The organism is Macrococcus armenti (assembly GCF_020097135.1).
In the GTDB taxonomy this organism is placed as follows: Bacteria; Bacillota; Bacilli; order Staphylococcales; family Staphylococcaceae; genus Macrococcoides; species Macrococcoides armenti.
In genome coordinates, this window is record NZ_CP083608.1 from 459,926 (window position 1) to 575,268 (window position 115,343).

Sequence of the window (115,343 nt, forward strand, 5' to 3'; positions counted from 1 at the left end):
TTATGGGGCCGATATCAGGACGATTACTTGACAAGTACGGTATTAAACCGATTGCAATCTTTGGGTTACTCATTATGACATATGCGACATGGGAATTAACGAAACTGAGCATGGATACGTCTTATAAGACAATTCTCGGCATTTATGTTTTACGTTCATTCGGAATGAGTTTTATTATGATGCCGATTATGACTGCAGGTATGAATGCATTACCACAGACGATGATTCCTCATGGAAATGCAATTAGTAATACAATCAGACAACTCGCTGGTTCTATTGGAACTGCGATATTAGTTACAGTAATGACACAACAAACAACAGCACATATTGGAGACATTGCAAATTCACTGGATAAAACACATCCTGAAATCTCAGGACAATTTGTTGAAATTGGACGTAGTGTCGGTTCACAAGAAGCAGGTAGTCAGTATGTGATGGGTTATCTGCAAAAATTCGCAACGATTAATGGAATAAACGATGCATTCTGGGTTGCGACTGTATTAAGTGCACTTGCATTAATATTATCGTTCTTCTTAAAAGGAAAAACACATTACAGTCCGAATAAACTTTAATTAAAAATAAACAAGTAAGGCAAAATGATTTGTCATACTTGTTTATTTTTATATAATAAACAATAAGGAGTGAGACGATATGAAGACGAAATATATTGATAAAAGAAGCTGGCGTCGTCTCTTAAAGCAACGTTATAAAGAAATTCGTATTAGAGATGATTGGTTTGATGGGATTGTAGGAGAAATTCAGATGATAAAGGTAAAATCTCCGCTTGAAATTAAAATCATTGATCAAGATATTATTGTTGCCGATAATGGTTACAAATGGCTGCAAATATTACCGAAAGATAAACATTATAGTTTAACAGTAATGTATGATGCGACTGATGCGCCGTTACAATATTATTTTGATATTAACGAGGAGAATATACTGGAGCTTGGTCAGGCAAGAACGCATGATTTATATTTAGATGTTCTCGTATTACCTGATGGTCGTTATGAACTCGTTGACGAAGAGGATGCGAAACGTGCCCTGAACAAAAAGGTTATTACCCAGGCACAATATGACTTTGCATATAAGACGGCATATGAAGTGATGGATGAAGTGCGTGCAAACTTTACATACTTTGTACAACTTGCAAACCAGTGCAAGACAGCGATTGAAAAATAGAGAAATAATTATGAAAGCGTACTCGGACATTTATTGTTCGAGTCTTATTTTTAATAGTTAGAAATTGGAGGAATGTATATGATTGACGCACATATTCATATCGATCAGTATTCAGACGAAGCAATTCAGAATATGTTGCAGCAAGATATTATTTTTATCGGAGTAGCGATGGACTATAAAAGTTGTATGCGGCTGTTAGATTTGCAGTCAGAACGCATTCATATCGCATTTGGTTACCATCCGGAGCAGATAATACATATGGATGAAGTGTATCGTATACTTGAACTCATTGATGTACATCACGATAAGCTCACTGCGATTGGTGAAATTGGACTTCCTCAATATTTAAGACGGGAAAAACCTTCAATTGATATGGAACAATATATACACGTGCTTGAACTGTTCATTGAAAAAGCAGCGCAATATCAACTGCCTGTTGTATTACATGCTGTTTATGATGATGCATTAATTGCATTACAACTTCTGAAAAAACATCATATTAAGCGTGCGCACTTTCATTGGTTTAAAGCAAGTGATGACGTGATGGCACAAGTTCTTGAAAGTAGGTATATGGTAAGTGTGACACCAGATATATTATGGAACGAGAAGACGAGAAAAGTGGTTGAAATGTTTCCGTTAACGCGTATTATGGTAGAAACGGATGGGCCATGGCAGCACGAAGGGTTTGAGGTAACAGAGATTAAAGCGCAAATTTCTGCTATAATGGTGGAGTTACAGAAGATACATCAAAATTGTGATGTAAAGTCAATTATAAACCGTAATACGAAAGCATTTTATCATATTGAAGATTGAGGATTACCGATGAAAATTGATGATTACAGATTACTAGTTGCACTTGATGAAGCAGAAACTTTACGTAAAGCAGCAGAAATGTTATATATTTCTCAGCCTGCTGTCAGTCAGAGACTTAAAACGATTGAAAACGACTGGGGTACAGAAATTTTTATAAGAACGAAGAAGAAACTTATCGTCACAACACATGGTGAAGTGATTATTAACCACGCCCGTAAGATGCTGAAAGAAGAAACAAACTTAAAAGAAATGATTCATTCATCTGAAGGCATCATAAATGGTAACTTATCAATCGGGGTATCTTCTCTGATTGGTCAGACTGTCTTACCGAAAGTACTGGAACGTTTCGTACAGGACTATCCGAACGTTAAAATTCAGCTGCAAGTAGGTTCCAGTACGCGCATTATGAATAACAAGCATGATTTTCATGTGTCTGTTATTCGTGGAACGAAAATAATGAACTTGACGAATGAACGTTTAATGCGTGAAAAACATTATTTTATATATCCGAAACATAAGTTAGATCTGCTTGATACGTTACCGATGATTGAGTTTCAGGCCGATCCTGTATATTTAAAGGAAATTGAAATGTGGTATACAGAACTATTCAATAAAGAGTATGCACCGCAAATAAAAACAGATCAAATTGCAACGTGTAAAGCACTTCTCTTAAGTGGTGTAGGGATGACAGTATTGCCTGAGATTGTTGCAGAAGATATTAATCGGGAAGAATTTGAAGTACAGCTTGTTCAAGTTAATGAACAGGAGTTACTAAGGGATACATATATTAGTTTCGAAAACGATATACTGAGCTTACCGCAAGTGAGCGCGTTTATTACGATGTTAAAAGAAGTTGTGAGTGAATTAAAGATTGGAAGCGATGAATAATGGAAATAGATAAAGTAATGGAACGTATTGAAGATCAGTCAGAACTCATAAAACTTGTTGAAGATTTTTCATATTTATTCAAAGAGTATGAGATGGGGTTACTGGAATTAAAAAGTGATATAGAGATTATTGATCTGGAGTGGCAGGCAAAATACGGATATTCGCCATTTGAACATGTGAAGACGCGTATAAAATCTCCGTTATCATTAAAGGATAAGTTAAAGCGTAAAGGTATCGATTATAGTTTAGAAAGTATTCAGCAAAATATATTCGACATTATCGGTGTAAGAATAGTAACGACGTTTGAAGATGACGTGTATAAAATATACGATATATTAAATGGGCGTAATGATCTGCGTATAAAACGCGTCAAAGATTATATTAAAAATCCGAAACAAAGCGGCTATAAGAGCCTGCACTTAATTGTTGAGACAGAGCTTGTATTATCAGAAGGCGTGAAATGGGTACCCGCCGAAATACAGATTAGAACGCTTGCGATGGACTTCTTTGCATCTACTGAACATAAACTGCAGTATAAATACAATACGAAGAAACTGAGTGACAGTATACGTCAGGAATTACGTGAAGTTGCTGATGTATCAAGTGTATTAGACCGCAAGATGACGGAAGTACGCAATACAATTATGATGGATTAAAGTGTTCCGAACATGAACAGCAAATCGTTTGTGTTCGGATTTTTATTTCCACAAAAATGATAAATTTCATATATAATAAATAATACGAAGTAAAAAGAAAAGAGTGTATATTATGTTTCGTGATTTACTCACAATAAAAAACTATAAATTATTCTTGATCAATATGGTTATACTTGGTATGGCACTTGCGATTACAGTTCCATTCTTTGTGCTGTATGCGACGCAGGAACTCGGTATGACAAGAGGAATGTATGGTGTGATGATGGCATTATTTGCACTTGCCGGATTCACGGTGAATACGATTGTCGCCAGATTTTCTGATAGACCAAATTTTAACCGAAAACGCATGATTATATTTGCAGTGCTGATGGCATCTATCGCATTCAGTACATACTTCTATATTGATAATCCGATTCTATTTATAATGATCTATGTTTTCTTCGGGGGAATGGCAGCACCAGCTATGCCTCAACTATATGCATCCGCACGAGAAAGCATCAATGTATCGGCATCTAGTAAAAATGCAGTATTCGCAAATACATTGCTACGTTCAATGTTTAGTTTCGGATTTCTTTTCGGACCACTTGTCGGAACGATATTACTTAAAAAGTTTGGGTTTGCAGGGATATTTGGTGGGACAATTGCTTTATATGTTGTAGTATTATTATCATTTTTATTCTTTTATGAAGATATTAAAGTAGAAAAGCCAGCATATAATAAAGGACGCATTGAACCTGTTGCGCCAAACTTGTTGAAAGATATGTACTTGCTTATTCCATTTTTAGCATTTGTATTCCTGCATATCGGACAATGGATGTATACGCTGAATATGCCACTCTTTGTAACTGAGTATTTAAAAGATGACGAAGCGAATGTTGGGTATTTAGCGAGTTTGTGTGCCGGACTTGAAGTACCGTTTATGATTATACTCGGAATGCTTGCAAGCAGATTTCAGACACGTACATTACTGATGATCGGTGCAGTGTTTGGCGGAGGATATTATTTCTCAATCGGCGTGTTTGACGATGTTACTGCGATGCTCCTCGGACAAATTTGTTTGGCATTCTTTTTAGCGATACTGCTAGGATTAGGTATCAGCTATTTTCAGGATATACTACCGGACTTTCCGGGATATGCATCGACGCTGTTTTCTAACGCTATGATTGCCGGTCAATTACTCGGTAATTTACTCGGTGGTGTTATGAGTGATATTGTCGGACTCGGTAATGTATTTTTCGTATCATCAGCGTTTGTACTCATTGCATTTGTATTATTAATATTCACGAAACCCGTGAAGATGGAGGATATAGTATGACGATTCTTTTATGGACTATCGTTATTTTAAGTTTTATTGCAGCATTCGTTGGACTTGTAGTTCCGATATTACCAGGCGTACTGTTAATGTGGATTGGATTTTTCATGTATCACTTTGGTATTAACGCTAGTGAACTCTCATGGTTTTTCTGGATAGCAATGATTACGTTAACTGCAGTAACACTCGTTAGTGATTATGTAGCAGGCAGTTACTTTGTTAAGAAATTTGGTGGCAGTAAGGCAGGAGAGTTTGCAGCAGCAGTCGGAATGCTGATTGGAAGCTTCTTATTCCCACCGCTTGGTATTATTGCAGTACCATTTATAGTAGTACTATTTGTAGAGCTCTATTTACAAAGGGATGTCGCAAAAGCATTTAATGCAAGTGTTGGATCTCTATTAGGATTTTTAACGAGTACTGTCGCGAAGTTTTTAATATTGATTATCATGATCATCTGGTTCGTGCTAGATGTGGTGATATAGGAAGATTGTAGTTTATACTACAGTCTTTTTTATGAATCAAGTAGGCTCATAAAAAATAAACATGATCCAAGATGAGAAAACAGTGAGGTGGCACGTAAATGAAAAACACGTGCCACTTTGAAGTTCAACCAGGTAGAAATAAGAGTGAAGTGGCACGTAAATGAAAAACACGTGCCACTTTGAGGTTCAACTAGGTAGAAATAACAGTGAGGTGGCACGTAAATGAAAAACACGTGCCACCTTGAGGTTCAACCAGGTAGAAATAACAGTGAGGTGGCACGTAAATGAAAAACACGTGCCACTTTGAAGTTCAACTAGGTAGAAATAACAGTGAGGTGGTACGTAAAATAAAAAACACGTGCCACCTTATCAAACCCAACACCACAAGTCAAAATGTTTCATTATCATCATTTCGTGGGATATAATAATTAAATCAAATTGATATAGGAGGAACTTCAATGTTTCGTACAAAAAATGACTTTTTAACTCAGTATCGCCAGGAAGGTGAAACTACTTTAGCTTGTATTCGTGAATTAACGGATGAATCTTTATCTCAGGCGGTGTCAGAACTTGATAGAACGTTAGGGGAAATCGCATGGCATGTTGTTCAGAGTATGATCGTTTTTGGAGAGCGTGCAAACCTGAAATTAGATGGTTTATCACTTGAAAAACCGATGCCTGAAACACAAGATGAATTATTAAGCGAAGCAGACAAAATCTTCAATCAGACTTTATCTGAGTATGAAGCGGATGTAACAGATGAGAACTTAAATGACGATGTGGACTTCTTCGGTCACAATATGGCGAAGGGTGCTTTACTTTACGCATTCATAACACACCAAACACATCACCGTGGGCAGATGTCAGTGCTTATGCGTCAAGCCGACGTAAAAGTACCTGGTATTTATGGTCCATCAAGAGACAGCGAGTAATTAACATAATGTGAACTGTATGATATGTACAGTTCACATATTTTTTATATAGAAGTGTGAGGTGATGAGCTCTTGGAGAGTTTTATTATTATTTTAAGTTTAGTTTTTGCGGTTATTATTTCGACGGTTGTGCATTTTTACTTTCCTAAAGTGCCGCTCGCATTTATTCAGATTGGTGTCGGCTTATTAATTTTTTTAACGCCGATTCCATTAGATGTAGAGTTTGAACCTGAGTTGTTTTTAATTGGTATCATTGCGCCGTTATTATTTCTGGAAGGATATCATGTTTCCAGACTTTACATGATTAAATATTTAAAGCCGATTATTCTAATGGCGCTTGGTTTAGTTTTTACGACTGTTATCGGCTTAGGTTATATTACACACAGTATGATGCCTTTCTTGCCGATTGCGGCATGTTTTGCAATCGCAGCGATTATTTGTCCGACAGATGCAGTCGCTGTTCAGGCGATTGCTAAAAACAAGAAACTGCCGAGAGGGTTAATGACGATTTTAGAAGGGGAGTCTCTGTTAAATGATGCGGCTGGTATCCTGAGTTTTAATATTGCGCTTGTAGCACTTACAACAGGCCAGTTTTCAGTTTCAGATTCAATTAGCAAGTTCTTTATTTCGTCTATCGGTGGTTTAATTATCGGTCTTGTTATCGGTTTAATCTTCGTTCAGATTAGAGTTCAATTAGTACGAAAAGGTTTTGAGAATGAATATGTATTTATTCTAATACAGTTACTCACACCGTTTGTTATTTATATGGCTGCTGAAAGTATTCATGTATCTGGTGTAATTGCATCTGTTATTGGTGGGATTGTTCATGGTATAGAGCGAGATCGTCTGTCACAAGCAACGACAAGATTACAGCTCGGCTACAATAACACGTGGGGATTGCTTTCAACCGTGCTGAATGGTTTCGTGTTTACGTTATTAGGATATTTAATTCCACAAGTAACACTTGCGCTAATTGAACACGAGCAAACCGGGATATTATCAACGATGAAGTATATGTTTATTATCGCGATACTCGTTTATGTATTTCGTTTTATATGGGTGTTTGCATTATATAATATGTTCTATATTCCGGAAAGTCGCTTTGAACGTGTTTTAAAGCATGAAGATGTCAACACTTATGAAGTCCGCCCGAATCGCTTTAAATATGCACTCATCGCTACCGTTTGTGGTGTGCATGGAACAATCTCTATGGCAATCGCCCTTACAATCCCACTTGAAATTATGAATGGGGAAGTTTTTAATTACAGAGATAATTTACTGTTTATTACTGCAGGTGTTGTCGTAATTAGTCTTATCGTTGCGCAAGTATGTTTGCCGTTACTTACAAAAACAGATGATAGTGAAAGTGAACAGTCACACTTAAACTTTAGAGAAGCATATATATTAATAAAAGAATTTGGAATGAAACATATTCATAAGCAAACAACGCCTGAAAACAGTATGATTGCCGGAAACTTAATACGTCAGTATACGATGCAGGTTGGCTTCTATAGTGAGGTGAATGACCGTGATTATAATCCGAAAGAATTCGAGCAGCTGCATTCAATTGCACTTGAAACAGAAATGAAAACACTTGATGAACTCGTCGAACAGGGAGAAATCTCTCAAAGTGCATTTAATAACTATGTTCAGTATATTGAGCGTACGAAAATATTTGCATCTACTAGTTTCTTCAAAAGGTTATTCTTCTTAATTCGTATGCATAAACGTCGTAAATCATTTGTTAATCGTATGAATCAGGCAAGTTCATTATCGCTTAAAAACAGTTTAATTGAAATACAGAAGATTGCATCTCGCGTACATTATAATGTCGTACAGCGATTATCGGAAGAAGTGACGAGAGAAAATCGTATTGAAGTCGCACTTGTTTCAGATAATTATTTAAACCGTGTGAATCAAATTAAACGAAATGCTACTAACGAAAAGATTGACGATGATGAAACGCTGTTCGCACTTGATGTTTTAGCAGCAGAAAAAGACATGATCGTTAAACTCGTAAATAAAGGAAAAGTCAGTCGGGAAGTAGCAGTTGAACTGAGACAGGCACTAAATTATGACGAGATGATGTTACTGGATATGAATGAATAATAAAAAGAGGCAGACCGTTATCGGTCTGCCTCTTTAGGCATTCAGGGGAGTTCTGCCTTTAAAGTCTACGTATTCATATGCTTGTTTCACTGCTTCATCTGACGGTGCTTCCACTCCTTCTAACGGATACTTAATGCCGAGTGCTTCCCACTTATGCACACCAAGTTGGTGATAAGGGAGGATTTCAAACTTTTCTACGTTTTCTAAACTATTGATGAACTGACCGAGCTTGATGAGGTCTTCTTTATCATCGGTAACACCAGGCACTAACACATGTCTTATCCATACGGGTTGTTTTCTGTCAGATAACATACGGGCGAATTTTAATATATGGGTATTGGGTTTTCCGGTTAAACTTAAATGTTTTTCGTTATCAATGTGTTTAATATCGAGCAGAAATAAATCAGTATGTTCCTGTACGGGATTAAAGTGATTCATAAATGCGGGCGTTTCATTGAAACATCCTGCTGATGTATCAATACAAGTATGAATGCCTTCTTCCTTTAATCTTTTGAACAGTTGTTCTATAAACGGTAACTGGAGCAGTGGCTCTCCGCCACTGATCGTTACGCCACCGCCTGAAGCATTGAAGTAGGGGATGTAAGGCACAATTTCTTCAACCATTTCTTCAGCTGTCATTTCGCGTGAAGGTGTTCCAATTTCCCAAGTATCAGGATTATGGCAGAACTGGCAGCGAAGCAGACATCCTTGTGTAAATAAGATGTAGCGTAAACCAGGTCCGTCAACCGTCCCTAAACTCTCGATTGAATGTATATGTCCTTTAATCATTTAAATCCCCATCCTTCTTGTTAATACTTATATCATTACATTTTTTCGTGGAATGTTCTAGAAATAACATCCAGTTGTTGTTCACGAGTTAATTTAATAAAGTTTACAGCATATCCTGATACACGGATTGTAAGTTGTGGATATTCTTCTGGGTGTTCCATTGCATCAAGTAAAGTTTCTCTGTTAAATACGTTAATGTTTAAGTGGTGACCGTGCTGCATTGCGTAACCATCTAATACTGCAACTAAGTTAGATTGCTGTGCTTCGTCTTCTTTACCTAAAGATTTCGGTACGATTGAGAATGTATTAGAGATACCATCTTTACAGCAGTCGTATGGTAATTTTGCAACTGATGATAATGAAGCAAGCGCACCTTTAGTATCGCGTCCATGCATTGGGTTAGCACCTGGTGCAAATGGTTCACCAGCTTTACGTCCATCAGGTGTGTTACCAGTTTTCTTACCATATACAACGTTTGATGTAATTGTTAATACACTCATTGTATGTTCAGAATCACGGTAAGTTTTATGTTTACGTAATTTCGCCATAAATGATTCAACAAGTTCAACTGCGATATCATCTACACGTGGATCGTTGTTTCCGTATTGAGGGAATTCACCTTCAGTTTCAAAATCAACGACAAGTCCATTTTCATCACGAATTGTTTTTACTTTTGCGTATTTAATTGCTGATAAAGAGTCAGCAGCAACTGAAAGGCCGGCAATACCTGTAGCCATCGTACGGATGATTTCAGTATCGTGTAATGCCATTTCAATTCTTTCGTAGCTGTATTTATCGTGCATGTAGTGAATAACGTTTAATGAGTTAATATATACGCCAGCTAACCATTCCATCATTTGATCGAATTGTTTATATACAGTGTCATAATCTAAAATTTCATCAGTAATCGGAGCGAAGTTTGGACCAACTTGTGCGCCAGACTTTTCATCTACACCACCGTTAATCGCATATAATAAAGTTTTCGCTAAGTTTGCACGTGCGCCGAAGAACTGCATTTGTTTACCGATCTTCATTGCAGATACACAACATGCGATACCGTAATCATCGCCGTAGCTTTCACGCATTAAATCATCGTTTTCGTATTGAATTGAGCTTGTTTTAATACTCATTTTTGCACAGTATTTCTTGAAGTTCTCAGGTAAGCGTGTAGACCATAATACAGTTAAGTTTGGTTCTGGTGCCGGACCTAAGTTATCTAATGAATGTAAGAAACGGAATGAGTTCTTTGTAACAAGTGGGCGACCGTCAATACCAACACCACCGATAGATTCAGTTACCCAAGTTGGGTCTCCAGAGAATAATTCATTATAGTCTGGTGTACGTGCAAATTTTACTAAACGTAATTTCATAATGAAGTGGTCAATAATTTCCTGTACTTCCATTTCTGTAATTGTACCTGCTTTAAGGTCACGTTCAGCATAAATATCTAAGAATGTAGATACACGACCTAAACTCATTGCAGCACCGTTTTGTTCTTTGATTGCTGCAAGGTATGCAAGATAAGTCCATTGAACTGCTTCTTTAAAGTTTTCAGCCGGACGACTTAAATCGAATCCATAAATTTCACCTAACTGTTTCAATTCGTTTAATGCACGGTATTGCTCAGAAACTTCTTCGCGTAAACGGATGATATCTTCACTCATTACACTAGATAAGTTGTGGAAATCTTTTTGTTTTTCTTTCATTAAGAAATCTACACCATATAATGCTACACGACGATAGTCACCGATAATACGTCCACGTCCATAAGCATCAGGAAGACCTGTAATAACACCAGCTTTACGACAAGCTAACATTTCTTTAGAGTAAGCGTCGAATACACCTTGGTTATGTGTTTTACGGTAATCCGTGAAGATGCGTTCTGTTTCAGCATCTAATTCATAACCATATGCTTCACACGCAGCTTTCGCCATACGAATACCACCGAACGGTTGCATAGAACGTTTGAATGGTTTTTCAGTTTGAACACCTACAATTGTTTCTAAATCTTTGTTTAAATATCCTGCATCGTGAGAAGTAATTGTAGATACTACTTTCGTATCCATATCCCACATGCCACCGCGTTCACGTTCTTCTTTAGAGAGCTGCATTACTTGATCCCAAAGTTTTTTCGTAGCTTCAGTTGGACCAGCTAAGAATTCATCTTTACCATCATATAAAGTGTAGTTCAGTTGGATGAATTCACGTACGTCGACACGTTTGTTCCATTTTCCTGATTTAAACCCTTCCCAAGCATTTGTTCTTTTTGTCTCTTCTTTAAACATATAAATCCCTCCAGATTTTATTGTTCATCAATTCACAATTTAATTATAACAGAAATCTGTGAAATGCATCACAAAAAAATGAAAACGTTTAAAAAAATTCAAAATCCCTTAATTACAGTATTTTAACTGTGATGATACAGTGAAAAAATATTAAAAAAGATATATAACAGATGTAAAAAGTGTTAAGAATAAAGATAAATTGTAGTGCATATAGTTGATTAATTGTACAATAGTGAAGGTGATAAAAATGCATGAAATTTTTTACGATGACCCTTATATAGAAACGATTGCACGTATACATGAACATATTCAAAAAGACTTTGACAGCAGTTATAATACATCTCAACTGGACATTGCACTCCGTACGGAATCGATTCGCTTATTAATGCAGCATAACAAAGACCGAATCTTTATTATGGAAGAAGACGAACTCATTGCATTTATATGGTTTAACATGTCAGATAAAACACATATAAAGTCTCTCTACGTATCTCAGCGATACCGTAAAAGAGGAATTGCAATACATCTCAAACAATTTGTAGAACAACTTTCCTTACAGAACGGTATTCATTATATATATGGAGATGTACACGAAAAGAATAAAAGTATGCGCTACATTAACGGAAAATTAGGGTATAAAAGTAACAATAACAGAATGTATAAAATATTAGAGGTGCCAAATGATTAGAACACTTTACGTGGATGAAGCAAACGTTGTACATACGTGTGATCATCCAATCGATATTGATATTAACGCGAAATTTATGTGGGTCGATATGAGCATTCCGACAGTTGAAGAAAATCTACTGCTCAGCCAATACTTTCACTTTCATCCGTTATCTATTGAAGATGCGATTTCTGTAAAACAAAGACCGAAATATAAAGAGTATGAAGATTATTTATTTTTTGTATTTCATGCGATTGATTTAAAAACGATGAAACCAGAAGAAATAGATATATTTATAAATGACCGTATGATGGTGACTTATCATAAAGAAAGCTCGGAAGAAGTAGATAAAGTATGGAATTTTATGCTGAACAAGAAAGTTAGTGAGAAAATTACGACACGAGAAATTATGTACAGAATATTAGATGCAATCGTCGATAATTATTTCCCGTTCGTATATGACCTGGAAGAGAAAGTATTCTCTTTTGAGGATAGACATTCCGTAAATATATCAACAGAAGAGTTAATAGATGAGACATTTGAATTGAGAGAAGACCTTTTGCTTATTAGAAGAACTGTATTACCGATGAAAGATTTAGTTTATCGATTGCTGGAAGGGCGTATATTACTACTCAGTAAAAAACAGAAGATCTTTCTGCACCATATTAACGACCATCTGATCAGGCAAGTGGAGATGATTGAATCTTCCCGTGAGATGACCGCAGATATCAGGGATAACTATATATCACTGAACTCATTTAAAATGAACAATATCATGAAGATTTTAACCATTTATTCCGTGATTTTTATGCCATTAACTTTAATTGCAGGAATTTATGGAATGAACTTTGACGTTATGCCAGAATTGCATTACAAATATGGTTATTTAATCGTCTGGATTGTAATGATTGCAATCACACTCGGTATGATCGGATATTTCAGAAAAAACATTGGTTTTAATATACTTAAATAAGTGATAGCACATGCAAAAACCGAACAAATACGATAAATCAAAGTGTGATTTATTAGTTTTGCTCGGTTTTTGTTTGTAGCAGTCAGAGCTTCTAACGTTTAACCCCCTCGAACTGTACTGCACTGGTAAATATTATGCCATTCTTTAAACATCGGTCCTGTATCTCCGTAAACAGGGTCTGTTGCTGGCAATGCTACAGCGTTTATAACGCTATTCATTTTATTGATATCCTCATATGCTGTTAAAGTGTCTACATTACGGTCGTCAGGATATGCACCGACTACTTTAAAATCATCGCTTTGTTCTAATCGTTTATGACCATATCCAGCTGGCAGCAGTAATACGTCACCGCGTTTTACTTCGATTCGCTGACCATGCTCTCCACCAATCATCAATAGTGCATCGCCTTGCTTAACACCAAGCACTTCATGCTGATTCGGGTGAAAATGATGGTAGTCAAATACGCCGTTTGTCCATATATTTTTCCAGTCATTTTCTTTAAATATACTTACAAAATCCGTCTCCTCAGTCTGATATACAATTACAGGTAATATCATATGATTCGGAGTGGATGGTGATGTAGGTGCATGAATAATTTTATACTTCATCATATAACCTCCTTTTTTTAGTATACCCATCTGTAAGTAGGTTAATACAATATCTTTTTCGTTAATTATGTTAAAATATTTGTATATAGCGAAGGTGGGATTGTATTGAAGTATGTAACAACTGCGGCACTTGCTGGCACACTACTGCTCAGTGCTTGCGGGAATAAAGATTCTGATTTAAAACAGTCAGTTGAGAAGTTGAATTCAGAGAAAGAAAAGCTTTCAAGTGAATATAAATCTTTGAAGGAAGAAAATGATAAACTCGATGAAAAAATAAAAGAAAACGAAGATAAATTAAAGGAAATAGAAGAAAAGCGTGAAAAGGAAATTAAAGAACAAATCGAAAAAGAAGAGGCTGCAAGAAAGTTAGAACAGGAAAAAAAGGCTACGCTAGAAAAAGAGAAAAAAGCTGAAGCACAACAAAAGCAAAAGAAAGCACAAAAACTCCTCAAACAAAAAACGATGCCGAATATGATTGAAGCGTCTACGAACGGCAAACCGTCAGTTGTAAAATCTATTGATAACGTAAATTTAAAACTTATCGATAATGGTATAGAGAGTAAAGTGAACCGTATACAAATTTTTAAAATATCAAATATGCCTAAAAAGCAAGTACTTGTATTTAATGGTGCAACGACTGGTTATGCATTACTATACGAAGTACAGACGAAGAATACGAATAAATCGAAAGTCACGTATAACAATAATGGGAAACTTGTCATCGGTGAGAAAGAAATTTACTCTGATGCAAATGCATTTATTCCTCAGGAACTACAGGAAACTACGATGAAAAGTAGCAATGCGTATAATGAATACGCACCTGGTGAAGAAACTACAAGTTATAAATCTATTGCGATTGACGAAGCAACTTACAATACATTATTAAAGAACGGTGCGAAACTATACTTAATCGGTGGTTCGTCCGCTCAAAATGGAAACGAACTATTATCGCAGCCGTTCAGCATTTCATAATGTTTTTATAAGCGTATTTTAGGGAATAGTACTTTAAATATAATTGAGGTGATAATATGCATGAAGAGAAGTTTGTATTAATAGAAGGAACAATGATGACGCTTGTTGACATTGCAAGAGAGCTCGAACATATTACAAATTATACAGTTAAGGACACATTTGGAGATGTAGACCGTGTTGTTGCACAGAAACCGAACTTTGATCAGGATTATGACACTTATATTGTGAACTATCAGTTTAATGAAAGTACAGATGAAACGGATGTAACAGTTACGGTACCTAAAGGTGATAAATCACAATTAAAAACGGATAAAGTTAAAATCCGACTTATATCTTATAAAACGAAAAGTTAAGCCTTAGCCAAGTTGTTAAGGCTTTTTTTAAGGAGATTAATATGAAAAAATGGATAATATTGTCGGCGTTACTGCTTGCAGGATGCTCGGATAAACCGTCAACTTTATATGATAATAAAGACGCAGATATTTTATTCGATGCCTCACATGGACAGACAGCAGGAGAAGCAGACTGGGTGATTGATGGTGGTTTTTCCAGCTTTAATGATGCGCTTTTAAAGAAGCAGTATAAGACGACAAGTACGAATTATAACGATGAATTTACATATGAAAAACTAAAGCATTATAAAGTTGTGATTATACCTGAACCGAATATCCCTTTTAAAGTAGAGGAGCAGGATGCGCTTAAGCGTTATGTCAAAGAAGGTGGCAGCGTCATGTTTATTGCGGACCATTACAATGCTGACCGAAATTTAAACCGCTTTGATTCATCGGAAATATTCAATGGATATCGACGAGGTGCTTTTAATGACATTACAAAAGGGATGTTTGATGGAGAAAAGCAATCTGAGCGTATGAAAAATGTTAAAAGTTCAGACTTTCTGGCTGAAACATTCGGTGTAAGATTTAGATATAATGCACTAAATAACGTAGTGATTAAAACAGATAGTACACATGATGCGTTTAATTTATTAAAAGGGGTAAAACGTGTCAATATGCATGCTGGCAGTACGATTGCTATCACTAATCCAGATATCGCAAAAGGCATAATATATCCGGGGAAACTTACAAGTAGAGATAAATGGCCGCATGCAGTAGATGATGGTGTGTACTCGAACGGTGGAACGGATGAAGGAGCGTTTGTTGCGATAAGTAAATATAATAAAGGAAAAGCAGTGTTTATAGGAGACTCTTCCATTATTGAAGATGATACACCAAAATATGTGAGAGAAGATAATGGGAATGGTAAAAACACATATGATGGATTTAATGAAGCTGATCATAAAACGTTGCTGAACAATCTCGTTGACTGGCTGGCAAAACAGGAAGACTATACTTCATTACGAGAGAAAACAGTACTTGATCAAAAGACACCGCTATTAAAGATGGAAATTCCTGAACAATCAAAAGAACTTACGAAAGAACCTTGGGGAACACCATCATATGGTTACTTATGGTATGATCCGTCAACATTTAAGGAAGGAAGCTTTGGTGCATCGTCAACGTCTAATAAAGAAGCGGATTCAAAAACCGACAAACTACGCGTTGAGGCACCGTCTTCTGTGCGACCACGTGATTATATTAAGATTGATGTATATCATAATGAAGCGCTGCAGGACGTTTCAGTTGAATTAATTGATGCGAATGGTGCACAAGTTGGCTTGTTTAATGGTAGACCACCTGGAAAATCTGATGCATTTGATATGAAACGTGAAAGTAATCGCTATCATTGTTACTTTAATGGTAAAATTGCAAGGGAAGCGTCTCAATCAATTCAGTTGAATATATATCGTGGAGGTCAGTTGATAGAGACAAAGAATATAAAAGTAAAGGGCTGAAATGAGGTAATACTATGAAGTTATTTAAATTTTTAGCAACTGTTTGCTTATTGTCATCTGTAACAACAAGTGAAATATACGCTGCTGAAAGTCAACCGAATAATAATATTCAATTACAGAATAAAGAAAAACTTAAAACGAAATCAATCGTTTCAAAAAAAAGTACTGCTAAAACATCGGCGATTCCTTACTTTAAAAATGTTCCATATAAAGGTCCGGTCATTCATGAAAATGTGCTTGTCGTGTTAATGGACTTCAAAAATGCACCACATGGTAAGTTGACGCAAAAAGATACTGAAAACTTCCAGAAAAAATATGATAGAAATTATTATAATCAATTATTTTTTGGTGATTATGTTAAGAGTAATAAAGGTGAGAAATTCCATTCATTAAAATCATATTATAAAAATGCATCGAGTGGCAGTCTTCAATTAACGGGACAAGTCGCGGGCTGGTATCGTGCGAAGTATCCAATCGAGTATTATGGACGTAACAATGATGCCAAAGCTTCAGAACTTATTATGGAAGCTGCCCGTAAAGTTGCGAAAGATAAAAAAATAGACATGAAACGATTTGATCGCTTTGATTATTACGATTTAGATAAAGATGGAAAAGTAAATGAACCTGATGGTATTATCGATAAATTTGTCGTTGTATATAGTGGTAAAGGTGAAAGTGAAGGTGGCGGAAAGTTTGGTCAGAATACAATTTGGGAACATGTATCAGAAGTACCTTTCACAAAAGACGCTAAGCCGCAAACAATTGCTGGTACATATAGCAAGCAATCAAAGTTCCTGAAAAAGCGATTAGCAGTGGCAGAATATGGAATGGTCGCAGAGGATAGTACAATCGGAACTGTGGCACATGAATTTGGTCATATGCTGGGGTTACAGGATGAATACGATACTTCTGAAAGTGCGCTACGTCATTCAGGAGAGCCAGTGAGGTATTGGTCATTGATGAGCTATGGAAAAGATGGAGGCATTATACCTGGAATGAATCCTGTCAATTTAAGTCCATATGCTAAAATGCAGATACAGCGTATATATGGTGGCAATTGGATTCATATAAATGAAGTCGATTATAAGAACATTTTAAAGAAGAAAAAATATTATTTACTTGATCAATCATCATATAAAGGTAAAAACAATAATGTAATAAAAGTGAATTTACCTCCATTACAGAAGAAAGTCAAAGGTAAAATTAGAAAGTATAAACGCTATTACTTAATTGAATGGAGAAATCATACAGGACTAGATGTAGGATTATCGAGAATAAAAGATGTATTCGGTACGAATAAGTACGGTAAAGGCATGCTCATTTGGTACGTAAATGAATATTATAAAGATAACAACAATTTAGCAAACCATTTCGGTGAAAGTTTAGTCGGAGTCGTTGATGCTAATCCGAAAAATATTCGTACATCTGGTGGTTACATTCCAATGGCAGATATACAACTTTATGATGCACCATTTAATAATAAATCTTATGGTCAATATAATAACGCACCTAACTATTTCTTTAGAAAAAAATCTACTGCACCTGTCTCAACGTTTTTTGATCGAAACTATTCAAAAAAATCGATGCAGTCAATGGATTTGCCAGATACGAGTAGAGTACTTCCACAACTAGGATTAAAGATTAAAGTTGAGGGACAGAATAAAACAGGTACAGTCGGTAAAATAAGTATTTATAAATAAAGGAGTACCGCATGTCATTTTTTGAAACAGAACGTTTAATTTTTAGAAGTTGGTGTCAATCAGATCTCCCTTATTATATTGAATTGAATCGTAATGAAGAAGTTCGAAAGTATTTTCCGGATGTATTAAGTAAAGAAAGGAGCGAACTTATATTTGATATGATGCAAAATGAAATTGAAACGACGAAGCTTGGTTTATTTGCAGTAACATTAAAAGACGGATCTTTTATCGGTTTTATCGGTTCACTATTTATGCAGGAAGATACTTTTATACCATATAGCCCATTTTATGAAATTGGATGGAGGCTGTTACCGGAGTATTGGGGAAAAGGATACGCGACTGAAGGAGCGCAAGGCTTGCTAAAGTATATGCAGAAACTTAACATTTCTTATGCGTATGCTTATACATCCATTCATAATCATGGGAGTTTAAATGTGATTAAGAAATTGAACATGGAAAAACTGACGACGTTTCATCATCCTGCATATCGTTATGGAGAACAAGTACTGTTCAGGAGGGCGTTATATGATACTTATTAGTAGCTGTCTTGCAGGACATCCTGTACGCTATGATGGTAAAGGTAAAGGCCATGAAGTTTTTACGAGACTTGTTGATGATAAGAAAGCATTGTACGCCTGTCCAGAATTGCTCGGTGGTTTATCAGTACCTCGAGCACCTGCTGAAATTATCGGTGGGGATGGCGAGGATTGTTTAGAAGGTCGTGCGCGTGTTGTAACAATTAATGGTAAGGATGTTACAGAGGCATTTATTGAAGGTGCAAAGCGCACACTGGACTTCTGTTTAAAGTATAGAATAAAGACTGTCGTATTAAAGTCCGGCAGTCCGAGTTGCGGAAGTGGTGAAATTTATGACGGGACTTTCACAAGCACGAGTACAAATGGTGATGGTGTAACAACAGCATTATTAAAGCAGCATCATATTACTGTAATGGATGAATTTACTTTTATTGAACGAATTAATGACACATCAATGAAACGTAATATGTTATGATATGTATTATTGAATGGAGTTGAGAACAATGATTACTATAGAACGTGTTGAAGATGGTAATTCAATTTCGCTTGAACATTATGAACTACCTATTAAACAAATGATATTCTCTGGACATCCAAGACATATATTAACAGCAAATAGAGCAGGATATGATGCGTTTGTAATAAAAGAAGAGGGGATCGTTATCGGTATATTTGCGCTTGATAGCGGCATAATACTTCAAAAAATAGGAGCTACCATTAATGATGTGTACTTAAGAGGATTATCCATTAACCATGCACATCAAGGTCAAGGCAAACTGACTGCTGTAATTCCATTGATTGAAGATTATATAAAAACGCATATGCCTTTAGCTGAACATTTATATTTAATGGTTAACGTCAAGAATGAAGCATACTATGCATTCATTAAGTTAGGTTTTATCGATCAGAAAAAGTCGGTTCGTCAAAATTTCCAGCAACTAAAAGTATTACGAAAAGAAATTAAATAAATAAAACCTCTATCTGAAATTGTCACATAGAGGTTTTATGCTTTAATTAATTGTTCTAAGCATTTAATGAACTGTTTACGGTCCATCTCAGTATACTTAGAAGGTCCTTTAACACGTTTGTTGCGTTTACGTGATTCATGATGAATGTGTCGGGTTAATAATAACGTATCAATGTTTTGAGCACTATACAAAAATCCTGTATGATGAATCGCGCGTGCTTTATGAAGTACGATACTTGCAAGCCCATAATCACCTGTCACTACAATATCATTTTCCTGGATAAGTGCTGCGATCTTATAGTCTGCACTATCACTAGCAGTATCTACATACAATGTCGTCACATGCTCTCCATAATCCGATGTAGTATAGTGTGCATAGTCCTTTACTAAATAAACAGGTATTTTATAAAGTGATGCAACTTTTATCGTTTCATGAACGACAGGCGAACTATCTGCATCAATAATGATTTTGAAATTATCGCTTTGCAATTTTTTCGGCCATTTGTTTTCTATGCTGTTCAAATAACTGTGCATTACTGAAATCTTCATCGTTGTGTATTTGTGCATTATGATAAATAATATCCGCGTTAATTGTAGTTTGTGGTTTCATAAAGCTGAAGACCGATTTTTTTTGTTTCGGAGATTTAACTTTGTAGTTTTTATACTGTTTCATCTCTTTAATACGTTTCTTTTCATTTTCGTTACGTAATTTTTGTTCGCTTTCTGCACGCTCTTCAATGGACTTGTTTAATGCGTCCTGCATTTTTTTAATGTCTTTTTGTTCCTGTTTCTTTAATTTCTTTTCTGATTTTGCTTCTTTTATGAATGGTTGCATCTGTTTTTTGTAATTTCTATTCTTTTTCTCTTCTTTATACTTACCTGCAATGAATGATGAAGTCGTAACAACTCCACTTTTAACTGTAGTAGATGCATCCTTTGCTTTTTTAGCGGCAACGATAGATTTATCTTTTGTAACGTCATATGCTTTCACGGTTAAGTTTGTAAGTTGCTGAACTTCTTTTTGGTTTTTCAGTTTATGACGTTCATTTATAAGTGGTACAAGTATTACTGCAGCGACATTAATTGTCGATTTAATTTTATTTTTATCCATAATACGATCTCCTTTGCATTATTAATTTCATTATAATATACATACCCTAAAATTTATAAGATTAACAAAGTGATAATTATTTAATCTTAACAAAAAAACACTGCAGATATTTCTTTCTGCAGCGTTCTTATATTGCATAGTTCAAGCGAGGTATCGAATTAGATATTAGTAAGTCATGTTTTCTGTTAACCTTTTGGAAAGATGCATCAATTGATGATATTCTTCCATTGTCAACTTACTACTTGAAAGCATATCTAAAGGGATTTCTGAGATTGATTTGATTAATTCGGTCCCTTTATTTGTTAAAATCACTTCAACTACACGTTCATCCGAGGACATTCTTCTTCTTTCTACAAGACCATTAGCTTCCATCTTCTTAACAATAGGTGTAATTGTGCCTGATTGAAATGAAAGTTTTTCACCTAGTTGTAATACGGGAAGTGCCTGAAATTCACTTAACACCATTAGTACAAGATAATGTTGGTAGCTCAAAGAATATTTTTTGAGAAAATCTCGGTTGTATTTCTTGATGATTTCTCTCTGGACAAGATATAGTTGATAGTCAAGAGCATTTTTGTTCATTAATATATAACTCCTTCTATTCAACTTCTTTTCTAAACTATAACATCAAAATTGTGATTATGATAGCAAATTTCAAAAAATATACATATAATATCTTTGAATTGTTATATACCTTTGCCGATACCAAAACCAAAATATAATACCGCGATAACTGCAACAAGGATTAATCGGTAAATAGCAAATGGGATTAATTTAACGCGATTGATTAAATTCAGGAATAATCTGATCGATAATACTCCGAATATAAATGCTGCAATAAATCCTACGATATAAAATAAAATTTGGTCGCTATGAATATATTGCATATTGCTTATTAAACTTTTAGCACTTGCAGCAAACATGATTGGTACTGCCATAATAAATGTAAAGTCACTCGCTGCTTTATGGTCCATCTTAAGAAGTACACCAGTTGAAATCGTAGAACCTGAGCGCGAGAAGCCAGGCCATAGTGCTAAACATTGTGCTATACCGATTATAAGCGCATTCTTATATGTGATTTGATCCACTGTTGTTGTATGTGTTACACGTTTATTATATAAGTCTGCAACAATCATTAATACTGCACCTAATGCAAGACCAATGAGTACAGTCGGCACACTGAATAAATGTTCGTCAATAAAATCATCAAATAATAATCCCATAATTCCTGCAGGTAATAGTCCGATAAAGATATGTAATAGGTTAAGTCTCGGTCCTTCTGTTTTTTTCTTTTCTAAGTGCAGTAATTCGAAGAAACGATGTCTGAATATCCATGCAGCAGCAAATATTGAACCGAGCTGAATTACGATTTTGAATGTGTTTGCCGATTCCTGACTATCGAGAACATTTTTAGTCTGTAACCACATATCGTCTACTAAAATTTGATGACCTGTAGATGATACAGGTGCGAATTCAGTAAGACCTTCCACAATTCCTAATATTAATGCTTTAATAAGCTCAAAAAAAGCCATGAGTTAACCACCTTTAAATTAAAAAATTAAATACTTTTAAGATTATAGCATATACATCTCTATTCTACATATTGTAAAGGGAATGATGAATGCGAATAGTTTTGATAAAGTGATATTTGTCGCTATAATGCTATATAGGAGTGATAATGTGAAATTTTTAACAAAATTATCTTTTAACTATAGATGGTCGCATACATTATTTTTTGTATTGAGTATGACTTTAAGCATTATTATCGTATTACAAAGTGTTCAGATTGGAAAAGTAATCGATGCAATACTGTACAAACATACAATTGATTATCCGTTCGTCCTCGGTTCAATTATAATTATATTATTTGGTAGAAGTGTGTCTCAGACTATGCTGAAGCTTACTGGGAACAAGCTTAGTTATAACGTCAAGCACGACTTAAGAGCACGGATCAGTAAAGAGAGTAATGAAGTAGGTTCGGTTATGAATCTCGTGCAGCAAGGAATTGAAGGTGTACACGGCTTTTATAGTGATTATTTACCACAAGCCTATCGCTCGATATTCATACCGCTCTCTATACTTATATTTTTAGCGTTCTTTCATTATAAAACAGCACTCATTATGCTGATTACAGCGCCTTTTATTCCAATTTTTTATATCATCATCGGTATTAACACAGAAAAACAGGCATTGAAGCAAATGTTAAGTTTGAATCAATTTTCAAATTATTTTTTAAATGTGATGAAAGGCATTATGACCATTAAAGCATTTAATTATGAAAACGAAGCATTGTCTAAAGTTGCATCGTATTCGGAGCAGTTTAAAAATCATACGATGAAAATATTGAAAACAGCATTTCTATCAACGCTTATGCTTGAATTTATATCGATGTTATCAATCGGTATTATTGCACTTGAAATTGGATTGTCTCTTATTGTCTTTAAATCTGTATCGTTTTATACAGCGGTTGTTGTGTTAATGCTCGCACCAGAATTCTATAATGCGCTGAAAGATTTAGGGCTCGCGTTTCATACTGGAAAGACAGCAGCAGGCTATGGAGATATGCTGAGTGAGGCGTTAACTAGACAAGAGCACAATATAATATACGATAATCAGTCAGAAATTTCGTTTCATAATGTAAAAGTAACATATGAAACAGGAGATTTCATGATGAATATACATGAAATGACGATTCCGCTGGATCATTATACGATTACTGGACATAGTGGGGCAGGGAAATCTACTTTCGCTAAAGTTTTATGTGGTTTGACACATTTTGATGGGCAAATTCATATGCACAGTCATTTAAAAGATAACATTGTATATTTATCTCAATTTGATGCAATATTATCAGATAGTGTAATCAATAATATTACGATGTTTAATGCATATAATTTTGATGAAGTCGTAGCGCTTGCGAAACAATTTAAGATGCATGACAGAATCATGGCAATGTCGAATGGTTATGATACGATACTTGGTCCTGAAGGTGAACAGCTTTCTGGCGGTGAGATGAGAAGGATATCTTTAATGCGTGTGTTCTTATTTCCGAAGCATCTCGTAATATTAGATGAGCCTACGACGATGCTGGATCATGAAAGTAGAATGATTATCATGGATGCAGTAGAAACATTAAAGCAAAATTGTTACGTTATGATAATCGCGCACAACAAAGAGACGATAGAAAGCAGTAAAAATCTCATCACAGTAAATGACGGAAATATCAACGTAAAACGTCATAGTGAACTGGGGGTGAAGTAAGTGCAAGGAATGAATTATCAAGTAAAAAAAGCGATAACAATATCAATTTTGATCGGATTGATTGGGGCTTTAACTTCAATCGGAATGTTTAGTCTAAGTGGGTTTATGCTTTCAAAAAGCGTTTTGAATGTACCGCTGTACACATTAATGACACTAGTCGCAACGATAAAGCTGTTTGGAGTATTACGTGCAGTTTGCAAATATTTCGAACGTCTAATTTCACACGAAGCCACATTTGAAATGCTAAAAGACATTAGAGTAAATGCAGTCAAGGATTTACTGCAGAATTTCGAACAAATTCAGGCGAATCATAAACTTTCAAACGTATTAAATATGACGGTGAACAATATTGAAAAGCTGCAGAATAAATTGTTACGTGTTATATATCCACCAGTTATTGCGCTCTTAACGACTATAACAGTTATTTTCATTTATATTCAGTATAGTTTGTACGCTGTAATCGTTATTGGTATCGCTATGATACTTATGATTATCATACTTCCTCGCGTGTGCACTACAATTCTGAAAAACGCTGTTATAGAAAAATATAAAGCCATTGACCATTATGAAAGCAAACTTGTAGACTATCATTTGCATAAAGAAACAATCCGCTTGTTTGATAATAATCGTGTTTTTGAAATGGACCTGGATAAATTACAGCATGAGATGGAAAATCGCGTCGCCACAGAACATTTAGTGATTACGCTTTATGACTTTATGCTCAATTTAATTGCGATGACTGCAATATTTTTAACGATTGCGCTCATGATAATTGATCCATCATTACAGGTGATGATGTATTTAAGTATTGTTATGGTAACAATTACAATATTTGAAATGGCAATTCCGATGGTGCATTATCCATATCATAAAGTTGAAACGAAATTAGCTGAAGAAAGTATACAGTCATTAACTAAATCTTCTGTTGAAAAATTAAATGTACAGATGGAAAGTATCGAATTAGAAAATGTTAATGTCATAAAAACAAGAAAAATTTTAAATGATATTAATATAAAAATAAAAAAAGGTGATTGGATAGGAATATCAGGGCAAAGTGGAGCGGGAAAAACGACGCTTATACAGACAATAATAGGTCTTAATAATATTACAGGACGTTATATTATTAATGGCAAACCGATTGATTGTCCGGTAAATATGTTTGATATGTGGAATATTTCTTCACAGCAAAATCACTTTATTGAAGGTACTGTAATGGAGAATATGTTTACGCAAGTATCAAATCAACGTCTTGAAAGCCTCTTAAAACAATTCAATCTACCGTTTAATGCGGATTCTAATGTTGATGCATTCGGCTCTAATTTATCAGGAGGTGAGCGACAACGTCTTCATTTTATAAGAATGATTTTAAGGAACAAGTCGCTCTGGATACTGGATGAACCATTTAATGGTTTGGATGAATCAAACATTCAGATTATGATGGATTATTTAAAGGAGCAGAGCATTACTTTAATTTTAATTAGTCATGACACACGATATTTCCAGTATGTGGATGAAGTGTATGTGTTGTCATCGGGTAATATAATTGAACGAGGTCGTTTTGAGCAATTGTACAAAAATAAAACTTCTTTGTTCCATGCACTTTCTAAAAAATAAAGTTATATTTTAATAATAAAAAAAGATTTATTTTAACTTTAATCATTTATAATTACTATTAGTATCAAGTAATATGTTAAAATATAATTAAAAGTATTGAGGAGGCGTCATTTTTGAAAGTAGCATGGTTAACAGATACGGCATCAGGATGCATTATTGATGCTCATGAAGATATATTCGTAGTACCGATGGGTGTTATATTAAATGATCAACACTATCAGGATCAGGCAGAATTATCGATAGAAGATTTTTATAAATTATTACAGCAGTATGGTGATGGGGCGAAAACAACACAACCTAATTTCCAGGCGCTACATGATATGTATGATCATATTGAAAGCTTAGGATATACACATGTCATTGCAATCCATCCTTCAAGTGAACTTACGGGTTCGTTCCAGAATTCAGTAAAAGCGAGTCAGGAGTCTTCATTAACGTGTGCGGTGATTGATTCAAGAATCGGAAGTTATCCGATGAAGGCGATGATTAATAAAGGTATGGCGCTTTTTGAAGAGGGATTATCATTTGATGCAGTCGTTGAGCAGTTAAAGGTGTATACGGAAGATGCGATGTTATTTGTTCAACCGAAAAACCTAAATCAGATGAAAAAAAGTGGTCGTGTTTCTAAAACGCAAAGTATTATGGCTGGACTATTAAACATTCAATTGATTCTTAAGTTTGAAGATGGTAAAGTTTATCCTATTGAGAAGGTTCGTACGAAAAAGAAAGTAATCGAAGCGATGAAAACATGTGTGGCACAAGCTTTAGAAAACTCAAGTCCTGAAGAAATCTGTGTTGTATATGCTGGAGATCGTAGTGAAGCTGATTTATATATTGATTGGCTGAAGTCCACGTATCCACAAAGTAAAATTGTAGATGAAATATTAGTCCCTGTCGCAGGCGTACATTTAGGTTACGGCACTGTTGGTATTAGCTGGATTAATGCATAAAAACAACCCATCAAGCATGCTAGATGTATGCTTGATGGGTTGTTTACGTTAATTATTAATTTGTTTTAATGTTCTCTATTAATTTATTAAGTAAACGACTAAAAGTTTCACTCTCTTCTTCGGTAAATAAAGAAACGTCGTTAATAATATCCGTCACCTGATATAATTCGTCTTTCATAGCAACACTCTTATCGGTTAATGAAATGAATACTTCTCTCTGATCAAGTTCTGAACGCGTACGTTTAATTAAATCATTTGTTTCCATACGTTTTAATAGTGGTGAAATTGTACCAGTGTCTAATGATAACTCAGTCACCAATTTCTTAACATTTACAGGAGACTCATCCCATAATATTGAAAGCACGAGATATTGAGGATATGTAATATTATGTTTCTTAAAAATTTTATTAGAGTAGTATCGATTGACTTGGCGCTGTGCATTATATAGATTAAAACATAATTGTTCATCTAATTTAAAATGGTTTGACATACGGTTCCTCCTAAGCAGTATGTATAATTCGAAGTTAATCGGTTTCTACATACATCTTTATTTAGTATACTCTATTATATGTAATTAACCTAATGCATTCTTTTATAATTTATTACAATTAAGTACAATTTTCAATGCTAATTACAATCTTTTTGAATGTTTAGTGTAATGTTATATCAAAGGTGTATAAGATATAATGAAACTGTGATAAGGTGGTCATCTAATGAACAAAAAAATGAAAGTCATCATTGTAAGTGGATTTCTTGGTAGTGGTAAAACGAGTTTACTATTGCAAATGATAAAAAACAATCAATATGAACATAAACCGAAAATTGCTATTCTTATGAATGAACTCGGCGGCTTTAATGTTGATTCAAAAATATTAGGGGAAGACACACCGTACAATGAACTATTGAATGGGTGTATTTGCTGTGATTTAAAAAGTGACGTAGCTGTTCAACTGAGCGACTTATACTATAGACATGCACCTGATTTCTGTATTATTGAAGCTACAGGTGTTGCACATCCTGTTGAAATATACGATGCATGTACAGATCCGGTACTGACGAAGTTCTCAGAAATTCAAAACATTACGACGATCGTTGATGCAAAGCGTTATCTGGAACGTACAAAATATACAGAGACGACACGCAAACTTATGGAAGAACAAGTGAAGTATGCGGACATCGTCGTTGTGAATAAAATGGATTTAATCGATGAGGCAGAACGCATTGATTTGCAGCATCAATTATATAGCATTAATCAGCGCGCAGAAATGATTGAAACAGAATACAGTAAAACGAATATTGATATATTATCAATAAAAGGACATGAAGTGAACGCACATATACATATGCATCATGGGATTACATCAATGGTGTATACATTTAATGGTGCAATAGACTCAAGAGCGTTCGTGACGTGGCTATCACAACTGCCGGACAGTGTACTTCGTGTAAAAGGTTTTATTAAATTTCGTGAGAATAAAGATCAAACAGTATTATTTCAATATGCTTATGGAATTCCTCAATATGAAGCAGAGGTAATGAATATGCCGCTAAAGCTTGTTATTATCGGTGAAGGTTTAGAAAAACAAAAGTTAATGGATCAGCTTGATCAACTCCAATTCAGTTAAGAAATGTGAACGTTTTCTCACATTTCTTCTTTTTTTGGTTTTATTTGAATGATTGTGATTGAATTTGATTGACAATGAACGAAAATAATCATATTATGAAAGTGTTCATAAAGGAGGTCTTTTATGCTGACGATTGAAAGACATAACACGATATTAAGACTTTTAGAAATCCATGAAATCATTACGCTTCAAATGTTAGTTGAAGAAACGGATTGTAGTGAATCAACGATAAGACGTGATTTGTCTACTTTAGAAGCTGAAGGTAAGCTGATTCGAATTCACGGAGGCGCTAAGAAAGTAACGGAAAAGCATAAAGATATCGCGCTTTCTGTAAAGTCAACGAGGAAAACGAAAGAAAAAGAAGAAATCGCTAAAATAGCAGCAGCACAAGTCAGACATCATGATTGTATATATTTAGATGCGGGTAGTAGTACATTAATGATGATTCCATATTTGAATCAGCAAGGGATTACAATTGTAACGAATGGTTTAACGCATGTACCACCACTCGTAGAAAAAGGGTATGAAGTATATATGATAGGTGGATATATTAAACATGATACGCATGCCAGTATCGGTGTTCAAGCAATTGAAAGCTTAAAACAATTTCGTTTTGATAAAGCATTTATGGGTGCGAATGGTGTTCATATGGTACATGGCATTACGACACCAGATATTGAAGAAGCATACATTAAACGTAAAGCATTTGAGAAAGCAGAGCAAATTTATTTTTTAGTAGATGATAGTAAGTTTGACGAAGTTACATTTGCAAAAGTAGCAGATTTACAAGAAGAAAGAACGATACTTATTACGAATCGTGATAACGCACTGCAGGAAGTGTATCACAAATATTTAATATAGGAGGACGCACATGATTTATACAATTACTTTAAACCCATCCATCGATTATGTTATGTTTACCGATGGATTTGAACAAGGTGCACTGAACCGTGCGCATACGACGTATAAGTTCGCCGGGGGGAAAGGCATTAACGTATCAAGAGTTTTAAAAGCATTGGATAACGATACGACTGTTCACGGATTTTTAGGTGGATTTCCCGGGCAATTTATAAAGGAAACATTACAGGCCAGTAACATTCTCGTAGATTGTGTTGAAGTAAATAGCGACACTCGAATTAACGTGAAACTTAAAGGCGCAAGTGAAACAGAAATAAACGCACCTGGTCCAAACATTAATGAACAGCATATTGAACAATTGACGAATAAAATTGAAGCATTAACAACTGATGATACTGTGATTATTGCCGGCAGTATTCCTAAGTCAATGCCGGATGATATTTATGCTCAGATTGCAAAACGATGTTATACAAAAAACATTCCATTCGTTGTAGATGCAGAGAAGGACTTATTAAATTCAGTACTACAATACAAGCCACTATTTGTGAAACCTAATATTGTTGAACTGGAGGAGATGTTCGATACACAATTACAGTCAGATGAAGCAATTATAAGTGCAGCAAAACAGTTAATGCATAAAGGTGCGCAAATGGTCTTTGTTTCAATGGGCGGAGACGGTGCAATGCTTGTAACACATGATAAATGCTTTAAAGCAATTGTTCCAAAAGGACAAGTCGTGAATACAGTAGGATCAGGCGACTCAACTGTAGCAGGTATGATTTCAGGATTAACAGACGCATTATCAATGGAAGAAGCATTTAAGCAGGCAGTTGCGTGTGGTACTGCGACAGCATTTACTGAAGACTTAGCAAGTGCAACAGAAATAAACGAAGTTTTACAGCATATACAAATAAAACAGATTTACTAACCAGGAGGGAATAAAATGAGAATTACAGATTTGCTTACATTTGATACGATGGCAATGGATTTACAGGCAACGACGAAAGACGGCGTTATCGATGAATTAGTAGAAACATTATCAACAGCAGGCATATTATCAGATAAAACATCATTCAAAGAAGCAATACATGCACGTGAAGCACAGAGTACGACAGGTGTCGGTGAAGGAATTGCAATACCTCATGCGAAGAGTGATGCGGTAAAGAAACCGGCGATTGCATTTGGTAAAGCAATTGATGGTATTGAGTATGAGTCGCTAGACGGACAACCTGCAAGATTATTCTTTATGATTGCAGCACCAGCTGGTGGGGCACAAACGCATCTTGAAGCACTTGCGAAATTATCAGGTATATTAATGAATGAAGAAGTATGTACAGAGTTATTGCATGCGACGACGAAAGAAGAAGTTATCGAAACAATTAACTTACACGATGAAATCGAGAAAGATGAAGAAGTGATTCTCGCACCGACAGGAGATGCTAAAGATGAGCAACTAGTACTTGCAGTTACAGCATGTCCGACAGGGATTGCGCATACTTATATGGCAGCAGACGCGCTGAAAAATCAGGCAGTGAAAATGGGCGTGCCAATTAAAGTTGAAACGAACGGATCCGGTGGCGTTAAAAATAAATTAACGGATGAAGAAATTAAAAATGCAACAGGTATTATCGTTGCAGCTGATGTGAATGTTGAAACAAGCAGATTCCATGGTAAAAATGTTGTAACAGTTCCAGTAGCAGACGGTATTAAGCGACCAGAAGAACTGATCAACATGGCGTTAGATACTTCAAGGCCTGCATATGTTGCGAAAAATGAGAAAGCAGCGAGTGGTGCTACAGCAGAGAAAAAAGGAGTATATAAACATTTAATGAGTGGTGTATCTAATATGCTGCCATTCGTTATTGCAGGAGGGATATTAATTGCATTAAGTTTCTTCTGGGGGATTCATTCAGCGGATCCAAAGTCTGAAGAATATAATGCCTTTGCAGCAATGCTAATGTTTATCGGTGGAGATAACGCTTTTAAATTAATGGTTCCTGTACTTGCTGGATTTATTGCGATGAGTATTGCAGATAGACCAGGATTCGCACCAGGTATGGTCGGTGGTATGATGGCAGTTGCAGGTGGATCAGGATTTTTAGGTGGTTTAATTGCCGGATTTTTAGCCGGATATTTAATGATAGGAATTAAACGTGCATTCAATTGGTTACCACAAGCATTAGATGGTATAAAGCCGACATTAATATATCCGGTGTTTGGTGTATTAATAACAGGACTTGCAATGGCGTACGTTATAAATCCACCTGCGAAGTTCCTAAATGAAGCAATGACAAATGGATTAAATGGTTTAAGTGGAACTAACGCTATCTTACTTGGACTAGTATTAGGTGGTATGATGGCAATTGATATGGGTGGTCCATTCAACAAAGCAGCATATACTTTTGGATTAGCAGCATTTGAATCAGGACATTATGCACCAATAACTGCAGCTATGATTGGTGGAATGGTGCCTCCATTAGCTTTAGCATTATCAATGATTTTATTTAAGAAAAAATATACGAAAACACAACGCGGTTCAATTGTATCAAACGCTGTAATGGGTGCATCATTTATTACAGAAGGTGCAATACCATTTGCTGCAGCAGATCCACTACGTGTTATCCCATCAATGATCGCAGGAAGTGCGACGGCTGGAGCGCTTGCTATGGCATTTGGATGTAGTATTTCAGCGCCACATGGTGGAATCTTTGTTGTAGGATTAGATAAAGCACACTGGCCAATGTTCTTACTTGCATTAATAATTGGTGTTGTTGTTTCAGCAGTAATTTATGGCGTCATTAAAAAACGTCCTGAAGAAGTATAGAAGATTTAGTTATACATTATAATCTGTCGAACTATAGTACAAGTTCGGCAGAAACGAGCACAAAACAGTTAAAATTGAGATGAAACTGCCGAACTATAGTATAAGTTCGACAGAAACGAGTACAAAACAGTTAAAATTAAGGTGAAACTGCCGAACTATAGTATAAGTTCGGCAGAAACGAGCATAAAACAGTTAAAATTGAGATGAAACTGCCGAACTATAGTATAAGTTCGACAGAAACGAGTACAAAACAGTTAAAATTAAGGTGAAACTGCCGAACTATAGTATAAGTTCGGCAGAAACGAGCATAAAACAGTTAAAATTGAGATGAAACTGCCGAACTATAGTACAAGTTCGACAGAAACGAACACAAAACAGTTAAAATTAAGGTGAAACTGCCGAACTTAATCATTAGTTCGGCAGTTTTATTTTTATCATAAAAAACATTATATGCAAAATATTAATCTTTTATCATATAATACTGCGTAATATATAAAAAATGGGGTATAATAACATTACTTATTAATTGCAAGATGAAAGAACGGATGATGTGAATGTTATATTTTAAAACATATATAAAAGATAAAGATGCACCTTGGATCACATTTATTCATGGTGCCGGAGGTAGTTCAACGATTTGGTTTAAACAAATACGTTACTTCCGTAAAGATTTTAATATTTTACTTGTAGACTTACGTGGGCATGGGCGTTCAACAGAAGTAATCTGGAAAAAGGATGACTCATTTAAAACGCTTGCTGTCGAAGTCATAGAAGTACTTGACGAACTAAACATTGAACAAACACATATTATCGGAATGAGTTTAGGTACGATTGTATCGCAGACAATCGCAAATCGATATCCTGAACGCGTATCATCTCTTGTGCTAGGGGGAGCGATTATATCACTTGATATTCGTACGAAGTTTTTACTGATGGTAGGGAGATTAACTAAGAACTTTATTCCATTCATGCTGCTCTATAAACTATTTGCCTGGATTATAATGCCGAAGAAAGCACATGAGGAATCGCGTCTTGCCTTTATAAATGAAGCTAAAAAGATGAGTCAGAAACAGTTTGTAAAATGGTTTAGTTTAACAAAGTTGATCAATCCATATTTAAGTCACCTTCAAGTTGCTACAAAGACGATACCTACATTGTTCATTATGGGAGAAGAGGATTATTTATTTATTCCGCCTGTAGAGAAAGTTGTGAAAGAGAATGGTAACTTCAACCTCGAGATAATTAAAGATTCTGGACATGTATGTAACATTGATCAGCCTGAACGATTTAATGATTTAAGCAAGGCATTTATTAGCATACATTCTGTATAAATTATACCTTTAAAAATATTTGTTTAGCTTATAACAATTGTTTTTAAAGGTTTTTTATACTGTTTATTATAATTTTAAATACACTGTAATATAAATACGTATAAATTTGTGATAAAATATTGAGTAATCTACCGAGGAGGTGACTACTGTTGGGAAGGTCATAAATTGTACAAAGATAAGATTTAATAACGAAATAACTGTAACAAAAATCAAATGTGACTTACGTAGTCACCAAACATATTCCGGAGGTGAATCCCTAGTATTAGGGAATTAATTGGACATACAGACCATATCAAATTTATTATTATTTGCATTATTAATCGCATTAACTGCATTATTCGTAGGATCAGAGTTTAGTTTAGTAAAGGTAAGAACTTCAAGAATTGATCAACTCGTGTCAGAAGGTAACGCTGCTGCAAAGATTGTTCAGCACATGGTGCATCATCTAGATTATTATTTATCAGCGTGTCAGCTTGGTATTACGGTAACAGCTTTAGGGCTTGGTTGGATTGGTGAATCAACTTTTGAATCTTTAATTCATCCTGTCTTACATTTATTCCATATTCCAACTGAGATGAGTAAACCTATCACGATATTTTTAAGTTTCTTTATCGTTACGTTTATCCATGTTGTTATCGGGGAACTTGCGCCGAAATCTTTAGCGATTCAGTACGCTGAGAAAATGACATTAGCATTTGCGAGACCGCTTTACTTCTTCGGTATTATTATGAAACCATTAATTTTTACAATGAACGGTACAGCGCGTTTAATTTTACGTATTTTTGGTGTTCAACCAGCAGATCATGAACAGGCGATGAGTGAAGAAGAACTGAAGATTATTATGACACAAAGTTATCAAAGTGGAGAAATCAACCATACAGAGCTAGCGTATATGCAGAACATTTTTAGTTTTGATGAGCGATTAGCAAAAGATATTATGGTTCCGAGAACTCAGATGATTTCATTAACGCAACCGTTTAATATTGAGGAACTGTTAGAAGTGATTAATGAACATCAGTTTACGCGTTATCCAATTACAGAAGATGGAGATAAAGACCACATTATTGGATTTATTAACGTTAAGGAATTTTTAACGAAATATGCTTCAGGTGACCCTGTACGTATTACAGATCATATTCATGACTTACCGTTAATTCACGAAGTAACACGTATTAGTGATGCATTAATAAAAATGCAGCGTGAACGTGTACATATCGCGCTCGTTATTGATGAGTACGGTGGTACAGCAGGTATCATTACGATGGAAGATATATTAGAGGAAATCGTCGGTGAAATTCGTGACGAATTCGATGAAGATGAAGTTAACGATATTATTAAAACAGGTGAAGATACATACCAGATTAATAGTCGTGTATTATTAGATGAACTTACAGAGAAATTTGGAATTGAGTTTGAAGATTCTGATGATATTGATACAATCGGTGGTTGGATTCAGGCACAAAATCCTGATATTGAAAAGGATGATTATATTGATACGAAATATGACAAATGGGTCGTATTAGAGTCGGAAAACCATCAGATTATTACTGTTGCATTGCATAAAGACTTCAATGCTTCAAGAAATAATCCGGATGAGGAAGAGGAAGCATAATATGGATAATAGTACGTTAAAGAGCGTGTTTAGATTCTTTGGATTTTTAGAAGGTGGTTCATTGCTTTTACTTTTGTTTATCGCAATGCCATTGAAGTACTTTGCAGGTAAGCCTGAAGTTGTAACTGTTGTAGGGGCAATACATGGCTTCTTATTCACTGTATATATTATTACATTAATATTATTAACGATTAAAACAAAGTGGCCAGTGAAATGGCCAGCAATTGGTTTTCTCGTTGCATTCATACCATTTGGTACGTTTGTGTATGATCATTATTATATTCGTTCAAAGTATTATTAAAGCGTGTGAGGCAGTGCCTCAGACGCTTTTACTATGAAAGGTTGTGATTCTATGAGAATTAATAAGTTTTTATCTGAAGCTGGTATTTGTTCCAGACGTGGTGCAGATAAGTGGATTGAAGCAGGTCGTATAAAGATTAATGGTGTTAAAGCAGAGCTTGGCAGTAAAGTAACAGACGATGACGTTGTTGAAGTTGATAATAAAGTTGTAAAACTGAACACGGATAAAGGCTACGTATATATTAAACTGAATAAACCACGTGGGATTACGTCAACGACTGAACGTCATATTAAAGGAAATATCGTTGACTTTGTAGGACATCATGAGCGCATCTTCCACATCGGAAGACTGGATAAAGATTCTGAAGGACTTATATTGATCACGAATGATGGAGATATCGTTAATGAAATATTACGTAAAGAAGGTCGTCATGAGAAAGAGTATATCGTAACGGTTGATAAACCGATAACGGATGATTTTGTTAAGCAGATGTCTGAAGGTGTTGCAATATTGGACACGGTCACATTACCGGCAAAAGTAGAAAAGCTAAGTGCAAAGACATTCAAAATTATATTAACACAAGGGCTTAATCGACAAATTCGTCGTATGACAGAAGCTTTAGGATATGAAGTTAAACAGCTACGTCGTATACGAGTTATGAATATACTTGTTGATGATTTAAAGTTAGGACAATGGAAAGACTTAACAGATAGCGAGAAAGATGAACTCTTTACAATGCTGAAGTACACACCGAAACGTTAACCATACAATCGAATAAATTAAATAAAGCGTCAAAAACGATTTCGTTTTTGACGCTTTTATAATTAATCGCTGAACATATCAAACAGTCCGCCGATACCACTTTCGCCTGTTTGTTTCCCCGTTACCGGTGCTGCTGCAAATATACGGCTTGCAAATCTTGAGAATGGTAATGACTGAACATAAACTGTTCCTGGACCACGTAAACGCGCAAGGAATAACCCTTCACCACCAAATAGTTTTGTTTTTAAACCCGGTACAGTCTCAATGTCGTAATCGACATCTTTCGTCATACCGACTAAGCAACCTGTATCAACAAGTAACGTCTCTCCAGGTTGTAAATCACGTTTCATTATCGCTCCACCCGCATGGATAAATGCCATACCATCACCTGATAAACGCTGCATAATAAATCCTTCTCCACCGAAGAATCCGACACCTAAGCGTTTCTGCAGTGCAATACCGATTTGTACCCCTTTAGCAGCTGCTAAAAATGCATCTTTCTGACAAATAAATTCACCGCCAAATTGAGATAAATCTATCGGAATGATTTTACCTGGATATGGGGATGCGAAGTAAACATGTTCTTTGCCCATTCCTCGGTTTGTAAATGTTGTCATAAACAAACTTTCACCTGTTAATGTACGACGGCCTGCAGCGAATAGTTTATCCATAAAGCCGTTGCCGCCACTTGTAGAACCATCACCAAAGATTGTTTCCATCTGTATATTCGGATTGATCATCATCATGCTACCAGCTTCAGATATTACTGTTTCATTTGGATCAAGTTCAATTTCAACGTATTGCATGTCATCGCCATAAATTTTGTAATCTATTTCGTGGTTGTTCATTATGTTCCTCCATTTAGTAAGATTATCATTATTATACTAAATAAATGAGAAGACTAAAAATATAATGATATTCATTTTGTGTGAATGTCTGTTTAGTGTATGATTTAAGTAAAGGAGATGATAAATGATGAATCATATTCAGTTAAACAATGGCGTTTCAATGCCGCAACTTGGACTTGGTGTGTATAAAATTACGGATGAAGCGATGCCCGATGTCGTTAAAACTGCACTGGATGCTGGATATCGTGCATTCGATACGGCACATTTCTACTTTAATGAGGCTTCGCTCGGTAAAGCATTAAATGAAACTAATATTCCACGTGAAGAACTATTTATTACGACGAAACTGTGGAATGACCATCAAGGTTATGAACAGACGAAACAGGCATTTAATGCATCGCTTCAGAAGTTAAATATGGATTATATCGATTTATATTTGATTCACTGGCCATGCCCGGAAGACGATTTATTCATTGAAAGTTATAAAGCGATGGAAGAACTGTATCATGAAGGTAAGATTAAAGCATTAGGTGTCGCTAATTTTAAAGAGCACCATCTGGATAAGCTATTACAGGAAACAACTGTAATTCCGACGGTAAATCAAATCGAGTACCACCCAATTTTTAATCAGGATAAATTACAGCAATACTGTAAAGATAAAGGCATTGCAGTTACTGCATGGAGTCCGTTAATGCGTGGTGGAGAACTATTTGAAAATGAAACATTAAAACGCATCGCTGAAAAATATAACAAAACAGTAGCACAAGTCATTATTAGATGGCATATCGATAGTGGACGAATTGTTATTCCTAAATCATCAAACGTAGAACGTATTAAAGAAAATATTGATGTATGTCATTTTGAGTTAATGGAACAAGATATAGAAACGATTAATCACTTAAATAGAAACGAACGTCAATTTAAAGATCCGGATAAGATTAAAATTGGAGATATGAAGTAATAATGAATAATCGATGAGATGGTGGATGCACCATCTTTTTTCATGAGTTCGTCACAATTAACGCATTTAAACATATATATTAAATGTATGTTTATTGTACAATAAGTTTGAGGTGAGTGTATGAAATTTAAAAAACCAAATCAGCATGGCGCATGGGCAATGATTATTATGCCTGTATTGTTCGGAATGTTTGCAACAAAGTTTAATATATTTCAGCTGCTCTTTTTTGCAGGATGGTTCATGACATTTTTCTTTGCAGATCACTTTCTGTTTTATGCGAAGCAGAGAAAGAAGCAAATAGGGTATTTAAAGTGTGCATTATTGTTTTTATTTATCGCTGTAATTTGTTATATACCGATAATCATTTATGAATATAAAGTTATGATGTTTTTCTTAGCGATGGTCCCGTTTGGTATTATTAATTATTTCTTTGCAAAAGCACGTAACGAACGCCATATCGTAAATGATTTTTCTGCTGTCATCATCTTCTCAATTGCAGGAGTACTCACATATTACATTCAATCTCATCAATTTGAATGGACGATGACATATGTATTCGGGCTGAGCGTTGCGTACTTTATTGGAACGGTGTTCTATGTAAAGACGATGATTCGCGAGAAAAGAAATATCCATTATCGTAATATATCATGGGTATACCATGCATTACTTGTTATCGTAGGCTACTTTATTCATCCGTTAGTATTTATCGCATTTTTACCGAGTTTAATACGTTCAGTTATATTATACGGAAAACAGCTTAAACCGATTAAAATAGGGGTGCTGGAAATTGCGAATGCGGTTTTTATTACAGTATTTATCGGATTATTTTTTAATATCATCACATAAAAATAAGAGCAGCGAATTCGCTGCTCTTATTGATTGCCGTATATTAACGACGTTTATGCAATAATTGTAAAACGATAGATACGATTGCGATTAAAAGGATTGTACCTACTAATGCAGGGATAATACTTACACCCCACACAACAGGGTCCATTTCTCCTAATAAGTGTCCACCGATAGATGCACCGATAAGACCGGCAATGACATTACCGATTTTTCCGCCTGGAATATCAGTACCCATAATCATACCTGCGATCCAACCAATCAGACCACCCATAACAATTGTTAAAATAATTCCTAACATAATAAATTCCTCCTATATTAAACGATTTAAACGAATATTATAAAAACGTTTATAAGCATTTTGCTTATGATTCATAAATACCACGTAAAAAAGGATATAAACATTTTATTAAAAATAATGAAAAATAATTACAAAATAATAATAAAAAGCTTACTGATTGTTAAACAGTAAGCTTTGTTTAATATATATAATGTAGAGTATGCCTAATATGAAATACATATAATTATAAGGAATAAACATGACGAGTAACATAAAACTAATTGCAAATAAATACTCACCGATACGTTTCGGATGATTAATATATTTATATATATTTAAATATTCAAATTGAAACCACTTTACTGTTCCATTAACTTCTGATAGTTGATACATGATGAGACCAATTATAAAAAATGAAACGCTCAAATATGCACTTGATAAATAAATCGATTCGTCACTATGAATAATAATGAACGGTATTGATACATTAAAGAGTAATGCTAATAATAAATGCAGCCATCTATTATGAATATAAATATTATAATTATCGGAATGATAATAGCGTAAGTATAAATGCATGACACTTATCGAACCGATAAATAGTACGAATGTTTTAGAAATAAAGTTTGCATGCCCAAGTAAAGGATAGTTTGTTAGTACTGTGATCATCGTAGATATATTCAAGTGGATATATGTTAATTTCTTTTCTTTAAAATTAAAAAATAGAAATATAAACAACGTCATTAATATATTTCCTATCAGCAAGTAACTCATAAAGTGTCTCCTTAATATTCAATCGTGCTTCAATTATAACGTTTACATAAATTTAAACACAATGTTTATTATACACCTTTTTTGTTACTCCATAGTAATGTATGCAGTTGAGGTGTAACATACACATCGTTCATTTCACTGTCCGGCATTACTTTATCGATTAACGATTCATAATGTGACAGTAATCTTGAAGTATGGTCTTCTACAGTATCTTCAAGATACGGATTACCTACTTGTAAATACATTTTAATATGTGGATAGCGTTTATGAATCGTTTTGCTGAAATGATAATCTTCATCATTAAAGATGACCACTTTTAATGTTACTTTATCTGGATTCAGCTCACGAATCACAGCGTCGAGCTGGTCTAAATCGTGTGTCATCGTTGAACTTGGTGGTTTCGGACTAATCGTCAACTGATCGATTTCAGTCATCCAGCTCTGAAATTTCGTACCTTGTGTTTCAAGCGCCACTTCAATACCTTTACCGTGTAATAACGATACAAATCCAGCTATGTTTTTTATTAATGCAGGATTACCACCTGATATTGTGACATGGTTAAACTGATTAGGTGCAATAGACTGAAGACGTTCATAAATTGTTTCTGGTAATAACATTTCAATCTCACCTTTCATCGTACCATCCCATGTAAACTTCGAATCACACCATACGCAGCTGAAATCACAACCTGCTGTTCTGACAAACATCGTTTTACGACCGATAACCGCACCTTCACCTTGAATGGTAGGACCGAATATTTCCAGTACAGGTATCTTCATTATCGTTTACCTCTATATAATACGTAGCTTGTCGGTGTTTCTCGTAAATAAATTTGCAGTACTTTCGGTCCATGTGGAAGAGTATTTAAATGTGCTTCAATTTTTTCGAAAATAAGTTTTGCGACGTTTTCTGTTGATGGCGGTGTGTTTTGAAATACTTCTAAATCATTCATTAAACGATGGTCAAACGTATTATTGATGATAGACTTTATATCTCTGAAATTAACGAGAAAACCCATTTCATCAAGTTCATTACCACCGATTGTTATATTCGCAAAGTATGTGTGTCCGTGAACGCGGCTACATACACCAGCTTTCTCATTCGGAATAAAGTGTGCGGCAGAGAAGTTAATATCTTTGTTCAGTTCAAATGCATAGTTATGATTCACTTGAGGGTATAGTTGCTGCATCATTATAAATCACCGCTTTCTTTTTCTTGTAAGTATTGATTAAGACCGTTATTTCTCAGTTTACAGCTTGGACATTCTCCACATCCGTCTGCAGGTACACCGTTATAACATGTTAATGTTTTGTTACGCACATAGTCCAGTTGTCCTAACGTATCTGCAAGTGCCCATGTTTCTTTCTTATCCAGCCACATTAAAGGTGTATGAATTTCAAAGTTTAAATCCATTGATAAGTTAATTGTGACATTGAGCGACTTAATAAAATTATCACGGCAGTCCGGGTATCCTGAAAAGTCAGTTTCACATACACCTGTAATGATATGCTTTGCATTAATCTGATAAGCAAGTGCAGCTGCAAAGCTCATAAATAGCAAGTTACGCGCAGGAACGAAAGTATTTGGAATATCATCACCTTCGATTTGTAAGTCGTGGTGTGTTAATGCGTTTGGTGATAATTGTGAGAGTAATGACATATCAAGTACATGATGCTTTAAACCTTGTTCTACTGCAATTTGTTTTGCGATATCGATTTCAAGTGCATGACGTTGTCCATAGTTAAATGTTACAAGTTCTACTTCATCATAATGATGCATCGCATAGAACATACACGTTGTGCTATCCTGACCGCCACTAAAGACGACAAGTGCTTTGTTAGAATTCAGTTGTTTCATTATATTCACTCCATTAAAAAAGACACCAATCCTAGCGGTGTCGTTCTAGTTTTTTATAGAGGGTGTGCGCTAGGAACCTCTTATATTGAATTCGCTACTCATTATAACAGAAAAGCGTGTATAATAATATCTGTTACTTCAAGAAAACGTTTTTAGAAATGAGTGAAGTTTATGATTTTAATGATAGACCATGATGATTCGTTTACATATAATATCGTTCATTACTTAGAAGCAATGGATGAAACGGTTCGCGTCGTACGTTCTGAAGTAGTGACGATTGAATATATAGAGCGTTTATCTCCGGAATTTATTATATTATCACCTGGACCAGGACATCCTACAGAAGCAATTATGGCACATAAAGTTATCGATACATTCGGAGACCGTATTCCGATTCTTGGCATATGTCTTGGTTTTCAAGTAATCGTACAGCATTTTAATCACGAAGTTAAGAAGCTGTCACCAGTACATGGGCATATCGGCTATGTAGAACATAACGGTACCGGCATTTATCAAGGTGTAGAAGCACCAGCACAAGTTGCAAGGTATCACTCTTTAGGAACGATGGATAATATTCAAATGCCGTTAATTGTTACCGGTATGACGGATAATATTGTGATGAGTGTTTCACATGAATCATGGCCATTGTACGGTATTCAGTTTCATCCAGAATCTGTACTTACAACTTCCGGCTATACGATGCTCAATAATTTCTTAACGTTAGGACGTGAATTTTATGCGCGCAGTCATTAACTTTCAACTTCATCGTGATGGTAAGACGATACCTGTTCGGTATACGTTTACGAATCCTGTAAAAGTAGACAGAGTATATACAGAGGACGGTATGCTAAAAGCTCTAACTGAAGCTGAAGAAAGTGGATTATATGTTGTCACTGCGATTAAGTATGAAGCCGCAAAACTGTTCAATCCACTTATGAAAGTCCATCATATTGATGGGCCACTTGCATTGTTTTATTACTTTGAAGATTATGATGCATTTGAATATGTAAATGCAGAACCATTAAAAACACAGTTTACTTTTGAACAATCTGCTGAAGAAATTATGAAAGCAGTAGAAACCATTCAGGAGTACATTAAACAAGGTGTTACGTATCAAGTCAATTATACGACGCGACTTAAAGCAACGTTAATAGAAAATCCATACGCACTCTATCAATACTTAAGTGCACAAAACGGAAACTATACGGCATATATAGAAAATGGGGACGATTATATCATCAGTATTTCACCGGAACTCTTCTTCCAGTATGATGTACATAATAAACAACTGTTAACAAAACCGATGAAAGGGACGCTTGAGCGCGGTAGTAACGAAGTAGAAGATGCTAAAAACTACGAACAGCTCAAAAACTCAAAAAAAGATAAAGCTGAGAATGTGATGATTGTCGATTTATTGCGTAATGATTTAAGCCGTATCGCAAAAAAAGGCAGTGTGAAAGTCGATAAATTGTTTGAAGTGGAGAGATATAAAACAGTATTTCAAATGACTTCAACAATTACAGCAATGAATAATAAACAATCATTATATGAAATTATGCGTGCGCTTTTTCCATGTGGTTCTATTACAGGTGCACCTAAAATTTCTACGATGAAAATTATTAACGAACTGGAGTCGCCAAGAGGGATATATTGTGGGACGATTGGTTTTATTAAGCCTTATGATTATATGATTTTTAATATTCCGATCCGTACAATAGAAATGCATAAGCAAGATGCTGTTTATAGTGCAGGTGGCGGTATTACGATAGATTCTGATGCGCGACTGGAGTACGAAGAAATTGTTGCGAAAACACGTGTCGTACAACCGGAATTTGAACTGATAGAAACGATGCGTGTTGAAGATGGAGAGATACAAAGAGTAAATTATCATATTAACCGGATGCATGACGGTGCGCGTGCTTTCCATATTCCTGTATCAAAAGAAGACATTAAAACGTATGTTGAAAATAATAATGTAGATAATTCAATGTGCCGCGTAACCGTTAACCGAAACGGAGAACTAAGACATACAGTAATGCCGCTGCCGGAGCGAAAAACTTTTACTGCAGCTTTAAAACCGTCCATCAAAGTAGCAACCAAGTACCATCAGTATAAAACATCAGTAAGAGATCACTATACGAATAGTGCAGCGGATCTGTCACTCTATTACGATACACATATACTCGAATTTAATATCGGAAACATAGTATATGAAATGGATGGAAAGTATTATACGCCTAAAAAAAATGACTATATTCTTGAAGGGTGTATGAAACAATCACTCGTATGTAACGGATCAATTATCGAACAGGATATTGCAACTGATAAATTTGTAGAGTACTATCGAAATGGCACATTGAAAGTATATATGATCAATAGCTTAAGAACATGGTCTGAAGTAAAAATAATATTGTAATGGATGCGTAAAAATCAATTTTAAGTTACAATATAATAAATTATTGAGAGATTAGGTGACGTAATGTTCTTATTCATATTAATTATGACGATGCTAATTTTAGGATTAGTACTTGGTGTATATACGATGAATGAAATCGTACTAAGTGAGTTTAAAAAGAATCGTACGCAGCAGGCATATATATATTTATACGCAACCATGTTCGGTGCAGTTATCATTGTGACAGCAATCGCATACTGTTTTCAAAATATAATGATAGAATTTTCGAATCTATTCTACCGATCGTAGTTATCGGTAGATTTTTTTAGGTCCTGAGTCCGATGCCAAATATATGTGTCCATATTAAAATAACGATAAAGGGGTACAACTATGTCAATCATATTTGAAACTACAGGTGTATTTACAAGTTTACAACATATTGAAAATATTGAAACGGCAGCAACATCTCTTTCTGGTCCATGCGATAGCCTTGCTCATATATTAGGAAATGCACTTCTCGGTAATGATATTCATGCTGAAACAATCGAAATGACATTTACAGCGCCAGTTATTCGTTTTAGAGAACGTGCACTTATTGCACTGACAGGTGCGGAGTTTTATGCATATACTGATGAACGTGAAATTGCACCTTTTAAAGTGCATTTAATGGAAAAAGGTGACGTTTTAAGATTTCGTCAGCCAAAAAAAGGTACACGTGTTTATTTAGCTGTCGCAGGTGGTATGCAGTTTATAAATAATGAAAGTGGCAATATCGTCTTAAAACAAGGTACGCGTATCGAATTTAAGCGTAATTATAATGAATTACACAAAAAGCTATTCGATAATTTATCTGTTAGAAGACAGGCTTCATGGGGATTGGATGCATACTCTCTCGCACGTTTGTATTACTCAGATGTATTTCATATTATTCATGAAAGTGAAGCGGTATTATCATTTGATTCAAAGATTGCGATTACGAAAGACATATACACTGTAACGCAGCGCTTTGATCGCACGGGCTTTATACTTGAAGGGCTTCCGTTACAATTACGCCATAAAAGTTCGAAGCAACCCGATAGGTGTGGTGCCTTGCTACTCAATAAAAATCAAGAACTCGCTGTTTCACTGAAACATAAAACGCATGACAGTAATTTTGAACATTTTGCAATTATTGCAGATTACCATTTAGCTAAATTATCACAAAAGAAGCCAGGTTCGAAATTATTATTCAAATGGGTCGATACTGAAGAATTTATACGTCAGAAAGAGAGCTATGACAACTGGATTAAAACGATTATGCACCAAATTCAGTTCCAGCATAACATTGAATTGAGTAAATAAAATTATCAAGAAACAATTTACACATTTATTTGCATTTTTCGGCTTAAATACTTGAATTATTACTGAAAAAAGTATAAATTAATATATTGTACGATAAATTTTTGTTACAACTACATTACAAATAAAAATTACATGTAAATAATATAAAAATTCCGGTAAATTTGTATATTTGCTATTAGGAAGTCTGAATGATGGAGGTATATTGATGAAAGATAAAAAAATAACAGTTTTTATGTTTTTTCTGTTAACTGTTCTTGCAGTTTCAATAAAAACATATTTTGCATATTATGTTGACTTATCGCTAGGTGTTAAAGGACTTACACAAAATTTAATATTATTAATGAACCCTTATAGTTTAGTTGCATTAATATTAAGCGTATTTTTGCTTTTTAAGGGGAAGAAAGCATTCTGGTTTATATTTACAGGTGGTTTTTTACTGACGTTCTTACTTTATGCAAACGTTGTATACTTCAGATTCTTCTCAGACTTCATAACATTCAGTACATTGAACCAAGTTAGTAATGTAGAGTCAATGTCAGGTGCACTTTGGAGCTCGTTTAAATGGTATGACTTTGTATACTTTATTGATACATTTGTTGTATTGTTTATGCTTATAATGAGAAAACAGAAGTTCTCTACACATTCTTTCAAAAAGAAATATGTACCAGTAGTTATGGGTGTTTCAATTTCTTTATTTTTCTTAAACCTTGCATTTGCAGAAACGGATCGTCCGGAACTATTAACGCGAACATTTGACCATAAGTATTTAGTTAAGTATCTCGGACCATATAACTTTACAGTATATGACGGTGTACAAACGATTCAGAACAATCAGCAAAAAGCACTTGCAAATTCAGATGATTTAGCAGAAGTGCAATCATATACGAAAACGAAATATGCTGCGCCAAACGGTGCGACATTTGGAATCGCAAAAGAAAAAAATGTTATTAAAATTCATTTAGAAAGTTTCCAGACATTTTTAATTAACTATAAAGTAAATGGCCAGGAAGTAACACCATATTTGAACTCACTTGCTAAAGGTGATAAAGACTTTATTTATTACGATAATTTCTTCCACCAGACAGGACAAGGAAAAACGAGTGACTCTGAGTTAACGATGGATAACTCAATTTACGGTTTACAGCAAGGTTCAGCGTATTCTCTAAAAGGAGATAATACGTATCAATCACTTCCTGCAATTATGCATCAGAAGCAGAACTATTCAACTTCAGTAATGCATGGTGACTATAAAACTTTCTGGAACAGGGATCAAGTTTATAAACACTTCGGTGTCGATAAGTTTTATGATGCGACTTATTACGATATGAGCGAGAAAAACTTAGAGAACTTAGGACTTAAAGATAAAGAATTCTTTAAGGAATCTATTCCGTATTTAAAACAGGAAACGCAACCATTTTATTCGCATTTAATTACATTAACAAATCATTATCCATTTACGATTGATAAAGAAGAAGCAACAATCGATTCGCCAAATACGGGGAATCCGACGGTTGATGGATATGTTCAGACGGCGCGTTACTTAGATGAAGCAGTACATCAGTTTGTACAGGATTTGAAAAAAGAAGGACTGTATGATGACTCAGTAATCCTAATTTATGGTGACCATTATGGAATTTCTGAAAACCATAATAAAGCGATGGAAAAATTATTAGGTGAAGAAATTACTCCATCTAAATTTATGGATTTACAGCGTACAGGATTATTCTTAAAAGTGCCGGGCGTTCAAGGTAAAGTTGACCACACTTATGCGAGTCAGGTTGACGTTGCACCGACGTTATTACACTTATTAGGAATTGATGCAAAACCGTATGTTATGTTCGGAACAGATTTATTCTCTAAAGCGCATAATGATACTGTAGCATTTAGAAACGGTGACTTTATTACACCGGATTATAAATCAATTAACGGTGTGCTCTATAGTAATAAGACAAATGAACAATTAACAGACGATAAAGAAAAAGCGAAAGCTGAAGAAATTAAACGTCACGTTGAAAAAGAACTTGAAATGTCAGATAAATTGCTGAATGGTGATTTATTACGTTTCTATGAAAATCCAGAATTTAAAAAGATAGACCCATCTAAGTATCAGTATACAAATGGTGGCGTGAATAAATAAAACCGATCGGAACTATAAATCTATTTAGATTTATAGTTTCAATCGGTTTTTTATTCATTAAACTTGTATTAGCCTAGTGAAACATCCAGAATCATCATAATCGTAAACCCTGCCATTAAACCAAGTGTCGCGAGATCAGTGTTGTCTCCTGACTGAGACTCAGGAATAAGCTCTTCAACGACGACGAATATCATCGCACCTGCTGCAAAGGCTAATGCATACGGCAATATAGGTGTGACAAGTAACACTGCACCTGCACCGACTATAGCAAATATCGGTTCTACAATAGCAGAGCCGTGTCCTAAATTAAATGCCTTTAGCTTTGATTTACCATCACCATGAATTGGAAGTGAAAGTGCAGAACCTTCGGGAATATTTTGTATACCGATACCAATTGCAAGTCCGATTGCACCCATTAATGCAGCAGTATTCCCTGTTGCAACACCACCGAAAGCGACACCTAGTGCTAGCCCTTCCGGGATATTATGCATCGTAATTGCTAAAAAAAGTAAAGTAGATTTTTTTAAGTTCGTATCAGGACCTTCATTAATGTGATTTGGATTCGAAGCATTCGGATGAATATGTGGAATAACAACATCTAGTAATCGGATAAATAAACCACCCGATAAAAATCCGATTGCTGCTGGAATCCATGGTGTGACACCATTCTCTTCGCTAAAGCTGATTGCAGGTGCAAGTAATGACCAGAAAGATGCAGCAATCATTACACCAGCGGCAAATCCCTGCATCGTATTTAAAACTTTTTTGTTAACAGTTTTAAAGATGAAAACAATCGATGCACCGAGTGCTGTCATTAGCCATGTGAACAAACCGGCAATCCCTGCCTGAATCATCGGCGATAATTCGCTAAACCATTCGAACATGTGTACCTCCTTATAAAAAAACTGTATAATATTATATTGATATTTATTATACATAACTATATCATAAACACATTTAATGAGATATTGTTTATTTGAAAAAGATGTAGTGATTAGGAGTTTGATGATGGAAGCTTATAAAATAGAACATTTAACGAAACAATATGGTATTAAGACGGTGTTTGAAGACATTAGTTTAAGCATATCAAACGGTGATAAAATTGCGCTTGTTGGTATTAATGGAACAGGTAAGAGCGCACTGCTGAAATGCATCGCTGAAATAGAGGACCATACTGGTGTTGTTACGCATCCGAATGGTTTTACAATTGAGTATGCAGCACAATCACCAGTACTTGATGAAACGAAGTCAATAACGGATAATGTACTGGATATCAATCATCCTGTTATGAAATTATTCGCCAAATATAACAATATATTAAAATCGATGGAAACGGATTATAATGAACAGCTGGCGAATGATTTAAGTAATGTCCAGTCTCAGATAGAACAATTGGATGGCTTTACATATCGTGCATCAGCTGAGGCAATTTTAACGAAACTCGGCATAAAAGATTTGAATGTACCAGTCAGTACGTTAAGTGGAGGTCAGAAAAAACGTGTAGCGCTTGCAAAGTCACTGCTGAAATCACCCGACTTATTATTACTCGATGAGCCTACGAACCATCTGGATTTTGAGTCTATTTACTGGTTGATACAGTTTATTAAAAACTATAACAAAGCGGTACTTGTTGTGACCCATGACCGCTATTTCCTGAACGAAATTACAAATAGAATCGTTGAATTACGTAACGGAAAGCTTTATCAGTACCGTGGAAATTATGAAGATTACATTGTACAAAAAGTAGAAGATGAAGTGATTCAGGCGAATCAGGAACAAAAGGAAAAGCAGCTGTATAAGCAGGAGTTAGCATGGATGCGTAAAGGCGCGAAAGCCCGTACGACGAAGCAGCAGGCAAGAATTGATCGTTTCAGTGATATTGAGGATAAAGTAAAGTCACATACAAAATCAGAAGCGATGGAAATAGATCTAGCACATAAACGACTCGGTAAACAAGTATTTGAAATTAAAGATTTAAGTATGACGTTTAGTAATAAAAAGCTCTTTTCAAACTTTAGTGACATCGTACAGACGACAGATCGTATCGGAATTGTCGGCCAGAATGGTACAGGGAAATCTACATTGTTAAACTTACTATCAGGAGAACTTTCGGCAAGTGAAGGTTTTATTAAAGTTGGTCAGACAGTAAGAATCGGATATTATCGACAGGAAGATATTGCGCTTGATAAAGATATGCGTATGATCGATTATTTACGTGAAAAAGCAGAAATCGGAATGACGTCAACTGGTGAGAAAGTCTCAGTAACACAATTATTAGAACGATTTTTATTTCCTTCTGCGGTACATGGTACATATATTAGTAAATTAAGTGGTGGAGAACGTAAGCGACTGTATTTGCTCAGCATATTAATTCAAGGACCAAACGTATTACTGCTTGATGAACCGACAAATGACCTGGATACTGAGACATTAACGATATTAGAACAATATTTAGAATCATTTAATGGAGCTGTTATTACAGTCAGTCATGACCGATACTTTTTAAATAAAGTTGTAACTTCATATTGGTACATTCATAACGGCATAGTTCATAAAGTGCTTGGTTCATTTGAAGATTATCTGACGATGAAATCACAACTAGAATTACAGACGGAAAAGAAAGCAGTTGAAAAGCCGGTTGAAAGTAAACAGAATGAAGTCAAACAAAAACGTTTGTCTTACAAAGATAAACGCAGATTTGAGTTTTTAACTGAAGCAATTGAAACGTTGGAGCAGGAAATGGACGATATTGATGCAGCCATTGCTCAGGAAACAACTAATTATGACCGACTGAATCGACTCACAACGGAACGTAGTGAAAAAGAAGCGCTGTATGAAACATACTACGTAGAATGGGATGAATTATCAGATCGAATGGAGTAGTTTATGAAACAAATATTAGAAACATATTTTGGATATTCAAATTTTCGTCCTGGTCAGGAACAACTCATTCAAAACGCGATTTATAATATCCCGACGCTAGGTATATTACCTACTGGTGGCGGTAAATCGATATGCTATCAAGTGCCTGGCATATATAAAGGGGGATTAACACTCGTTATTAGTCCGTTAATTTCTTTAATGAAAGACCAGGTCGATGCATTAAATTCAAGCGGTATTAAAGCGCGTTATATTAACTCAGCATTAACGAAACGAGAAACGATTGAAGTAGAAACGCAACTACTTAAAGGTGATTGTCAGTTTCTATATGTCGCACCAGAGCGGTTTGATAATATATCTTTCCAGCAACTGCTTTATAAACTGGATATTAAACTTGTTGCGTTTGATGAAGCACACTGTATATCAAAGTGGGGGCATGACTTCAGACCAAGCTATAGAAATGTCGTACAGAAAGTATTAACACTGCCGCATAATTTCACAGTTATGGCACTAACCGCGACTGCGACAATCGATGTAAAAGAAGATATTTGTGCCTTATTATATATCGACCACAAAAATGTAATTGAAACGAGTACGAAGCGGGACAATTTAAAATTCATCGTAGATCCAACGTATCAAAAGCAGAAGATGGTCATCGATTATATTAACAACCATAAAGATGAATCTGGTATTATTTACGCGAGTACACGTAAACAAGTGGAAACTTTAAGTGAAGTATTCAGTGCGAAAGGAATTCAGCATGCAATCTATCATGCAGGGCTGAAAAAAGAAGAGAAAGAACATAATCAAAGCGCATTTGTACGCGATGATATACAAGTAATGATCGCAACGAATGCATTTGGTATGGGAATCGATAAATCAAACGTCAGATATGTAATTCATTACAATATGCCGCAAGATTTAGAAAGTTATTATCAGGAAGCAGGTCGTGCGGGACGTGACGGACTGCCAAGTGAATGCATACTTATGTACTCTGAAGCAGATATTAAGTTACAGCACTTTTTTATTGAAACAGCACCGGAAGAAGTACAGGAGTTAAAGAAAGAAAAATTAAACAAAATGATACAGTATACGAAAACAAGGCGATGTTTGCAGTCAACGATTATACACTATTTTAATCCTAACGAGCATTTGAAAAATTGTGAACAATGTTCTAACTGTTTAAAACAGGATGAGAATTATAATATGACAACAGAAGCACAGCAAATATTAAGTTGTTTAGTGCGCATTAAAATACCGACTACGAAAATACTGTTATCTAAAGTTTTACATGGTGAGCATGACGATCAGATAAAAGTAGAAAAACTAGATAAACTTTCAACATTCGGTTTGTTAAAATCGTATGATGCAAGTGCAATACAATCATTTATTGATACATTAATTTTTAATGGCTATATAAGAGTGCATGATCAATATTTACATTGTGCTGAAGAGGCAAAACAAATATTATTTGAAGGCGTTCAAATCAAAACATATTACAAACCAAATCAATATAACGAAAAAGTGAAAATAACGACGATGAATACAGTTGACGATACGTTGTTAAAGGCGCTGAAAGAAGCACGTAAAACACTGAGTGATCAACTGGATGTACCACCATTTACAATCTTCTCTGACCATACATTGCAGCTATTTGCAGATAAAAAGCCGATGTCAAAAGAAGATATGATTTTAATAGAAGGTGTAGGGTCATATAAACTTAAACATTACTGCCCTAAATTTATTGAAGTCATCCAGCAATATGTAAGCTAATTTATTGTTTAAACTACCAATTTTAGGTTATAAGTAAAACAATAAACTGTTTATGAGGTGTGACATGATAAAATTTAAAAACGTTACGAAACGTTATGGAGATAAAACCGTCGTTGATAATATCAGCTTTGAAATAAATGAAGGTGAGTTTTTCGTAATTATCGGTCCTTCTGGTAGTGGTAAGACGACAACATTAAAAATGATTAATCGGCTTATTCCGCTTTCAGAAGGGTTTATTTATTTTAAAGGTGAACCCGTAAGTGACTATAAACTAGATGAGATGCGCTGGGATATTGGTTATGTACTGCAGCAAATCGCGCTATTCCCCCATATGACGATAAAGGAGAATATTAGTCAAGTCCCTTTAATGAAGAAGTATTCACAGGAGCGTATCGATAAAGATGCCGTTACGTTACTGAACATGGTCGGGCTTCCGAGCGATGACTTCTTAAATCGTTTTCCTGATGAATTATCAGGTGGACAGAAACAACGTGTTGGCGTTGTACGTGCACTTATGGCAGATCCGCCTGTTATATTAATGGACGAACCATTTAGTGCGCTGGACCCGATTTCACGTGAGAAATTACAGGATGATTTAATTCGTCTGCAATCTGAAATTAAGAAAACGATTATTTTTGTTACACATGATATATCTGAAGCATTAAAACTTGGAGATAGAATTTGTCTTATGAACAAAGGAAAAATTGAACAAATCGGAACACCTGAATCATTTATTAATACACCGAACAATGATTTCGTTAAAACGTTTATGGGTAATGCGGTTCAAACAGAGCGCTACGCAAGAAATTTAATGCGTAATATTAATGCAGAAACGACAGCAGTAGTTGCTCCGGATGCTTCATTACCGTATGTGTACAAGTTATTAGCAGAGCATGCTTATATTGCTGTCATTGAACATGAAACGCAAATCGGAGTAATTTCAAGAGCGGATGTATTACATCAGTTAAGTCAGGAGGCGATGTAATGGGGGCGCTATGGCAGACATTTAACCAACGAAAGTATGAATTATTAGAGGCGTTATTTGAACATATTCAAATCTCATTTATCGCACTATTAATTGCGACATTTATCGCGATTCCGATTGGGATTTATTTAACAAGACATACAAAGTTAGCTGAACCGATTATCAATATTACAGCGGTCCTGCAGACGATTCCATCACTCGCGTTATTAGGATTAATGATACCGTTATTTGGAATCGGGCGTGTACCTGCAATCATTGCGCTCGTAATATATGCGTTACTACCGATACTCCGTAATACATATACCGGCATAAAGGAAGTGGATCCTTCTCTTAAAGAAGCGGCGAGTGGTATTGGTATGAATACATATCGACAGTTAACGAAAGTGGAGATACCTTTAGCAATGCCGGTCATAATGGCTGGTATAAGAACAGCGATGGTTTTAATTATCGGAACAGCGACACTCGCTGCATTTATCGGTGCAGGTGGATTAGGGGATTTAATATTACTCGGAATTGATCGTAATAATATGAGTATATTACTTCTTGGCGCTATCCCTGCTGCACTTCTTGCTTTATTATTTGATTTTCTGTTAAAACGTATGGAGAAGCTGAGTTACAGAAAGTTACTCTACGTTCTTAGCACGATGCTGTTAATATTTCTTATCGTAGCGGTATGGCCATTACTCTTTAACAATGACCATAAGCTTAAATTTGCAGGGAAGCTTGGTACAGAGCCGGAAATTATTACGAATATGTATAAGCTCGTAATTGAGGATAAAACGGATACAACTGTAGAAGTATCACCTGGTATGGGTAAAACGACATTTTTATTCAATGCATTAAAATCAGATGATATTGATGGATACCTTGAGTTTACAGGAACAGTACTCGGTGAAATTTCGAAAGAGAATCCAGAAGGAACAACTGAAAAAGCTGTATATCAGCAGGCAAATGACAGTTTAAAGCAGTTTGATATGGCGTTATTACAACCAATGAAGTATAACAACACATATGCACTTGCAGTAAAGCGTTCATATGCTAAGGACCATAATTTAAAAACAATCTCTGATTTAGAAAAAGTAAAAGATGATATTCGCGTCGGATTCACTTTAGAATTCAACGATCGTAATGACGGATATAAAGGTATTCAGAAAAAGCATGGTATTAAATTTAATCAAGTGAAAACGATGGAACCGAAAATTCGTTATCAGGCAATTGAGCAAGACAAAATTGATTTAATAGATGCATATTCAACAGATGCTGAATTGAAAAAATATGATATGGTTGTCCTTAAAGACGATAAACATCTCTTCCCGCCATACCAAGGTGCACCGTTATTAAAACAAAGTACAATTAAAGATAATCCAGAAGTCGTGCGTGCACTTAACTTACTCGCAAATAAAATATCAGATGAAGAAATGCAGGCGATGAACTATGAAGTTACATATAATGATAAAACGCCGGAAAGTGTTGCGAAAGCATATTTAAAGAAAGAAGGTATTATTAAATAATTTCAATGTATTCGCTCATTGGACTATAATGGAAGTATAATACTTAAAAGGATGATAAATATGAGAAAGTCAATTGCAATTGATATGGATGAAGTGTTAGCGGATACTTTAAAGAAAGTAATTTTACAGTTTAATGAACGTACAGGTATGTCGATAAAAAAAGAAGACTTACTTGAAAAGAAATTACGCACGGAATATCCGGAATATGTGAATCACTTAAATGAATTATTATTAGAACGCAGTTTCTTTAGAGATTTAGAAGTGTTTCCTGATGCAATTCGTGTCGTAAAGCGATTAAACGAACATTATGATGTGTTTATTGCAACTGCTGCAATGGACGTACCGACATCATTTGATGCAAAGTATGCATGGTTACAGGAACATTTTCCGTTTTTAGATCCTCAGCATTTTATTTTCTGCGGATATAAAGGAATTGTAGCAACCGATTATTTAATCGATGATAATCCGAGACAACTCCGTGCTTTTAATGGAAAAGGTATTATTTTTGATGCAGTGCATAATCAAAGTATTACAGAATTTGATCGTGTCACATCATGGCTGGATGTTGAACGTTACTTTTTTGGAGATGAATAAATATATTAATAAATAAAAACTTGCTGAACAAACGTTCAGCAAGTTTTTTATGAGAATAGGGTCGATACTTGAGCAGTTAATATTTTGAGTTTACCTGGTATGACATCTATATGTAGCGGGGTCGCTAAATCAATTTCGCCATCAACATCGACATCAATCGTATCTTTCGTTTCGACACGTACTTGTTTACCTGAAATATGTTCAATGTTCTGACTGATTTCATTCCAATTGACTTCAGATTTTTCACCGATCATTTCCGTAAACGTCTTCAGACCACTGTCTTTAAATATAAAGACATTCAGTACGCCATCGTTTGGTGAAAGTTCTGACAGGGGAATTCGATTGCCGCCTACAAATTGTCCATTTGCGATCAGAATCATTGACGAAGTACCTGCGTATTGTTTATCATCAACTTGAATTTTATAGTCAAAAAATTTAGGGTTTGTGACATTTTTTAAGGCTGAGAATAAGTAGCTGAATTTACCAAACTTACTTTTTACTTCAGGATTAACCCCTAATGAATTTTCGACCATTAATCCCATTCCCGCAAAGTTTAAAGCATATCGTTCATTTGTCCTGAGTACATCATACGTTCGTAATTCAGCATCTAATAGTTGTTCGGCAGCGCGTACTGGATTAGGATTTAAGTGTAATGTTTTCGTGAAATCGTTAAACGTTCCACCAGGAAGAATGGCAATCGGTTTATTGTGACCACCATCAATCATGCCGTTTATGAGTTCGTGTACGGTTCCGTCTCCCCCGAGTATTAAATAAATATCATACTGTTGCTTCGTTTCGGTAAGTAACTGATAAATTTCACCTTGCTCTAAACTACGGTAAACCGTCAAGTGGTGAATCATCTTCGATAACGGCTTTGTCACTTCACCGATAATTTCATGAACATCACCTTGACCGGCTTTGTCATGATAGAACAAAATCCCATTATTATATGTTTCCATATCGACACCTCTAATTATGAATTGTTTTGTCTTATTCTTATACCTCAAAACTACAAAATAAAACACAGTGCATATGCACTGTGTTTTATTAATGGATGCCTTCCATTTTTTTAGAAATCCATTTGTTGCTGATGAGTACAATAACAAATAGTGTCATTGCAATTGCACCGATAAACATGAAGTACTTTGTATATCCAAGCGGTTCGATCAGTTTAACGAACTGTGCATTTAAACCTTGCGCTGTCGCATTTGATAAGAACCATAAACTTAGCATTTGAGAGTTAAATGCAACAGGTGCAAGTTTAACAGATACTGAAGAACCAGTTGGTGATAAACATAACTCTCCAATAACACATAGTAAGAATGATAATACGAGCCATAATGGATTGATAAGTTGTGTGCCTGATTGAGTTAATGGCACAATCATAACTAAGAAACTTAAACCGGCGAATAATATCCCTAAAGTAAATTTGAATGGTGTCGTTGGATTACGTTTACCAAGTTTTACCCATAAGGCTGATAGAACAGGCGCTAACAGTACGATAAACATTGGGTTTAATGACTGGAAGAACGCTGCTGGTATTTTGTAATCAATCCCTAATAAAGGTTTTAAATCAAGTTGTGTACGTTCAGCTGCAAATAATGCTAACGTATTTGCACCTTGCTCCTGAATTACCCAGAACATGACACTCGTTAAGAATAATGGAATATACGCAAGTAATCTTGAGCGTTCTGTATTTGTAACGTCTTTACTTCTGTACATTGTTGTCCAGTATATAATTGGTAATGCAACACCTAAAATTGTAACAACGAATGAGAATGTGTTAAATGTTAAAATTCCCATTGATAACGTTATAGCAATAATGATGATTAATGCAACCGATGCGATACCGATATTTCTTGCATATTTCTTTTTCTCTTCTCCAACAAGTAAGTGTGTTGGTTCAACACCTACTAATCCAAGAGATTTACGGTTAAAGATAACGTAGACGATTAATGCAAGTGCCATACCGATTGCTGCTGCTAAAAATCCGATATGATAGTTATAATTTTTCTGTAATGCTCCAACAACAAGTGGTGATAAAAATGCACCCATGTTAACAGACATATAGAAAATTACAAATCCACCGTCCATACGGCTATCGTTTTTATGGTATAATCCACCAACGACATTAGAAATATTAGGTTTCATTAAACCCGAACCAACGATAATTAAAAACATTGAAGCTAAAAATGCCGGAATACCGAATGGTAAACTCATAGCAACGTGACCAAGCATGATCAATGTCGCACCATATAGTAATGCTTTACGTGAACCGATTAATCTATCCGCAATCCATCCACCGAATATACCTGTCATAAAGATTAATGAACCATACATAGAACCGATACTTGCTGCAGTCGTCTTATCCATTCCAAGACCACCGTTAGCAACCGTGTCATACATATAATAAATTAATATTGCACGCATACCGTAATAACTAAAACGTTCCCAAAACTCAACAAAGAATAAAATACCTAGTCCTTTAGGGTGACCAAAGAATCCTGTTTGCGGTACACTTTCTACCATCTCTTCACGAGAATATTTCATCGTTCTCATCTCTTCACCTTCCGTAATAAAAAAATTCTGAAAATTAATGTTATTTCAATATATAATTTTATCACTTAATCAATTTCATTCAATAACTTTTTTAAAAGACGGAATATTTAAAAAATAAAAAATTGCACTTAAAGTATTGATATGATAGCGTTTTTAAATTTAGTTTTATATATTAAAAATTAAAAATAAAATATTAGTAAAATATATATTTTATCTAAATTAAGAAACCACGAAATGAATTTATATCATTTCGTGGTTGATATTAATGAACGCCTTTCATAAAACGTTTCATAAATGGACTTACTATTAGTAATACGACACCTAATCCAATTGTAACCATACCGATGTTACCGAAGTATGTTGCGTTATTAACAGTATCATAATATTTAACAAGTACTTGACCATTAAATAATTGCGCAACTGTATTTGATAAGAACCATACACTCATCATTTGAGATGTAAATGCGCTAGGTGCAAGTTTCGTTGTTACTGATAAACCAGTGGGTGATAAACAAAGTTCTGCCATCGTTACGAGCAAATAGCTTAAAACTAACCATGCTGGATTCATCAATGTGTCTCCATTATGTGTTAATGGATAAACCATTACGACATAACTGAAGCCTGCTAAAAATAATGCAATACTAAACTTAACAACAGTTGGTGGATTAAATCGACCAAGTTTTACCCATAACCAAGCAAATAATGGTGCTAAAGTTACAATAAATAATGGGTTTAATGATTGGAACCATGCTGGTGGAATTACAAAGTTAATTGCACCATTTGTCACTTTAGCTAAATCTAACTGTGTATTTTTATCGGCAAAAGCAGCAAGAATTGTTGAACCTTGCTCCTGTATTGACCAGAAAACAACCGATGCTAAAAATAATGGAATATAAGCTGCAACACGTGATTTTTCTTCAGATGTTGTCTTTTTAGATACAAACATCATAATAAAGTAAACTGCTGGTAAACCAATACCAAGCGCTGTTACGAGTGACATAAATGATTGTAAGTTTAAGTTGCCAGTAAGTTGCGCGAATATGAAATAAATAACAAAGGCGATAACAATTGCTGATACAAAGCTAATTGTTTTCTTTTTCTCTTCAGGTGTTACAGGGTTTGGAATATCCAGTCCTGATAAACCTAAAGTAGGTTTTGCACGTAATACATAAACGATTAACCCGAAGAACATACCGACAGCTGCGACAGCGAAACCGTAATGGAAGCCGACATTCTTCTGTAACCAACCAACGATTAATGGTGAAATGAATGCCCCTAAGTTAATTGACATTACAAATAGTGTAAATGCAGCATCTACTTTCGGGTCATTTTTCTCATAAATTTCTCCGACGTTTGAAGAAATATTCGGTTTAAGTAATCCTGTTCCTAATATAATAAATAAAAGTGCAACAAGTAATAACGTAAAGTTGTTCGGCAAAGATAATAATATATGACCAATCATAATCAGAATGGCACCATATAATATCGCTTTTCGTGTTCCGATAAAACGGTCAGCTAGCCATCCTCCTACAACACCACTCATATAAATCATCGCACCATATATCGATACGATTTGTAAAGCTAATGCATCCGGTAATCCGAAACCGCCATCTTTAACAGAATAATATAAGTAATAAACTAATATTGCTTTCATTCCATAATAACTGAAACGTTCCCAGAATTCAGTAACCATTAATGTAAACAAACCTTTAGGGTGCCCGAAGAATCCCGTTCTCGGCATACTGTTTACAATTTCTTCTCTTGTATGTTGAGACATATTTTTTCCCCTCTCGATTGAAATGCTATAACAAAATAATATTGTACACCTAAATGAATATTTAGACAATTCAAATTTTAAAAAAAGTATTAACAACTACGTCTTGTAATCAGTTGTTAATACTTTCTTAATATTTGTTTGAACTTATCGATTCGTTATCGTTTCAGGGTATAAATCATGATTCATTAAGCGGTATTGCGCCATATCTTCGTACTTCGTTCCCGGACGTCCGTAATTTGTATATGGATCAATTGAAATGCCGCCACGTGGAGTGAACTTACCCCAAACTTCAATGTAGTGTGGGTCCATAAGTTCGATTAAATCATTCATGATAATATTTATACAGTCTTCATGAAAATCTCCGTGGTTTCTAAAACTGAATAAGTATAGTTTTAATGACTTTGATTCAACCATTTTAATGTTTGGGATATAGCTGATATAAATTGCAGCGAAGTCAGGTTGTCCTGTAATTGGGCATAAACTAGTGAACTCTGGGCAATTAAATTTAACGAAATAGTCACGACCTTGATGTTTGTTTTCAAATGACTCGAGAATAGATGAGTCATATTCATATAAATATTTATTGTTCTGATTCCCAAGTAACGTAATATCCTGTAATTCTTCTTTTTGTCTTCCTGACATAATAGCCTCCTATTGAACCTGTTTTACTTTTGCTTTGACGAACATATAGTAACTCGCAAAGAATATTATAATATATCCAAGGTAACTAAGTAAGTCCGGTGTTTCATTAAATAATATAAACCCTATAATTGCACTGAATAACACTGTTGTATAAAAGAAAATTGAAATATCTTTTGCCGGAGCATAACTATATGCGATTGTTAGTCCGAATTGCCCGAGTGTCGCAAATACACCAGATAATATAAGATAAATGATTTGAACATTTGTCATCGGCTCATATGTCAGCAATGTAAGTGGAATAAGTACAAGCGTTGATACGAAAGAAAAATAAAACACAGTCGTATAAAATTTCTCTTTCGAACCGAGAACACGTAATGTTGTATAAGCCAATCCTGCAAACATTGCACCGAGCACACCGATAATTGCGATAAACATATCTGAACTGAAATTTGGCTTAATGATAAACAGTGCACCGATAAATGCGATGACCATACTAATCATCTGATAACGTCTTATATATTCCTTTAAGAAGAACGCGCAGAATATAATCGTGAAGAAAGGACTTAGTTTATTGAGCATATCTGCGTCACTCAGCACCATGCGATCTATCGCATAGTAATTTAGTAGCACACCGATAAGTCCGAATAAACTTCGTAATATAAGTGTTCCTTGATTCTCTTTATGCCCGAATAAAGGCGCTCTGTATTTATATACAAAGTAAAGGGGGAGTATCATCCCGATAATATTTCGAAAAAGTGATTTCTGAATGACAGGCAGGTCACCAGATAATTTAACAAATGCACCCATTAAACTAAATCCGATAGATGCTGCAATTAACCATAATATACCTTTAATTTTATTGTTCAATTGAATGCTCCTTTATGAAAAGTGTGAATATAATTTCAAGAATTTATGTACAAAATTTCTTTCGATATTCAAACTGAGTAGTATCAATAGGTTGCTCGAGTTATAAAAAAGTCAACCCCTAAAATTTATAAAATTACAAGGTTTAAACATTGAAAAGACCCTTATAAATGCTATAATTAGTCGTATATGTTGTGGTTATTCAAAAACGAACCACTATATCTTGTGTTCGGTTCAGAGGCGAACACAATACTTGCGAATAGATAAAAGTCAATAGGATAATACATAGATTTTTGAGTAGTTTGTTTATACTGTCATAACATATGCTGCTCTTAAACGAGAGGAGTGATATTATGCTGATCGTCTATTATTCGCTAACTGGTAATGTGAGACGCTTTATTCAGAAAACTAAATATGCAAATACACTGCCGCTTGAACAGGCAGAGGGTATTAACGAGCCATATATCATTGTAACAGGAACGATAGGGTTTGGCGAGATTCCAGACCAAGTAAAACAGTTTCTGGATCGACATCGCACGAACTTAATAGCTGTTGCAGCGAGTGGTAATAGAAACTGGGGGCAGAATTTTGGCCGTGCAGGAGACTTAATTAGCACGACGTATCATGTGCCTTTATTAATGAAGTTTGAATTACATGGCAATGAAAAAGACGTTAAAGAATTTATGATAAAGGTGGAAGGAATAAGTGAAAATCGCACAAGAGAAACAGTACAATCATATTGAATTAAATAACCAGGTGACGAAGCGTCGAGAAGACGGTTTTTTTGATATTGAGAAAGACCAGGAAGCACTTAAAGTTTACTTAGAAGAAATTAAGGACAAGACGATAACATTTGATTCTCCTATCGCACGACTTAAGTATCTTGTTGAACAGGATTTTTACTATGATTTATTCAAGGAATATAGTGAAGATGATTTGAATACGATTATCAACTTTGCAGAAAGCATTCCTTTTAATTTTGCAAGTTACATGTCAGCAAGTAAATTCTTCAAAGATTATGCACTAAAGACAAATGATAAACAGCAGTATTTAGAAGATTATAAACAACACGTTATTATTGTAAGTTTATATTTAGCTAAAGGTGACGTTGAAAAAGCTAAGCAATTAATTTCAGCGATGATCGAACAGCGTTACCAACCTGCAACACCAACATTTTTAAACGCAGGTCGCGCAAGACGTGGCGAACTCGTTTCTTGTTTCCTACTGGAAGTAGATGATAGTTTGAATTCTATTAACTATATTGATTCAACTGCAAAGCAATTATCAAAAATTGGCGGTGGAGTTGCGATTAACTTATCTAAGTTACGTGCACGTGGTGAAGCAATTAAAGGCATTAAAGGTGTTGCTAAAGGAGTATTACCTGTAGCAAAAGCACTTGAAGGTGGATTCAGTTATGCAGATCAGCTTGGACAACGTCCAGGTGCAGGGGCTGTTTACTTAAACATTTTCCACTATGATGTGCTGGAGTTTTTAGATACTAAGAAAGTTAATGCTGATGAAGATTTACGTTTATCTACGATTTCAACTGGATTAATCGTACCGAGCAAGTTCTTTGATCTTGCTAAGGAAGGTAAAGACTTCTTTATGTTTGCACCTCATACAGTAGAAAGAGAATATGGTATTACGTTAGATGACTTAAATATTGATGAGATGTATGACGAGCTTGTACAAAATCCGAATATTATGAAGAAATCTAAAGATGCGCGTGAAATGTTAAACTTGATCGCACAAACACAACTTCAATCAGGATATCCATACTTAATGTTTAAAGATAATGCGAATAAAGTACATGCAAATTCTAATATTGGTCAAATTAAAATGAGTAACTTATGTACGGAAATATTCCAGTTACAAGAAACTTCAATCATTAATGATTATGGTACAGATGATGAAATTAAACGCGATATTTCATGTAACTTAGGCTCGCTGAATATTGTAAATGTAATGGAATCTAAGAAGTTTAAAGACTCTGTTCATATTGGAATGGATGCGCTCACTACTGTTAGTGATGAAGCGGATATTAAAAATGCACCAGGTGTCGCGAAAGCGAACCGTGAGTTACATTCGGTTGGTTTAGGGGTTATGAACCTGCATGGCTATTTAGCTAAAAACCAAATCGGTTATGAATCAGAGGAAGCGAAAGAGTTTGCAGCAACATTCTTTATGATGCTGAACTTCTATTCGTTACAACGTTCTATGGAAATTGCAATGGAACGTAACGAAACGTTTGCTGACTTTGAAAAATCAGATTATGCATCTGGTAAGTATTTTGATAAATACGTTGCAACAGACTTCCGTCCGAAATCTGACAAAGTAACTGCATTATTTGAAGGCATCGATATGCCATCTCCACAAGATTGGGCAGACTTAAAGGATAAAGTAATGAAGAACGGTTTATTCCATGCATATCGTTTAGCGATTGCGCCAACACAAAGCATTTCGTATGTACAAAATGCAACGAGTTCTGTAATGCCGATTGTTGATCAAATTGAGCGTAGAACATATGGTAATGCTGAAACATTCTATCCGATGCCATTCTTATCGCCTGAGACGATGTGGTTCTACAAGTCAGCATTTAATACGGATCAAATGAAGTTGATTGATCTAATTGCAACGATTCAGGAACATGTGGATCAGGGAATCAGTACGATTTTATTTGTAAATAGTGATATATCTACGAGAGAGCTTGCAAGACTTTATGTTTATGCGCATCATAAAGGATTAAAGTCACTTTATTACACAAGAAATAAATTACTAAGTGTTGAAGAATGTACAAGCTGTGCAATTTAATCAATATTAAAGGCTGAGAAATCAGCCTTTAAAATATGTATAACAATAAAAAGGACTGAAATTATGATAGCTGTAAACTGGAATACACAAGAAGATATGACGAATATGTTCTGGAGACAGAACATCTCACAAATGTGGGTAGAATCCGAATTTAAAGTATCAAAAGATATCGCAAGCTGGAAAGAGTTAACTGATGATGAGAAGTTTACATTTAATCATGCGCTTGCAGGACTTACTGGATTAGACACGCATCAGGCAGACGATGGTATGCCACTTATTGGATTACATACGAAAGATTTAAGAAAGAAAGCTGTATATTCATTTATGGGTATGATGGAGCAAATTCATGCGAAAAGTTATTCACATATATTTACAACGTTACTACCATCTTCAGAAACGAATGACTTATTGGATAACTGGGTTGTTAATGAGCCACATTTAAAATTCAAATCAGAAAAAATCGTATCAAGATATCATAAGTTGTGGGACAAAGATGCATCTATTTATGATCAGTATATGGCGCGTGTTGCAAGTGTATTTTTAGAAACATTCTTATTCTACAGTGGATTTTATTATCCACTTTATTTAGCTGGACAAGGCAGAATGACGACGAGTGGAGAAATTATCCGTAAAATTTTACTGGATGAATCGATTCACGGAGTATTTACTGGATTGGATGCACAAAGTTTACGTAATGAGATGACAGAAGATGAGAAAATTCGAGCAGATAAAGAAATGTATGACTTACTGAAAGAACTATATGCAAATGAAGAAAGATATACAAAGATGTTATATGATCGTGTAGGATTAACTGAAGATGTGCTCAACTACGTTCAGTATAATGGTAATAAAGCATTAGCCAATTTAGGGTTTGAACCATACTTCGAAGAAAAAGGATTTAACCCGATTATTGAGAATGCACTGAACACATCAACGAAAAACCATGACTTCTTCAGCGTTAAAGGTGACGGTTACGTTATCGCATTAAATGTAGAACCGTTAACGGACGAAGACTTCCAGTTTGAATCTTAATATTTGACGAGCTTGTGACAAATGTCGCGAGCTCTTTTTAATTACAGTATTTGTCACAAATTGGACATTGATAGAAATTTATAAAACAGACATAATTGTAAGCGTATAATTATTGAGGAGGAACATTATGAGCACAAAAAAACTATTGATGATTGGGTTATGTACGGTTGCATTAGCAGCATGTGGCAAAGAAGAAACAAAAGAAGGGCAAGAAGGACATGAAAATCATGCAACAACGTCAGATGAGAAAGTGCAGAAATTAACAGTCGATTTAACTGTACCCGAACATGTAGAGAAGGGGAAGGCAGTAGAAATTAAAGCGCTCGTGAAACATGGAAAAGAAAAAGTAAATGATGCAGATGAAGTAATGTTTGAAGTAATTAAAGATGGCGATACTAAAAATTCTGTTAAAGAAAAAGTAAAAGAAGCGAAAGATGGCGTTTACACGTTTACATATACATTTAAAGAAGATGGCACTTATAACATTATTAGTCATGTAACAGCATTTAACCAGCATACTATGCCGAATAAAGAAATAACGATTGGTGAAGCTGCTCACGAGCATAGCCACCACGAACATCATCAAGCAGGTATGATTCATATAATGGATATTAAAGCAGAGAAAGATAAAGAAACGACATTAATGATGCATGTAATGGATGAACATGGTAAACCACTTTCAGACGCTTCAGTGAAGAGATATGAAGTGAAAACACCATCAGGTAAAACAGAATGGATAGATCTGAAAGAAAGTAAATCAGGAGAATACGAAACGAAATTTACATTTAGTGAGACAGGTAAATATACAGTAACTGCTCATGCAGAGAAAAAACCAGATTTTCATGTACATGAAGAAACTTCATTTGAAATTAAATAAAAACGATTGTCCGTATTCTGGACAATCGTTTTTATTGTTCTGAAGGTTCACCGATTACTCTTACTTCTGGTTCAAGCTCTATCCCAGATGATTCAAATACAGTTTTTTGAATATGTGCAATCATCAGTTCGTAGTCTGTTGCTGTACCGTTATTAATATTAACGATAAATCCAGCATGTTTCTCAGATACTTGAACGCCACCGATTATATGCCCCTGAAGACCGGCGTCCTGAATAAGTTTTCCGGCGAAGTAGCCAGGTGGACGTCTGAATACACTCCCACAAGAAGGATATTCAAGCGGTTGTTTCGTTTCGCGGCGTTCTGTTAATACATCCATTTGAGACTGAATCGTACTTAAGTCACCTTGTTGTAATTTAAATGTTGCCTCAAGTACGACATATTGTTCCTGCTGTATAATACTCGTTCTATAATCCAGTGCCAGATCTTCTTTCGTTAGCGTCATCATTTCACCTTCATGATTAATGACTTTTGCATTGACGATTACGTCCTTTACTTCTCCACCATACGCACCTGCGTTCATATAGACAGCTCCACCGACAGATCCAGGGATACCACAGGCAAATTCAAGACCGGTTAAGTGATAGTCACGTGCAGTACGACTGACTTCGATAATCGCAGCACCACTACCTGCAGTTATCGTATCATGATTAACCTCAATTTTAGTAACGCCAAGTAGACTAATGACTATACCTCTAATGCCACCATCTCTAATGATAATATTTGAACCATTTCCTAAAAACGTTACAGGCAAATTATTTTGTTTTGCAACACGTAATACATGCTGTACTTCATTATCACTCGTAGGCGTAATATAAATATCGGCGTTTCCACCTGTTTTAGTATACGTGTATTTTTTTAGCGGTTCATTTATTTTTATATGTTCAGGCTGAATCGTTACCTTCAGCTGCTCAACAACATTGTTTAATTCCATAATTGTTCGCCCTTTCATTGAATTCAATCACCATTATAGCAAACGAAGGTACAATTATACAGAAAGAGATTTACGAAACCATGACGATTTTTCATCTTCATACTGTTTTAATGTTAAACTTTCATTTAAATTTTGTTTGAATTGATTATATAGTATCGTGTTTTTAGAGATTAATGCATGTCCATCTAAATAGTCACGCGCTTTTTTACTATTTTGTTCAACGATGTGCAGACGGATGCGTTCATTCAATGTTTTTAAACTATCAAACTCTGCAAATACGCATTTCTTTTTATAAGGGTGATGCAGGCGATAGAATCCGAGTAAGTTCAGACGTTTTTCATCCAGTGTCGTAATTTCATGCAGTCGATTTACGATAACGAGTATGTCTATAATACCTGAAGTATATGCAGCTTCTATAGCAGTTGAACCGATATGATATGTTCTGATTACTGGTGTATCAAGCAAATTCAGTAATTTTTGATTAATTTGTTCATATCTTTCCTTATAATATTGTGTATTTTCATTTAATAAATTTTGCGGTCTGTTTTTCATTTATAGTATCCTTTCATAAGTCAAAAAATAAATCATGTTTTCATTCAGCGTAATTTTAGGTATAATAATGATATCTAAGGAGAGCCGATATGAACAAAAATAATATATTTATATATTTAATAATGAGTATATCAGTAATTCTTGCATCATGTGGTAATAAAGTAAGTGCTGATATAAATGATTATAATGCTCAGATGCAGGATGTACAATCAGAAGAAAAGAAGCTCGTTAACGAAATAGATAAATTAGGGTTGGATAAAGCAGATCAACTGTTAGGTGCTGAAGTTACAGAAGAAAAGAAAAAGAAACTGAAGTCCATAGAACAGTCAATTGAAAAGAAAATTAAACCGCAATTAGAGACGTATGAAAAAAAAGTTAAAAAGGTAAAACCTGAAACTTCAGAAGTTCAGGAAGTTCATAATATTTATAAACAAAACTTGAACAAAAAAAAGCAGTTCATCAAAGATCTGGATCAATACATGAAGTTGTTTAATCAATCAATAGTATCTAATGAAAAGATACTTAAATATACTGAAGTATTTGAAAAGAATAAATCTTTAAGTGAGAGGTATGCAGGTAAAGTTGGCAATAATCAAAAAGCTATTAAAGAGTTTGAAGCGTTGAATAAAGTGATTCGAGAAAATAGCGATGCTTTAAAGGAAAAGATAGAGTATCTCTCAAGTGATAAACCAGTAAAAGCAAAGCAACAATATATTGAAAAATCTTTAATACCGTTTATTCAATCTAATGTAGATAAACTGAATCGTACGAAAATTACAGATAAAAATGTAACTGCTGTGAGGCAGGCTACAATTGAAATATATTATAGTTTAATCAATTACTATAAAGAACGTAAAGTAGCGATGGATATTGAAGCGAAACTTCAGAATATGCCGATTCAGGATATATTACAAAATACTAAATATATACAGACGATAGATGAAAAGTATTACGAAGCGCTTAGAAAATTAGAAGAACAAAACAAATGATACCATTCGAGGTATCATTTGTTTTGTTCTTGTTCTTTTTGATTTTTAGTGATTATAATATTTTTTGAAATCACTGTAATAACCCATACTAAAAAGGCTGCGATAATAATGAATGATAGTCCGCTATGGTTTTTAAAATCGATAACAAATAAAATAACGTAAATGAATAAACATAGGTTAATTGTATCGATAAATGTCCAGCGTTTCATCGGAAAACGTTGATTCATAATCTCCTCCAAAAAATTTATTTATTTTATTATATCATGACTAATTACTAATTATAGGGGTATAAATAAAATTAAGCAGATTGCTAAAAATTTAGAAGCGTGATATATTTTATCTTTGAACACACAGATAGGTGGAAAATTAAGATGATGATAAAAATCAATACAATCGAACAGTTCGAAAATTTAATAGAAGAACAAACGAATGTATATTTATTGAAACATTCAGAGACTTGCCCGGTTTCTCTTAGTGCATATGATCAATTTGAAAACTTTATGTATGAAAGAGACATCAATGGATATTATTTAATTGTCCAGCAGGCAAGAGCGCTTTCAGATTATATTGCTGAGCAGACGAATGTAAAACATGAATCACCACAAGCATTTTATTTCACGAATAAAACAGTTAAATGGCATGATAGCCATCGAAACATTACAATTGCCAATCTTTCAAAAGCAGAAGAGTAATATAATTTGATAAGTTGAATGAAGTACACTGGGACAACTAATTGTCCCAGTTTTATTTAGGAGGAGTACTATGAAAATTTTAATCGCGATGGACACATTTTTTGATCGTTTATATTCACACCATGCGAATCAATATGTATATGATGGAATTCAGGATGAAAACACGAATGTTGTAATGGTACCACTCTTTGAAAGCCGTAAAAATATGATAGATGCATTGCTTTCATGGGAGCGTGGTACGAAATTTCATCGTACAGTTATGAATGGTCAACTGGAAGCAGAAGAAATTCAATTTGCGAGTGTAGAACAATCAACGATGCTTATAGATGCAGGTGAATTTCTAAACAGCACTAAGCCTGAAGGGACATCATCATACGGACTCGGACAATTAATATTAAATGGTATTGATATGGGGCATAAACATTTCATCGTCTCACTTGGAAATGTCACGGTATTTGACGCAGGGGCCGGTATGCTACAAGCATTAGGTGCAAAATTTTACGACCGTGAACATAAAGTGATGAGCAGTTATATGCATCAAGGTCTGCTGAAACATGTTCGTTATGTTAACCTGGAAGATTTAGATGAACGATTGAAAGAAGTGACTTTTAAAATCGTTTCAGATAATGCATATCATAATTATGGTAAGAAAAGCCATATAGCGGCGCAGGATTATTCATTTGAAGCGAAACAGCAACTTGATAATAGTATCTGGTATTTTCTTCAGCAACTAAAGGAATCGCAAATTGATTTTACGAAGTCTCCATACGGTGGCGATGGTGGTGCATTACGTACAATATTTGAACAGTGTTTTAATGCACAAGTTAGAACATCAGCTGAGTTAATATTTGAACGAACACATATTGAAACGTTGCTGAATGAGGCGGATCTTATTATTTATGGTGGCGGTAGCAAAGAAGAAACATCAGGCTCATTAATCGTACAGGAAATTAATAAAAGAGTTCATCCTGAGAAACGATATATTTATTTAACAGGTGGAAAGCAATATGTATCTCACCATATAAAAGACAGTGTTGTTACTTTGAATATTTATCCAGAATTCACTGAGCAAACGGAAGATATACAAATTGGATTACAGTTACAACAAGCTGTGCAGAATGTATTAAACGTTATTAAAAAACCTGAATGATTACTTATGTAATCATTCAGGTTTTTTATTATGATTTTCTTTCAAATAATTCAAGTATACCGACAATATTTTTCACCGATAATTCCATATCGTTTATTGATACATATTCATATGGTCCGTGATAGTTCTCGCCACCTGTAAATAAGTTTGGTGTAGGAAGTCCCATATATGATAATTGACTACCGTCTGTACCACCACGAATTGGTTCGACAATTGGTTCAATATTTAATGATTTCATGACTTCTAAAGGAATGTCGATAAGTTGCTTGTGCGGAGTGATTTTTTCTCCCATGTTATAATACTGGTCATTAATTTCGATGTCAGCTGAATGTATACCATATTCATCTTGAATTTCTTTTATTAAAGATCTCATTGTCTCTTTTCGTGATTCGAACTTCTCTTTTGAATGGTCGCGAATGATGTAATCAAGTGTTGCGTGTTCAACGTTACCGTTTAAATCCATGAGATGATAAAATCCTTCATAACCTTCAGTATGCTCAGGTACTTCGCGTGATGGTAAAGAAGACTGGAATTTCACCGCTAAGTTTAATGCATTTACCATTTTATCCTTTGCACTACCTGGATGAACATTAACACCGTTAAAATTAACTGTAACACCTGCAGCATTAAAGCTTTCGTATTGAAGTTCACCACGGCGCCCACCATCAATTGTATAAGCGAAGTCTGCACCGAAGCGTTTCACGTCAAATTTATGAGGACCACGTCCGATTTCTTCATCAGGTGTAAATCCGAAACGTACTTTACCGTGTTTAATTTCAGGATGTGCAATTAAGTATTCGATTGCTGTCATAATTTCAGCAATACCGGCTTTATTATCGGCACCGAGTAAAGTTGTACCGTCTGTCGTCATTAAAGTATGCCCTTTATATAATGAGAGTTCTGGAAATTTATGTGTTTCAATTTTTAAACCACTCTTTAATGTAATATCATTTCCATCATAATTATCGATTATTTGAGGAGAAACATTAGTACCTGTAAAATCAGTAGCTGTATCTACGTGTGCAAGTAAACCGATTACCGGAACTTCTTTATCTGTATTAGCTGGTAACGTCGCAAATAAATATCCATATTCATCAATATCTGTTTCTAGCCCTAAAGCTTCGATTTCTGCTTTCAGTTGATTGATTAAGTCCCATTGTTTCATTGTAGAAGGTGTTGATGGACTTGATGCATCCGATTGTGTGTCTACAGTGACATATGAAGTAAGTCTTTCTATTAGTTTGTCTTTCATTATGTATACCCCCTGAATGTTGATACTATTATTTTATACTTAAATATATAAAAAGTAAAAATCCTTAAAACACAATATCATGTTTTAAGGATTTTTATGCTTTATTTGCTTAGCTTTCAAATGTTTATATGTTCTCATTACAGTTAAAAATAGCATTTCGGCAGTGACTAAACCAAAGGCTATTGCACCAGAGGATAATGTGGCCTGGCTCCCTTTAATAATCGCTTCACTGAAATCTGAAATGATTAAATTTTTTGTCGCGTCATATGCGACACCACCTGGTACGAGAGGGATAATACCAGACACGTTAAAGATAATGACAGGACGTTTGTAAATACGTGCAAGTATATGTGCACATATGCTGAGTGAAAAACTACCGAGAAATATACTGACTGCATCGGATAAACCATTCATATTTGCGATATAATAAACAACCCATCCTACAGCACCGACAAATCCACATGCTATTAATAATTTTCTCGGTGCATTAAAGAGAATTGCGAAAAATAAAGTCGCAAAGAAACTGATAAATGCCTGGAATAAAATCATGATATCCCTCCAAAGATAATGAATGTGACACCTACACCTGCACCGATTGCAAATGCTGTAAGTGCAGCTTCAACACCTTTAGTGATACCGGCAATAAGCTGTCCGGCCATCATATCACGGATTGCATTAGTAATCGGCACACCAGGTACGAGTGGCATAACACCTGAAATAATAATTTTATCTATAGAGCTGCTGAAGAAATAGTTTACAAATCCAATTGCGATTAATGCGATTGCAACGGAACCAGCGAATTCTGCAAAAAATCTAATTTTAAAGTAGTAACCAATCTGTTCACAAATATAATAGCCAACAAGGCCACTAATAAAGGCGGGGAGTGCATCTTGTATATGACCTTTAAACATAAATAGAAACAACATAGATACTAATCCAGATGATAATACTTTTAACCAGAACTTAAATTGCAGATTCGCTTTATCAAGTATATCTAACGACATTTTCGCGGCTTGTAATGTTACTTTACCAGATGTAATTGCACGAGAAATCTCATTTACTTCGGAAATTTTTTCTAAGTCAGTCGTACGATCAGATACGCGGTATAGGCGCGTCGAACTTTTATCATTCAGAGAGAAAATGATTGCTGTGGGCGTTACAAAACTATGTGTGTGATGCAATCCGTAATATTCAGCAATACGTGTCATCGTATCTTCAACGCGATACGTTTCCGCACCAGACTCAAGTAATATTTTTCCTGCTAACATCGCAACTTCTTTTACTTTTTGCTCATCGTACAATTGATTCGATATCATTTTAGTCTCCTTTGTTATTTAATGATTGGATTAAACATTATAGTATCATGACCTTGGTTTTTTGCAGCGTGTAACATTTCATCCGCTTCTTTGAAAATTTTGCGATGCGTTTTAATTTCAGACCTTGGAATGTAGCCGATACCGATTGTTACAGTTAAATGAATAATCTCTCTATTCTGTAAGTGGAATGTGGAGTTAATGACGCCATTTTTAATACTCTCTGCGCATTTGACTGTATCATCCAGTGATTTATCACTGAAGATAACTGAAAACTCTTCTCCACCATTTCTATATATTTTTGAGTTTACAGGAACGTAGTTTTTGAGCACTTGTGTCATCTGCTTGAGCACGGCATCACCTGCATCGTGACCAAATTTATCATTCACTTCTTTAAAGTCATCAATATCAATTAAAAGTAATGATAAAGATTGTTTTTGCTCAGAGGCTTGTTTGCTGACACTATTTAAATAACGGTCAAATGCACGGACATTACCTAAACCTGTTAAGTAATCTATAATATGTTCCTTATTATATCGACTTAACATTTTCTGTACGCGCCAAATATCTGCAAACATAACGCTTGAACTCAAAGATAGTATGAAACTTGAAATAATAAGTAAAAGCCATTCGTTTAAAATAAATGTATTAAAAAAGTAAGAATAACAACCAATGATAATGACACTTATAAAGTTTAATACTTGTATTGACTGTACATCCTGTAATTTAATAAACGGTCCGATAGTGCTGACAACTGCTGCGATTACTACAATATAGAGCGCATTTGTTAACGATGAATGTATTATATAAATATCGATAATCATTAAAATAACAGCACTAAACATCGTATAAAGAAAATTTGTAAATCTTCCTAGAAAGAGTAGTGGGACAAACATTAACGTGAATGAAATTGTTTTATACTCAATCGGATAAGTCATTAATAAAATTGCGATGATCGTCATCAATAATGTGATATATGGTTTTTTAAAGACAACTTCACGTTCTTCAAAAAACTGTATGCGATGAAACAGATAGATACCGCTCACAGTCACAGCTACATTATAAATAATAGCTTCTATCATAATAATACTCCTCTCTATTTAGAACGATAAACTTTCGCAGTACTAAACCCTCTGCCGATAATGTCAGAAGTGTTAATGAAAATAACGAATGAATCCGGTTCATCTTCGGTAATAAGCTGTTTAAAGTAAATCGCTTCGTTTTGTTCCATCACTGAAAATAGTAATGTTTTACCTTCGCGGTTATATCCTCCAAAAGCATTGACAGAAGTTACACCTCTCTCAATTTTTTCATGAATTAAATTTGTAACGATTGCTTCTTTAGAAGTAATAATGAATACAAGTTTATTATCACCTGTTCTCAATTGTACGATATCGATGACTTTACTCGTTACAAATATAGAAATCAGTGCATATAAAGCTAGTTCGAAATTAAAAACAAACGCGCTGAATACAACGACGAATGCATCAACAACGAATTGAGAAAAACCACTGGAAAGCCCTGTATATTTCTTGACGATTTGTGCAAGTGTAGCAGTTCCACCAGTTGAACCATTACCGCGGTAAACGATTCCAAGCCCGATTCCGAGAACAATACCTCCGTATAGTGATGCAAGTAATGCATCGTGCGGACCGTGCTTTACGAGACCTTGCGTTAAAAAGATAGTCAGTGGTACGATAAACGTTGCGATTAATGTTTTTAAGCTAAATGCTCGCCCTAAAGTAATCCATCCAACAATGAATATTGGTAAGTTGAACATAAACTGTATTAGAGAAGGGTCAGTATTAAATAGATGATTCAATATCGTACTTAAACCTGATATACCACCAGCTGCTATTTTTCCAGGAAGCAGGAATAAATTATAGCTGATACCTACAATAATTGATCCGATAGATGTGTAAATTACATCCATAACTGTTCTGTTCATTTTCATAACTTCATCCCCATTTTTTCAAAAAAATAAGTAAAGCATTAGCTTTACCATAAATTTATTAGTGTCGAAAAGAGATCTTAACCGTATTATTATGGAATAAAACACGCATATAGTCAATTGTTACTTATTATAGATTATAATTGATAACATCGCATATTGTGATATTATTAAGAAGAATTGAACTTACGAGGTGTACTCATGCTCACGATAAAATTAATATTAATATCAGCGGTATTTTCTTTATTGTTAACACCGTTAGTGATAAAAGTTTCTTACTTGATAGGTGCGGTTGACAAACCGAACTATAGAAAGGTCCACAAAAAGCCTGTATCTGTATTAGGAGGCGTTGTCATTTTATGTGCTTTCCTAGTTGGTATGTGGATTGGGCAGCCAGTAGAAAAAGAAATAGTGCCGATTGTTATCGGGGCAATACTTATACAATTATTAGGACTTGTTGATGACTTTGTTGATTTACCTGCGATTGTAAAGCTCATTGGACAGATTTGTATAGCTTCAATTGTAGTTTATCACGGTGTGACATTAGATTTAATTACTTTACCATTTGGAATCGTCATTCAGTTCGGCATATTCAGCATTCCGATGACGATATTATGGATTGTTGCAGTAACGAACGCGATTAACTTAGTTGATGGTCTGGATGGGTTAGCGACAGGTGTATCAGGTATAGCACTTGCTACAATTGGTTTTATCGCAATTATCCAGCAAAATATATTTATCATGATGTTATGTAGTGTATTAATTGGAGCATTACTAGGATTTTTGAGATATAATTTTTACCCAGCAAGAATTTTCTTAGGTGATAATGGGGCTTTACTTTTAGGGTTTATTATTGGTGTACTAAGTTTGCTCGGCTTTAAAAATATTACATTAATCTCATTGTTCTTCCCGATTATTATACTCGCTGTGCCATTTATTGATATGTCGTTTGCGATGATTCGCAGATATAGACAAGGCAAGCCAATCATGCAGGCGGATAAGTCACATCTGCATCATAAATTGCTTGAGCTAGGTTACACGCACCCACAAACAGTTTTATTAATCTATTCAATTGCAGCATTATTCAGTGTTGCTTCGATTATCCTATATTTATCGAGTGTGTGGGGTGCCATCATTATTGTGATTTTATTGATAATTACAATTGAATTGATAGTGGAATTCACTGGTTTAATTGATGATTCACATCAACCGCTGCTGAATTTCATGAGAAGTATCATAAAAAGATAAAGAACGCTGTATTTTTGCAGCGTTCTTTTTATATATCAAAAGGTAACATGAGTTCGTCGGCAATTTCGACTTCGGGATTACCTTGTGTAAGCTCCGTAACATAATCAATAAAAGATTCTTTGTCCTGTACGACGAGTTGAATATCATAAGTCACTTTATCCGTATATGTCTTATCCATTATGACAAACTTTTCATCTAAGCTATGTTCGAATTTTCCTGTATTTTCATATGGTAATGTTGCTTTAATAATCAGTCCATTTTTATAGATGACTTTACCAGTTTCCTGTATTGCATCGGACACTCCACCTTGATAAGCGCGAATTAAACCGCCACTACCAAGTTTGATACCTCCATAATAGCGTGTTACGATAGCAACAGCGTTATGAATTTCATTTTTCTTCAATGATTCAAGCATCGGTACGCCGGCTGTTCCGCTTGGTTCACCGTCATCATTTGCTTTTTGAATTTGGTGACTATCACCGATTGTATAGGCTGAACAATTGTGCGTTGCATCTTTATGAAGCGCCTTAATTTCTGCGATTTTATCCTTCGCTTCTTCCTCACTATCAACTTTATATAAGTGTGTAATAAATCTTGATTTGTTTATAATGGTTTCATGTATTATATTTTCTTTTATTGTTATAAAATTTTTCAATTGCTTCACCTCTTTATATTATAATTTATATTCTAACAAAAAAATTAAATTTCTTTCATATATCTTTATTCTTTATTTTTATGATTAAACTGTATAATATATATATTGGGATGTATTGGAATGGAGGGCACAAATGAAAACGGCGATAATTACAGATTCAACGAGCTATTTGACAGAAGAGATGATTACGCGATATGACATTCGTGTTATTTCGCTGAATGTTATTTTTAAGAATGAAGTATTCGTTGAAGCAGACTATAGTGCAGAACAGTTTTATGAGCGCATGCGTACAGAAAAACAACTGCCAACTACGAGCCAGCCGACAACAGGCGAATACGTTACATTACTTGAACAACTGAAGGAAGAAGGATTCACTGATTGTATTTCTATTCATTTATCTAGTGGTATTAGTGGTACGTTCCAGAATGCTATTACTGCTGGTGAGATGGTAGAAGGGATTACGTTACATGCTTTTGATTCAGAAATTGCATGTATGGTAGCAGGTATGTTTACATTGCGTGCTGCAGAACTTAAAGATGTACTCCCACCTGAAGCGATTATTGAAGAATTGACGAATATGCGTGCACGTTCAAATGCATACTTTTTAGTAGATGATCTGAAAAATTTACAAAAGGGTGGACGCTTAAACGGTGCACAGGCAATTATCGGAAGTATGTTGCAAGTGAAACCGATTCTTCATTTCGAGGATAAAGTTATTGTACCATTTGATAAAGTTCGTACTAAGAAAAAAGCGGTACAGTTTGTTCAATCAAAAATTAGTGAAGAAGTTTCAGGTCCTGCAACGTTTGTTGTGATTCATGCGAATGCAGAATCTGAAGCAGAAGCAATTCGTGCACAATTACAGGAACAATTCCCGGAAGCGGATGTTATCATCAGTTATTTTGGTCCGGTAATCGGCACACATTTAGGTGAGAAATCACTTGGTGTAGGATATGTACATCATAAGTTTGAAATGTTTCAATAATGTCTTATATTCTTATTTATTCAGCACACTTTTTTAAGTGTGCTATTTTTTATGGAGGAAATTATGTTATTGAAAATTGGCACAGAAGGGACAGTGCATTCTGTCGTGCGTCACAATGGTAAGTGTCTTTGTAATTTCTGTATGAATAATTATTTGTTTGGTACTTACTTTCATCATGGTCTTCAAAAAGAAATAACATACTGCCGCGTTTGTCTAATGCATTATGCAACAACTGAAAACTACATTATCAGTGAAGATTTTGAGCGACAAAAGGAATTGATAAAGTTAAATATCCCGTTTGAATTAACGGATCAGCAAAAGCGTGCCAGTCAGTATATTGTAGATCAATTTCATAAAAGAGAAGAAAGTTTGCTATATGCTGTTACTGGTGCAGGAAAAACAGAAATGATGCTGCAGTCAGTAGTTGAAGCACGCAGCATAGGATGTAATGTGCTCATTACTGCGCCACGCACGGATGTCGTTAAAGAATTGGCGCTTCGCCTGAGTGATTACATGCCAGGTACACAGATTGATGTGCTGTATGCTGGGCACTACAACATTACAAATAGCAGACTTGTTATTGCTACAGTTCATCAGCTGGCGATCTATCAGCAGCACTTCGATCTTGTTATTGTTGATGAGATTGATGCATTTCCACTGAATTGTGATAAACGGCTGGATAAACTGCTGAGACGTGCACTAACGCCTGATGGTACGATGATTTATTTATCAGCGACACCGCCCGATAGATTACTTAAGCTCCCTCATATATATTTGCCATCAAGATATCACCACAGAGCGTTACCTGTACCGAAGCTTAAATATTACCGTGTAACTGTAAAGTCACTTTCACACCGTCTGAAATCAATTACGGATACGACGCTAATATTTTTCAGCGATATTAAACAGATGGAGCAACTTTATGAAGCATTGGATGAATCTATCAAACAAAATGGCACGATTGTGTATTCAGATGATAATGATCGCCATGATAAAGTAGCGAAAATACGCGCAGGAAAATATAAATTTATATTTACGACAACGATATTAGAACGTGGATTTACGAAAGAGCATTTATCTGTCTGGGTCATTAATAGTGAACAATTTAGTTGGGATGCACTTGTTCAGATTGCGGGGCGTGTTGACAGAAAAGGGAGTGAGCACAATGGAACAGTTTATTACTTTCATGAAGGAGTGAGTGCGCAGATGAATAAAGCGATAACAACAATAAAAAGGATGAATCAAAAGCATGAAGACAAGATGCATTAATTGTGAAGCGCATATCCATATGAATTTGTGTATTGAGCAGTTGTTTCAACCACCACAAAAATTATGTGAACGATGCCTTGCACAATTTAAAATCGAAAAAATCGAACGGTGCCCAAAATGTCACAAAAGACTAGCAGCAAACGAAACGGTTTGTATCGATTGTAAATTTCTAGAGCGATTTAATAAAACGATAGATAAAATTCATATTATAAGTGACTATAACCCGTTTGTTAAATCAATGTTACTTAAATATAAAGGATTCTATGATTTTGTGTTATGCGAAGCCTTTGCAGAAGTATTGCTGCATCATTATAAACCCCGCTTCTTCTGGCAGTTTGATTATGTAATTGCGATGCCCGTATCGGAAGAACGATTGAACGTACGAGGGTTTAATCAAATAGTAGCGATACTTAATGCGGCGAATATAAAACACCATGATATATTAAAAACACATTATAGAGATAAACAGTCATATTTAACGAAGAAAGAGCGATTACAGCAGCGTAATCCATTTTACATGTCTGGAGAAATTAAGGAAAATGCACGTATATTACTCATAGATGATATTTATACAACAGGGTTAACAGTTTACCAGGCGGCGAGTGTATTATTATCCAATAAAGATTGTTCAGTTGAAGTGTTAGCGTTTGCAAGAGCCTGAATATTTGGTAAAATAGAAGTAGGAAGAAACATCATAAGAATAGTTTCAAAGGAGCGATGCTTTATGTTTAGATTTGAAATTCATGGTGATAACATCACTGTAACTGACGCAATTAGAAATTACATCGAGGAGAAATTAAGCAAACTTGAAAGATACTTTACTAACGTGCCGGAAGCGAATGCACATGTAAAGATTAAAACTTATCAAGATGGTAAATCTAAAGTTGAAGTAACTATTCCTCTTAAGGATGTAACATTACGTGCAGAAGAACGTCATGATGACCTTTATGCAGGTGTTGACTTAATCGTTGAGAAATTAGAACGTCAGATGCGTAAACATAAAACTAAAGTAAACCGTAAATTCCGTGAAAAAGGTGTTGAGAAAGATATCTTTGCAGTATTACCGGAAGTAGATCAGGAAGAAGAGAAGGGCGAAGAGATTGAAATCATCCGTTCTAAACAATTCGATTTAAAACCGATGGATGCTGAAGAAGCGGTACTACAAATGAATATGTTAGGACATGATTTCTTCATCTTCAACGATGCGGAAACAAATGATACTAATATTGTATACAGACGTAAAGATGGCAAGTATGGATTAATCGAAACTACTGTTCAACGCTAATGACGTTATAACCGGGACATATGTCCCGGTTATTTTATTTTGAGTATAGAAATCGAGGCAACACGTGCTAATTTTGACTTAAATATTTCTAATCATACACAATCCGTGCTATAGTTATATGTTGTATACAAATGTACTTTGTAACTAAAGGAGAGAACACGATGGGATTTATTAAGAAGATGTTTGACGGCAATAAAAAAGAAGTAAAATCTTTAAGAAAAGTTGCTGATCAAGTTCAATCATATGAAGCTGAAATGAAAGCTTTATCAGATGAAGCATTACAAAATAAAACGAAAGAATATCAAGCGGAACTACAGAAAATAGAAGATTATAAAAAACAAGAAGCATATTTAGATAAAATCCTACCTGAAGCATATGCTGTTGTGCGAGAAGCATCACGTCGTGTCCTTGGAATGTTCCCGTTCCCGGTACAGATTATGGGGGGGACTGCGATTCATCGTGGTGACATCGCAGAGATGAGAACCGGTGAAGGTAAAACGTTAACTGCGACGATGCCAGTTTATTTAAATGCACTTACAGGGCGCGGTGTTCACGTTGTTACAGTCAATGAATATTTATCAAGTGTACAAGCTGAAGAAATGGCACACTTATATAATTTTTTAGGATTAACAGTTGGTGTCAATCTAAACAGTTTAACGACTGAGGAAAAACGTGCTGCATATGCATGTGACATTACATACAGCACAAATAATGAGCTTGGTTTTGACTATTTAAGAGATAACATGGTGACGTATAAAGAAGAGCGTGTGATGCGTCCGTTGAACTTCGCGATTATCGATGAGGTAGACTCGATTTTAATTGATGAGGCACGTACACCTTTAATTATTTCGGGCCAGGCTGAAAAGTCAACGAGTATGTATATTCAGGCAAATGTATTCGTAAAAATGCTAAAAGACGAAGTAGATTACAATTACGATGAGAAAACAAAAGGTATTCAGCTTACTGAAGAAGGAATTGACAAAGCAGAGCGTATGTTTAAAGTCGATAACTTGTATGACGTTAAAAACGTAAACTTAATGCACCATATTAATATAGCCTTAAAAGCACACCGTTCAATGTTACGTGATATCGATTACGTCGTAGAAGATGGTGAAATTGTGATCGTTGACCAGTTTACAGGTCGAACGATGGCAGGGCGCCGATTCTCTGAAGGATTACATCAGGCAATTGAGGCGAAAGAAGCCGTTGAAATTCAAAATGAATCTAAAACGATGGCGTCGATTACATTCCAGAACTTCTTCCGTATGTATAATAAATTATCAGGTATGACAGGGACAGCAAAGACAGAGGAAGAAGAATTACTGAACATTTATAATATGGCTGTAACTCAGATTCCTACAAACAGACCTGTACAACGTATTGATGGTGCTGACTTAATTTATGCTTCAGAAAAGGGGAAATTCCATGCTGTTGTAGATGAAGTCATCCGTCGTCATAAAGAAGGGCAACCTGTATTATTAGGTACTGTAGCTGTTGAAACGAGTGAATATATTTCTGAACTCTTAAAGAAAAAAGGGATTCGTCATAACGTATTAAACGCGAAAAACCATGAGCGTGAAGCTGAAATTGTTCATAATGCCGGACAAAAAGGTGCAGTGACGATAGCGACAAACATGGCCGGTCGTGGTACCGACATTAAACTAGGTGAAGGTGTACAGGAAATCGGTGGTTTAGCTGTAATCGGTACAGAACGTCATGAGTCACGCCGTATCGATGATCAGTTACGAGGTCGTGCAGGTCGTCAAGGTGATCCTGGTTATTCAAGGTTCTACTTATCACTTCAGGATGAACTAATGGTTCGTTTCGGTTCAGAAAGAATGTCAGCAATGATGACGAAACTTGGTATGAACGATGATCAGCCAATAGAGTCTAAAATGGTGTCACGTGCTGTTGAATCAGCGCAAAAACGTGTTGAAGGAAATAACTATGATAGCCGTAAACGTACATTAGAATACGATGATGTATTACGTAAACAACGTGAAATTATATATGCCGAGCGAAATGAAATTTTAGAAACTGAAGATTGTTCAGAACAAGTGAAATCTATGATTGAACAGTCTGTTCGTCGAGCCGTTGATTATCATTTTACCAGTGAAGAAACAACACATGATTACGAAACATTTAAAAATTATGTTGAAGATATGTATTTAACAGAAGGTGCTTTATCAATCGATGAAATTAATCGTCGCGACTCAGAAGAAATCTTTGATATCGTTATGAATAAAGTAAAAGTGCAGTATGCAAATCAGCAGGAAGAGCTAGAAGAACAGTTCCATGAATTTGAACGTATGATTATGCTAAGAACTATTGATATGAAGTGGACAGATCATATCGATACGATGGATCAATTACGTACAGGAATTCATTTACGAAGTTATGGCCAAATTAACCCTCTACGAGAATATCAGAATGAAGGTTTAACTTTATTTGATCATATGCTCGAATCAATTGAAGATGATGTTTCGAAATATATTCTTAAATCAGTAATTGATAAAGGTGATCAAGTTGAACGTGAGCAAGTGGCTCAAGGTGAGGCGATGGTAGCAAATGATGGTAAAGAGAAAATGAAGAAGCAACCTAAAGTAAAAACTGAGCCTGATATTGGTCGTAACGATCCTTGTCCATGCGGTAGCGGCAAAAAGTATAAAAATTGTCACGGAAGAGAGTAGATTAGTTTGGAACAATTTGAAATTAAAAATAATATAGAATCATTAACCGATAAAATAAACAGTTTCAGGGGGTCTCTTTGACTTAGATGATAAAGAGACGAACATTCAGGAATATGAAGAAATGATGGCAGATCCTGATTTTTGGAATGATGGTGAAAAAGCGCAGGATATCATCAATAAGAATAATGCGCTGAAGTCTGTCGTTCAAGATTTCAAATTACTCGAAGAAACGCTTGAAAATTGTGAAGTATTATTTGAAATGTATAAAGAAGAACAAGACGCTGACACGCATGAAGAATTAGTTAATCAGTTGAACACGTTATCCTCATCAGTAAATGACTTTGAACTTAAAATGTTATTAAGCGGGGAATTTGATGCGAATAATGCCATTTTAGAATTACATCCCGGTGCAGGCGGTACTGAGTCACAGGATTGGGGAGAAATGCTTCTTAGAATGTATCAGCGTTTTGCAGATAAGAAAGGGTTCAAAGTAGAAACGTTAGATTATTTACCGGGAGATGAAGCGGGTATTAAAAGTGTTACGCTTCTCATTAAAGGATATAATGCATATGGCTACTTAAAAGCAGAAAAGGGCGTGCACCGTCTCGTTAGAATTTCACCGTTCGATTCTTCAGGTCGACGTCATACTTCTTTTGTATCATGTGATGTTACACCGGAGTTTGATAACGATAATATTGAAATTGAAGTTAATAATGAAGATATTAAAGTAGATACGTACCGTGCAAGTGGTGCTGGTGGTCAGCACGTTAACACGACGGATTCGGCTGTTCGTATAACCCACCAGCCGACTGGTATTGTGGTGACATGTCAGAATGAACGTTCTCAAATTAAAAATAGAGAACAGGCAATGAAGATGTTAAAAGCTAAACTCTACCAAAGAAAAATAGAGGAACAGGAAGCTGAACTTGCAGCAATTCGCGGTGAACAGAAAGAAATCGGTTGGGGTAGCCAGATTCGTTCGTATGTTTTTCATCCATATTCGATGGTCAAAGATCATCGTACTAATGCTGAAACGGGCAATACAGGCGCTGTAATGGATGGAGATTTAGATTTATTTATCGATGCATATTTAAAAAGTCAGCTTTAATATGATGTTAATTTCCTTTTGTATACATAATGATATATAATGGAAATAACGAATAATTAGGGGGGCTTAATAATGAAAAAGTTATATGCAGGTGTCGTAGCGTTATCAGTATTAGGGCTAACAGCATGCGGTGGAAATGAACCAGAAAAAAAGACAACATCATCAGATCCTGGTGCAGAAATTTATGCGAATAATTCATGTGTAGGATGTCATGGTAGAGATTTAGAAGGTGCAAGTGGACCGAACCTACAGAAAGTAGGTAGCAAATTATCAGAGAAAGAAATCCATGACATTATTATTAATGGAAAAGGTAGTATGCCGGGTAAAGTAGTAGACGGTGAAGATGCTGACAAAGTTGCAAAGTATTTAGCGAAACAAAAATAATATTAATAAACGCAATACGGTATATTCCGTATTGCGTTTTTATTTAATAATAACAATTTTGTAATAGTTACAATAGGACAGTTAGCGAAATTTCTGAAACATTACATACTGTGTTAGCCGGGTAACGATTATATTACAATAACATTACAATGCTTAAATCGTGATTTTATTATGGTATATTAACTCCTGTAGAAAAATTCTAAATAAAAACTTAGTTGATTAAATAATAATTAACATGAATAAGATAAAACTCAGGAGGCAACACATATAATGAAAAAAGCATTAGTAACAGTAGCAGGAATCACAGCGATTACAGGAGTAGCATCACAAGCATTTGCAAGTGAATACAACGTTAAATCTGGTGATTCATTATGGGCGATTGCACAAGAGAATGGTACAAGTGTTGATGCACTTAAAGCATTAAACAACTTAGACGGCGATCTTATTTTAGTTGGTCAAAAATTAAAAGTAGAAGATACTAAAACATATACAGTTAAAAAAGGTGACACTTTAAAATCAATCGCTTCACAATTTGATTTAACAGTTGAAGATTTAATGAACTGGAACAACTTAACTTCAGATATCATTGAAGTAGGAACAGAGTTAAAACTTACAGCACCTGAATCAAATGGTGAAGTTAAAGCTGAAACTTCAGATGTTCAAACAGTAACTCAAACAGCAGCACAAGTTGAAGCACCTGTTGCAGCATCAGAGCCTACACAAACTTATGAAGCACCAACACAGCAATCATATACACAATCATACGAAGCACCGGCTCAACAATCTTATCAAGCACCAGCACAACAATCTTACCAAGCGCCAGCACAACAATCATACAAAGCGCCAGCACAACAATCATACAAAGCGCCAGCGCGTTCTTACAACACACCTGTTAACGGTAACATTGCTCAAATCGCAAACAGTGTAGCAGCTGGAAAATCATACGTATATGGTGCAAACTCTGCTTCTGCAGTAGATTGTTCAGCATTCGCACAACAAGTATTAGCAGCACAAGGAAAATCAATTCCACGTACAACATATGCTCAAATGGCAGCAGGTACACGTGTATCAACACCACAAGCTGGAGATTTAGTATACTTCAATGGTGGTAGCCACGTAGGTGTATACATTGGTAATGGTCAAATGGTTGACGCTCTAAACCCATCTGAAGGTATTGGTCAACGCTCAGTAAGTTACGTAAACGGTTCAGTTGACGGATATTACCGTTTCTAATAATATTAAATAAATCCCATGGAATGATATTCATCCCATGGGATTTATTTATATTAAAAAAGAAAAATTAAATTAATACATAATAATGCAATAATTACGTAATATTGTGAACTAGTATTTTATTAATATTAACGGTTTATTACATGTAAGTTACATTGAATATTTGTGCGTCATTGTATGGTACTATCAGTTTAGTTAATATAAGTGGAGGCGCAACAAATGAAAAAAGTACTATTATCAATCATTGCTGTTTTTATGTTACTTTCAGCTGGAGAGCACGTAAATTCAAATGTACCGGTAGCAGAAGCTGCGTACTACAATCCAATTAAAAAAGCAGGCTACAATTATTATTATAGAGGTAGCTGTGTATATTACGCATTCAATAGACGTGCGCAATTAAAACGTCCTGTTTCAAATGCATGGGGAAGTGCGAAATATTGGCCGAACAATGCGAGACGTATGGGCTATAAAGTAAGTCGTACACCTGTTAAAGGATCAGTTTTAATTTCACAATTAGGTTATCATGGACATGCTGCAGTAGTAGAACGCATCAATAGAAATGGAAGCATTCTCGTTTCAGAAATGAATTATCCACGTTCAGGTGTAAAGACATACCGCACAATTTCTAAATCACAACGTGGACAATATCAATATATATATTAATATTCATATAAACCTTACACACATTACGTGATGTAAGGTTTTTTTGTTATAATGACGTTGAGGTGGAATATGAGAAAATTAATTACAATACTATTGTCGTTACTCTTTATATCTTTAGCAGTATACTCAATCTATACAGTTATTCAGTTTAACCAATCAAAAAACCAAATCTCAAATAAGAATATAGTTTCACATGAACATCCTGTGAATGGTAAAAACATCGGGGATATTTCAGTAACGGATTTTAATAATCATACATATAAGTTGAAAGAAACGTTAAAGCATGATATTAATATTATCAATATGTGGGCGTCATGGTGTGAACCTTGTAATAAGGAAATGCCGGAACTTATTCACTATGATCAGCAAAAACCGAATCATGTTGGTCTTATCGGATTGAATGTGCAGGATAAACCGGATAAGCGTGATGCATTTATTAAAAAGTACGGTCCGGATTATCCAATGTACAGTTTATCTGAAGAAATTACGAAACAATATAAGTTTACATATGTTCCAACGACACTGTTTGTAGATAAAGAGGGTAAAGTTTTAAAGACGTATATCGGAGAGTTAAATCAGTCACAAATAGAGAATATAATTCAGCAAATCGATTAGGAGTGATGAAATGGGTGTTCATCAATATTTTAAAAGTTTATCAGATCTGGAAAAGTTAATACGCTGTCCCGGTAAGTTTAAATATCAGGAACATAATGTTGCGGCACACTCATTCAAAGTCACTAAAATTGCGCAGTATTTAGCGACTGTAGAAGAATATAATGGTACACAAATAAATTGGAAAAGTGTTTATGAGAAAGCACTGAACCATGATTATCCTGAAATCTTTACAGGTGATATTAAAACGCCTGTGAAGTATGCATCTAAAGAATTAAAAAGGCTGTTCAGTGAAGTTGAAGAAGAAATGATTGGTAAGTTTATCGATAGTGAATTTCCTGAACAATACCGTAAGATATATCATGAACGTCTGAAAGAGGGTAAAGATGATACGATAGAAGGGCAAATTCTTGCAGTAGCAGATAAGATTGATTTACTTTATGAATCGTTCGGTGAAATACAAAAACGTAATCCAGAACCGTTATTTTTTGAAATATATGATAAGAGTTTGCGTACAATTATTCAGTTCAGTCATTTACATTGCGTTCAGGACTTTCTGAACAATATTTTACCTGATATGTTACAGGAGAAATTTATTCCGAGATCAGAACTACGCGAGATTACGATGGCAATTCTGCAGCAAAAGGAAAATGAATGATGGCGGTATGGTATATTCTTGCAAGCTTGTTACCTGCGCTAATGGTCGTTTGTTTCAGCATGATTGTGCGCAGTAAATACATGGGGTTATTTCTATCTGTAATTGTCATTGGTGTATCTGTATATGAAGGATTTTTTCATTCGCAGATGATCGTCTTTCTCGATACATTAAGTTTAATTGTAGGTTATTTGTTTGTTGAGATGTATCAACTTGATAAAGAAAATCAAATATAACGATAATAAGAAAACGATTTTTCGTTTTCTTTTTTATTTACGAACAAATGTTTGTACCTTGTTCATTAAATTTGGTAAAATGTAAATCGATAAGGAGGGGCTTAAATGGAACATCATGAGTTTAAGATTCATTCAGATTATAAACCTGCAGGTGATCAACCTGAGGCGATAGATAAGATTGTTAAAGGAATTAAAGATGGAAAGCGTCATCAGACGTTACTCGGTGCAACAGGTACAGGGAAAACGTTTACGATGAGCAACGTTATAGAGCGAGTAGGGAAACCGACGTTAATAATGGCGCATAACAAAACTTTAGCAGGCCAGCTCTATAGTGAGTTTAAGGAATTTTTTCCTGATAATAGAGTTGAATACTTTGTAAGTTACTATGATTATTACCAACCAGAAGCTTATGTCCCTTCGACAGATACGTTTATTGAGAAAGATGCGTCCATTAATGACGAAATTGACAAGTTGCGACATTCTGCAACGAGCGCTCTATTTGAGCGTGACGATGTCATTATCATATCAAGCGTAAGCTGTATTTATGGTTTAGGTAATCCGGAAGAGTACCGCGATTTAGTTGTCAGCGTGCGTGTCGGAATGGAAATGGAACGCAATCAACTGTTAAGGAAGCTTGTAGATGTTCAGTATACACGTAACGATATCGATTTTCGTCGTGGTACATTTCGTGTACGAGGAGACGTTGTAGAGATTTTCCCTGCATCACGTGATGAACAATGTATACGTGTTGAGTTTTTCGGTGATGAAATTGAACGTATTAGAGAGATTAATTATTTAACAGGTGAAGTGCTAAAGGAAAGAGAACATTTTGCAATTTTCCCGGCAAGTCACTTCGTTACGCGAGAAGAGAAGATGAAGCTTGCGATAGAACGTATTGAAAAGGAGCTTGAAGAACAGCTAAAGAAGTTTCGTGACGAAGGGAAACTGTTAGAGGCACAGCGCCTTGAACAACGTACAAATTATGATCTTGAAATGATGCGGGAAATGGGCTTTTGCTCAGGTATTGAGAACTATTCACTGCATTTAACATTACGTCCAAGAGGATCAACGCCGTACACTTTACTTGATTATTTTGGTGATGACTGGTTGATTATGATGGATGAGTCACATGTTACAGTACCGCAAGTTCGTGGTATGTATAATGGTGACCAGGCGAGAAAGAACGTGCTTGTTGAACATGGTTTCAGATTGCCGAGTGCACTGGACAACAGACCACTTAAATTTGAAGAGTTTGAACAGAAAGGACATCAATTCTTATACGTTTCAGCAACACCTGGACCATATGAAATTGAACATACAGATGAGATGGTCGAACAAATTATCCGACCTACCGGTTTGCTGGATCCAATTATTGAAATTCGCCCGACAGAGCATCAAATAGATGATCTTATGGAAGAAATACGTCTTCGTGTTGAAAAGAATGAACGTGTTCTCATCACAACACTTACGAAAAAAATGAGTGAAGATTTAACAACGTATCTGAAAGAAGCGGGTGTTAAAGTTAATTATCTTCATTCAGAGATTAAGACGTTAGAACGTATAGAGATTATACGTGACTTAAGACTCGGTGTATTTGATGTACTTGTTGGTATTAACTTGTTAAGAGAAGGGCTCGACATACCTGAAGTATCACTCGTTGCAATACTTGACGCTGATAAGGAAGGATTTTTACGTAGTCAGCGTTCACTTATTCAGACAATCGGACGTGCAGCACGTAATGAAGAAGGGCGCGTCATTATGTATGCAGATAAGATTACAGACTCTATGCAGTTTGCAATTGATGAAACGTCACGTCGTCGCTCTATTCAGGAGGCATACAATAAAGAACATGGCATTACGCCGAAAACAATCAATAAGAAGATTCGAGATGTAATCAGTGCAACTGTAGAAGTAGAAGACACAGCACCGATAGACAAACCGAAGAAGAAGTTAACGAAGAAAGAACGTATACGCATGATTGAACAAATTGAGCACGAAATGAAAGAAGCAGCGAAAGCGTTAGACTTCGAACGTGCGACAGAACTCAGAGATGCACTCTTTGAGTTAAAGGCAGAAGGGTGAGTACATGAAAAATAAATCAATTATCGTTAAGGGCGCAAGAGCCCATAATTTAAAAAATGTAGATATTGAAATTCCGAGAGATAAACTTGTTGTAATGACAGGCTTATCTGGTTCAGGAAAATCAAGTTTAGCATTTGATACGATATACGCTGAAGGACAACGCAGATATGTTGAGTCATTAAGTGCGTATGCAAGACAGTTTCTAGGGCAGATGGATAAACCTGATGTAGATACGATTGAAGGTTTGTCGCCGGCAATTTCAATCGATCAGAAAACAACAAGTAAAAATCCGCGTAGTACAGTCGCGACAGTAACGGAAATTTATGATTACTTAAGGTTATTGTATGCGCGTATCGGTGTACCATACTGCCCAGAACACGGTGTACCGATTGAATCACAAACCGTACAGCAAATGGTAGATCAAGTAATGGCGCTTGAGGAACGTACAAAGATTCAAGTAATGGCACCAATTGTTCAAGGGCGTAAAGGGACACATAAAAAACTGATAGAAGATATATCTAAAAAAGGTTATGCACGTATTATGGTTGATGGTGAAGTACATGATGTATCTGATGAAATAGAGCTCGATAAAAATAAAAATCATGATATATTCGTTGTCATTGATAGACTGGTCGTTAAACAAGGTATTGAAGCGCGACTTGCAGATTCAATAGAGAATGCATTGAAGCTAGCTGAAGGTAATGTCGTAATCGATATTATTGGCGGCAATCCACTTAAGTTTTCAGAACACCATGCGTGTCCGATATGCGGTTTTTCAATTGATAAACTTGAACCAAGAATGTTTTCGTTTAATAGTCCATTCGGTGCATGTCCGGATTGCGACGGCCTCGGAACGAAGTTGACTGTCGATTTAAATCTTGTAATTCCAGATGATACAAAATCGCTTGCAAATGGTGCGTTAGTACCGTGGGAACCAATTAGCTCAAACTATTATCCGACATTATTGAAACAAGCTTGTAAACATTTTGGCATTTCAATGAAGGCGCCATTTAAAGATTTATCGAAGAAGGAACAGAATATTATTTTATATGGCCATGAAGATGACATTACATTTACATTTAAACAGGATAATGGTGTAACACGTAAACGCGTTATGAAATATGAAGGTATCGTAATGAATATTGAACGTCGTTACAAAGAGAGCCCGTCAGAGTATACACGTGAACAGATGAAGAAATATATGGCTGATGAAGCGTGTCATACGTGTCATGGCTATCGTTTATCTAAAGAAGCAATGAGCGTTAAAATTAATAATCAGCATATCGGGGAAGTTGTCACGATGTCGATTGGAGAAGCGCTTGATTACTTCAACAACTTACAGTTAACAGAGAAAGAACAGCAAATTGCTGCACTCGTACTTAAAGAAATTACTGAACGATTATCGTTTTTATATAATGTCGGCCTCGAATATTTAACGCTAAATCGTGCAGCTGGAACGTTATCAGGTGGAGAAGCACAGCGTATTCGTCTGGCAACTCAAATTGGTTCCCGACTGACTGGCGTAATGTATGTACTGGATGAACCTTCTATCGGTTTACATCAACGAGATAATGATCGATTAATTGAAACATTAAAGTCGATGCGTGATATCGGTAATACTTTGATTGTTGTTGAGCATGATGAGGATACGATGCTTGCTGCGGATTATCTTATAGATATTGGTCCTGGTGCAGGTGTGCATGGGGGAGAAATCGTAGCACAAGGGACACCGAAACAAGTGATGAAAAATAAAAAATCACTTACAGGACAATATTTAAGTGGTGATAAAAAAATTGAACTTCCTGAAACACGACGCCATCCTGACGGAAGATTTTTAACGATTGAAGGGGCATCGAGTAACAACTTAAAAGCTGTTGATGCTAAAATCCCACTCGGTATGATGACTGTTGTAACGGGCGTATCAGGTTCCGGTAAAAGTACGCTCGTAAATGATGTGCTCTATAAAGCATTAGCGCAAAAATTATACAAAACGAAAGAAAAGCCTGGACCGCATAAAGCGGTTAAAGGGATTGAACATATCGATAAAATCATCGATATTGATCAGTCACCTATCGGCCGTACACCAAGATCCAACCCCGCAACATATACGAGCCTTTTTGATGATATACGTGATGTGTTTGCTCAGACGAACGAAGCGAAATTACGTGGCTATCAGAAAGGCCGCTTCAGCTTTAATGTTAAAGGCGGAAGATGTGAAGCATGTCACGGTGATGGTATTATAAAGATCGAAATGCATTTCTTACCTGATGTGTATGTACCATGTGAAGTGTGTAATGGTAAGCGATATAATCGTGAAACGCTGGAAGTGAAATATAAAGACAAAAACATTGCAGATATTTTAGAGATGACGATTGAAGATGCTTATCATTTCTTTGAGAATATACCGAAGATTAAACGTAAACTAAAGACGATTATTGATGTAGGACTCGGATATATTCAGTTAGGACAACCTGCAACGACGCTTTCTGGTGGAGAAGCACAACGTGTGAAACTTGCTTCTGAGCTGCATAAGCGCAGTACAGGTAAGACGCTTTACATTTTAGATGAACCGACAACAGGTCTGCATGTCGATGATATTGCACGTTTATTGAAAGTGCTCGAACAATTAGTAGAAAACGGAGATACAGTACTTATAATTGAACATAACTTAGATGTTATTAAAATGGCAGACTATATAATCGACCTGGGACCTGAAGGTGGAGATAAAGGTGGACAAATTATAGCAGAAGGAACGCCAGAACATATTATGCAAGTTCGTGAATCGTATACTGGTCAATATTTGAAACAACATGTGAATAAATAGATAGTTTTTACACGACTAAAAATGTAATACATTTTTAGTCGTGTTTTATTATAAGGTGAATAAAAATTGTAAATTGAATTGAATTTATTTAATATGAATAGTAAGAGAAAGTGGGGAAAATAATGATTACTAGTATAGAGTTGATTGATAAGTTTGATTTAAAGTTTTTAGCAGGGAATGTTGCGATTGAAATTCCGGTTGCAAATGCAGATATTTCAAGACCGGGTTTAGAGATGGCCGGCTTCTTCTCCCATTATTCATCAGATAGAATTCAAATTCTAGGTACGACAGAAATGTCCTTCTTTGAAACATTATCGAAAGAAGAACGAAGTGAACGTATGGTAAAGCTTTGCCGAAATGAAACACCATGTATTATATTATCAAGAGATATTCCTGCACCTCAGGAGTTAATTGACGCATGTAATCGAAAAGGAACGCCTTTACTTCAAAGCAAAGAAGCGACGACGAGTTTAATTAGTAAAATCACATCATATTTAGAGAGCGAACTTGCACCTGAAACAACAATGCACGGGGTATTAGTTGATGTTTATGGTGTAGGGGTTCTTATTACAGGAGATTCAGGTGTCGGTAAAAGTGAAACAGCACTTGAACTCGTAAAACGTGGTCATCGCCTAGTAGCAGATGATAATGTTGAGATAAAAGAAGTATCTCGTAATGTATTAATGGGTAAAGCACCGAAACTGATTGAACACTTACTTGAAATACGTGGACTCGGCATTATTAATGTGATGACACTGTTTGGAGCAGGAAGTGTATTGCCGGAGAAACGGTTAATGCTTAATATTAACTTAGAAATATGGGGAAAAGATAAAGTATATGACCGTATCGGTTTAATTGAAGAGAAACTGACGATACTGGATTCAGAAATTACTAAGAAAACAGTACCGGTCAGACCTGGTCGAAACTTAGCGGTTATTATCGAAGTTGCAGCGATGAACTATCGTCTTAATAAGATGGGAACGAACACAGCTAAAGATTTTAATGATCGTTTGAACGAACAAATCAGAAAGCAATCAATAAAGGAGATTTAATTATGGCACCATTTGATCCAACAGCGTTTGAAATCTTTGGTTACCCAGTAAGATGGTACGGCATTATTATTGCATGTGGTATATTAATCGGATATATCATTGCACAAAAAGAAACGGAACGAAAGCATTTTAAAGATGACACATTAATTGATATCGTCATGTGGTCAATCGTTTCGGGTATTATTTGTGCACGAATATACTATGTTGCATTTAAGTGGGATTATTATTATAATCATGTATCTGAAATTCCGCTCATCATGAATGGCGGCATTGCGATACATGGCGGTTTGATTGGTGCAATCGGAATGGCGTATTTATTATGCAGAAGAAAGAATATATCGTTTTTCCAGCTCGGAGATATCGCTGCACCAAGTATAATACTTGGACAGGCTATTGGGCGATGGGGGAACTTTATGAACCAGGAAGCCCATGGTGGAGAAGTTACGCGTCAGTTCCTCGAGTCACTGCATTTACCTGAGTTTATTATTAATCAGATGAATATTGACGGAACATATTATCATCCGACATTTTTATATGAATCAGTGTGGAGTATCATCGGTTTTATTATATTGTTATTATTACGTAATCATTTGAAGATTGGTCAGACATTTTTACTTTATGGTATTTGGTATTCCATCGGCCGTTTTTTTGTCGAAGGTTTGCGAACGGATAGTTTAATGCTGACAAACCATTTACGCATAGCGCAAGTAATTTCAATTGTCATTATGCTTGTTGCAGCAGCAGTATGGATTTATCGTAATTACAAATATCAGCTGCCAAAGTACGGAGCAGTCAATACCCCTATAAGGAGTGCGCACTATGCGAAAGACAGAGCGCTTTAAAGTTGACGGTGTAAATCCGCTCTGGCAAATGTATAAGACGGTATCATTTTTTAAAGTGTGTCGTAATTTTATCGTAATTGAGCTCTGTCGCTTTTTACCATCAGTGAAATGGAAACATGTATTATTACGTAAATGTCTGAAAATGAAACTAGGACGAAATGTATCTTTTGCATATAAAGCGATGCCGGACCTCATGTTCCCGGAAATGATTGAAATCGGGGAAAACAGTGTAGTGGGTTATAATGCAACGATATTAGCCCATGAATATTTAATTGAGGAATACCGTATCGGAAAAGTTATCATCGGAAGTAACGTTTTAATTGGTGCAAATGCTACAATATTACCAGGTGTAACAATTGGTGATGGTGCAATCGTCGGGGCGATGACAGTCGTGAGTAAGGACGTACCACCAGGAGGATTTGCATTCGGTAATCCGATGCAGTTGAAATAAAAAGATGGAGGTGAGATGGATGGGTGATGTAATCCGTTTTCCGGTAAATGAAGATGAATATTATAAAATAGGTTTAAAGAAACAAGGAGAACGTCTTTATGAAGAAGCCATCTCATTTTTCATTAAATCATTAAACTTAAATCATAAGTATGATACTGTTCAGCAAATTGCAAACTGTTTTTCAGAATTAGGGAAATATGAAAAAGCACAGCATTATTTGCTGGAATATTTAAAAGATGACTTCAATGAAGATGATGTATTCTATGATTTAAGCCAGCTCTATATAAAACAGCGCGATCCAAATAAAGCATTTTTGTTTGGTATGTATTACTGCCTGCTGAGTGACGATATGAATTATCTTGATGAACTTACACAATTATTTGAAGTTGTGTATAAAGATGTAACAAAAGTTGAAGTTGAGAGTGAAAATTTTGTCGTACATTTTATATTCCAGTATTTCTTTGAGCATATGAATTATGAACTTGCACTGGAATGGATTGAGTTTCAGCCGTATGACATACAAAAACGTACGGAAATTCGAAACTTAAAAGCGATGACATTACTCTTTAGCGGAAAGTATAACGAAGCATCTAAAATTTTAAAACAATTACTTGAAGAAAATCCCGCAGATATTAATGCCCTTTGTCACTATACGCTACTCCTTTATAACACGCATCAGACAGAACTTTATACAGTGTATTTAAAAAAATTACGCACGATCATTCCGATGAATGATGATGAGAAATTTAAGCTTGGCATCGTGCTGAACTTCCTGAAAGAATATATGGAATCATATCAATTATTATTTCCATTATATCAAAAAGGAAAATATCGAAATTCTCAAATGTTGCATGCGTTAAGCTATTCCAGTTATGAATTAGGCTATACAGCACAATCGGATCAGTTTTTCTCACAGTTAAGTGAACTTGTCAGTAACCCTGGGATGAGTCCTCGTAAACGTGCTGAAGGTGAATTTTACATTCATCAGACAATTATGCCACTTCTTAATGATAACGATCGTTATCGTCGACTTATCGGCATATTTTTACTATCTAAAGTTGAAGATAAAACGTTAATGATTAATCAGGATGTATGGCGTCTTCTAGATGCAATGCCGGATTACGAGAAATTGTATTTATCTTATATTTTTCATAATATTCAGCTCGTTAAACTGGATTTCATTCATAAAGGACTTGAATTAATACATCGCCATATAAATCAAATTGCATTGATGGAGCGATGGATTGATATAGCGGAAACAGTAATTGAGCATAAGATGGATCTTAAACAAGTGAATGCATATGTCGCAGTGTGTTATTTCATATTTGAACGTGCGCATGATGACAAGTTATCAAAACGCGCTGCAATCGAATTATTTGGAACGACGCGCTATCATTTTATGAAAGTCTATAATCAGTTTAAGCAAATTAATATTTAATAAAGCAGATATCATGTATATTATAAGTACTGATAAAATATGGAGGTATTGCAATGAGTGAAATGAAAACATACGATGTAATTATTGTAGGCGCAGGACCTGCGGGTATGACTGCAGCAGTATATGCATCACGCGCAAACTTATCAACGATCATGATTGAAAGAGGTATGCCTGGTGGACAGATGGCAAATACAGCGGATGTTGAAAACTTCCCTGGCTTTGACATAATTACTGGACCGGATTTATCAACTAAAATGTTTTCTCATGCACAGAAGTTCGGTGCAGAGTATGCTTACGGTGATATTAAGAATATTACAATCGAAGGCGATGACAAAATTGTTGATTTAGGTGATAAACAACTGAAAGCAAAAGTGGTCATTATCGCAACTGGTGCAGAGTACAAGAAGATTGGTGTGCCTGGTGAAGCTGAATTAGGCGGACGCGGTGTATCTTACTGTGCTGTATGTGATGGTGCATTCTTTAAACAGAAGAATTTAGTCGTTATTGGTGGTGGCGATTCAGCTGTTGAAGAAGGTGTATACTTAACGAAGTTTGCTGATAAAGTAACGATTATTCATAGAAGAGATAAATTAAGAGCACAAAAAATATTACAGGACCGTGCATTCAAGAACGATAAAATTGATTTTATCTGGAACAGTACTTTACAATCTATTAATGAAAAGGATGGCAAAGTAGGTTCTGTAACATTACTTGATAATGAAGGCAACGAATCAGTCGTTGAAACGGATGGTGTGTTTGTATATATCGGAATGCAGCCATTAACGAAACCGTTCGAACATCTAGGTATTACTGATGAAACGGGATATATTGTGACGAATGAAGAAATGGAAACAAATATTCCAGGTATTTTTGCAGCAGGTGATGTTAGACAGAAGAAACTTCGCCAAATCGTAACAGCAACAGGTGACGGAAGTATTGCAGCACAAAATGCCCAGCACTATATTGAAAGTTTAAATGATTAATTTTTAAACGTAATCTTAAATTATAGATACGCAACTACTGCGTGTCTATTTTTATGAATTCATGTAGAATAAATATAAATGAAGGAGGAATCGCCATGTTAAATGATGATACGTATAAACGTTTAGTAATCGTGACCGGAATGAGTGGTGCAGGTAAAAGTGTAGCAATTCAATGTCTTGAAGATTTAGGTTATTTCTGTGTGGATAATTTACCACCAATTTTATTACCGAAGTTTATTGAGTTAATGAACAACAACAATGAATCAATGTCACGCGTAGCAATTGGCGTTGATTTACGAGGTAAAGATTTCTTTAATAGCTTGCAGGACGAAATTCAAAATATCATTAATTTAAATGATATATTAGTACAAATACTGTTCGTTGAAGCAAATGATCAAGTGCTCGTTTCAAGATACAAAGAAACAAGAAGAACACATCCACTGCAAAATAATATTTCTCTTATTGATGCGATTCAGGAAGAACATAAGTTACTTGCTGATTTAAGAGGCGTTGCAACGCATATTATCGATTCATCTGAATTTAAACCGAAAGCATTAAGATCTAAAGTAATCGAAATATTTGGTGCGGGTAAAGACAATATATTCACAATTAATGTGATGAGCTTTGGTTTTAAACACGGATTACCGATTGATGCGGATATCGTATTTGATGTGAGATTCTTACCAAATCCATATTATATTGAAGAGATGAGGAAGTTAACAGGACTTGATTCTATCGTTTATGATTATGTCATGAAATGGAAAGAAACTGAAATGTTCTATCAGAAGCTTATTGATTTATTGAAGTTTGTTATCCCCGGCTATATGCGCGAAGGGAAGAGCCAAGTTATTATAGCAATTGGATGTACCGGTGGACAACATCGCTCAGTCGCATTAACAGAACGTATTAGCAATGAATTAAAGGACTTCTTTGACTTTGAACTTCACACTCGCCATAGAGATGCGCATATTGAAGGAATTGTAAATGAAAAGGCTTAAAGTCTGCCTTATCGGAGGTGGAACAGGGCTTTCTGTTATGGCGAGAGGACTTAAAGAGTATCCTGTTGATATTACGGCAATCGTAACCGTAGCCGACGATGGTGGTAGCACCGGTAAAATAAGAGACGTAATGGATATTCCGGCGCCCGGTGATATTAGAAACGTTCTTGCAGCACTGAGCGATGTTGAACCGATGCTTGAGAAGCTATTTCAGTACCGATTTAATTCAGATACATTAGGTGGGCATCCGGTTGGGAATTTAATGCTTGCAGCAATGACAGATGTTACGAGCGATTTCGGTCATGCAGTAAAAGAATTAAGTAAAATATTAAATGTAAGAGGGACTGTCATACCATCTACAAACACAAGTCCGATATTAAATGCAGTGATGGAAGATGGGGAAATTGTCGTTGGTGAATCACTTATACCTTTAAAACTTAAAAAAATTGATAGTGTATTTTTAACGCCGAGCTGTATTAAACCGATGGATGAAGCAGTGGATGCTGTATTAGAAGCAGACTTGATAGTGATGGGACCAGGAAGTTTATATACAAGTATTATTCCGAATCTTGTTATACGGGAACTTGGAGACGCAATTATTAAAAGTGAAGCGAAAAAGTTATATGTCGCAAATATTATGACACAGCCAGGTGAAACGACAGGCTACACGGTATCAGACCATATTGAGGCAATTCATAAACATGTCACATCACCATTTATTCAATTTGTAATCGCAAATGAACTCGTCCTCACAAATAAGATAAATGAAAATTACGCGAAGCGAAATTCTAAATTTGTAACGTGCGATTCAGAAAGAATTAAAGCGATGGGCATTGAGCTGATTACAGATGATGGCTTAGTAGAAATTAACGAAGAAGGTGCTGTACGACATAACAACGAAGTTCTCGCAGATATGATTTATGAATTAGCATTAAGTGAAATCAGTACAATTGAATTCACTCAGAAAGAGGGAGAATAAATTGTCATTTGCTTCAGAAATGAAAAATGAATTAACGCGGATTGAAACAGACTTATGTTGTAGTAAAGCAGAACTTGCCGCGCTTATTCGAATGAACGGAAACTTAAATATACAGAACATGCAATGGGTCATCAATGTGCAGTCAGAAAATGCTGCAATTGCAAGACGTGTATATAGTTTAACGAAGAAAATATTCGGTGTGGATATTGAATTACTTGTCAGAAAGAAAATGAAATTAAAAAAGAACAACGTCTATATATGCAGAATTAAGATGAAGACGAAAGAAATTCTGGATGAACTGAGCATATTACAGGATGGGCAGTTTATGCAGCATATTGATCAATCTTTAATTCAGGAAGAATGCTGTAAAAGAAGTTATTTACGTGGTGCATTTCTTGCAGGAGGATCGGTGAACAATCCAGAAACTTCTTCATATCATCTTGAAATATTCTCCCTTTATGAAAGCCATTCTGAAGGATTAACGCAATTAATGAATGGGTATGGATTAAATGCGAAAACTTTAGAAAGAAAAAAGGGTTATATCTCATACTTAAAAGAAGCGGAAAAAATTTCCGACTTCCTGAGTATTATAGGTGGTTATCAGGCGTTGCTGAAATTTGAAGACGTAAGAATCGTAAGAGATATGAGGAATTCAGTGAACAGACTCGTAAACTGCGAAACAGCGAATTTGAATAAGACGATTGGTGCAGCAATGCGTCAAGTTGAAAATATTAAGCTTATTGATGAAGAAATAGGCATTGATGAACTCCCTGAACGATTAAGAGAGATTGCGCGCCTGCGTGTACTGCATCAGGATATTTCCTTAAAGGAATTGGGAGAGATGGTTTCTACAGGAACAATTTCGAAGTCGGGGGTTAATCATCGATTACGAAAAATTGATGAAATTGCAGATAAGTTGCGTAATGGAGAATCAATTGAATTGAAGAAGTAAATCTATACTTAAGTTAAAATAAATCAATAGTAAATAATTTTATTTACATAATTTCAACAAACACTTTAAATTAATGAAATAATTCCTTTACAAATCATTGATATAGTTGATATATCAATGATTAGGAGGAATTTTTTTTATGGCAAGTTTTAAGTCAATTGCAACGACGACATTATTATCAGCAACGTTATTATCGAATATTTCAGCGCCTTCTTTTGCTGCAGGGAAAAACAATCCTGGAAAAGCACTAGGACATGAGAAACAAGCGCAAATGGCTCAATGTAAAAATGGGCAGCCTAAAAATGTTATTTTAATGATTGGTGATGGTATGGGTATTTCTCAACTTGGTGCTTACCGTTATTATAAAGATAACGAAAATGTTCCAGGTTTAGATAAAATTTCTTTTGATAACTATTTAGTTGGATCTCAATTAACGGTGAGTGATGATCCAAAATTAAACATTACAGATTCAGGTGCAGCAGGGACAGCACTTGCAACAGGAGTACGTACATTTAATGGTGCGATATCTGTAGATAAAAATAAACAAGCAGTAAGAACAGTACTTGAAGATTATAAAGCTGCAGGCCGTTCAACAGGTTTAGTAGCAACGAGTGAATTAACACATGCAACGCCAGCTTCATTTGCTGCACATAATCCATCACGTAAAGATGAAATGGACATTGCAAAGCAAATGGCACGTACGGTTAAAGTTGGTAAAGAACAACAACCGATTGTTGACGTAATGCTTGGTGGTGGAACAGATTTCTTCCAGCAAAAAGATAAAAACGGAAAAGTAACATTAGATTTAGTGAAGCAGATGCAAGATAAATCAGGCTTTAAATATGTTACATCTCGTGACGAAATGTTAAAAGATACAAATTCAAAACGTATGATTGGTTTATTTGCAGAAAGCGCAATGAGTAAACACATAGACCGTACAGAAAAAGAGCCGTCATTAAAAGAAATGACGGATACAGCGATACAAAAACTATCTCAAAACAAAAAAGGGTTCTTCTTAATGGTTGAAGGATCTCAACCAGACTGGTCAGGTCATGCAAATGATTTAACAGGTATGATGAGTGAAATCTCAGCGTTTGATGAAGCATATCAGTCGGCAATTGAATATGCGAAGAAAGATTGTAATACATTAGTTATTGCACTTGCGGATCACGCGACTGGTGGATTGTCTGCAGGTACTGGTGAGAAGTATGAATTCCATCCTAAAGTTGTTGATCAGATGAAAATGACACATGAGGGATTAACTGCGAAATTATTAGAAAAAGATGCGGATATTGAAGCGTTAATAAACGAAAACATCCAAATTAAAGACATTACAGCTGAAGAGAAAAAAGCTATTATTGATGTTGCAAAAGCGAAAGATGAAGCAAAAACTTTAGATGCAATTAACAAAGTTGTAGATAAACGTGCAAATGCTGCATGGGGTTCTAAAGTTCATACAGGTGAAGAAGTGCATGTGTATGCTTTCGGCCCAGGTAAAGAGAAGTTTATGGGTGTACAGCACAACATTCAAAATGCTGAAAACATTCGTTCGTTCTTAAAATAATACAAATTTAAGCCCCCGATTTCGTAATCGGGGGCTTTTCGTTATTTACTCAAGTTAAAATGGATGCTTATGCCGGGTGCATTACTTCATCAATTAAACCATATGCTTTTGCTTCGTCTGCTGATAAGAAGTTATCGCGATCAGTATCTTTTTCAATTTTTTCAATCGGTTGTCCTGTGCGTTCAGAAAGGATTTTGTTTAACTTTTCGCGTGTTTTTAATATGTGACGCGCAGCGATTTCGATTTCAGTCGCTTGTCCTTGTGCACCACCTAAAGGCTGGTGAATCATAACTTCAGCGTTTGGTAATGCAAATCGTTTACCTTTTGCACCAGCTGCTAATAAAAATGATCCCATTGATGCTGCCATACCGATACAAATTGTCTGAACATCAGGTTTAATGTGCTGCATCGTATCGTATATTGCCATACCAGCTGTTACACTTCCGCCTGGTGAATTGATGTAAAGATAAATATCTTTTTCAGCATCCTGTGCCTGTAAAAATAATAATTGCGATACGATTGAGTTTGCTACGTTATCGTCAATTGCAGATCCTAACATAATGATGCGGTCTTTTAGTAAACGTGAATAAATGTCATATGCACGTTCTCCACGATTTGTCGATTCGATTACTGTAGGTATTAAATTCATATATAAATCCTCCTAATATTAAATTGCGTCGTTTTGTTAAATCAAATATACACTATATAGTCAAAGATAGTCAAAAACGATGCTCATATCATTTTATATTGTACCGATAATGTTACTATTATAGTAGTAATATGGATTATTTTTTTATAATAATTACGATATCATTTTTGGAGATGGAAATATGAAAACACTAACTTTACTTGTAGGGAGACATTGTGGTTTATGTGAAGAGGCACGAATGCAAATAAGATTTGCCCAGGAAGATGCAGCGGTTGAAGTTGAGGAGAAAATGATAGAAGGAGATGAGGTGCTGGAAGCTGAGTACTTTATGCGTATACCGGTATTAATGGACGGTGACAAAATTGTGCAGGAAGGGAACATTGACTTCGTAACCATTATTGAATATTTAACAAATAATAAGTGAAAACGAATTCATTTTAATTTTGCATAGCTTTTACTTGCACACTTAATAACGACTTGGTATTATGTATGTGTAGCGTAAGTTACTTTTTGACCCTAGTGGGACAAATAACGACCATCGCTAATTGAGGAGGGGTGGACTTGAATCAACTCTTTGAGATTCAAAAGAAACTTGTCCCTGATTTAGTTGAGAAGATGTATCGCAGATTTCAAATCTTGACGGCGATTGAGACGTTTCAGCCAATTGGTCGGCGTGCGCTGAGCGAGAGTGTTTCGCTGAGTGAACGCATACTCAGGACTGAAACAGAAATACTGAAGTCGCAAGGTTTAATCTTAATCACTTCTAAAGGGATGTCTGTAACAGATAGTGGTGTTGAAGTAATTGAAGAAATGAAAGCTTCAATGAACAGTCTTACACGACTGGAACATATCGCCTGCGCAATTGAATCGCGTTACAGTATTCGTAAAGTGATTGTCGTCAGCGGTGATTCAGATATCGAAGATGAAACGAAAGTACGCATGGGTCAGGCAACGAGCGAATATCTTGAGTCCTGTTTTGAAGACGGCATGAATATGACGGTCACAGGTGGTTCAACGATGGCACATGTTGCACGAGCAATGCGCCCATCTGATAAAGAGATAACTTTTATACCGGCTCGTGGCGGGCTCGGTGAAGATGTTTCTTATCAGGCGAATGCGATTACACATTTAATGGCAGATCAGACAGGTGGTAAGTTTGAAGTGTTATATGTTCCTGATCAGTTAAGTGAGGCAGGCTATAACGCATTGTTAAAGGAACCGTCTGTAATGCGCGTGTTGCAGCATATTAAAAGCGCACAAATTGTCCTGCATGGTATTGGCGCCGCTTTTACGATGGCTAAGCGAAGAAATACTTCTGAAGATGTGTTAATGCAATTGGATGAAGAAAAAGCTGTTGCAGAAGCATTTGGTTACTACTTTGATGCAGATGGCAATATTATTCACCGCGTGAATACGATCGGTATTCATCTTGAAGATTTGACTGAAGATAAAGACATCATCGCTGTTGCAGGTGGTACAAGCAAGAAAGAAGCGATTGCTTCTTATTTGAAAATTGCACCGAAACATACTGTTCTCGTAACAGATTCGGTCGTAGGTGAATGGCTTATTAACTAATAAGGAACATAAAATTACAAACTTAAAAGTGTAATATTTTTATTTTTCCTTATATTTTGATTATAATAAGAGTGTATCGTGAAATTAGTAATAAAGGGTTAACCCCTTAAAATATAGAATTCAAAGGAGGCCATATATAATGGCAGTAAAAGTAGCAATTAACGGTTTTGGTAGAATTGGACGTTTAGCATTCAGAAGATTACAAGAAGTAGAAGGTATTGAAGTAGTAGCAGTTAACGATTTAACAGACGATAAAATGTTAGCGCATTTATTAAAATATGATACAACGCAAGGTCGTTTCAAAGAAGAAGTAGAAGTAATTGAAGGTGGATTCCGTGTAAACGGACGCGAAGTAAAATCATTCGAAAATCCAAACCCTGCTGAATTACCATGGGGCGAACTTGGAATTGATGTTGTTTTAGAATGTACTGGTTTCTTCACTGATAAAGAAAAAGCACAAGCGCATATCGAAGCAGGTGCTAAAAAAGTATTAATTTCAGCACCGGCAAAAGGTGACTTAAAAACTGTAGTATACAACGTTAACCATGACGTATTAGACGGTTCAGAAGAAATCGTTTCAGGTGCTTCATGTACGACTAACTGTTTAGCACCAATGGCTAAAGTATTAAACGATGAATTCGGAATTATCGAAGGTTTAATGATGACAGTTCACGCATTCACAGGTGACCAAAACACATTAGATGCACCTCACGCAAAAGGAGACTTCCGTCGTGCACGTGCAGCAGCAAACAACATCGTACCTAACTCAACAGGTGCTGCAAAAGCAATCGGTTTAGTTATCCCTGAATTAAAAGGTAAATTAGATGGATCAGCACAACGTGTTCCAGTACCAACAGGTTCTGTAACTGAGTTAACTACAATTTTAGAAAAAGAAGTAACTGTTGAAGAAGTAAACGCTGCAATGAAAGCTGCTTCTAACGAATCATTCGGTTACACTGAAGATGAAATCGTTTCTTCTGATATTATCGGTATTACTTACGGTTCATTATTCGATGCAACACAAACACGTGTAATGACTGTTGGTGAACACCAAATGGTTAAAACTGTTGCTTGGTACGATAACGAAATGAGTTACACTGCACAACTTGTTCGTACTTTAGAATTCTTAGCTGAACAAGCACAAGCTAAATAATAATTATTCACGCGTAAGCGGGGGAAGATTTCGCTTCTCCTGCTTTTTTTAATAAGTTATTTGGTATAATTAATTTGTAAGTATATATTATTAGGAGGCCATAACATGGTTAAAAAGATTGTTTCAGATTTAGAATTAAAAGATAAAAAAGTACTCGTACGAGCAGATTTCAATGTGCCGATGAAAGATGGCAACATTACGAATGACAATCGTATCGTTGAAGCATTACCTACTATTAAATATATTATTGAGCAAGGCGGGAAAGTAATTTTATTCTCACACCTTGGAAAAGTTAAAACTGAAGAAGATAAAGCGAAGTTATCACTTCAGCCTGTTGCAGCACGTTTATCTGAATTATTGAACAAAGATGTTCAGTTCGTGGCGGAAACACGTGGAGAGAAGTTAGAGTCTGCGATTAATGCATTACAATCAGGTGATGTATTATTATTTGAAAACACACGTTTTGAAGATGTAGACGGAAAGAAAGAAAGCAAAAATGATCCGGAACTTGGTAAGTACTGGGCATCTCTAGGGGATGTATTCGTCAATGATGCTTTCGGAACAGCACACCGTGAACATGCATCAAATGTAGGTGTGGCAACGCATTTAGAAACTGCTGCAGGATTCCTGATGGAAAAAGAAATTAAGTTTATCGGTGGCGTTGTAGAAAACCCTGAACGCCCATTTGTTGCGATTTTAGGTGGTGCGAAAGTATCAGATAAAATTGGTGTTATTGAAAACTTATTAAAAGTGGCTGATAAAGTATTAATCGGTGGCGGAATGGCTTACACATTCTTAAAAGCACAAGGTAAAGAAATCGGTCATTCATTATTAGAGGAAGATAAAATCGACTTAGCAAAAGATTTAATGGAACGTGGTAAAGATAAACTCGTTTTACCAGTTGATGCAAAAGTTACGAAAGAATTCTCAAATGATGGTGAAATCGAAGCAGTAGCAATCGATCACATTCCAGCTGATTTACAAGCTTTAGATATCGGTCCTAAAACAGTAGAATTATTCGCTAAAGAACTTGAGGGTGCTAAAACAGTCGTTTGGAATGGCCCAATGGGTGTGTTCGAAATGAGTAACTTTGCAAAAGGTACTGTAGGAGTATGTAAAGCAATTGCCGAACTGAAGGATGCAACAACGATTATCGGTGGCGGAGATTCAGCGGCAGCAGCGATGGATCTTGGGTTTGCTGACAAGTTTACACACATTTCAACAGGTGGTGGCGCTTCTTTAGAATATTTAGAAGGTAAAGCGTTACCTGGTATTAAATCAATTTCTGACAAATAAAAAGGAGTTTTACAAATGAGAAAACCAATTATCGCAGGAAACTGGAAAATGAACAAAACGGTAAAAGAAGCGAAAGCATTCGTTTCAAGTTTACCTGCATTACCGTCTGAAGGTGTAGATGCAGTTATTTGTGCACCACACATTCAATTAGATGCAATTATTTCTGCTAACGTACCACATTTACAAGTAGGCGCACAAAACTGTTATTTTGAAGACAGCGGTGCATTCACTGGGGAAACATCTCCGGCTGCATTAAAGGATTTAGGTGTTGAGTACGTTGTTTTAGGACATTCTGAACGCCGTGAATACTTTGGTGAAACGGATGAAGACATTAATAAGAAAGCTTTAGCAGCATTTAAACATGGTATGACACCGATCATTTGCTGTGGTGAAACGGATGAAGAACGTGAATCTGGTCAGTTTGAAGCAAAAGTTGGTGCACAAGTGAGCAATGCACTTAAAGGTTTCAGTGCTGATGAAGTAAAACAACTTGTTATTGCTTATGAGCCAATCTGGGCAATCGGAACAGGTAAATCAGCAACGAGCGAAGACGCTGAAGCAAGCTGTAAATTTGTTCGTTCAATCGTAGAGAAAGACTTCGGTAAAGATGCTGCGGACGCAGTTCGTATCCAATATGGTGGTTCAGTGAAACCAGGTAATATTAAGGAATATATGGCAAATGAAAACATTGATGGTGCATTAGTAGGTGGCGCATCATTAGAAGTTGAATCATTTGTACAATTGTTAGAAGGTGCTAAGTAATGAAAAGCCCAACAGCTTTAATCATTTTAGACGGTTTTGCTAACCGTAAAGAAACGTTTGGGAATGCAGTAGCGCAAGCTCATAAACCAAACTTTGACCGATATTACAATCAATTCCCACATAGCGAATTAAAAGCTTGTGGGCTTGATGTAGGGCTTCCAGAAGGACAGATGGGGAATTCGGAAGTTGGTCATTTAAACATTGGTGCAGGACGTATCGTTTATCAGTCTTTAACGCGCATCAATAAGGCTATTGAAGACGGCGATTTCTTCACAAACAAAGTATTGCTAGATGCAATGACACATGTTAAAGAAAAACAGACGTCGCTTCATTTAATGGGATTATTATCAGATGGCGGTGTACATAGCCATTATGAACACTTATTTGCATTGTTAAAACTTGCGAAGGAACAAGGTGTAGAGAAAGTATATGTACATGCATTTTTAGATGGTCGTGATGTAGGGCAGCAAACAGCATTATCGTATATCGCTGAAACAGAACGTCAATTTGAAGCAATCGGTATCGGTCAATTCGCTTCTGTTTCTGGTCGTTATTACGCGATGGATAGAGATAAACGCTGGGATCGTGAACAACTTGCATATGATGCGATGACATACGGTAAAGGTGTAGAGTACCCAACAGCAGCTGCAGGTGTTGAAGCGAGTTATGCAGAAGGTATCACTGATGAATTCGTTGTACCGTTCGTTGTGAAAGACCACGAAAAAGGCGAAGAGAACACTGGTGTGAACGATGGAGATGCAATGATCTTCTTCAACTTCAGACCTGACCGTGCTGCACAACTTTCAGAAGTATACACAAATGAAGAATTTGATGGTTTTAAAATGGACAAACGTTTAATCGGTATTAAATTCGTTACGTTTACAAAGTATAACGATCAAGTTAAAGCAGATGTTGTATTCGAGAAAGTTGACTTAGTAAATACGATAGGTGAAGTTGCTTCAAATAACAATTTAACGCAGCTTCGAATCGCAGAAACTGAGAAGTATCCGCATGTTACTTACTTTATGAGCGGTGGACGTAATGAAGCGTTTCCGGGTGAACGTCGTGTATTAATTGATTCACCGAAAGTGGCAACGTATGATCTTAAGCCTGAAATGAGTGCTTATGAAGTACGTGATGCATTACTTGCGGAACTTGATAAAGGTGATTTAGATTTAATTATCTTAAATTTTGCAAACCCGGATATGGTTGGTCATTCAGGTATGCTTGAGCCGACAATTAAAGCAATTGAAGCGGTTGATGAATGTTTAGGAGAAGTCGTTGATAAGATTCTTGCCATGAATGGTGTTGCGATTATTACAGCAGACCACGGAAATTCTGACGAAGTGTTAAAACTTGACGGTAGTCCGATGACAGCACATACGACAAACCCTGTTCCAGTCATTGTTACGCGTGAAGGTGTGACGTTACGTGAAGCTGGTCGTTTAGCTGATTTAGCACCGACGCTAGTAGATTTATTAGGTGTTGAAAAACCAGCTGACATGACTGGAGAATCATTAGTTCAAAAAGATTAATGTTATACAGAAAATGAAATACAAATAATTGATTATTTCAATTAAATCAATAATAATAAGTAAGAACACAAATTGAGAGGAGTTTTTATAAATGCCAATTATTACAGATGTATATGCACGCGAAGTATTAGATTCAAGAGGTAACCCAACAATTGAGGTAGAAGTATTCACTGAAAGTGGTGCGTTAGGACGTGCATTAGTACCATCAGGTGCTTCAACTGGTGAACACGAAGCAGTAGAATTACGTGATGGTGATAAAGACCGTTACATGGGTAAAGGTGTTTTAAAAGCTGTAGAAAACGTTAACGAAATTATCGCACCTGAAATTATTGAAGGTGACTTCTCAGTACTTGATCAAGTATCTATCGACAAAATGATGATTGCTTTAGATGGTACAGAAAACAAAGGTAAATTAGGTGCCAATGCAATTCTTGGTGTATCTATCGCTGTAGCACGTGCTGCTGCTGAATATTTAGGAATGCCTTTATACAAATATTTAGGTGGATTTAACGGTACTGAGTTACCAGTTCCGATGATGAACATCGTAAACGGTGGTTCTCACTCAGATGCACCGATTGCATTCCAGGAATTCATGGTATTACCAGTAGGAGCACCAAACTTTAAAGAAGCGTTACGCTGGGGTGCTGAAATTTTCCATAACTTAGCGAAAATCTTAAAAGGCCGTAACTTATCTACTGCTGTAGGTGATGAAGGTGGATTTGCACCGACATTTGAAGGTACTGAAGATGCTGTTGAAACAATTTTAGAAGCGATTAAAGCTGCAGGACTTGAGCCAGGTAAAGACGTATTCTTAGGATTTGACTGTGCTGCTTCTGAGTTCTTCGAAAATGGTGTATATGACTATGCTAAATTTGAAGGCGAAAACGGTAAAAAACGTACATCTGCTGAACAAGTAGATTACTTAGAAGAATTAGTAAACAAATACCCAATCATCACAATTGAAGATGGTATGGACGAAAACGATTGGGATGGTTGGAAAGCATTAACAGATCGTTTAGGTAAACGTGTACAACTTGTTGGGGATGACTTATTCGTAACAAACACTAAAATTTTAGAGCGTGGTATTAACGAAGGCGTTGGTAACTCTATCTTAATTAAAGTGAACCAAATCGGTACTTTAACTGAAACATTCGAAGCTATCGAAATGGCACAAAAAGCAGGTTACACTGCAGTTGTTTCACACCGTTCTGGTGAGACTGAAGATACTACAATTGCGGATATCGCAGTTGCAACTAACGCTGGACAAATTAAAACAGGTTCATTATCACGTACTGACCGTATTGCGAAATACAATCAATTATTACGTATCGAAGATGAATTATATGAAACAGCTAAGTTTAAAGGCGTAGATGCTTTCTACAACTTAAAAAAGTAAGCAATTCAATATAAGAAGAGACGTGACGACGTCTCTTCCTTTTTTTGCCCGTTTATGATAAAATGTTATAAGTTATTAAAGAGGAGGACATCCCATGAATACGATTTTAACCATTTTATTAATTATAGATTGTTTCGTATTAATCACAGTTGTACTTTTACAAGAAGGTAAGAGTAGTGGTTTATCAGGTGCTATCAGTGGTGGATCTGAAACGTTATTCGGTAAACAGAAACAACGTGGTGTCGAGTTGATATTAAACAGAATTACAATTGTTGCATCAGTTTTACTATTCTTAATTACAATAGCGATTGGATACTTTAACATTTAAGCAAGTCCGAACAATTGTGTTCGGGCTTTTTTATTTAAATATTGCATTAAAAAAATATACAATAGTAATTGAGGATATATAAAGGAGATTACATGATGAAAATGAGATTACCAGAACCGTTCTTTTTTGAAGAGGGAGAAAGAGCAGTATTACTATTACATGGATTTACAGGAAATTCATCAGACGTAAGACAGTTAGGTAGATTTTTACAGAAAAAAGGGTATACTTCTTATGCACCCCATTATGAAGGACACGGTGTGCCACCTGAAGAATTACTTACGTCAAGTCCTCACGTCTGGTGGGGGCAAGTGCTTGAAGCATACGATATGCTCGTAGATAAAGGCTATACGAGTATTGCTGTTGCAGGATTATCGCTCGGCGGTGTATTTGCGCTTAAACTTGCACAACATCGCGATGTAAACAGTGTGGCAACGATGTGTAGCCCGATGTACATCAAGACGACAGGAAATATGTACGAAGGTGTCCTTGCATATGCTAGAGAGTTTAAGAAGCGTGAAGGAAAGTCTGAAGCTGAAATCAATAAAGAAATGGAAGCATTTCATCCGACAGATATGCTCGTTGACTTACAGCAGACGATACAGGAAGTACGTGAAACAGTAGATAACGTATTTGCACCACTTTTTGTCGCGCAAGGTAGAATGGATACGATGATCAATCCGGAGTCAGCGAATATTATTTATGAAGAATCTGAAAGTGAAGTTAAAGAAATTCACTGGTATGAAAAAAGCGGTCACGTCGTAACGATAGACAAGGAAAAAGAACAGTTATTTGAAGATTATTTTGAGTTTTTAGAACGATTAGACTGGTCTAATTAAAGGAGGAATTATATGCATCTGTATGAACATGAAGTAATTGCATATTTAAAATCAATAAAGGGTAGTGCAGTTACGGTAGAAGCAATTGAAGCGCATCTAAATCTTGAGAGTGCAGATGCATTTAAAGATTTAGTTAAAACGCTTGTACATTTAGAACAAACAGGAAAGTTAAGTCGTACGAAAAACGATAAGTACTTTATTGCATTTGACGGCAGTAAAGCACTCGTTAAAGGAACGCTTAGCCAGCATAAGAAAGGTTTTGCATTCGTAAGACCGGAAGATGAAACAGTGGATGATGTCTTTATCCCACCAACTAAAATTAACCGTGCAATGGATGGAGATACAGTACTTGTCAGCGTATCAAAAGCACGTGATGGCCGTAATGAAGGTGAAGTAAAAGCAATAGAAAAGCGCGCAGTAACACAAGTCGTTGGCACATATACTGAAGCGAAACATTTCGGATTTGTATTACCGGATGATTCAAGAATTACACAGGATATCTTTATTCCGAAGGGTAGGAATTTAGGCGCTGTAGAAGGTCATAAAGTACTCGTTGAACTGACGGAATATGCGGATGGAACGAATAATCATGAAGGTATAGTAAAAGCAATACTCGGTCATAAAAATGATCCCGGTGTTGACATATTATCGATTATTTATCAGCATGGTATAAACATTGAGTTTAATCCTGCAACAATAGAAGAAGCAAATAATGTTCCGGATGAAATAAGTGCATCTGAAATTTCAGGACGTACTGACTTACGTGACGTACTGACGATTACGATTGATGGAGCTGACGCTAAGGACCTGGACGATGCGATCAGTGTTGAGAAACTGAATAACGGGAATTACCGCTTAATCGTTTCAATTGCAGATGTGAGTCATTATGTAACAGAAGGTTCAAGCCTGGATGAAGATGCGTATGAACGTGGTACAAGTGTGTATTTAGTGGACCGTGTAATACCGATGATTCCACACCGACTTAGTAATGGTATATGCTCGCTTAACCCACACGCTGATCGATTGACGCTCAGCTGTGAAATGGAAATTACGCCGAACGGTCATACGGTCAATCATAAAATTTATGAAAGTGTCATCTACTCTGATGAACGCATGACCTATGATGATGTAAATGCGATTTTAGAACACAGTGATTCCGCACTCATTCAAAAGTATGCACACATTCATGAAATGCTCCTGCATGCTAAAGAACTGGCTGCAATACTTAAACGTATGCGAGAAACGCGTGGGGAAATTGACTTTGACTTAAAAGAAGCAAAAATATTAGTCGATAAAGATGGTGTACCGAGAGAAGTCGCAATACGTGACAGAGGACTCGGTGAACGCTTAATCGAGTCATTCATGCTCGCAGCAAATGAGACGGTGGCGGAACATTTTGCGAAGATGAAAGTGCCGTTTATATACCGTGTACACGAAGAACCGAAAGCGGACCGTCTAAAACGATTCTTCGAGTTTATAACGAATTTCGGTATTTTAGTTAAAGGTGGTACGGAGAATATTCATCCGAAAACATTACAGAATATCGGCAAAGAAATTCATGGTAAACCAGAGGAACTCGTAATATCTACGTTAATGCTGCGCTCAATGCAGCAGGCGAAATACGCTGAAGAAAATTTAGGCCATTTCGGATTATCAGCAGAATACTATACGCACTTTACTTCACCGATACGACGTTATCCGGATTTAATCGTGCATCGATTGATACGTAAATATTTAATCGAGAAATCAATGGATGAAAAAGCACAGGATTACTGGGCAGAGGAACTTGTTGAAATAAGCGACCATACATCTAAAAGAGAACGCCGTGCAATCGATGCAGAGCGTGATACGGATGATTTGAAAAAAGCTGAATATATGGTACAGCATATCGGTGAAGAATTTGATGGTATCATTAGTAGTGTTGCGAACTTTGGAATGTTTGTCGAACTTGAAAATACGATTGAAGGTATGGTTCATAGTTCAAATATGACAGACGATTACTATAACTTTGATGAACGCCATATGGCTATGATTGGTGAACGTCACGGTAAAGTTTTTCGAATTGGACAGAAAGTGCGCGTAAAAGTCGTTAACGTAAATGTTGATGAACGCATGATCGACTTTGCGATTGTCGGAATGGATATGAAAAAAATCGAAGACAAAATTCGTGAAGTGAAAATAAAAGCGAAGCGCAATACGAAATCAACAAATGAAAAACCACGTAAAAAAGGACGCGGAAAAGCACGTGGTGCTGAGATGAGTAAAAACAAAAACAAAAAACCATTCTATAAATCTAAAGCAGTGAAAAACTCAGGACGCAGAAAGAAGAAGTAGAGGTGGCGTTATGCCTAAAGGAACAGGAAAAGTATTAGCACAGAACAGAAAAGCAAGTCATGACTATACTATTGAAGAGACGATTGAAGCGGGGATTGAATTAAAGGGAACAGAAATTAAATCCATTCGTCGAGGAAGTGCGAATTTACGCGATTCGTATGCCCGTGTTTATAAAGGTGAGATGTTTGTATATAATATGCACATCGCGCCATATGAAGAAGGAAACCGATTCAATCACGATCCGCTCAGAACACGTAAATTACTGTTAAAGCGAAAACAGATTGATAAACTGTTCGGTCAGACACGCGAGCAAGGTTATACGCTCGTACCGCTTAAACTGTATATTAAAAACGGATACTGTAAAATGCTGATCGGTGTAGCGAAAGGTAAGAAAGATTACGATAAGCGACATGCACTGAAAGCGAAAGAAGCGAAACGTGAAATGGACCGCGCAATGAAAGAAAGATATTAACTTGAGAGTAACCTGCCTAATTGGTGGGTTGCTTCTTTGTAAGATTAGGAACAGTAATTTGAGATGGCTCATAAATAAAAAACATGAGCCAACGCAGTATAAACATTTTTCTTGATACGATTATATTATTTTGTTATATTAGAAAATGCTAGTTAGAAAATACTAACCACGGGGGCGTTACGGATTAGACAGGGGTCACTTGGGCTGGTATAGCGTGTCGGAGGGTTGGCTCCGTCATCAACACAACAGTTTATAATAACTGGCAAAACAAACAATTTCGCAGTAGCTGCCTAATCGCACTCTGCACCTCTCTCAAGCATCGCCTATGTGCCTGATGTAGAGGTTCAACTTAAGTAGGATACGCTGTACACCTCCGCTTGGGGTCTGTACAGAAGAGACTAATCGAGCTAGTTATTAACCAGGATGTCCGTTTTCAGGTTAATAGCGAAACTTAATAACAGGACTACACACGTAGAAGTATTAGCTGCAGGATCCTTGGACGCGGGTTCAACTCCCGCCGTCTCCATACATTTACCGTTTAACCGCATAGTTGAGCGGTTTTTATTTTTGTGGTCGCACTTTGGGCACGTAATTTTAGAAAAAGCCTCTAACGCTTTTGTTATAGGCTCATTACTTTTATGCTATATTGGGTATAAATGACTGTAAGGGGGATATAATGAATAAATTAATGAATGGTTTAGCAGCTATATTGTTTATTGCATTTGTACTTTCTTTTATTTTTCCTTCAATAAATGATTACAAATATTACTTTTTAGGGCTTGCTGTACTGTTATCGACTTTAACATTGATTCAGGAAGTAAAGCAGTCTGAGAAGTAAATAAATATTCTTAATTTATATAGTGAGGTGATATGGTGGAAGTTGTAAGAGCTAGTGAAGTGATTGATGTTGCTGGTGAACTGAACTTTCTTGCACTTTTGGATATGTGTTATACAATACTTGGGACGCATAATGATAAAAAGATAACTTCATATATGCAGGAATTATTTGAAATGCCGGGGAATCGTTTTAGTTATGAGTATTCATATATATTACTGGATAGTCAGAATGTAATGGGGATGATGACGTGTCTACCTATTAAAGAGCTTAAACGTGCGACGTTAAAGACGGTACTTGATATTATAAAGCTACGCAAATTAAGTGCCCTAAAAATTATACTTAAAAATCCGAAATCGCTGTTCGCTTTAATGAGGATGCGTGAAGGTAAGGAAAATGAATATCATATTAGCATGA

At 35.6% G+C, this 115,343-nt stretch carries 115 protein-coding genes and 1 other RNA gene (2 of these 116 running past the window's edge); 86 read left to right on the forward strand and 30 right to left on the reverse strand.

The features are described from left to right. The 9 genes from LAU42_RS02535 to LAU42_RS02575 form a co-directional block, all read left to right on the forward strand. Positions 1-572, forward strand: the end of a protein-coding gene (locus tag LAU42_RS02535) for a DHA2 family efflux MFS transporter permease subunit (protein WP_224184129.1). 1,186 nt of this gene lie to the left of the window's left edge; the window shows 572 of its 1,758 coding nt (coding positions 1,187-1,758); the start codon falls outside the window, past its left edge; its stop codon occupies positions 570-572. 79 nt (positions 573-651) lie between these two features. Then, positions 652-1,182 carry a ribonuclease FAU-1 family protein gene (locus LAU42_RS02540; RefSeq protein ID WP_224184130.1) on the forward strand — a complete coding sequence of 177 codons (531 nt, stop codon included), beginning with the start codon at positions 652-654 and terminating at the stop codon, positions 1,180-1,182. Positions 1,183-1,260: 78 nt separating this feature from the next. Beyond that, positions 1,261-1,995 (forward strand): TatD family hydrolase, encoded by a 735-nt coding sequence (locus tag LAU42_RS02545; protein ID WP_224184131.1) that lies wholly within the window; start codon positions 1,261-1,263, stop codon positions 1,993-1,995. Between the two features lie 9 nt (positions 1,996-2,004). After that, positions 2,005-2,883: a LysR family transcriptional regulator gene (locus tag LAU42_RS02550; protein WP_224184132.1), complete on the forward strand. Its 879-nt coding sequence runs from the start codon at positions 2,005-2,007 to the stop codon at positions 2,881-2,883. Beyond that, positions 2,883-3,539 carry a GTP pyrophosphokinase gene (locus LAU42_RS02555; protein WP_224184133.1) on the forward strand — a complete coding sequence of 219 codons (657 nt, stop codon included), beginning with the start codon at positions 2,883-2,885 and terminating at the stop codon, positions 3,537-3,539. Before LAU42_RS02550 ends, LAU42_RS02555 begins: the two co-directional genes overlap by 1 nt. Positions 3,540-3,651: 112 nt before the next feature. Beyond that, entirely contained in the window at positions 3,652-4,854 is a 1,203-nt protein-coding gene (locus LAU42_RS02560; RefSeq protein WP_224184134.1) for a sugar efflux transporter, read from the forward strand. Then, positions 4,851-5,333: a DUF456 domain-containing protein gene (locus LAU42_RS02565; RefSeq protein ID WP_224184135.1), complete on the forward strand. Its 483-nt coding sequence runs from the start codon at positions 4,851-4,853 to the stop codon at positions 5,331-5,333. Before LAU42_RS02560 ends, LAU42_RS02565 begins: the two co-directional genes overlap by 4 nt. Before the next feature lie 458 nt (positions 5,334-5,791). Next, the gene (locus tag LAU42_RS02570) at positions 5,792-6,265 is read left to right on the forward strand and encodes a DinB family protein (protein WP_224184136.1); all 474 of its coding nucleotides are present in this window, start codon (positions 5,792-5,794) and stop codon (positions 6,263-6,265) included. Between the two features lie 72 nt (positions 6,266-6,337). Then, the gene (locus LAU42_RS02575; RefSeq protein ID WP_224184137.1) at positions 6,338-8,374 is read left to right on the forward strand and encodes a cation:proton antiporter; all 2,037 of its coding nucleotides are present in this window, start codon (positions 6,338-6,340) and stop codon (positions 8,372-8,374) included. A 33-nt stretch (positions 8,375-8,407) separates the two neighbouring features. On the opposite strand, the gene pflA is transcribed toward LAU42_RS02575, so the two are convergent. Then, on the reverse strand, positions 8,408-9,163 hold the full coding sequence (pflA, locus tag LAU42_RS02580; RefSeq protein WP_224184138.1) for a pyruvate formate-lyase-activating protein: 756 nt from the start codon (positions 9,161-9,163) through the stop codon (positions 8,408-8,410). 35 nt (positions 9,164-9,198) lie between these two features. Continuing rightward, positions 9,199-11,448, reverse strand: coding sequence for a formate C-acetyltransferase (pflB, locus tag LAU42_RS02585; protein WP_224184139.1), 2,250 nt, complete (start codon positions 11,446-11,448; stop codon positions 9,199-9,201). 247 nt (positions 11,449-11,695) lie between these two features. Between pflB and LAU42_RS02590 the strand changes: the two genes are divergently transcribed. Then, complete coding sequence (locus LAU42_RS02590; RefSeq protein ID WP_224184140.1) at positions 11,696-12,136, forward strand: GNAT family N-acetyltransferase; 441 nt, start codon at positions 11,696-11,698, stop codon at positions 12,134-12,136. Further along, positions 12,129-13,088, forward strand: coding sequence for a magnesium/cobalt transporter CorA (gene corA, locus LAU42_RS02595; RefSeq protein WP_224184141.1), 960 nt, complete (start codon positions 12,129-12,131; stop codon positions 13,086-13,088). The genes LAU42_RS02590 and corA overlap by 8 nt, the downstream gene beginning before the upstream one ends. Before the next feature lie 98 nt (positions 13,089-13,186). On the opposite strand, the gene LAU42_RS02600 is transcribed toward corA, so the two are convergent. Beyond that, positions 13,187-13,699 (reverse strand): cupin domain-containing protein, encoded by a 513-nt coding sequence (locus LAU42_RS02600; protein WP_224184142.1) that lies wholly within the window; start codon positions 13,697-13,699, stop codon positions 13,187-13,189. 102 nt (positions 13,700-13,801) lie between these two features. Here LAU42_RS02600 and LAU42_RS02605 point away from each other — a divergent pair, with 102 nt between their 5' ends. From LAU42_RS02605 to LAU42_RS02635, 7 genes are read left to right on the forward strand one after another with little or no spacing between them, the layout of a single operon-like run. After that, complete coding sequence (locus LAU42_RS02605; protein ID WP_224184143.1) at positions 13,802-14,668, forward strand: DUF5068 domain-containing protein; 867 nt, start codon at positions 13,802-13,804, stop codon at positions 14,666-14,668. 56 nt (positions 14,669-14,724) lie between these two features. Then, on the forward strand, positions 14,725-15,021 hold the full coding sequence (locus LAU42_RS02610; protein WP_224184144.1) for a hypothetical protein: 297 nt from the start codon (positions 14,725-14,727) through the stop codon (positions 15,019-15,021). Between the two features lie 41 nt (positions 15,022-15,062). Then, positions 15,063-16,520 carry a DNA-binding protein gene (locus LAU42_RS02615; RefSeq protein ID WP_224184145.1) on the forward strand — a complete coding sequence of 486 codons (1,458 nt, stop codon included), beginning with the start codon at positions 15,063-15,065 and terminating at the stop codon, positions 16,518-16,520. A 14-nt stretch (positions 16,521-16,534) separates the two neighbouring features. After that, the gene (locus LAU42_RS02620; protein WP_224184146.1) at positions 16,535-18,220 is read left to right on the forward strand and encodes an immune inhibitor A domain-containing protein; all 1,686 of its coding nucleotides are present in this window, start codon (positions 16,535-16,537) and stop codon (positions 18,218-18,220) included. A gap of 11 nt (positions 18,221-18,231) precedes the next feature. Beyond that, positions 18,232-18,759, forward strand: a complete 528-nt coding sequence (locus tag LAU42_RS02625) for a GNAT family N-acetyltransferase (RefSeq protein ID WP_224184147.1) — start codon at positions 18,232-18,234, stop codon at positions 18,757-18,759. After that, the gene (locus LAU42_RS02630) at positions 18,746-19,231 is read left to right on the forward strand and encodes a 2-thiouracil desulfurase family protein (protein WP_224184148.1); all 486 of its coding nucleotides are present in this window, start codon (positions 18,746-18,748) and stop codon (positions 19,229-19,231) included. The genes LAU42_RS02625 and LAU42_RS02630 overlap by 14 nt, the downstream gene beginning before the upstream one ends. Positions 19,232-19,259: 28 nt before the next feature. Next, positions 19,260-19,724 (forward strand): hypothetical protein, encoded by a 465-nt coding sequence (locus LAU42_RS02635; protein ID WP_224184149.1) that lies wholly within the window; start codon positions 19,260-19,262, stop codon positions 19,722-19,724. A gap of 35 nt (positions 19,725-19,759) precedes the next feature. Here the strand turns inward: LAU42_RS02635 and LAU42_RS02640 are convergent, their stop codons facing one another. The 4 genes from LAU42_RS02640 to LAU42_RS02655 form a co-directional block, all read right to left on the reverse strand. After that, positions 19,760-20,272, reverse strand: coding sequence for a YaiI/YqxD family protein (locus tag LAU42_RS02640; protein WP_224184150.1), 513 nt, complete (start codon positions 20,270-20,272; stop codon positions 19,760-19,762). Continuing rightward, positions 20,199-20,834, reverse strand: a complete 636-nt coding sequence (locus LAU42_RS02645; RefSeq protein ID WP_224184151.1) for a hypothetical protein — start codon at positions 20,832-20,834, stop codon at positions 20,199-20,201. Before LAU42_RS02645 ends, LAU42_RS02640 begins: the two co-directional genes overlap by 74 nt. 165 nt (positions 20,835-20,999) lie before the next feature. Beyond that, positions 21,000-21,416 (reverse strand): MarR family winged helix-turn-helix transcriptional regulator, encoded by a 417-nt coding sequence (locus LAU42_RS02650; RefSeq protein WP_224185804.1) that lies wholly within the window; start codon positions 21,414-21,416, stop codon positions 21,000-21,002. A gap of 104 nt (positions 21,417-21,520) precedes the next feature. Then, positions 21,521-22,366 carry an undecaprenyl-diphosphate phosphatase gene (locus LAU42_RS02655; RefSeq protein ID WP_224184153.1) on the reverse strand — a complete coding sequence of 282 codons (846 nt, stop codon included), beginning with the start codon at positions 22,364-22,366 and terminating at the stop codon, positions 21,521-21,523. A gap of 148 nt (positions 22,367-22,514) precedes the next feature. Here LAU42_RS02655 and LAU42_RS02660 point away from each other — a divergent pair, with 148 nt between their 5' ends. The 3 genes from LAU42_RS02660 to LAU42_RS02670 all read left to right on the forward strand — a co-directional run bounded on the left by LAU42_RS02660 (position 22,515) and on the right by LAU42_RS02670 (position 26,659). After that, positions 22,515-24,095, forward strand: coding sequence for an ABC transporter transmembrane domain-containing protein (locus LAU42_RS02660; protein ID WP_224184154.1), 1,581 nt, complete (start codon positions 22,515-22,517; stop codon positions 24,093-24,095). Positions 24,096-24,104: 9 nt separating this feature from the next. Further along, positions 24,105-25,709, forward strand: coding sequence for an ATP-binding cassette domain-containing protein (locus LAU42_RS02665; protein WP_224184717.1), 1,605 nt, complete (start codon positions 24,105-24,107; stop codon positions 25,707-25,709). Between the two features lie 113 nt (positions 25,710-25,822). Next, complete coding sequence (locus tag LAU42_RS02670) at positions 25,823-26,659, forward strand: DegV family protein (protein WP_224184155.1); 837 nt, start codon at positions 25,823-25,825, stop codon at positions 26,657-26,659. A gap of 55 nt (positions 26,660-26,714) precedes the next feature. Here the strand turns inward: LAU42_RS02670 and LAU42_RS02675 are convergent, their stop codons facing one another. Beyond that, on the reverse strand, positions 26,715-27,149 hold the full coding sequence (locus LAU42_RS02675) for a MarR family winged helix-turn-helix transcriptional regulator (protein WP_224184156.1): 435 nt from the start codon (positions 27,147-27,149) through the stop codon (positions 26,715-26,717). Positions 27,150-27,372: 223 nt separating this feature from the next. Here LAU42_RS02675 and LAU42_RS02680 point away from each other — a divergent pair, with 223 nt between their 5' ends. The 8 genes from LAU42_RS02680 (at position 27,373) to LAU42_RS02715 (ending at position 35,972) form a co-directional block, all read left to right on the forward strand. Further along, positions 27,373-28,284, forward strand: coding sequence for a CobW family GTP-binding protein (locus LAU42_RS02680; protein ID WP_224184157.1), 912 nt, complete (start codon positions 27,373-27,375; stop codon positions 28,282-28,284). Between the two features lie 123 nt (positions 28,285-28,407). Further along, the gene (locus tag LAU42_RS02685) at positions 28,408-29,145 is read left to right on the forward strand and encodes a DeoR/GlpR family DNA-binding transcription regulator (protein WP_224184158.1); all 738 of its coding nucleotides are present in this window, start codon (positions 28,408-28,410) and stop codon (positions 29,143-29,145) included. Between the two features lie 10 nt (positions 29,146-29,155). Then, complete coding sequence (pfkB, locus tag LAU42_RS02690; protein WP_224184159.1) at positions 29,156-30,070, forward strand: 1-phosphofructokinase; 915 nt, start codon at positions 29,156-29,158, stop codon at positions 30,068-30,070. 15 nt (positions 30,071-30,085) lie between these two features. Next, positions 30,086-31,966: a PTS fructose transporter subunit IIABC gene (locus LAU42_RS02695; protein WP_224184160.1), complete on the forward strand. Its 1,881-nt coding sequence runs from the start codon at positions 30,086-30,088 to the stop codon at positions 31,964-31,966. Positions 31,967-32,520: 554 nt separating this feature from the next. Beyond that, positions 32,521-33,297, forward strand: coding sequence for an alpha/beta fold hydrolase (locus LAU42_RS02700; RefSeq protein ID WP_224184161.1), 777 nt, complete (start codon positions 32,521-32,523; stop codon positions 33,295-33,297). 274 nt (positions 33,298-33,571) lie between these two features. Next, entirely contained in the window at positions 33,572-34,909 is a 1,338-nt protein-coding gene (locus LAU42_RS02705) for a hemolysin family protein (RefSeq protein WP_224184162.1), read from the forward strand. A 1-nt stretch (position 34,910) separates the two neighbouring features. After that, on the forward strand, positions 34,911-35,210 hold the full coding sequence (locus LAU42_RS02710) for a DUF3817 domain-containing protein (protein WP_224184163.1): 300 nt from the start codon (positions 34,911-34,913) through the stop codon (positions 35,208-35,210). A gap of 51 nt (positions 35,211-35,261) precedes the next feature. Then, on the forward strand, positions 35,262-35,972 hold the full coding sequence (locus tag LAU42_RS02715) for a pseudouridine synthase (RefSeq protein WP_224184164.1): 711 nt from the start codon (positions 35,262-35,264) through the stop codon (positions 35,970-35,972). A gap of 62 nt (positions 35,973-36,034) precedes the next feature. On the opposite strand, the gene LAU42_RS02720 is transcribed toward LAU42_RS02715, so the two are convergent. Next, complete coding sequence (locus tag LAU42_RS02720; RefSeq protein WP_224184165.1) at positions 36,035-36,820, reverse strand: TIGR00266 family protein; 786 nt, start codon at positions 36,818-36,820, stop codon at positions 36,035-36,037. A gap of 124 nt (positions 36,821-36,944) precedes the next feature. Between LAU42_RS02720 and LAU42_RS02725 the strand changes: the two genes are divergently transcribed. Both LAU42_RS02725 and LAU42_RS02730 read left to right on the forward strand, forming a co-directional pair. Continuing rightward, on the forward strand, positions 36,945-37,781 hold the full coding sequence (locus tag LAU42_RS02725; RefSeq protein WP_224184166.1) for an aldo/keto reductase: 837 nt from the start codon (positions 36,945-36,947) through the stop codon (positions 37,779-37,781). A gap of 120 nt (positions 37,782-37,901) precedes the next feature. Beyond that, positions 37,902-38,627: a YwiC-like family protein gene (locus LAU42_RS02730; protein WP_224184167.1), complete on the forward strand. Its 726-nt coding sequence runs from the start codon at positions 37,902-37,904 to the stop codon at positions 38,625-38,627. 43 nt (positions 38,628-38,670) lie between these two features. Here LAU42_RS02730 and LAU42_RS02735 read toward each other — a convergent pair whose 3' ends face one another. The 5 genes from LAU42_RS02735 to queC form a co-directional block, all read right to left on the reverse strand. After that, a complete protein-coding gene (locus tag LAU42_RS02735; protein ID WP_224184168.1) occupies positions 38,671-38,928 on the reverse strand; it encodes a GlsB/YeaQ/YmgE family stress response membrane protein in 258 nt (85 codons plus the stop codon). 150 nt (positions 38,929-39,078) lie between these two features. Continuing rightward, entirely contained in the window at positions 39,079-39,681 is a 603-nt protein-coding gene (locus LAU42_RS02740) for a hypothetical protein (RefSeq protein WP_224184169.1), read from the reverse strand. A gap of 68 nt (positions 39,682-39,749) precedes the next feature. Next, positions 39,750-40,463 carry a 7-carboxy-7-deazaguanine synthase QueE gene (queE, locus tag LAU42_RS02745; RefSeq protein WP_224184718.1) on the reverse strand — a complete coding sequence of 238 codons (714 nt, stop codon included), beginning with the start codon at positions 40,461-40,463 and terminating at the stop codon, positions 39,750-39,752. Then, positions 40,460-40,873: a 6-carboxytetrahydropterin synthase QueD gene (queD, locus tag LAU42_RS02750; protein ID WP_224184170.1), complete on the reverse strand. Its 414-nt coding sequence runs from the start codon at positions 40,871-40,873 to the stop codon at positions 40,460-40,462. The genes queE and queD overlap by 4 nt, the downstream gene beginning before the upstream one ends. Continuing rightward, positions 40,873-41,538: a 7-cyano-7-deazaguanine synthase QueC gene (gene queC, locus LAU42_RS02755; RefSeq protein ID WP_420908097.1), complete on the reverse strand. Its 666-nt coding sequence runs from the start codon at positions 41,536-41,538 to the stop codon at positions 40,873-40,875. The genes queD and queC overlap by 1 nt, the downstream gene beginning before the upstream one ends. Before the next feature lie 171 nt (positions 41,539-41,709). Between queC and LAU42_RS02760 the strand changes: the two genes are divergently transcribed. The 5 genes from LAU42_RS02760 (at position 41,710) to ltaS (ending at position 47,411) form a co-directional block, all read left to right on the forward strand. Next, positions 41,710-42,291 carry an anthranilate synthase component II gene (locus tag LAU42_RS02760; protein WP_224184171.1) on the forward strand — a complete coding sequence of 194 codons (582 nt, stop codon included), beginning with the start codon at positions 41,710-41,712 and terminating at the stop codon, positions 42,289-42,291. Further along, the gene (gene pabB, locus LAU42_RS02765; protein WP_224184172.1) at positions 42,275-43,954 is read left to right on the forward strand and encodes an aminodeoxychorismate synthase component I; all 1,680 of its coding nucleotides are present in this window, start codon (positions 42,275-42,277) and stop codon (positions 43,952-43,954) included. Before LAU42_RS02760 ends, pabB begins: the two co-directional genes overlap by 17 nt. Before the next feature lie 84 nt (positions 43,955-44,038). Then, the gene (locus LAU42_RS02770; protein WP_224184173.1) at positions 44,039-44,242 is read left to right on the forward strand and encodes a hypothetical protein; all 204 of its coding nucleotides are present in this window, start codon (positions 44,039-44,041) and stop codon (positions 44,240-44,242) included. Positions 44,243-44,323: 81 nt separating this feature from the next. Beyond that, positions 44,324-45,274, forward strand: a complete 951-nt coding sequence (locus tag LAU42_RS02775; RefSeq protein ID WP_224184174.1) for a 5-oxoprolinase subunit C family protein — start codon at positions 44,324-44,326, stop codon at positions 45,272-45,274. A gap of 205 nt (positions 45,275-45,479) precedes the next feature. After that, entirely contained in the window at positions 45,480-47,411 is a 1,932-nt protein-coding gene (gene ltaS, locus LAU42_RS02780; protein WP_420908207.1) for a polyglycerol-phosphate lipoteichoic acid synthase LtaS, read from the forward strand. Positions 47,412-47,479: 68 nt separating this feature from the next. Here the strand turns inward: ltaS and LAU42_RS02785 are convergent, their stop codons facing one another. Further along, positions 47,480-48,295 (reverse strand): ZIP family metal transporter, encoded by an 816-nt coding sequence (locus tag LAU42_RS02785; RefSeq protein WP_224184175.1) that lies wholly within the window; start codon positions 48,293-48,295, stop codon positions 47,480-47,482. A gap of 121 nt (positions 48,296-48,416) precedes the next feature. On the opposite strand from LAU42_RS02785, the gene LAU42_RS02790 reads away from it, so the two are divergent. From LAU42_RS02790 to LAU42_RS02810, 5 genes are all read left to right on the forward strand, one after another. Then, positions 48,417-50,294: an ABC-F family ATP-binding cassette domain-containing protein gene (locus tag LAU42_RS02790; protein WP_224184176.1), complete on the forward strand. Its 1,878-nt coding sequence runs from the start codon at positions 48,417-48,419 to the stop codon at positions 50,292-50,294. Positions 50,295-50,297: 3 nt separating this feature from the next. Next, positions 50,298-52,064: a DNA helicase RecQ gene (gene recQ, locus LAU42_RS02795; RefSeq protein ID WP_224184177.1), complete on the forward strand. Its 1,767-nt coding sequence runs from the start codon at positions 50,298-50,300 to the stop codon at positions 52,062-52,064. A 64-nt stretch (positions 52,065-52,128) separates the two neighbouring features. Next, positions 52,129-53,049: an ABC transporter ATP-binding protein gene (locus LAU42_RS02800; RefSeq protein WP_224184178.1), complete on the forward strand. Its 921-nt coding sequence runs from the start codon at positions 52,129-52,131 to the stop codon at positions 53,047-53,049. Beyond that, positions 53,049-54,560, forward strand: a complete 1,512-nt coding sequence (locus LAU42_RS02805) for an ABC transporter permease/substrate-binding protein (RefSeq protein WP_224184179.1) — start codon at positions 53,049-53,051, stop codon at positions 54,558-54,560. Before LAU42_RS02800 ends, LAU42_RS02805 begins: the two co-directional genes overlap by 1 nt. Before the next feature lie 60 nt (positions 54,561-54,620). Then, positions 54,621-55,154: a 5' nucleotidase, NT5C type gene (locus LAU42_RS02810; protein WP_224184180.1), complete on the forward strand. Its 534-nt coding sequence runs from the start codon at positions 54,621-54,623 to the stop codon at positions 55,152-55,154. A gap of 47 nt (positions 55,155-55,201) precedes the next feature. On the opposite strand, the gene LAU42_RS02815 is transcribed toward LAU42_RS02810, so the two are convergent. From LAU42_RS02815 to LAU42_RS02835, 5 genes are all read right to left on the reverse strand, one after another. Next, positions 55,202-56,113, reverse strand: a complete 912-nt coding sequence (locus LAU42_RS02815) for a diacylglycerol/lipid kinase family protein (RefSeq protein WP_224184181.1) — start codon at positions 56,111-56,113, stop codon at positions 55,202-55,204. Between the two features lie 88 nt (positions 56,114-56,201). Then, entirely contained in the window at positions 56,202-57,713 is a 1,512-nt protein-coding gene (locus LAU42_RS02820; RefSeq protein WP_420908208.1) for a peptide MFS transporter, read from the reverse strand. A gap of 262 nt (positions 57,714-57,975) precedes the next feature. Next, complete coding sequence (locus tag LAU42_RS02825; RefSeq protein WP_224184182.1) at positions 57,976-59,490, reverse strand: peptide MFS transporter; 1,515 nt, start codon at positions 59,488-59,490, stop codon at positions 57,976-57,978. Positions 59,491-59,634: 144 nt separating this feature from the next. Then, positions 59,635-60,135 carry a preQ(1) synthase gene (gene queF / locus LAU42_RS02830; protein WP_224184722.1) on the reverse strand — a complete coding sequence of 167 codons (501 nt, stop codon included), beginning with the start codon at positions 60,133-60,135 and terminating at the stop codon, positions 59,635-59,637. 6 nt (positions 60,136-60,141) lie between these two features. Further along, positions 60,142-60,999: a DMT family transporter gene (locus LAU42_RS02835; protein WP_224184183.1), complete on the reverse strand. Its 858-nt coding sequence runs from the start codon at positions 60,997-60,999 to the stop codon at positions 60,142-60,144. A 350-nt stretch (positions 61,000-61,349) separates the two neighbouring features. Here LAU42_RS02835 and nrdI point away from each other — a divergent pair, with 350 nt between their 5' ends. The 4 genes from nrdI (at position 61,350) to LAU42_RS02855 (ending at position 65,716) form a co-directional block, all read left to right on the forward strand. Next, a complete protein-coding gene (nrdI, locus tag LAU42_RS02840) occupies positions 61,350-61,739 on the forward strand; it encodes a class Ib ribonucleoside-diphosphate reductase assembly flavoprotein NrdI (protein ID WP_224184184.1) in 390 nt (129 codons plus the stop codon). Then, positions 61,702-63,807, forward strand: a complete 2,106-nt coding sequence (nrdE, locus tag LAU42_RS02845) for a class 1b ribonucleoside-diphosphate reductase subunit alpha (RefSeq protein ID WP_224184185.1) — start codon at positions 61,702-61,704, stop codon at positions 63,805-63,807. The genes nrdI and nrdE overlap by 38 nt, the downstream gene beginning before the upstream one ends. Before the next feature lie 63 nt (positions 63,808-63,870). Beyond that, entirely contained in the window at positions 63,871-64,839 is a 969-nt protein-coding gene (gene nrdF, locus LAU42_RS02850; protein WP_224184186.1) for a class 1b ribonucleoside-diphosphate reductase subunit beta, read from the forward strand. A gap of 127 nt (positions 64,840-64,966) precedes the next feature. Next, positions 64,967-65,716 carry a FixH family protein gene (locus LAU42_RS02855; protein ID WP_224184187.1) on the forward strand — a complete coding sequence of 250 codons (750 nt, stop codon included), beginning with the start codon at positions 64,967-64,969 and terminating at the stop codon, positions 65,714-65,716. A 31-nt stretch (positions 65,717-65,747) separates the two neighbouring features. Here LAU42_RS02855 and murB read toward each other — a convergent pair whose 3' ends face one another. Next, positions 65,748-66,668, reverse strand: coding sequence for a UDP-N-acetylmuramate dehydrogenase (gene murB / locus LAU42_RS02860; protein WP_224184188.1), 921 nt, complete (start codon positions 66,666-66,668; stop codon positions 65,748-65,750). Positions 66,669-66,722: 54 nt separating this feature from the next. Then, the gene (locus LAU42_RS02865) at positions 66,723-67,220 is read right to left on the reverse strand and encodes a GrpB family protein (protein WP_224184189.1); all 498 of its coding nucleotides are present in this window, start codon (positions 67,218-67,220) and stop codon (positions 66,723-66,725) included. A gap of 89 nt (positions 67,221-67,309) precedes the next feature. Between LAU42_RS02865 and LAU42_RS02870 the strand changes: the two genes are divergently transcribed. After that, on the forward strand, positions 67,310-68,209 hold the full coding sequence (locus LAU42_RS02870) for an EMYY motif lipoprotein (protein WP_224184190.1): 900 nt from the start codon (positions 67,310-67,312) through the stop codon (positions 68,207-68,209). A 14-nt stretch (positions 68,210-68,223) separates the two neighbouring features. On the opposite strand, the gene LAU42_RS02875 is transcribed toward LAU42_RS02870, so the two are convergent. Continuing rightward, on the reverse strand, positions 68,224-68,436 hold the full coding sequence (locus LAU42_RS02875) for a hypothetical protein (RefSeq protein ID WP_224184191.1): 213 nt from the start codon (positions 68,434-68,436) through the stop codon (positions 68,224-68,226). Positions 68,437-68,580: 144 nt separating this feature from the next. On the opposite strand from LAU42_RS02875, the gene ytxJ reads away from it, so the two are divergent. Together ytxJ and LAU42_RS02885 are read left to right on the forward strand one after the other, a co-directional pair. After that, positions 68,581-68,901 carry a bacillithiol system redox-active protein YtxJ gene (ytxJ, locus tag LAU42_RS02880; protein ID WP_224184192.1) on the forward strand — a complete coding sequence of 107 codons (321 nt, stop codon included), beginning with the start codon at positions 68,581-68,583 and terminating at the stop codon, positions 68,899-68,901. Positions 68,902-68,971: 70 nt separating this feature from the next. Then, on the forward strand, positions 68,972-70,051 hold the full coding sequence (locus tag LAU42_RS02885) for a glycerate kinase (RefSeq protein WP_224184193.1): 1,080 nt from the start codon (positions 68,972-68,974) through the stop codon (positions 70,049-70,051). Positions 70,052-70,079: 28 nt separating this feature from the next. On the opposite strand, the gene pepT is transcribed toward LAU42_RS02885, so the two are convergent. The 5 genes from pepT to LAU42_RS02910 all read right to left on the reverse strand — a co-directional run bounded on the left by pepT (position 70,080) and on the right by LAU42_RS02910 (position 74,570). Beyond that, positions 70,080-71,303, reverse strand: a complete 1,224-nt coding sequence (gene pepT, locus LAU42_RS02890) for a peptidase T (protein WP_224184194.1) — start codon at positions 71,301-71,303, stop codon at positions 70,080-70,082. A gap of 84 nt (positions 71,304-71,387) precedes the next feature. Beyond that, entirely contained in the window at positions 71,388-71,852 is a 465-nt protein-coding gene (locus tag LAU42_RS02895; protein ID WP_224184195.1) for a threonine/serine exporter family protein, read from the reverse strand. Then, the gene (locus LAU42_RS02900) at positions 71,849-72,619 is read right to left on the reverse strand and encodes a threonine/serine exporter family protein (RefSeq protein WP_224184196.1); all 771 of its coding nucleotides are present in this window, start codon (positions 72,617-72,619) and stop codon (positions 71,849-71,851) included. The genes LAU42_RS02895 and LAU42_RS02900 overlap by 4 nt, the downstream gene beginning before the upstream one ends. Before the next feature lie 14 nt (positions 72,620-72,633). Beyond that, positions 72,634-73,698, reverse strand: a complete 1,065-nt coding sequence (gdpS, locus tag LAU42_RS02905) for a GGDEF domain-containing protein GdpS (RefSeq protein WP_224184197.1) — start codon at positions 73,696-73,698, stop codon at positions 72,634-72,636. A gap of 14 nt (positions 73,699-73,712) precedes the next feature. Continuing rightward, entirely contained in the window at positions 73,713-74,570 is an 858-nt protein-coding gene (locus tag LAU42_RS02910; protein WP_224184198.1) for a YitT family protein, read from the reverse strand. A 198-nt stretch (positions 74,571-74,768) separates the two neighbouring features. On the opposite strand from LAU42_RS02910, the gene LAU42_RS02915 reads away from it, so the two are divergent. Beyond that, positions 74,769-75,815 (forward strand): glycosyltransferase family 4 protein, encoded by a 1,047-nt coding sequence (locus LAU42_RS02915; protein WP_224184199.1) that lies wholly within the window; start codon positions 74,769-74,771, stop codon positions 75,813-75,815. Between the two features lie 28 nt (positions 75,816-75,843). Here the strand turns inward: LAU42_RS02915 and LAU42_RS02920 are convergent, their stop codons facing one another. Next, positions 75,844-76,470 carry a YigZ family protein gene (locus LAU42_RS02920; RefSeq protein ID WP_224184200.1) on the reverse strand — a complete coding sequence of 209 codons (627 nt, stop codon included), beginning with the start codon at positions 76,468-76,470 and terminating at the stop codon, positions 75,844-75,846. A gap of 133 nt (positions 76,471-76,603) precedes the next feature. On the opposite strand from LAU42_RS02920, the gene LAU42_RS02925 reads away from it, so the two are divergent. The 23 genes from LAU42_RS02925 (at position 76,604) to LAU42_RS03035 (ending at position 101,755) form a co-directional block, all read left to right on the forward strand. Next, positions 76,604-77,455: a DegV family protein gene (locus LAU42_RS02925; RefSeq protein WP_224184201.1), complete on the forward strand. Its 852-nt coding sequence runs from the start codon at positions 76,604-76,606 to the stop codon at positions 77,453-77,455. A gap of 63 nt (positions 77,456-77,518) precedes the next feature. Next, complete coding sequence (locus LAU42_RS02930; RefSeq protein WP_224184202.1) at positions 77,519-78,724, forward strand: DEAD/DEAH box helicase family protein; 1,206 nt, start codon at positions 77,519-77,521, stop codon at positions 78,722-78,724. After that, positions 78,705-79,385, forward strand: coding sequence for a ComF family protein (locus LAU42_RS02935; protein ID WP_224184203.1), 681 nt, complete (start codon positions 78,705-78,707; stop codon positions 79,383-79,385). The genes LAU42_RS02930 and LAU42_RS02935 overlap by 20 nt, the downstream gene beginning before the upstream one ends. Positions 79,386-79,448: 63 nt before the next feature. After that, positions 79,449-80,009 (forward strand): ribosome hibernation-promoting factor, HPF/YfiA family, encoded by a 561-nt coding sequence (gene hpf, locus LAU42_RS02940; protein ID WP_224184204.1) that lies wholly within the window; start codon positions 79,449-79,451, stop codon positions 80,007-80,009. A 161-nt stretch (positions 80,010-80,170) separates the two neighbouring features. Then, positions 80,171-82,699, forward strand: a complete 2,529-nt coding sequence (gene secA, locus LAU42_RS02945) for a preprotein translocase subunit SecA (RefSeq protein WP_224184205.1) — start codon at positions 80,171-80,173, stop codon at positions 82,697-82,699. A 6-nt stretch (positions 82,700-82,705) separates the two neighbouring features. Then, a protein-coding gene (gene prfB / locus LAU42_RS02950; RefSeq protein WP_420908209.1) for a peptide chain release factor 2 occupies positions 82,706-83,807 on the forward strand; the annotation gives its coding sequence in 2 pieces (ribosomal slippage) (positions 82,706-82,768 and positions 82,770-83,807; 1,101 coding nt in all). 72 nt (positions 83,808-83,879) lie between these two features. Then, positions 83,880-84,191 carry a cytochrome c551 gene (cccB, locus tag LAU42_RS02955; RefSeq protein WP_224184207.1) on the forward strand — a complete coding sequence of 104 codons (312 nt, stop codon included), beginning with the start codon at positions 83,880-83,882 and terminating at the stop codon, positions 84,189-84,191. 270 nt (positions 84,192-84,461) lie between these two features. After that, positions 84,462-85,424: a LysM peptidoglycan-binding domain-containing protein gene (locus LAU42_RS02960; protein WP_224184208.1), complete on the forward strand. Its 963-nt coding sequence runs from the start codon at positions 84,462-84,464 to the stop codon at positions 85,422-85,424. Between the two features lie 219 nt (positions 85,425-85,643). After that, positions 85,644-86,087, forward strand: coding sequence for a CHAP domain-containing protein (locus tag LAU42_RS02965; protein WP_224184209.1), 444 nt, complete (start codon positions 85,644-85,646; stop codon positions 86,085-86,087). Positions 86,088-86,156: 69 nt separating this feature from the next. Further along, positions 86,157-86,702, forward strand: coding sequence for a TlpA family protein disulfide reductase (locus tag LAU42_RS02970; protein WP_224184210.1), 546 nt, complete (start codon positions 86,157-86,159; stop codon positions 86,700-86,702). Between the two features lie 10 nt (positions 86,703-86,712). Beyond that, positions 86,713-87,357: a YfbR-like 5'-deoxynucleotidase gene (locus tag LAU42_RS02975; protein WP_224184211.1), complete on the forward strand. Its 645-nt coding sequence runs from the start codon at positions 86,713-86,715 to the stop codon at positions 87,355-87,357. Further along, entirely contained in the window at positions 87,354-87,590 is a 237-nt protein-coding gene (locus LAU42_RS02980) for a DUF2198 family protein (RefSeq protein ID WP_224184212.1), read from the forward strand. Before LAU42_RS02975 ends, LAU42_RS02980 begins: the two co-directional genes overlap by 4 nt. 105 nt (positions 87,591-87,695) lie before the next feature. After that, the gene (uvrB, locus tag LAU42_RS02985) at positions 87,696-89,672 is read left to right on the forward strand and encodes an excinuclease ABC subunit UvrB (RefSeq protein WP_224184213.1); all 1,977 of its coding nucleotides are present in this window, start codon (positions 87,696-87,698) and stop codon (positions 89,670-89,672) included. A 4-nt stretch (positions 89,673-89,676) separates the two neighbouring features. Next, a complete protein-coding gene (uvrA, locus tag LAU42_RS02990; protein ID WP_224184214.1) occupies positions 89,677-92,496 on the forward strand; it encodes an excinuclease ABC subunit UvrA in 2,820 nt (939 codons plus the stop codon). A 122-nt stretch (positions 92,497-92,618) separates the two neighbouring features. Next, positions 92,619-93,548, forward strand: a complete 930-nt coding sequence (gene hprK, locus LAU42_RS02995) for an HPr(Ser) kinase/phosphatase (protein ID WP_224184215.1) — start codon at positions 92,619-92,621, stop codon at positions 93,546-93,548. Between the two features lie 2 nt (positions 93,549-93,550). After that, positions 93,551-94,390: a prolipoprotein diacylglyceryl transferase gene (lgt, locus tag LAU42_RS03000; RefSeq protein ID WP_224184216.1), complete on the forward strand. Its 840-nt coding sequence runs from the start codon at positions 93,551-93,553 to the stop codon at positions 94,388-94,390. Further along, entirely contained in the window at positions 94,368-94,841 is a 474-nt protein-coding gene (locus LAU42_RS03005; RefSeq protein WP_224184217.1) for an acyltransferase, read from the forward strand. The genes lgt and LAU42_RS03005 overlap by 23 nt, the downstream gene beginning before the upstream one ends. Positions 94,842-94,860: 19 nt before the next feature. Beyond that, positions 94,861-96,279 carry a tetratricopeptide repeat protein gene (locus LAU42_RS03010; RefSeq protein ID WP_224184218.1) on the forward strand — a complete coding sequence of 473 codons (1,419 nt, stop codon included), beginning with the start codon at positions 94,861-94,863 and terminating at the stop codon, positions 96,277-96,279. Positions 96,280-96,332: 53 nt separating this feature from the next. Next, positions 96,333-97,262, forward strand: coding sequence for a thioredoxin-disulfide reductase (gene trxB / locus LAU42_RS03015; protein WP_224184219.1), 930 nt, complete (start codon positions 96,333-96,335; stop codon positions 97,260-97,262). Positions 97,263-97,357: 95 nt separating this feature from the next. Continuing rightward, positions 97,358-98,260, forward strand: a complete 903-nt coding sequence (rapZ, locus tag LAU42_RS03020) for an RNase adapter RapZ (RefSeq protein WP_224184220.1) — start codon at positions 97,358-97,360, stop codon at positions 98,258-98,260. Next, positions 98,247-99,239, forward strand: coding sequence for a gluconeogenesis factor YvcK family protein (locus LAU42_RS03025; protein ID WP_224184221.1), 993 nt, complete (start codon positions 98,247-98,249; stop codon positions 99,237-99,239). Before rapZ ends, LAU42_RS03025 begins: the two co-directional genes overlap by 14 nt. A gap of 1 nt (position 99,240) precedes the next feature. Then, positions 99,241-100,191, forward strand: coding sequence for a DNA-binding protein WhiA (gene whiA / locus LAU42_RS03030; protein ID WP_224184222.1), 951 nt, complete (start codon positions 99,241-99,243; stop codon positions 100,189-100,191). 139 nt (positions 100,192-100,330) lie between these two features. Continuing rightward, positions 100,331-101,755 carry an alkaline phosphatase gene (locus LAU42_RS03035; protein WP_224184223.1) on the forward strand — a complete coding sequence of 475 codons (1,425 nt, stop codon included), beginning with the start codon at positions 100,331-100,333 and terminating at the stop codon, positions 101,753-101,755. 67 nt (positions 101,756-101,822) lie between these two features. On the opposite strand, the gene clpP is transcribed toward LAU42_RS03035, so the two are convergent. Beyond that, complete coding sequence (gene clpP, locus LAU42_RS03040) at positions 101,823-102,404, reverse strand: ATP-dependent Clp endopeptidase proteolytic subunit ClpP (RefSeq protein WP_164941817.1); 582 nt, start codon at positions 102,402-102,404, stop codon at positions 101,823-101,825. Positions 102,405-102,585: 181 nt separating this feature from the next. On the opposite strand from clpP, the gene LAU42_RS03045 reads away from it, so the two are divergent. The 14 genes from LAU42_RS03045 to LAU42_RS03110 form a co-directional block, all read left to right on the forward strand. Next, positions 102,586-102,828 (forward strand): glutaredoxin family protein, encoded by a 243-nt coding sequence (locus LAU42_RS03045; protein WP_224184224.1) that lies wholly within the window; start codon positions 102,586-102,588, stop codon positions 102,826-102,828. A 131-nt stretch (positions 102,829-102,959) separates the two neighbouring features. After that, positions 102,960-103,979 carry a sugar-binding transcriptional regulator gene (locus LAU42_RS03050; protein WP_420908210.1) on the forward strand — a complete coding sequence of 340 codons (1,020 nt, stop codon included), beginning with the start codon at positions 102,960-102,962 and terminating at the stop codon, positions 103,977-103,979. 139 nt (positions 103,980-104,118) lie between these two features. After that, positions 104,119-105,132: a type I glyceraldehyde-3-phosphate dehydrogenase gene (gene gap / locus LAU42_RS03055; protein ID WP_224184226.1), complete on the forward strand. Its 1,014-nt coding sequence runs from the start codon at positions 104,119-104,121 to the stop codon at positions 105,130-105,132. 105 nt (positions 105,133-105,237) lie between these two features. After that, positions 105,238-106,428, forward strand: coding sequence for a phosphoglycerate kinase (locus tag LAU42_RS03060; RefSeq protein ID WP_224184227.1), 1,191 nt, complete (start codon positions 105,238-105,240; stop codon positions 106,426-106,428). Between the two features lie 15 nt (positions 106,429-106,443). Then, a complete protein-coding gene (gene tpiA / locus LAU42_RS03065) occupies positions 106,444-107,190 on the forward strand; it encodes a triose-phosphate isomerase (protein ID WP_224184228.1) in 747 nt (248 codons plus the stop codon). Then, positions 107,190-108,725 (forward strand): 2,3-bisphosphoglycerate-independent phosphoglycerate mutase, encoded by a 1,536-nt coding sequence (gpmI, locus tag LAU42_RS03070; RefSeq protein WP_224184229.1) that lies wholly within the window; start codon positions 107,190-107,192, stop codon positions 108,723-108,725. Before tpiA ends, gpmI begins: the two co-directional genes overlap by 1 nt. Before the next feature lie 91 nt (positions 108,726-108,816). Further along, positions 108,817-110,121 (forward strand): phosphopyruvate hydratase, encoded by a 1,305-nt coding sequence (gene eno, locus LAU42_RS03075; RefSeq protein ID WP_224184230.1) that lies wholly within the window; start codon positions 108,817-108,819, stop codon positions 110,119-110,121. A 94-nt stretch (positions 110,122-110,215) separates the two neighbouring features. Further along, positions 110,216-110,449 (forward strand): preprotein translocase subunit SecG, encoded by a 234-nt coding sequence (gene secG, locus LAU42_RS03080; protein ID WP_224184231.1) that lies wholly within the window; start codon positions 110,216-110,218, stop codon positions 110,447-110,449. A 95-nt stretch (positions 110,450-110,544) separates the two neighbouring features. Next, positions 110,545-111,285 (forward strand): alpha/beta hydrolase, encoded by a 741-nt coding sequence (locus tag LAU42_RS03085; RefSeq protein ID WP_224184723.1) that lies wholly within the window; start codon positions 110,545-110,547, stop codon positions 111,283-111,285. A gap of 12 nt (positions 111,286-111,297) precedes the next feature. Continuing rightward, positions 111,298-113,619 carry a ribonuclease R gene (gene rnr / locus LAU42_RS03090; protein ID WP_224184232.1) on the forward strand — a complete coding sequence of 774 codons (2,322 nt, stop codon included), beginning with the start codon at positions 111,298-111,300 and terminating at the stop codon, positions 113,617-113,619. Between the two features lie 10 nt (positions 113,620-113,629). Further along, positions 113,630-114,091 (forward strand): SsrA-binding protein SmpB, encoded by a 462-nt coding sequence (gene smpB / locus LAU42_RS03095; RefSeq protein ID WP_120786600.1) that lies wholly within the window; start codon positions 113,630-113,632, stop codon positions 114,089-114,091. A 170-nt stretch (positions 114,092-114,261) separates the two neighbouring features. Then, positions 114,262-114,620, forward strand: a transfer-messenger RNA (tmRNA) gene (gene ssrA, locus LAU42_RS03100). 147 nt (positions 114,621-114,767) lie between these two features. Then, a complete protein-coding gene (locus LAU42_RS03105; protein WP_224184233.1) occupies positions 114,768-114,929 on the forward strand; it encodes a hypothetical protein in 162 nt (53 codons plus the stop codon). Between the two features lie 32 nt (positions 114,930-114,961). Next, on the forward strand, positions 114,962-115,343 hold the 5' portion of the coding sequence (locus tag LAU42_RS03110) for a GNAT family N-acetyltransferase (RefSeq protein ID WP_224184234.1). 236 nt of this gene lie beyond the right edge of the window; only the first 382 of its 618 coding nucleotides appear in the window; it begins with the start codon at positions 114,962-114,964; its stop codon lies off the right edge, out of view.

Excerpts from the sequence above, each read along its gene's own strand:
- uvrB (WP_224184213.1), top strand. The coding sequence starts at position 87,696 with ATGGAACATCATGAGTTTAAGATTCATTCAGATTATAAACCTGCAGGT.
- LAU42_RS02875 (WP_224184191.1), bottom strand. The coding sequence starts at position 68,436 with ATGAATCAACGTTTTCCGATGAAACGCTGGACATTTATCGATACAATT.
- LAU42_RS02770 (WP_224184173.1), top strand. The coding sequence starts at position 44,039 with ATGACGATGCTAATTTTAGGATTAGTACTTGGTGTATATACGATGAAT.
- LAU42_RS02710 (WP_224184163.1), top strand. The coding sequence starts at position 34,911 with ATGGATAATAGTACGTTAAAGAGCGTGTTTAGATTCTTTGGATTTTTA.
- LAU42_RS02610 (WP_224184144.1), top strand. The coding sequence starts at position 14,725 with ATGCATGAAGAGAAGTTTGTATTAATAGAAGGAACAATGATGACGCTT.
- secA (WP_224184205.1), top strand. The coding sequence starts at position 80,171 with ATGGGATTTATTAAGAAGATGTTTGACGGCAATAAAAAAGAAGTAAAA.
- LAU42_RS02730 (WP_224184167.1), top strand. The coding sequence starts at position 37,902 with ATGAAATTTAAAAAACCAAATCAGCATGGCGCATGGGCAATGATTATT.
- ltaS (WP_420908207.1), top strand. The coding sequence starts at position 45,480 with ATGAAAGATAAAAAAATAACAGTTTTTATGTTTTTTCTGTTAACTGTT.
- LAU42_RS02970 (WP_224184210.1), top strand. The coding sequence starts at position 86,157 with ATGAGAAAATTAATTACAATACTATTGTCGTTACTCTTTATATCTTTA.
- tpiA (WP_224184228.1), top strand. The coding sequence starts at position 106,444 with ATGAGAAAACCAATTATCGCAGGAAACTGGAAAATGAACAAAACGGTA.
- gpmI (WP_224184229.1), top strand. The coding sequence starts at position 107,190 with ATGAAAAGCCCAACAGCTTTAATCATTTTAGACGGTTTTGCTAACCGT.
- LAU42_RS02550 (WP_224184132.1), top strand. The coding sequence starts at position 2,005 with ATGAAAATTGATGATTACAGATTACTAGTTGCACTTGATGAAGCAGAA.
- LAU42_RS03025 (WP_224184221.1), top strand. The coding sequence starts at position 98,247 with ATGAAAAGGCTTAAAGTCTGCCTTATCGGAGGTGGAACAGGGCTTTCT.
- recQ (WP_224184177.1), top strand. The coding sequence starts at position 50,298 with ATGAAACAAATATTAGAAACATATTTTGGATATTCAAATTTTCGTCCT.
- LAU42_RS02930 (WP_224184202.1), top strand. The coding sequence starts at position 77,519 with ATGTTATTGAAAATTGGCACAGAAGGGACAGTGCATTCTGTCGTGCGT.
- LAU42_RS02665 (WP_224184717.1), top strand. The coding sequence starts at position 24,105 with ATGAATTATCAAGTAAAAAAAGCGATAACAATATCAATTTTGATCGGA.
- LAU42_RS02740 (WP_224184169.1), bottom strand. The coding sequence starts at position 39,681 with ATGAGTTACTTGCTGATAGGAAATATATTAATGACGTTGTTTATATTT.
- pfkB (WP_224184159.1), top strand. The coding sequence starts at position 29,156 with ATGATTTATACAATTACTTTAAACCCATCCATCGATTATGTTATGTTT.
- LAU42_RS02645 (WP_224184151.1), bottom strand. The coding sequence starts at position 20,834 with ATGGATAAAAATAAAATTAAATCGACAATTAATGTCGCTGCAGTAATA.
- lgt (WP_224184216.1), top strand. The coding sequence starts at position 93,551 with ATGGCACCATTTGATCCAACAGCGTTTGAAATCTTTGGTTACCCAGTA.
- queC (WP_420908097.1), bottom strand. The coding sequence starts at position 41,538 with ATGAAACAACTGAATTCTAACAAAGCACTTGTCGTCTTTAGTGGCGGT.
- uvrA (WP_224184214.1), top strand. The coding sequence starts at position 89,677 with ATGAAAAATAAATCAATTATCGTTAAGGGCGCAAGAGCCCATAATTTA.
- LAU42_RS02695 (WP_224184160.1), top strand. The coding sequence starts at position 30,086 with ATGAGAATTACAGATTTGCTTACATTTGATACGATGGCAATGGATTTA.
- LAU42_RS02915 (WP_224184199.1), top strand. The coding sequence starts at position 74,769 with ATGCTCACGATAAAATTAATATTAATATCAGCGGTATTTTCTTTATTG.
- LAU42_RS02855 (WP_224184187.1), top strand. The coding sequence starts at position 64,967 with ATGAGCACAAAAAAACTATTGATGATTGGGTTATGTACGGTTGCATTA.
- LAU42_RS02935 (WP_224184203.1), top strand. The coding sequence starts at position 78,705 with ATGAAGACAAGATGCATTAATTGTGAAGCGCATATCCATATGAATTTG.
- LAU42_RS02590 (WP_224184140.1), top strand. The coding sequence starts at position 11,696 with ATGCATGAAATTTTTTACGATGACCCTTATATAGAAACGATTGCACGT.
- gdpS (WP_224184197.1), bottom strand. The coding sequence starts at position 73,698 with ATGATAGAAGCTATTATTTATAATGTAGCTGTGACTGTGAGCGGTATC.
- LAU42_RS02820 (WP_420908208.1), bottom strand. The coding sequence starts at position 57,713 with ATGAGAACGATGAAATATTCTCGTGAAGAGATGGTAGAAAGTGTACCG.
- hpf (WP_224184204.1), top strand. The coding sequence starts at position 79,449 with ATGTTTAGATTTGAAATTCATGGTGATAACATCACTGTAACTGACGCA.
- LAU42_RS02800 (WP_224184178.1), top strand. The coding sequence starts at position 52,129 with ATGATAAAATTTAAAAACGTTACGAAACGTTATGGAGATAAAACCGTC.
- LAU42_RS02735 (WP_224184168.1), bottom strand. The coding sequence starts at position 38,928 with ATGTTAGGAATTATTTTAACAATTGTTATGGGTGGTCTGATTGGTTGG.
- LAU42_RS02720 (WP_224184165.1), bottom strand. The coding sequence starts at position 36,820 with ATGAACAACCACGAAATAGATTACAAAATTTATGGCGATGACATGCAA.
- LAU42_RS02810 (WP_224184180.1), top strand. The coding sequence starts at position 54,621 with ATGAGAAAGTCAATTGCAATTGATATGGATGAAGTGTTAGCGGATACT.
- smpB (WP_120786600.1), top strand. The coding sequence starts at position 113,630 with ATGCCTAAAGGAACAGGAAAAGTATTAGCACAGAACAGAAAAGCAAGT.
- LAU42_RS02650 (WP_224185804.1), bottom strand. The coding sequence starts at position 21,416 with ATGAACAAAAATGCTCTTGACTATCAACTATATCTTGTCCAGAGAGAA.
- LAU42_RS02785 (WP_224184175.1), bottom strand. The coding sequence starts at position 48,295 with ATGTTCGAATGGTTTAGCGAATTATCGCCGATGATTCAGGCAGGGATT.
- LAU42_RS02885 (WP_224184193.1), top strand. The coding sequence starts at position 68,972 with ATGAAAATTTTAATCGCGATGGACACATTTTTTGATCGTTTATATTCA.
- LAU42_RS03060 (WP_224184227.1), top strand. The coding sequence starts at position 105,238 with ATGGTTAAAAAGATTGTTTCAGATTTAGAATTAAAAGATAAAAAAGTA.
- corA (WP_224184141.1), top strand. The coding sequence starts at position 12,129 with ATGATTAGAACACTTTACGTGGATGAAGCAAACGTTGTACATACGTGT.
- LAU42_RS02960 (WP_224184208.1), top strand. The coding sequence starts at position 84,462 with ATGAAAAAAGCATTAGTAACAGTAGCAGGAATCACAGCGATTACAGGA.
- LAU42_RS02685 (WP_224184158.1), top strand. The coding sequence starts at position 28,408 with ATGCTGACGATTGAAAGACATAACACGATATTAAGACTTTTAGAAATC.
- rapZ (WP_224184220.1), top strand. The coding sequence starts at position 97,358 with ATGTTAAATGATGATACGTATAAACGTTTAGTAATCGTGACCGGAATG.
- LAU42_RS02725 (WP_224184166.1), top strand. The coding sequence starts at position 36,945 with ATGATGAATCATATTCAGTTAAACAATGGCGTTTCAATGCCGCAACTT.
- LAU42_RS02630 (WP_224184148.1), top strand. The coding sequence starts at position 18,746 with ATGATACTTATTAGTAGCTGTCTTGCAGGACATCCTGTACGCTATGAT.
- LAU42_RS02760 (WP_224184171.1), top strand. The coding sequence starts at position 41,710 with ATGATTTTAATGATAGACCATGATGATTCGTTTACATATAATATCGTT.
- LAU42_RS02715 (WP_224184164.1), top strand. The coding sequence starts at position 35,262 with ATGAGAATTAATAAGTTTTTATCTGAAGCTGGTATTTGTTCCAGACGT.
- LAU42_RS02910 (WP_224184198.1), bottom strand. The coding sequence starts at position 74,570 with ATGAAAATGAACAGAACAGTTATGGATGTAATTTACACATCTATCGGA.
- LAU42_RS02625 (WP_224184147.1), top strand. The coding sequence starts at position 18,232 with ATGTCATTTTTTGAAACAGAACGTTTAATTTTTAGAAGTTGGTGTCAA.
- LAU42_RS02615 (WP_224184145.1), top strand. The coding sequence starts at position 15,063 with ATGAAAAAATGGATAATATTGTCGGCGTTACTGCTTGCAGGATGCTCG.
- clpP (WP_164941817.1), bottom strand. The coding sequence starts at position 102,404 with ATGAATTTAATACCTACAGTAATCGAATCGACAAATCGTGGAGAACGT.
- LAU42_RS02635 (WP_224184149.1), top strand. The coding sequence starts at position 19,260 with ATGATTACTATAGAACGTGTTGAAGATGGTAATTCAATTTCGCTTGAA.
- LAU42_RS02965 (WP_224184209.1), top strand. The coding sequence starts at position 85,644 with ATGAAAAAAGTACTATTATCAATCATTGCTGTTTTTATGTTACTTTCA.
- LAU42_RS02560 (WP_224184134.1), top strand. The coding sequence starts at position 3,652 with ATGTTTCGTGATTTACTCACAATAAAAAACTATAAATTATTCTTGATC.
- eno (WP_224184230.1), top strand. The coding sequence starts at position 108,817 with ATGCCAATTATTACAGATGTATATGCACGCGAAGTATTAGATTCAAGA.
- LAU42_RS02555 (WP_224184133.1), top strand. The coding sequence starts at position 2,883 with ATGGAAATAGATAAAGTAATGGAACGTATTGAAGATCAGTCAGAACTC.
- LAU42_RS02980 (WP_224184212.1), top strand. The coding sequence starts at position 87,354 with ATGATGGCGGTATGGTATATTCTTGCAAGCTTGTTACCTGCGCTAATG.
- nrdF (WP_224184186.1), top strand. The coding sequence starts at position 63,871 with ATGATAGCTGTAAACTGGAATACACAAGAAGATATGACGAATATGTTC.
- LAU42_RS02825 (WP_224184182.1), bottom strand. The coding sequence starts at position 59,490 with ATGTCTCAACATACAAGAGAAGAAATTGTAAACAGTATGCCGAGAACG.
- murB (WP_224184188.1), bottom strand. The coding sequence starts at position 66,668 with ATGGAATTAAACAATGTTGTTGAGCAGCTGAAGGTAACGATTCAGCCT.
- LAU42_RS03005 (WP_224184217.1), top strand. The coding sequence starts at position 94,368 with ATGCGAAAGACAGAGCGCTTTAAAGTTGACGGTGTAAATCCGCTCTGG.
- LAU42_RS02775 (WP_224184174.1), top strand. The coding sequence starts at position 44,324 with ATGTCAATCATATTTGAAACTACAGGTGTATTTACAAGTTTACAACAT.
- cccB (WP_224184207.1), top strand. The coding sequence starts at position 83,880 with ATGAAAAAGTTATATGCAGGTGTCGTAGCGTTATCAGTATTAGGGCTA.
- LAU42_RS02675 (WP_224184156.1), bottom strand. The coding sequence starts at position 27,149 with ATGTCAAACCATTTTAAATTAGATGAACAATTATGTTTTAATCTATAT.
- LAU42_RS02565 (WP_224184135.1), top strand. The coding sequence starts at position 4,851 with ATGACGATTCTTTTATGGACTATCGTTATTTTAAGTTTTATTGCAGCA.
- nrdI (WP_224184184.1), top strand. The coding sequence starts at position 61,350 with ATGCTGATCGTCTATTATTCGCTAACTGGTAATGTGAGACGCTTTATT.
- LAU42_RS02655 (WP_224184153.1), bottom strand. The coding sequence starts at position 22,366 with ATGGCTTTTTTTGAGCTTATTAAAGCATTAATATTAGGAATTGTGGAA.
- pflB (WP_224184139.1), bottom strand. The coding sequence starts at position 11,448 with ATGTTTAAAGAAGAGACAAAAAGAACAAATGCTTGGGAAGGGTTTAAA.
- LAU42_RS02900 (WP_224184196.1), bottom strand. The coding sequence starts at position 72,619 with ATGATATCGAATCAATTGTACGATGAGCAAAAAGTAAAAGAAGTTGCG.
- LAU42_RS02620 (WP_224184146.1), top strand. The coding sequence starts at position 16,535 with ATGAAGTTATTTAAATTTTTAGCAACTGTTTGCTTATTGTCATCTGTA.
- ytxJ (WP_224184192.1), top strand. The coding sequence starts at position 68,581 with ATGATGATAAAAATCAATACAATCGAACAGTTCGAAAATTTAATAGAA.
- LAU42_RS02975 (WP_224184211.1), top strand. The coding sequence starts at position 86,713 with ATGGGTGTTCATCAATATTTTAAAAGTTTATCAGATCTGGAAAAGTTA.
- LAU42_RS02925 (WP_224184201.1), top strand. The coding sequence starts at position 76,604 with ATGAAAACGGCGATAATTACAGATTCAACGAGCTATTTGACAGAAGAG.
- LAU42_RS02805 (WP_224184179.1), top strand. The coding sequence starts at position 53,049 with ATGGGGGCGCTATGGCAGACATTTAACCAACGAAAGTATGAATTATTA.
- LAU42_RS02700 (WP_224184161.1), top strand. The coding sequence starts at position 32,521 with ATGTTATATTTTAAAACATATATAAAAGATAAAGATGCACCTTGGATC.
- secG (WP_224184231.1), top strand. The coding sequence starts at position 110,216 with ATGAATACGATTTTAACCATTTTATTAATTATAGATTGTTTCGTATTA.
- LAU42_RS02600 (WP_224184142.1), bottom strand. The coding sequence starts at position 13,699 with ATGATGAAGTATAAAATTATTCATGCACCTACATCACCATCCACTCCG.
- queD (WP_224184170.1), bottom strand. The coding sequence starts at position 40,873 with ATGATGCAGCAACTATACCCTCAAGTGAATCATAACTATGCATTTGAA.
- LAU42_RS02545 (WP_224184131.1), top strand. The coding sequence starts at position 1,261 with ATGATTGACGCACATATTCATATCGATCAGTATTCAGACGAAGCAATT.
- pepT (WP_224184194.1), bottom strand. The coding sequence starts at position 71,303 with ATGAAAGACAAACTAATAGAAAGACTTACTTCATATGTCACTGTAGAC.
- LAU42_RS03085 (WP_224184723.1), top strand. The coding sequence starts at position 110,545 with ATGAAAATGAGATTACCAGAACCGTTCTTTTTTGAAGAGGGAGAAAGA.
- LAU42_RS02895 (WP_224184195.1), bottom strand. The coding sequence starts at position 71,852 with ATGATTTTATTCCAGGCATTTATCAGTTTCTTTGCGACTTTATTTTTC.
- LAU42_RS03045 (WP_224184224.1), top strand. The coding sequence starts at position 102,586 with ATGAAAACACTAACTTTACTTGTAGGGAGACATTGTGGTTTATGTGAA.
- LAU42_RS02815 (WP_224184181.1), bottom strand. The coding sequence starts at position 56,113 with ATGGAAACATATAATAATGGGATTTTGTTCTATCATGACAAAGCCGGT.
- gap (WP_224184226.1), top strand. The coding sequence starts at position 104,119 with ATGGCAGTAAAAGTAGCAATTAACGGTTTTGGTAGAATTGGACGTTTA.
- pflA (WP_224184138.1), bottom strand. The coding sequence starts at position 9,163 with ATGATTAAAGGACATATACATTCAATCGAGAGTTTAGGGACGGTTGAC.
- LAU42_RS02790 (WP_224184176.1), top strand. The coding sequence starts at position 48,417 with ATGATGGAAGCTTATAAAATAGAACATTTAACGAAACAATATGGTATT.
- LAU42_RS03105 (WP_224184233.1), top strand. The coding sequence starts at position 114,768 with ATGAATAAATTAATGAATGGTTTAGCAGCTATATTGTTTATTGCATTT.
- LAU42_RS02570 (WP_224184136.1), top strand. The coding sequence starts at position 5,792 with ATGTTTCGTACAAAAAATGACTTTTTAACTCAGTATCGCCAGGAAGGT.
- LAU42_RS02865 (WP_224184189.1), bottom strand. The coding sequence starts at position 67,220 with ATGAAAAACAGACCGCAAAATTTATTAAATGAAAATACACAATATTAT.
- LAU42_RS02680 (WP_224184157.1), top strand. The coding sequence starts at position 27,373 with ATGAACAAAAAAATGAAAGTCATCATTGTAAGTGGATTTCTTGGTAGT.
- LAU42_RS02870 (WP_224184190.1), top strand. The coding sequence starts at position 67,310 with ATGAACAAAAATAATATATTTATATATTTAATAATGAGTATATCAGTA.
- LAU42_RS03010 (WP_224184218.1), top strand. The coding sequence starts at position 94,861 with ATGGGTGATGTAATCCGTTTTCCGGTAAATGAAGATGAATATTATAAA.
- LAU42_RS02540 (WP_224184130.1), top strand. The coding sequence starts at position 652 with ATGAAGACGAAATATATTGATAAAAGAAGCTGGCGTCGTCTCTTAAAG.
- LAU42_RS03035 (WP_224184223.1), top strand. The coding sequence starts at position 100,331 with ATGGCAAGTTTTAAGTCAATTGCAACGACGACATTATTATCAGCAACG.
- LAU42_RS02640 (WP_224184150.1), bottom strand. The coding sequence starts at position 20,272 with ATGAAGATTTCAGTAATGCACAGTTATTTGAACAGCATAGAAAACAAA.
- pabB (WP_224184172.1), top strand. The coding sequence starts at position 42,275 with ATGCGCGCAGTCATTAACTTTCAACTTCATCGTGATGGTAAGACGATA.
- trxB (WP_224184219.1), top strand. The coding sequence starts at position 96,333 with ATGAGTGAAATGAAAACATACGATGTAATTATTGTAGGCGCAGGACCT.
- rnr (WP_224184232.1), top strand. The coding sequence starts at position 111,298 with ATGCATCTGTATGAACATGAAGTAATTGCATATTTAAAATCAATAAAG.
- hprK (WP_224184215.1), top strand. The coding sequence starts at position 92,619 with ATGATTACTAGTATAGAGTTGATTGATAAGTTTGATTTAAAGTTTTTA.